Annotated in this window: 107 protein-coding genes and 6 pseudogenes; 62 read left to right on the top strand and 51 right to left on the bottom strand. The window is 68.7% G+C overall.

Annotated features, from left to right (window positions below):
• Positions 1–193, bottom strand: a pseudogene (locus ABGB08_RS34065) (pyruvate formate lyase family protein); the annotation flags it as partial.
• Positions 194–473: 280 nt separating this feature from the next.
• Here ABGB08_RS34065 and ABGB08_RS34060 point away from each other — a divergent pair.
• The 14 genes from ABGB08_RS34060 (at position 474) to ABGB08_RS33995 (ending at position 11357) form a co-directional block, all read left to right on the top strand.
• Positions 474–1253 carry a VTT domain-containing protein gene (locus tag ABGB08_RS34060; RefSeq protein ID WP_347598898.1) on the top strand — a complete coding sequence of 260 codons (780 nt, stop codon included), beginning with the start codon at positions 474–476 and terminating at the stop codon, positions 1251–1253.
• Positions 1254–1447: 194 nt separating this feature from the next.
• Positions 1448–1885, top strand: coding sequence for a hypothetical protein (locus ABGB08_RS34055; RefSeq protein WP_347598892.1), 438 nt, complete (start codon positions 1448–1450; stop codon positions 1883–1885).
• A gap of 548 nt (positions 1886–2433) precedes the next feature.
• Positions 2434–2820, top strand: a complete 387-nt coding sequence (locus ABGB08_RS34050) for a CBS domain-containing protein (protein WP_347598889.1) — start codon at positions 2434–2436, stop codon at positions 2818–2820.
• Between the two features lie 13 nt (positions 2821–2833).
• Positions 2834–3316, top strand: a complete 483-nt coding sequence (locus ABGB08_RS34045; protein WP_347598886.1) for an OsmC family protein — start codon at positions 2834–2836, stop codon at positions 3314–3316.
• Positions 3304–3612, top strand: coding sequence for a universal stress protein (locus tag ABGB08_RS34040; RefSeq protein ID WP_347598883.1), 309 nt, complete (start codon positions 3304–3306; stop codon positions 3610–3612). The genes ABGB08_RS34045 and ABGB08_RS34040 overlap by 13 nt, the downstream gene beginning before the upstream one ends.
• Positions 3613–3746: 134 nt before the next feature.
• Positions 3747–3878: a hypothetical protein gene (locus ABGB08_RS34035; RefSeq protein ID WP_347598880.1), complete on the top strand. Its 132-nt coding sequence runs from the start codon at positions 3747–3749 to the stop codon at positions 3876–3878.
• A gap of 57 nt (positions 3879–3935) precedes the next feature.
• Complete coding sequence (locus tag ABGB08_RS34030) at positions 3936–4493, top strand: hypothetical protein (protein WP_347598877.1); 558 nt, start codon at positions 3936–3938, stop codon at positions 4491–4493.
• Positions 4494–4971: 478 nt separating this feature from the next.
• Positions 4972–5496 carry a flavodoxin domain-containing protein gene (locus ABGB08_RS34025; protein WP_347598874.1) on the top strand — a complete coding sequence of 175 codons (525 nt, stop codon included), beginning with the start codon at positions 4972–4974 and terminating at the stop codon, positions 5494–5496.
• Between the two features lie 40 nt (positions 5497–5536).
• Positions 5537–5947: a hypothetical protein gene (locus ABGB08_RS34020; protein ID WP_347598871.1), complete on the top strand. Its 411-nt coding sequence runs from the start codon at positions 5537–5539 to the stop codon at positions 5945–5947.
• Between the two features lie 402 nt (positions 5948–6349).
• A complete protein-coding gene (locus ABGB08_RS34015) occupies positions 6350–6826 on the top strand; it encodes a zinc-binding dehydrogenase (RefSeq protein ID WP_347598868.1) in 477 nt (158 codons plus the stop codon).
• Between the two features lie 660 nt (positions 6827–7486).
• Positions 7487–8335, top strand: a complete 849-nt coding sequence (locus ABGB08_RS34010; RefSeq protein WP_347598865.1) for a universal stress protein — start codon at positions 7487–7489, stop codon at positions 8333–8335.
• Positions 8336–8650: 315 nt separating this feature from the next.
• Positions 8651–10555, top strand: coding sequence for a multicopper oxidase (locus ABGB08_RS34005; protein WP_347598862.1), 1905 nt, complete (start codon positions 8651–8653; stop codon positions 10553–10555).
• Between the two features lie 15 nt (positions 10556–10570).
• Positions 10571–11107, top strand: a complete 537-nt coding sequence (locus tag ABGB08_RS34000; protein ID WP_347598859.1) for a sigma-70 family RNA polymerase sigma factor — start codon at positions 10571–10573, stop codon at positions 11105–11107.
• Between the two features lie 19 nt (positions 11108–11126).
• A complete protein-coding gene (locus ABGB08_RS33995) occupies positions 11127–11357 on the top strand; it encodes a hypothetical protein (protein WP_347598856.1) in 231 nt (76 codons plus the stop codon).
• 89 nt (positions 11358–11446) lie between these two features.
• Here ABGB08_RS33995 and ABGB08_RS33990 read toward each other — a convergent pair whose 3' ends face one another.
• Positions 11447–12952, bottom strand: a complete 1506-nt coding sequence (locus ABGB08_RS33990) for an AAA family ATPase (protein ID WP_347598853.1) — start codon at positions 12950–12952, stop codon at positions 11447–11449.
• A 545-nt stretch (positions 12953–13497) separates the two neighbouring features.
• On the opposite strand from ABGB08_RS33990, the gene ABGB08_RS33985 reads away from it, so the two are divergent.
• Complete coding sequence (locus ABGB08_RS33985) at positions 13498–15150, top strand: NADH-ubiquinone oxidoreductase-F iron-sulfur binding region domain-containing protein (RefSeq protein ID WP_347598850.1); 1653 nt, start codon at positions 13498–13500, stop codon at positions 15148–15150.
• Positions 15147–17828, top strand: a complete 2682-nt coding sequence (gene fdhF / locus ABGB08_RS33980; protein ID WP_347598847.1) for a formate dehydrogenase subunit alpha — start codon at positions 15147–15149, stop codon at positions 17826–17828. Before ABGB08_RS33985 ends, fdhF begins: the two co-directional genes overlap by 4 nt.
• A 35-nt stretch (positions 17829–17863) precedes the next feature.
• Here the strand turns inward: fdhF and ABGB08_RS33975 are convergent, their stop codons facing one another.
• The 8 genes from ABGB08_RS33975 to ABGB08_RS33940 all read right to left on the bottom strand — a co-directional run bounded on the left by ABGB08_RS33975 (position 17864) and on the right by ABGB08_RS33940 (position 25315).
• Positions 17864–18133: a dsRBD fold-containing protein gene (locus tag ABGB08_RS33975; RefSeq protein WP_347598844.1), complete on the bottom strand. Its 270-nt coding sequence runs from the start codon at positions 18131–18133 to the stop codon at positions 17864–17866.
• Positions 18134–18160: 27 nt separating this feature from the next.
• Positions 18161–18340 (bottom strand): DUF1918 domain-containing protein, encoded by a 180-nt coding sequence (locus ABGB08_RS33970; protein WP_347598842.1) that lies wholly within the window; start codon positions 18338–18340, stop codon positions 18161–18163.
• Between the two features lie 4 nt (positions 18341–18344).
• The gene (locus ABGB08_RS33965; protein ID WP_347598840.1) at positions 18345–18938 is read right to left on the bottom strand and encodes a CBS domain-containing protein; all 594 of its coding nucleotides are present in this window, start codon (positions 18936–18938) and stop codon (positions 18345–18347) included.
• Positions 18939–19055: 117 nt separating this feature from the next.
• Positions 19056–21425 carry a glycosyl hydrolase family 65 protein gene (locus tag ABGB08_RS33960; RefSeq protein WP_347598838.1) on the bottom strand — a complete coding sequence of 790 codons (2370 nt, stop codon included), beginning with the start codon at positions 21423–21425 and terminating at the stop codon, positions 19056–19058.
• On the bottom strand, positions 21422–22186 hold the full coding sequence (locus tag ABGB08_RS33955; RefSeq protein ID WP_347598836.1) for an HAD-IA family hydrolase: 765 nt from the start codon (positions 22184–22186) through the stop codon (positions 21422–21424). The genes ABGB08_RS33960 and ABGB08_RS33955 overlap by 4 nt, the downstream gene beginning before the upstream one ends.
• Positions 22187–22368: 182 nt before the next feature.
• Positions 22369–23049: a CBS domain-containing protein gene (locus ABGB08_RS33950; RefSeq protein WP_347598833.1), complete on the bottom strand. Its 681-nt coding sequence runs from the start codon at positions 23047–23049 to the stop codon at positions 22369–22371.
• A 217-nt stretch (positions 23050–23266) separates the two neighbouring features.
• Positions 23267–23665, bottom strand: a complete 399-nt coding sequence (locus tag ABGB08_RS33945; RefSeq protein WP_347598831.1) for a CBS domain-containing protein — start codon at positions 23663–23665, stop codon at positions 23267–23269.
• A 420-nt stretch (positions 23666–24085) separates the two neighbouring features.
• Entirely contained in the window at positions 24086–25315 is a 1230-nt protein-coding gene (locus tag ABGB08_RS33940; RefSeq protein ID WP_347598828.1) for a serine hydrolase domain-containing protein, read from the bottom strand.
• A gap of 540 nt (positions 25316–25855) precedes the next feature.
• Between ABGB08_RS33940 and ABGB08_RS33935 the strand changes: the two genes are divergently transcribed.
• Positions 25856–26503 carry a DUF998 domain-containing protein gene (locus tag ABGB08_RS33935; RefSeq protein ID WP_347598825.1) on the top strand — a complete coding sequence of 216 codons (648 nt, stop codon included), beginning with the start codon at positions 25856–25858 and terminating at the stop codon, positions 26501–26503.
• Between the two features lie 90 nt (positions 26504–26593).
• Entirely contained in the window at positions 26594–26938 is a 345-nt protein-coding gene (locus ABGB08_RS33930; RefSeq protein ID WP_347598822.1) for a hypothetical protein, read from the top strand.
• Between the two features lie 633 nt (positions 26939–27571).
• On the opposite strand, the gene ABGB08_RS33925 is transcribed toward ABGB08_RS33930, so the two are convergent.
• Complete coding sequence (locus tag ABGB08_RS33925; protein WP_347598819.1) at positions 27572–28480, bottom strand: helix-turn-helix transcriptional regulator; 909 nt, start codon at positions 28478–28480, stop codon at positions 27572–27574.
• Between the two features lie 226 nt (positions 28481–28706).
• Here ABGB08_RS33925 and ABGB08_RS33920 point away from each other — a divergent pair, with 226 nt between their 5' ends.
• From ABGB08_RS33920 to ABGB08_RS33900, 5 genes are all read left to right on the top strand, one after another.
• Complete coding sequence (locus ABGB08_RS33920) at positions 28707–29114, top strand: hypothetical protein (protein ID WP_347598816.1); 408 nt, start codon at positions 28707–28709, stop codon at positions 29112–29114.
• 855 nt (positions 29115–29969) lie between these two features.
• Positions 29970–30743: an SAM-dependent methyltransferase gene (locus ABGB08_RS33915; protein ID WP_347598813.1), complete on the top strand. Its 774-nt coding sequence runs from the start codon at positions 29970–29972 to the stop codon at positions 30741–30743.
• 183 nt (positions 30744–30926) lie between these two features.
• On the top strand, positions 30927–31433 hold the full coding sequence (locus tag ABGB08_RS33910; protein ID WP_347598810.1) for a hypothetical protein: 507 nt from the start codon (positions 30927–30929) through the stop codon (positions 31431–31433).
• 181 nt (positions 31434–31614) lie between these two features.
• A complete protein-coding gene (locus tag ABGB08_RS33905) occupies positions 31615–32598 on the top strand; it encodes a tetratricopeptide repeat protein (protein WP_347598807.1) in 984 nt (327 codons plus the stop codon).
• Between the two features lie 459 nt (positions 32599–33057).
• Positions 33058–33792 (top strand): hypothetical protein, encoded by a 735-nt coding sequence (locus tag ABGB08_RS33900; protein WP_347598804.1) that lies wholly within the window; start codon positions 33058–33060, stop codon positions 33790–33792.
• A gap of 545 nt (positions 33793–34337) precedes the next feature.
• On the opposite strand, the pseudogene ABGB08_RS33895 reads toward ABGB08_RS33900, so the two are convergent.
• Both ABGB08_RS33895 and ABGB08_RS33890 read right to left on the bottom strand, forming a co-directional pair.
• Positions 34338–34747: pseudogene (locus tag ABGB08_RS33895) on the bottom strand (VOC family protein).
• A gap of 908 nt (positions 34748–35655) precedes the next feature.
• A pseudogene (locus ABGB08_RS33890) lies at positions 35656–36411 on the bottom strand (serine/threonine-protein kinase); the annotation flags it as partial.
• A 490-nt stretch (positions 36412–36901) separates the two neighbouring features.
• Between ABGB08_RS33890 and ABGB08_RS33885 the strand changes: the two are divergent.
• Positions 36902–37129: a hypothetical protein gene (locus ABGB08_RS33885; RefSeq protein WP_347598801.1), complete on the top strand. Its 228-nt coding sequence runs from the start codon at positions 36902–36904 to the stop codon at positions 37127–37129.
• A 74-nt stretch (positions 37130–37203) separates the two neighbouring features.
• On the opposite strand, the gene ABGB08_RS33880 is transcribed toward ABGB08_RS33885, so the two are convergent.
• Together ABGB08_RS33880 and ABGB08_RS33875 are read right to left on the bottom strand one after the other, a co-directional pair.
• The gene (locus tag ABGB08_RS33880) at positions 37204–38781 is read right to left on the bottom strand and encodes an RICIN domain-containing protein (RefSeq protein WP_347598798.1); all 1578 of its coding nucleotides are present in this window, start codon (positions 38779–38781) and stop codon (positions 37204–37206) included.
• Between the two features lie 334 nt (positions 38782–39115).
• On the bottom strand, positions 39116–41575 hold the full coding sequence (locus ABGB08_RS33875) for a helix-turn-helix domain-containing protein (protein WP_347598795.1): 2460 nt from the start codon (positions 41573–41575) through the stop codon (positions 39116–39118).
• Positions 41576–41690: 115 nt separating this feature from the next.
• Here ABGB08_RS33875 and ABGB08_RS33870 point away from each other — a divergent pair, with 115 nt between their 5' ends.
• Positions 41691–42764 (top strand): helix-turn-helix transcriptional regulator, encoded by a 1074-nt coding sequence (locus tag ABGB08_RS33870; protein WP_347598792.1) that lies wholly within the window; start codon positions 41691–41693, stop codon positions 42762–42764.
• A 351-nt stretch (positions 42765–43115) separates the two neighbouring features.
• Here the strand turns inward: ABGB08_RS33870 and ABGB08_RS33865 are convergent, their stop codons facing one another.
• From ABGB08_RS33865 to ABGB08_RS33845, 5 genes are all read right to left on the bottom strand, one after another.
• On the bottom strand, positions 43116–43709 hold the full coding sequence (locus ABGB08_RS33865; protein WP_347598789.1) for a hypothetical protein: 594 nt from the start codon (positions 43707–43709) through the stop codon (positions 43116–43118).
• 347 nt (positions 43710–44056) lie between these two features.
• Positions 44057–44356, bottom strand: coding sequence for a YciI family protein (locus ABGB08_RS33860; protein ID WP_347598786.1), 300 nt, complete (start codon positions 44354–44356; stop codon positions 44057–44059).
• A 14-nt stretch (positions 44357–44370) separates the two neighbouring features.
• Positions 44371–44877, bottom strand: a complete 507-nt coding sequence (locus ABGB08_RS33855; RefSeq protein WP_347598783.1) for an SRPBCC domain-containing protein — start codon at positions 44875–44877, stop codon at positions 44371–44373.
• A 117-nt stretch (positions 44878–44994) separates the two neighbouring features.
• A complete protein-coding gene (locus ABGB08_RS33850; RefSeq protein ID WP_347598780.1) occupies positions 44995–45342 on the bottom strand; it encodes a metalloregulator ArsR/SmtB family transcription factor in 348 nt (115 codons plus the stop codon).
• A complete protein-coding gene (locus tag ABGB08_RS33845) occupies positions 45339–45695 on the bottom strand; it encodes a VOC family protein (RefSeq protein ID WP_347598777.1) in 357 nt (118 codons plus the stop codon). The genes ABGB08_RS33850 and ABGB08_RS33845 overlap by 4 nt, the downstream gene beginning before the upstream one ends.
• Positions 45696–45795: 100 nt before the next feature.
• Here ABGB08_RS33845 and ABGB08_RS33840 point away from each other — a divergent pair, with 100 nt between their 5' ends.
• The 3 genes from ABGB08_RS33840 (at position 45796) to ABGB08_RS33830 (ending at position 47196) form a co-directional block, all read left to right on the top strand.
• Positions 45796–46527 carry an SRPBCC domain-containing protein gene (locus ABGB08_RS33840; protein WP_347598774.1) on the top strand — a complete coding sequence of 244 codons (732 nt, stop codon included), beginning with the start codon at positions 45796–45798 and terminating at the stop codon, positions 46525–46527.
• Positions 46520–46819: a hypothetical protein gene (locus ABGB08_RS33835; RefSeq protein WP_347598771.1), complete on the top strand. Its 300-nt coding sequence runs from the start codon at positions 46520–46522 to the stop codon at positions 46817–46819. The genes ABGB08_RS33840 and ABGB08_RS33835 overlap by 8 nt, the downstream gene beginning before the upstream one ends.
• A 206-nt stretch (positions 46820–47025) precedes the next feature.
• Positions 47026–47196: a hypothetical protein gene (locus ABGB08_RS33830; RefSeq protein ID WP_347598768.1), complete on the top strand. Its 171-nt coding sequence runs from the start codon at positions 47026–47028 to the stop codon at positions 47194–47196.
• Positions 47197–47331: 135 nt separating this feature from the next.
• On the opposite strand, the gene ABGB08_RS33825 is transcribed toward ABGB08_RS33830, so the two are convergent.
• Positions 47332–47493, bottom strand: coding sequence for a hypothetical protein (locus ABGB08_RS33825; protein WP_347598765.1), 162 nt, complete (start codon positions 47491–47493; stop codon positions 47332–47334).
• On the opposite strand from ABGB08_RS33825, the gene ABGB08_RS33820 reads away from it, so the two are divergent.
• Complete coding sequence (locus ABGB08_RS33820) at positions 47486–47734, top strand: hypothetical protein (protein ID WP_347598762.1); 249 nt, start codon at positions 47486–47488, stop codon at positions 47732–47734. The genes ABGB08_RS33825 and ABGB08_RS33820 overlap by 8 nt on opposite strands.
• Positions 47735–47858: 124 nt before the next feature.
• Here ABGB08_RS33820 and ABGB08_RS33815 read toward each other — a convergent pair whose 3' ends face one another.
• The 4 genes from ABGB08_RS33815 to ABGB08_RS33800 form a co-directional block, all read right to left on the bottom strand.
• Complete coding sequence (locus ABGB08_RS33815; protein WP_347598759.1) at positions 47859–48572, bottom strand: hypothetical protein; 714 nt, start codon at positions 48570–48572, stop codon at positions 47859–47861.
• 142 nt (positions 48573–48714) lie between these two features.
• The gene (locus ABGB08_RS33810; protein ID WP_347598756.1) at positions 48715–49209 is read right to left on the bottom strand and encodes a hypothetical protein; all 495 of its coding nucleotides are present in this window, start codon (positions 49207–49209) and stop codon (positions 48715–48717) included.
• Positions 49206–49787 carry an ATP-binding cassette domain-containing protein gene (locus ABGB08_RS33805; protein ID WP_347598753.1) on the bottom strand — a complete coding sequence of 194 codons (582 nt, stop codon included), beginning with the start codon at positions 49785–49787 and terminating at the stop codon, positions 49206–49208. Before ABGB08_RS33805 ends, ABGB08_RS33810 begins: the two co-directional genes overlap by 4 nt.
• Before the next feature lie 38 nt (positions 49788–49825).
• Positions 49826–50503 (bottom strand): TetR family transcriptional regulator, encoded by a 678-nt coding sequence (locus ABGB08_RS33800; protein ID WP_347598750.1) that lies wholly within the window; start codon positions 50501–50503, stop codon positions 49826–49828.
• Positions 50504–51133: 630 nt separating this feature from the next.
• Here ABGB08_RS33800 and ABGB08_RS33795 point away from each other — a divergent pair.
• The gene (locus tag ABGB08_RS33795) at positions 51134–51307 is read left to right on the top strand and encodes a hypothetical protein (protein WP_347598904.1); all 174 of its coding nucleotides are present in this window, start codon (positions 51134–51136) and stop codon (positions 51305–51307) included.
• 205 nt (positions 51308–51512) lie between these two features.
• Here the strand turns inward: ABGB08_RS33795 and ABGB08_RS33790 are convergent, their stop codons facing one another.
• Both ABGB08_RS33790 and ABGB08_RS33785 read right to left on the bottom strand, forming a co-directional pair.
• Positions 51513–52727, bottom strand: coding sequence for a DUF6596 domain-containing protein (locus tag ABGB08_RS33790; protein WP_347598747.1), 1215 nt, complete (start codon positions 52725–52727; stop codon positions 51513–51515).
• 2 nt (positions 52728–52729) lie between these two features.
• The gene (locus ABGB08_RS33785) at positions 52730–53119 is read right to left on the bottom strand and encodes a YciI family protein (protein WP_347598744.1); all 390 of its coding nucleotides are present in this window, start codon (positions 53117–53119) and stop codon (positions 52730–52732) included.
• A 249-nt stretch (positions 53120–53368) separates the two neighbouring features.
• Between ABGB08_RS33785 and ABGB08_RS33780 the strand changes: the two genes are divergently transcribed.
• Positions 53369–53698: a hypothetical protein gene (locus ABGB08_RS33780; protein ID WP_347598741.1), complete on the top strand. Its 330-nt coding sequence runs from the start codon at positions 53369–53371 to the stop codon at positions 53696–53698.
• Between the two features lie 259 nt (positions 53699–53957).
• On the opposite strand, the gene ABGB08_RS33775 is transcribed toward ABGB08_RS33780, so the two are convergent.
• The 7 genes from ABGB08_RS33775 to ABGB08_RS33745 all read right to left on the bottom strand — a co-directional run bounded on the left by ABGB08_RS33775 (position 53958) and on the right by ABGB08_RS33745 (position 58525).
• Entirely contained in the window at positions 53958–54440 is a 483-nt protein-coding gene (locus ABGB08_RS33775) for a WYL domain-containing protein (RefSeq protein ID WP_347598738.1), read from the bottom strand.
• Positions 54425–54625: a hypothetical protein gene (locus tag ABGB08_RS33770; RefSeq protein WP_347598735.1), complete on the bottom strand. Its 201-nt coding sequence runs from the start codon at positions 54623–54625 to the stop codon at positions 54425–54427. Before ABGB08_RS33770 ends, ABGB08_RS33775 begins: the two co-directional genes overlap by 16 nt.
• Positions 54626–54819: 194 nt before the next feature.
• Entirely contained in the window at positions 54820–55794 is a 975-nt protein-coding gene (locus ABGB08_RS33765; protein ID WP_347598732.1) for a radical SAM protein, read from the bottom strand.
• On the bottom strand, positions 55788–56564 hold the full coding sequence (locus ABGB08_RS33760; protein ID WP_347598895.1) for a PhnD/SsuA/transferrin family substrate-binding protein: 777 nt from the start codon (positions 56562–56564) through the stop codon (positions 55788–55790). Before ABGB08_RS33760 ends, ABGB08_RS33765 begins: the two co-directional genes overlap by 7 nt.
• Positions 56564–57673: an acyl-CoA dehydrogenase family protein gene (locus ABGB08_RS33755; protein WP_347598729.1), complete on the bottom strand. Its 1110-nt coding sequence runs from the start codon at positions 57671–57673 to the stop codon at positions 56564–56566. Before ABGB08_RS33755 ends, ABGB08_RS33760 begins: the two co-directional genes overlap by 1 nt.
• Before the next feature lies 1 nt (position 57674).
• Entirely contained in the window at positions 57675–58025 is a 351-nt protein-coding gene (locus ABGB08_RS33750) for a hypothetical protein (RefSeq protein WP_347598726.1), read from the bottom strand.
• Positions 58022–58525 carry a DoxX family protein gene (locus ABGB08_RS33745; protein ID WP_347598723.1) on the bottom strand — a complete coding sequence of 168 codons (504 nt, stop codon included), beginning with the start codon at positions 58523–58525 and terminating at the stop codon, positions 58022–58024. The genes ABGB08_RS33750 and ABGB08_RS33745 overlap by 4 nt, the downstream gene beginning before the upstream one ends.
• Before the next feature lie 170 nt (positions 58526–58695).
• On the opposite strand from ABGB08_RS33745, the gene ABGB08_RS33740 reads away from it, so the two are divergent.
• The gene (locus ABGB08_RS33740) at positions 58696–59304 is read left to right on the top strand and encodes a hypothetical protein (protein WP_347598720.1); all 609 of its coding nucleotides are present in this window, start codon (positions 58696–58698) and stop codon (positions 59302–59304) included.
• 49 nt (positions 59305–59353) lie between these two features.
• Here the strand turns inward: ABGB08_RS33740 and ABGB08_RS33735 are convergent, their stop codons facing one another.
• On the bottom strand, positions 59354–62059 hold the full coding sequence (locus ABGB08_RS33735) for an AAA family ATPase (protein WP_347598717.1): 2706 nt from the start codon (positions 62057–62059) through the stop codon (positions 59354–59356).
• Positions 62060–62189: 130 nt separating this feature from the next.
• On the opposite strand from ABGB08_RS33735, the gene ABGB08_RS33730 reads away from it, so the two are divergent.
• From ABGB08_RS33730 to ABGB08_RS33700, 7 genes are all read left to right on the top strand, one after another.
• Positions 62190–62984, top strand: coding sequence for an alpha/beta hydrolase (locus tag ABGB08_RS33730; protein WP_347598714.1), 795 nt, complete (start codon positions 62190–62192; stop codon positions 62982–62984).
• A gap of 18 nt (positions 62985–63002) precedes the next feature.
• The gene (locus ABGB08_RS33725; RefSeq protein ID WP_347598711.1) at positions 63003–63608 is read left to right on the top strand and encodes an NAD(P)-binding domain-containing protein; all 606 of its coding nucleotides are present in this window, start codon (positions 63003–63005) and stop codon (positions 63606–63608) included.
• Between the two features lie 74 nt (positions 63609–63682).
• Positions 63683–64384, top strand: a complete 702-nt coding sequence (locus ABGB08_RS33720) for a ferritin-like domain-containing protein (protein ID WP_347598708.1) — start codon at positions 63683–63685, stop codon at positions 64382–64384.
• Between the two features lie 116 nt (positions 64385–64500).
• Entirely contained in the window at positions 64501–64827 is a 327-nt protein-coding gene (locus ABGB08_RS33715; protein WP_347598705.1) for a hypothetical protein, read from the top strand.
• Positions 64828–64956: 129 nt separating this feature from the next.
• The gene (locus ABGB08_RS33710) at positions 64957–66270 is read left to right on the top strand and encodes a DUF4158 domain-containing protein (protein WP_347598701.1); all 1314 of its coding nucleotides are present in this window, start codon (positions 64957–64959) and stop codon (positions 66268–66270) included.
• A 140-nt stretch (positions 66271–66410) separates the two neighbouring features.
• A complete protein-coding gene (locus tag ABGB08_RS33705; RefSeq protein WP_347598698.1) occupies positions 66411–68549 on the top strand; it encodes a Tn3 family transposase in 2139 nt (712 codons plus the stop codon).
• 385 nt (positions 68550–68934) lie between these two features.
• Positions 68935–69696, top strand: coding sequence for a pentapeptide repeat-containing protein (locus ABGB08_RS33700; RefSeq protein WP_347598695.1), 762 nt, complete (start codon positions 68935–68937; stop codon positions 69694–69696).
• Between the two features lie 26 nt (positions 69697–69722).
• Here ABGB08_RS33700 and ABGB08_RS33695 read toward each other — a convergent pair whose 3' ends face one another.
• The 5 genes and pseudogenes from ABGB08_RS33695 to ABGB08_RS33675 all read right to left on the bottom strand — a co-directional run bounded on the left by ABGB08_RS33695 (position 69723) and on the right by ABGB08_RS33675 (position 72031).
• The gene (locus ABGB08_RS33695) at positions 69723–70103 is read right to left on the bottom strand and encodes a hypothetical protein (protein ID WP_347598692.1); all 381 of its coding nucleotides are present in this window, start codon (positions 70101–70103) and stop codon (positions 69723–69725) included.
• Between the two features lie 122 nt (positions 70104–70225).
• Complete coding sequence (locus ABGB08_RS33690) at positions 70226–70906, bottom strand: NB-ARC domain-containing protein (protein WP_347598689.1); 681 nt, start codon at positions 70904–70906, stop codon at positions 70226–70228.
• 136 nt (positions 70907–71042) lie between these two features.
• Positions 71043–71312 (bottom strand): hypothetical protein, encoded by a 270-nt coding sequence (locus tag ABGB08_RS33685; protein ID WP_347598686.1) that lies wholly within the window; start codon positions 71310–71312, stop codon positions 71043–71045.
• A 30-nt stretch (positions 71313–71342) separates the two neighbouring features.
• Positions 71343–71495: pseudogene (locus tag ABGB08_RS33680) on the bottom strand (tyrosine-type recombinase/integrase); the annotation flags it as partial.
• A 107-nt stretch (positions 71496–71602) separates the two neighbouring features.
• Positions 71603–72031, bottom strand: coding sequence for a hypothetical protein (locus ABGB08_RS33675; protein ID WP_347598683.1), 429 nt, complete (start codon positions 72029–72031; stop codon positions 71603–71605).
• Positions 72032–72195: 164 nt separating this feature from the next.
• Here ABGB08_RS33675 and ABGB08_RS33670 point away from each other — a divergent pair, with 164 nt between their 5' ends.
• Together ABGB08_RS33670 and ABGB08_RS33665 are read left to right on the top strand one after the other, a co-directional pair.
• The gene (locus tag ABGB08_RS33670) at positions 72196–72729 is read left to right on the top strand and encodes an MFS transporter (RefSeq protein ID WP_347598680.1); all 534 of its coding nucleotides are present in this window, start codon (positions 72196–72198) and stop codon (positions 72727–72729) included.
• A gap of 39 nt (positions 72730–72768) precedes the next feature.
• Positions 72769–73029, top strand: coding sequence for a hypothetical protein (locus tag ABGB08_RS33665; protein ID WP_347598677.1), 261 nt, complete (start codon positions 72769–72771; stop codon positions 73027–73029).
• 71 nt (positions 73030–73100) lie between these two features.
• On the opposite strand, the gene ABGB08_RS33660 is transcribed toward ABGB08_RS33665, so the two are convergent.
• The 4 genes from ABGB08_RS33660 to ABGB08_RS33645 form a co-directional block, all read right to left on the bottom strand.
• Entirely contained in the window at positions 73101–73337 is a 237-nt protein-coding gene (locus tag ABGB08_RS33660) for a hypothetical protein (protein ID WP_347598674.1), read from the bottom strand.
• Positions 73338–73478: 141 nt separating this feature from the next.
• The gene (locus tag ABGB08_RS33655; RefSeq protein WP_347598671.1) at positions 73479–74759 is read right to left on the bottom strand and encodes a DUF6596 domain-containing protein; all 1281 of its coding nucleotides are present in this window, start codon (positions 74757–74759) and stop codon (positions 73479–73481) included.
• A gap of 5 nt (positions 74760–74764) precedes the next feature.
• Positions 74765–75115: a YciI family protein gene (locus tag ABGB08_RS33650; RefSeq protein WP_347598668.1), complete on the bottom strand. Its 351-nt coding sequence runs from the start codon at positions 75113–75115 to the stop codon at positions 74765–74767.
• Positions 75115–75576: an SRPBCC family protein gene (locus ABGB08_RS33645; RefSeq protein ID WP_347598665.1), complete on the bottom strand. Its 462-nt coding sequence runs from the start codon at positions 75574–75576 to the stop codon at positions 75115–75117. Before ABGB08_RS33645 ends, ABGB08_RS33650 begins: the two co-directional genes overlap by 1 nt.
• 87 nt (positions 75577–75663) lie before the next feature.
• Here ABGB08_RS33645 and ABGB08_RS33640 point away from each other — a divergent pair, with 87 nt between their 5' ends.
• Positions 75664–75930 carry a hypothetical protein gene (locus ABGB08_RS33640; RefSeq protein ID WP_347598662.1) on the top strand — a complete coding sequence of 89 codons (267 nt, stop codon included), beginning with the start codon at positions 75664–75666 and terminating at the stop codon, positions 75928–75930.
• A 106-nt stretch (positions 75931–76036) separates the two neighbouring features.
• Positions 76037–76714 (top strand): hypothetical protein, encoded by a 678-nt coding sequence (locus tag ABGB08_RS33635; RefSeq protein WP_347598659.1) that lies wholly within the window; start codon positions 76037–76039, stop codon positions 76712–76714.
• Between the two features lie 126 nt (positions 76715–76840).
• Here ABGB08_RS33635 and ABGB08_RS33630 read toward each other — a convergent pair whose 3' ends face one another.
• The 4 genes from ABGB08_RS33630 to ABGB08_RS33615 form a co-directional block, all read right to left on the bottom strand.
• Positions 76841–77143: a hypothetical protein gene (locus ABGB08_RS33630; RefSeq protein WP_347598656.1), complete on the bottom strand. Its 303-nt coding sequence runs from the start codon at positions 77141–77143 to the stop codon at positions 76841–76843.
• Positions 77119–77412 carry a sigma factor gene (locus ABGB08_RS33625; RefSeq protein WP_347598653.1) on the bottom strand — a complete coding sequence of 98 codons (294 nt, stop codon included), beginning with the start codon at positions 77410–77412 and terminating at the stop codon, positions 77119–77121. Before ABGB08_RS33625 ends, ABGB08_RS33630 begins: the two co-directional genes overlap by 25 nt.
• A gap of 99 nt (positions 77413–77511) precedes the next feature.
• Entirely contained in the window at positions 77512–78927 is a 1416-nt protein-coding gene (locus ABGB08_RS33620; protein WP_347598651.1) for a sensor histidine kinase, read from the bottom strand.
• Positions 78928–79113: 186 nt separating this feature from the next.
• Positions 79114–80586, bottom strand: a complete 1473-nt coding sequence (locus ABGB08_RS33615; protein WP_347598648.1) for an RICIN domain-containing protein — start codon at positions 80584–80586, stop codon at positions 79114–79116.
• 233 nt (positions 80587–80819) lie between these two features.
• Between ABGB08_RS33615 and ABGB08_RS33610 the strand changes: the two genes are divergently transcribed.
• The 7 genes and pseudogenes from ABGB08_RS33610 to ABGB08_RS33580 all read left to right on the top strand — a co-directional run.
• On the top strand, positions 80820–83618 hold the full coding sequence (locus tag ABGB08_RS33610; protein ID WP_347598645.1) for an AAA family ATPase: 2799 nt from the start codon (positions 80820–80822) through the stop codon (positions 83616–83618).
• A 128-nt stretch (positions 83619–83746) separates the two neighbouring features.
• Positions 83747–83971, top strand: coding sequence for a hypothetical protein (locus ABGB08_RS33605; RefSeq protein WP_347598642.1), 225 nt, complete (start codon positions 83747–83749; stop codon positions 83969–83971).
• Positions 83972–84143: 172 nt separating this feature from the next.
• Positions 84144–84275, top strand: coding sequence for a hypothetical protein (locus ABGB08_RS33600; RefSeq protein ID WP_347598639.1), 132 nt, complete (start codon positions 84144–84146; stop codon positions 84273–84275).
• A 188-nt stretch (positions 84276–84463) separates the two neighbouring features.
• The gene (locus ABGB08_RS33595) at positions 84464–85858 is read left to right on the top strand and encodes a hypothetical protein (RefSeq protein ID WP_347598636.1); all 1395 of its coding nucleotides are present in this window, start codon (positions 84464–84466) and stop codon (positions 85856–85858) included.
• 80 nt (positions 85859–85938) lie between these two features.
• Positions 85939–86475 carry a hypothetical protein gene (locus ABGB08_RS33590; protein WP_347598633.1) on the top strand — a complete coding sequence of 179 codons (537 nt, stop codon included), beginning with the start codon at positions 85939–85941 and terminating at the stop codon, positions 86473–86475.
• Positions 86476–86582: 107 nt separating this feature from the next.
• Positions 86583–86750 carry a hypothetical protein gene (locus tag ABGB08_RS33585; protein ID WP_347598901.1) on the top strand — a complete coding sequence of 56 codons (168 nt, stop codon included), beginning with the start codon at positions 86583–86585 and terminating at the stop codon, positions 86748–86750.
• A pseudogene (locus ABGB08_RS33580) lies at positions 86743–86835 on the top strand (IS5/IS1182 family transposase); the annotation flags it as partial. The gene ABGB08_RS33585 and the pseudogene ABGB08_RS33580, both read left to right, overlap by 8 nt.
• Positions 86836–86883: 48 nt before the next feature.
• On the opposite strand, the gene ABGB08_RS33575 reads toward ABGB08_RS33580, so the two are convergent.
• Together ABGB08_RS33575 and ABGB08_RS33570 are read right to left on the bottom strand one after the other, a co-directional pair.
• A complete protein-coding gene (locus ABGB08_RS33575; RefSeq protein ID WP_347598631.1) occupies positions 86884–87741 on the bottom strand; it encodes a cytochrome c biogenesis protein CcdA in 858 nt (285 codons plus the stop codon).
• Positions 87742–87824: 83 nt separating this feature from the next.
• On the bottom strand, positions 87825–88403 hold the full coding sequence (locus ABGB08_RS33570; protein WP_347598628.1) for a redoxin domain-containing protein: 579 nt from the start codon (positions 88401–88403) through the stop codon (positions 87825–87827).
• A gap of 140 nt (positions 88404–88543) precedes the next feature.
• On the opposite strand from ABGB08_RS33570, the pseudogene ABGB08_RS33565 reads away from it, so the two are divergent.
• Positions 88544–88666, top strand: a pseudogene (locus tag ABGB08_RS33565) (glucosamine-fructose-6-phosphate aminotransferase); the annotation flags it as partial.
• A gap of 102 nt (positions 88667–88768) precedes the next feature.
• On the opposite strand, the gene ABGB08_RS33560 reads toward ABGB08_RS33565, so the two are convergent.
• Entirely contained in the window at positions 88769–89236 is a 468-nt protein-coding gene (locus ABGB08_RS33560) for an SAM-dependent methyltransferase (RefSeq protein WP_347598625.1), read from the bottom strand.
• Between the two features lie 128 nt (positions 89237–89364).
• Between ABGB08_RS33560 and ABGB08_RS33555 the strand changes: the two genes are divergently transcribed.
• From ABGB08_RS33555 to ABGB08_RS33505, 11 genes are all read left to right on the top strand, one after another.
• Positions 89365–91923 (top strand): AAA family ATPase, encoded by a 2559-nt coding sequence (locus tag ABGB08_RS33555; RefSeq protein ID WP_347598622.1) that lies wholly within the window; start codon positions 89365–89367, stop codon positions 91921–91923.
• A gap of 69 nt (positions 91924–91992) precedes the next feature.
• Complete coding sequence (locus ABGB08_RS33550) at positions 91993–92244, top strand: DUF4242 domain-containing protein (RefSeq protein ID WP_347598619.1); 252 nt, start codon at positions 91993–91995, stop codon at positions 92242–92244.
• Positions 92245–92544: 300 nt separating this feature from the next.
• Positions 92545–92967 carry a hypothetical protein gene (locus ABGB08_RS33545; protein WP_347598616.1) on the top strand — a complete coding sequence of 141 codons (423 nt, stop codon included), beginning with the start codon at positions 92545–92547 and terminating at the stop codon, positions 92965–92967.
• Positions 92968–93131: 164 nt separating this feature from the next.
• A complete protein-coding gene (locus tag ABGB08_RS33540; RefSeq protein WP_347598613.1) occupies positions 93132–93365 on the top strand; it encodes a hypothetical protein in 234 nt (77 codons plus the stop codon).
• A gap of 670 nt (positions 93366–94035) precedes the next feature.
• Positions 94036–94647 carry an RICIN domain-containing protein gene (locus ABGB08_RS33535; protein ID WP_347598610.1) on the top strand — a complete coding sequence of 204 codons (612 nt, stop codon included), beginning with the start codon at positions 94036–94038 and terminating at the stop codon, positions 94645–94647.
• Between the two features lie 43 nt (positions 94648–94690).
• Complete coding sequence (locus ABGB08_RS33530; RefSeq protein WP_347598607.1) at positions 94691–96298, top strand: hypothetical protein; 1608 nt, start codon at positions 94691–94693, stop codon at positions 96296–96298.
• Positions 96298–96483 (top strand): hypothetical protein, encoded by a 186-nt coding sequence (locus ABGB08_RS33525; protein WP_347598604.1) that lies wholly within the window; start codon positions 96298–96300, stop codon positions 96481–96483. Before ABGB08_RS33530 ends, ABGB08_RS33525 begins: the two co-directional genes overlap by 1 nt.
• Before the next feature lie 189 nt (positions 96484–96672).
• Complete coding sequence (locus tag ABGB08_RS33520; protein WP_347598601.1) at positions 96673–97122, top strand: hypothetical protein; 450 nt, start codon at positions 96673–96675, stop codon at positions 97120–97122.
• A 502-nt stretch (positions 97123–97624) separates the two neighbouring features.
• A complete protein-coding gene (locus tag ABGB08_RS33515; RefSeq protein ID WP_347598598.1) occupies positions 97625–97807 on the top strand; it encodes a hypothetical protein in 183 nt (60 codons plus the stop codon).
• Positions 97808–97940: 133 nt separating this feature from the next.
• The gene (locus tag ABGB08_RS33510) at positions 97941–98159 is read left to right on the top strand and encodes a hypothetical protein (protein ID WP_347598595.1); all 219 of its coding nucleotides are present in this window, start codon (positions 97941–97943) and stop codon (positions 98157–98159) included.
• Between the two features lie 54 nt (positions 98160–98213).
• Complete coding sequence (locus ABGB08_RS33505; RefSeq protein WP_347598592.1) at positions 98214–98675, top strand: NUDIX domain-containing protein; 462 nt, start codon at positions 98214–98216, stop codon at positions 98673–98675.
• The last annotated feature ends 103 nt before the right edge of the window (positions 98676–98778 follow it).

The raw sequence follows: 98778 nt of genomic DNA, 5'->3' as shown, positions 1-98778 counted from the left end.
TCACGCCGTACAGGGGGACGCGGCGGTAGTCGCCGATGATGCGGCCCCGGCCGTAGGCGTCGGGCAGGCCGGTGATGACCCCCGAGCGGCGCGCGGCGCGGATCTCGGCGGTGTAGGCGTCGAAGACCCCGTCGTTGTGGGTTTTGCGGTATTTGGTGAAGATCTCCTTCACCAGGGGGTCGAGCTGGTAGCCGTAGGCGGCCAGGCCGTTCTCGACCATCCGCAGGCCGCCCTGCGGGATGCCCAGGGCCTGGACATCGTCGCGATCAACGACCTGGCCGACGCCGACGCGCTGGCCCACCTGTTCAAGCACGACCCTCATGCGCGTGGCCTTCACATGGCCTGGATGCGGCGGCCGGTGGAGAGGCCTGAACTCCGGCATCTTCGGGTCTTTCGCCTCTTAGCGGTACGCGCGAGAGCGCATACCTGTGAATCATGGCCGAAACGACGCACGCCCGTCTGCTGTGACCGCGATGGACAGGTTCCAGGAGTTCGTCGCGGCGCTGTTGCAGGCACTGGATCGGGAGAGTCCCGTCATGGTGGGGTTAGCGCTGCTGTTCCTGCTCGCCATGGAAGGCACGCTGATTGTCGGCCTGCTGGTGCCCGGCGACGCCGCGATCCTCATCGCCGGCATGGCCCTGGCCGGCCCGGCCGAGATTGCCGAGGTGGCCGTGGCCGGAGTCTTAGGGTGCTACCTGGGCGCTTCCATGGGCTATCTGATCGGCCTCCGCTTCGGCCCGTGGCTCCGTGCGGGCCGCGTCGGCGCCTGGGTCGGGCCGGAACGCTGGCGGCGTGCCGAGCTGGCGATGTCAGATCTCGCTGACGGCGGCCCTGCCTTCGCATTCGCCTACTTCGTGCCGGTAATGCATGCGCTTACTCCGATCCTGGCGGGCGCGCTAGGGGTTCCCTACCGGGGGTTCATGCGCCGGGCCATGCTCGGGGGGACCGCCTGGGTAGTCGGCTACCTGATTCTGGGCTCGGTCACCGGCGAGGTGCTTCGCCGGCAACTAGACCTCGTCGTGCCGCTGGTCGCGGTGCTCGCGCTGGCCGCATCGGTGATTCCGCTGGCGCGCCGGCTGCATCGACGGCGGCGCGGTCGCGTCGGGCGGGGACATCACCGACCGCCGGGAATCGGCGCACAGATCCCCGAGGCGATCGGCACTCCGACGCCAGCCGACGAGCAGGCACCAAGCGCATCGCCTCCTGCGGCAGCGGTGGGGAGAAAGGACCGCACCTCGGCGAGCTCACGGTGAACGGGCCCGCTCCGCACGCACCGGCTCGCCGCCGAGTTCGGGAGTAGTCCAGGGAGAAGCAGGATTCCCAGCGTTCGCCCCGGTGCGCGGCAGCCGGAAGTCCGCCAAGCCGGTGACCTCCGCCTCTGACGGCCGTGGCGTGACGCAGCGAAAGCTGAAGCCGTACCTCACCCAACTGGAAGGAGGTGCGGGCGATGAGGCTGACTTGGAAGGACGCGATCACCACCGTGGTCATGGCCGCCGTGGTGGCACTCTACGTCGCCTACACGCAGGGCAGTGACCTGCTGCTGGCATCAAGCGTCCGCTGGACCACGGTCTCGATCCTGGTGCTCGGCATGGTCGGAGGATGCGCGCTCGGGGCGGCCGACCAACTGTACACAGGATCGCGGTCGACGTTCACCCGGATCTACACCGTTGTCACGACCGTTCTCGGGGTGACCGCCCTGACCGCGGCCGTGATCGGTCTGATCGCGGCCAACGAGGTGGCTCTGACGGTGCTTTTCGCCGCTACGGCCACGCTGTGGCTGCTCGCGACGGTACGGCACATGCTGCCCGTCACGGCCGGCCCGAGCGAACCCCGCACGATCATCGACCATGAAGTCATCGACCCGGAGAAGCCAGTACGGCATTGATCGCCGCGCTGCGAAGGCCGGTGGGCGTGTCACCTACCGGCCTTTCGTCACGGGTGGTCGTGGAGGTGAGGCGTCGGCAAGACATCGCCTCTTCCGGCAGCGGCCAAGACGTACAACCTGGCGACTATGCGACCAACGTCCCTGCTGGTAGGGCCGAGATGCTCTGTCCTCAGTCCGCCGGTGAGCACAGCGTGGAGTTATGAGACCGAATGTGCGGCTAGGCACCATTGCCAAGGTTCCCGTCGGGGCTCACTGGTCGGTCTTGGTGGTGCTCGTCCTGTTGGTTGCCCTCTTGGGTGCCTCCGTCCTGCCGGCCGCCGGCGGCGAGGGCGGCCCGTTGATCTACTGGAGCGTGGCCGTCGTGACCGCGTTGCTGTTCCTGGGCTGCCTGTTGGCCCACGAGATCGCGCACCTGCTGGTGGCGCAGCGCACCGGGGTGGGCGCCATCTCGCTCACGCTCTGGCTGATGGGCGGAGTGACCGAGCTGAAAGGCGAGCGCGCCGGCCTGGCCGGTATGCGTGTCCGTGATGTCATGACAAACCGACCCTGTGGCGGCCCCGGCCTGGTTCGACATCGATCGCTTCGTCTCCAGCGTGGCCAGCCAGACTCACCAGACGGCCTTTCCCGTCGTCGACACCTCCGGCGCACCCACCGGCTACGTGCTGTTGCAGACGTTCCAAGGCGTCCCGCCCGGCCGGCGTGGCACCACCCGGGTGGACTCCCTGGCGCGCCAACTCCCGCCCGACCGGATCCTGTCGGCGGGGCAGGAGGCGAGCGTTCTCCTGGACCTGCCCCTGACCGGCGACCAGCTCGCGGTGGTCGTCGAGGACGGCCGGATCGTGGGCATCGTGACCGGCGCCGATCTGGTCCGGACGTTCCAACTCGCCCGCTTGCGACCGCCCGGCGTCCCAGGCCCGCCGGCGTCGTCATCGTGAAGGGAACAAGATCATGAGCATCGGCCAGGCCGGCATGGTCCGGGTCGAATCCGCCGGCGCGGATCGCTACGACATCCGGATCCGCGACCACGTCGTGCGCGCGGACCAGCCCCGCGACGATGGTGGCGATGACACCGGTCCTACCCCTGTCGAGTTGCTCGTCGCCGGCCTCGCCGCGTGCGTGGGGTATTACGCGGGTCGTTTCCTGCGCAGGCACGGGCTTGCCGCGGACCTCACGGTCACCGCCACCTATACCCTCGCAAGCCGGCCCGCCCGAGTCGATCACATCGGAATGACGGTCACCGCCCCCGGGTTGCCGGCCCAGCAGCGTGCCGCCTTCGCCGCCGTGATCAACCACTGCACCGTGCACAACACCCTCCTCCAGCCACCGCAGGTGGACATCCTCATCACTACCGCCGCCGACACGGGCTACGGCCCTGGAGATGGCCCCCTTCAAGCGAGAGATTGCAGGAAGGAGACGTCATGTCATATGTGATCGCCGTAGGGGCCGACGGTTCCACCGCGGCCGATGCCGCCCTGCGCTGGGCCGCCGACGACGCCGAGCGCCGTGGCGCGCTGCGGCGCGTGGTTCACGCCCTGGACTGCTGGCCCCATGACATTCCGAAGTACACCGCCGGGGAATGGGATGACACTCTCATCCGCACCGGTGAGAAGGTTCTTCAGGACGCCGCGGCCGTGGCACGCCAACGGCGGCCGGATATCGAGGTGACCACGGTGCTGATGGACGGAACGCCACATATTCCCACGGCAGAGGCGTCATCGGCGCGTTGACGCTCGGCTCGGTCAGCCGCGGCGTGCAGGCGCGGGCCTGCGTGATGTCGGAGAAGGGCCATAGCGGTTGGTAGCGCCCGGCCACCTGCGGCTGCTGAGGGCTGGGCCGGGACGTGACGGTCGCGGGCGGCGCGATGGCCGTTATCGTGACGGTGGTGGTGGGACCGGACACGGTGGCGGTGGCCTGCGGTTGTCCCGTGCTGCCGCACCCGGCGGCCAGCGCGGCCACCACCAGGACTATCCGGATGTTCATGATCTGCTCCTAAGTGCCGCCGGCAGAGCGCCGTCACGACTGGACGACGGCGACGGGACAGTGGGCGTGAATGGCGTCCTACCGCGCGGCCGGGCACCAGCCATGGCATCTGGACGCCGGCCGCACCGCCGTCGCCTTCGCCCAGGACTACCTCGGCTTCGAACAGATCGACCTGGCCGTCTCCAGCGTGTTCCAAGGCGAGCACGCTCGTGTCCGGGTCGGCTACCCGCCGCCGGGCCCGGCAGCGCAGCGCGTCGGCCTCCTGCCGGGCGTGGTCGATCGTCGCCTGGGTCTCCGCTATGACCTGGGATCGGCCGTGCGCGGCGGCGGTGGCCCGCGTGGCGTCGGCCTCGGAGCGGGCGTCCGCCACGAGAGCGGACGCCCGCTCGCGAGCATTCTCAATCAGGGCGTTGGCGGCATGTTCGCCCTGGACGCGGATCTCCGCGCAGCGAGCGGCGAGGTCCGCCAGGTCGGCGAAGACTGGATCGAGTTCGGCCTCGAGTTCGGCGCGGCGGTCCGCGGGCACGCTGACCGGACCGGCCGCCCCTGGCACACCGGCCGGGCGGAACCGCCCGGCGAAGTCGCGCAGCCATGTCATCCCGAGGGCCTCCCAACATCTACTTCTTGACCGGCCACAACCCGCGGTTCAGCGGGGTGTCGGGGGGCGCCTCCACGCGCACCGGATAGCTGTTGATCGTCATGGCGGATACCTCCGCTCACAGCGTTCGCGTCAGCGGCCGCCGAGCCTAGATGCGAAGGTCGCCTCGGGGGAGGGACCTTGGGCACTACGTCCGGACGCCGCAGGACAGGCAGCGGCGGGACTCGATACTGGGGGTTCAGCAGGGGCCGGATGGTTCATCACCCGTCGGCTGGCAGCCGCGCAACCTCGTCGGACAGGGACCAAAGACGGGGGCGCAGAGGTGTTTCGCCTCTGGCCGGGGCAACCCCGAAGTTCGACGTTGAGCGTATGACAGTGACGACCGATTGCGGTGATCGACACCGTCACGGTCGTGGCTGGAAGTCGTCTACGGCGGCGTCGGCATCGTGCTCGTCCTGCTGCCGCTCTCGCCGCCGGTCCGTCAACACCTCAGGATCGAGGGACAGCTATGAACGCACCGAGAGTTCTGGTTGCCTACGGCACCAAGAACGGATCGACCGCGAGCATCGCCGACATCATCGTCACCGCGCTCACGGCCGAGGGGGTGCACGCCGATGCACGCCCGGCTGGAAAGGTACGCGACGTCGACGAGTACGACGCCGTTGTGCTCGGCGGCGCACTCTACGCCGGTCGCTGGCATCGCCAGGCGCGCGGGTTCGCCCGCAGGCACGCGAAGGCGCTGCACGGCAAGCCGGTCTGGTTGTTCAGCAGCGGCCCTCTGGACGATTCCGCTGATGCCGGCCAGATCCCTCCTGTGCCTCAGGCCGCCGAGGCGGTCCGCAAGCTAGGTGCGCGTGAGCACACCACCTTTGGCGGCCGGCTGACCGAGCAGGCCAGCGGGTTCATCGCCAAGGCGATTGTGCGCAACGGCCGGGGAGGTGACTTCCGCAACCCGGAACGGATCGAACAATGGTCCAAGACGATCGTGGCCGAGCTCCGCGCGAACGCCGGGTCGCCTTCCGGAAAGCCTTGATCTCCGGTTCTTCAGCGCCTTCGCCCAGACCGAGTTCCAGGTGGAGCAGTACAGGCCAGCCGTTCATGTTGCCGCACTCGGCGCGGCCATATATGTTCGCCTCCGTACGACAGGCCTTCGATCTCGGCGCGGTGGCGGTCGGGCGACCGTCTACTTCGGCGCGCCGGACCGGGTCTACAACGAGCTGACGACCGACCACCCGATCGACCTGACCCGCTGGCAGGTGGCCAACTGCTACCTGGGCCGGGTCGGACTGATCAACTCGGGTGGCGCCTCTTCGGGACAGGGCGACCTGGCGCAGGCCGTCCGCACGGCCGTCATCAACAGGCGGGCCGGCGGCATGGGCCTCATCGTGGGCCGCAAATCCTTCCAGCGGCCGACGCCCGCCGGGATCCGGCTGCTCCACGCTGTCCAGGACGTCTACCTGGACGAGAGCGTCACCGTCGCCTGACGATCGCTGGAACGCGGCCCGGATGTCGCCGACGTTCGCCGCGGGCGACCGTGATCACGGGACTGGTCATGGCTTCGCTGGTGAGCATGGCTATCGCGCGCCCCGCCGAGGTTCGTCCTCTTCGTTCCATTCGAGCTGGTTGATGACATCGACGACACCGTTGACGCGGCCGGTCATGCGGGCCGCGATCTGGGTATCGCTGTGGGTCGCAGGGGGCGATCCGGATCCGGGCGTCCACGGCGCGTGGACGCGGTGACGATCTGCGGAACCGACCTGTCACATACTCAAGGGCGACGTGCCCACGTGCGAGCCGGGCCGGATCCTCGGCCACGAGGCGGTCGGCACCGTCGTCGAGACGGGTGCAGCGGTCGGCCTCAGGCCCGGCGACCGGGTCCTGGTTTCGTGCATCTCGGCTTGCGGGCGCTGCCGCTATTGCCGACCGGCATGTACGGGCAATGCCAGGAGGCACGGCTCCAGGCGGCCAAGAACTTCGGGGCCGACGTCGCCATCGGCGCTGGAACCGACGCGGTCGCGGCGGTGGCCGAGCTGACCGGCGGACTGGGCGCCGACGTCGCGATCGAGGCCGTCGGAGTGCCGGAGACCTTCGAGCTGTGCACGCGTCTGGTCCGCCCGGGCGGCCACGTCGCCAACATCGGCGTGCACGGTAAGCCGGCCACCCTCCACCTGGAGGACCTGTGGATCCGCAACGTGACGATCATCACGGGCCTGGTCGACACGTACCCGACACCCACGCTGCTCAGCATGATCGTGGCGGGACGGCTGGACACCGGCCAGTTTTCATCACCCACCGGTTCGCCTTCCCCGAGATGGAGGAGGCCTACGATGTCTTCGCCCGCCCGCAGGACACCGGAGCCCTGAACGTGGTGCTCACCCGCTGACGCGAGTCCACCGCCGACCGAAGGTTGGTCGTGGCAAGCAAGAGGCACCAGTTTGATCCGCAGTTCCGGGAGTCCCTTCGGTTGGTCCCGCCCACGCTGACGTGCGCCTGAGCGGAGCCGTTTGAGGGTGGATGTCAAAGCGGCTACCGCCGTGCCAGGTGATCTTCACGGTGCCGTTCCGGTTCTGATTCACGGGTGGCTCCATAGCTATTCGGATTCCAGGCGTCTGGGCGCTCCCCGCTTTCGTTCGTCACACGTGCTTCGCCCTGGTCGCGTTCGGCCGCGGCAAACGCGACAACGCGCGGACGCTGGAGCGGCAATAACCGTCATCCCTTTCAATCTGCGTTGGCGGAACGCCGGCCTACCAGGGGCTTAAGCCCTTTTCCGAGGTCTCAGGTCCGGGTTCAGGTCGGTGACCATGCCGCTGACCTGGGTTCGATGGGCCCATCCGCCGGCCGTGCCGCGTGGCAACGAGAGGGCCATCCCAGGCGGGCAGATAAGGACTAACGTCCCATGGCTCCAGGCCCGCAGGCCCTACAACGCGGCTGTGTGCTTTCGTGATGATCGAAATGACCGTATTTGCAATTGTGCAGGACGCCTTGAGCTGGCCCCATGGGCACTTCGATTCACTGCGGAGGTGATGGCATTGACATCGAACCGGGCAGTCGTCATGGGTTATGACGGCTCTGACTACTCGATGCAGGCGCTGTACTGGGCGATGGACGAGGCCGAGCTCAGACGCTCCCCGCTAATCGTCATGCACGCCTGGTCGTGGCCGTACGGGGAGGCGAGCGAGGAGGCGAAGTCACATCTGCGGAATGCGGCCGAGCACGTGCTATGGCACGGCGCCGACTGCGCGCGCTCGTGCAGTACGGTCGCCGAGGTTCGTGCCGACCTTCACGAGGGAAGCGCATCAGAGCGACTTGCGGAACTCTCGGGCGAAGCCGGACTCGTCGTCGTCGGCTCCCGAGGTCTCGGGGCGACGGAGCGGGCGGCGGTCGGCTCGGTCGCCGTTCACGTTGCTTCCCATGCCAGCTGCCCGGTCATCGTGGTCCGAGGGGCCGGGCCGATACCGGTGCCGGCGCATCCGGGACCTCTGGTCGTCGGTGTCGGGTCGGCGCCGGATGACGCCGTGATGGGTTTCGCGTTCAAGGAGGCGGAGCTGAGACGGGTGAGACTGGTCGCCCTCCAGGCGGAGCCGGCACCGGCGTCACGGGCCGTTGCGACGCCATTCGCCCGTGCGGGCGAATCCGTGGTCCCACCGTGCCAGGATGACGCTCTGCGCATGCGCCTGAAGCCGTGGCAGGAGGAACATCCGTTGGTAAGGGTCGACACCAGCGTGGTGACCATGCTGCCAGGGTCGGCTCTGCAAGAGGCGTCGCGAGATGCCTCACTCATTGTCGTGGGACGGCACGAAGGTCTCGGGCCGACGGCCGGAGCACTCCTCCAGGAGGCGACCTGTCCCGTGGCCGTAGTCCCGGCAACGTGACCACATCTCGTCAGGTTCTCGAAACCGACGGTGATCTCGACCGGGATCACAACCGAGTCCCGGCGGCATCGGGCCACCGGTAAAGGCGATTTCAACGTCGCCAGGCCGGTCCTCATGGACGAGGGCGCCCGACGGCGCCCTCGTCCTGGGGTGACCTCATGCGGCAGATCAATCTCGCCGCGAACAAGCGGATCATGCTTTAGCGGGTTGTCTCATACCTGGGCCTATATCCGGTGATTATTCGGCATCTCGTGTCTCCGTGAGTATGTCAGTGGTGACGTTCTGTCCAGAGCCCAACGGACGGGAGCCACACGTATGATCACGCGGCGTCAACTCTTCAAGGCCGGTACGGCCGCGAGCGCCCTGCTCGCCTCTCGCGGGGTTGGATCGAGGCGCACGGGCGGCAGGCTGAACCCGGCGACGCTGGCCAAGTACGTCACGCCGCTGCCGGTGCCGCCGGTGATGCCGCCCGTCTCCGTAGAGAAGGGCCTGGACTGTTACGTGATCGGGGTCCGGCAGTTCCGGCAGCAGATCCTGCCCCCAGGCAGTCCGGAGACCACTGTGTGGGGATACGGATCGCAGCGGCATCCACGGACCTTCAGCAGCCCGGGGTTCACCGTCGAGGCCGTTGTCGGCCGTCCGGTTCGGGTCACGTGGGTGAACGCGCTGATGGACGGGAACGGGGATTTCCTGCCGCATCCGTTGCCGGTTGACCCGACGCTTCATTGGGCCAACCCTCCCGGCGGGGTGTCCGGGCGTGATTCGCGCCCGGGGTTCGCTTCGACGCCCGGCCGCTATCGGGGGCCGGTGCCGATCGTCACCCACCTGCACGGCGGGCACAACACCGACGACAACGACGGGTATCCCGAGGCGTGGTATCTGCCGGCCGCACGGAACGTGCCCCGCGGTTTCGCCACCGAGGGTTCCCGGTACGCGGACTTCTCGGCCCGCTTCGCCGCCCGCGAAGGCATCCCCTGGGGGCGGGGTTCGGCCGTGTTCCAGTACGCCAACCAGCAGCGACCCGCCACGATGTGGTATCACGATCACACCCTGGGGATCACCAGGCTCAACGTCTACGCGGGCTTGGCTGGTTTCTATCTTCTCCGCGGCGGATCGGCCGACCTGCCACCGGGTGTTCTGCCGACACCGGCTCCCGCGGCCGGTGGCTCCGCGAACGCGCCATATCACGAGATCCCCGTGGTTATCCAGGACCGGTCTTTCGCCGCCGACGGCTCGCTGTTCTACCCGGGAAGCCGCAGGTATTTCGATCTGTTCGCGGGGCCGTACATCCCCGGCAGTGACGTGCCACCTGTCTGGAACCCGGAGTTCTACGGCGACACCATAATGGTTAATGGCCGGACCTGGCCGTTCCTGGTGGTCGAGCCGCGCCGGTTCCGTTTTCGGATCCTCAACGGGTGCAATTCCCGGTTTGTGGTGCTCAAGATAGTCACCAACCCGCTCTGCAAGCGTCCCGCGACGGCGGTGGTGCCCTTCTGGCAGATCGGGTCGGACGGAGGTTTCCTGCCGAGGCCGTTGGAACGCGCTGGCTTGCTGCTGGCCCCCGCCGAGCGAGCCGACGTGATCGTCGATTTCACCGGTATCCCGGTGGGCACGGATCTGTTCCTCATCAATGAAGGTCCCGACGGACCGTTTCAAGGGGACATGAGGTCGGCGCCCTCGAATCCCGCGACCACGGGACAGGTGCTGAAGTTCACCGTGCGGTCGCTCCTGGGACCCGACACCACGGTTCCCGCCGACCAGCTCGCCCTGCCCTCGTTCGTTCCATTGGGCGAGGCGTCGACGACACGCAAGGTCGCCCTGCTGGAGCGCGGTTCCGTGACCATTCCCGGGGTCAGCCCGACGGCGGCGCTGCTCGGCACCATGCCGGGGCCGACAGTCATGATGTGGTCCGATCCCATCACCGAGAACCCCTCCGTGGGGGCCACCGAGGTATGGGAGATCCACAACTTCACCAAGGACGCCCATCCCATCCATATCCATGAGGTTCAGTTCCAGCTCGTGGGACGGCAGCCGTTCGGGGGCGCCATCAGGTCCCAGGAGCGCTGGGAGACCGGTTACAAGGACACGGTGATCGCCTATCCGAACGAGGTCACAATGATCAAGGCGAGGTTCGACCAGGCCGGCCTGTACGTGTGGCACTGCCATGTCCTCGAACACGAGGACAACGAGATGATGCGCCCCTACCGTGTCGGATCCTGACGGCTTGATGGAACGGTGAGTCCCAGAACACCTGCTGGACACGCTGGTGCGGGAGGCGGAACGGCGTTCCCTGCTCACTTCTGCGGACACGTCCGCTTTGGACGCCTTCGCGCGGCGGACGACGCCATCCAGGAAGGCGACGTCGGCTTGATCGACGCCGTCGACCGCTTCGACTACAGGCGGGGCGCCAAGTTCTCGACGTACGCGATGTGGTGGGTCCGCAAGGCGATCCGCCGGCTTCTGGCGGAGCAGCCCCTGCTTGCCGCCGTGCCGGTCGTCGAGGCGCCCGACCAGGAGGGCCGCCGGCCCGACGCGGTCGTGGAGAGCGCCGAACTGTCGGCCGGAGTGCGGGCCATGCTGAGCGATCTCGACGCCCGCGAGGCTCAGGTCCTGAGCTTGAAGTACGGGCTGGACGACGGCCGGACGTACACACTCGGGCAGGTAGGACGCCGGCTCGGCATGCCCCGCATCTGGGTGCGGCTGCTGGAGGACCGATCCCTGGCACGGTTGCGCGCCCGGTCCGGCTCGCGCGACCTGCTCGCGATGCTGTGAGGAGGACGCAGATGACCCAGTGGAGCCGACTGCCGATCGGCGGCCGCCGTCAGGATCGGACAGCGAGGCGGATCTGCTGGTTCTGGGTTCGACCGCCCATCGGGCGGGCGACGGGCGCCTGGGCGCCATCCTGCTGACCTGCCTGCGCTGGCCGTCCTGCCCCGTGGTGGCCGTGCAGCCCGCGCTCATCCCGTCCTTCAATGACGGTGTCGCGCCCTCCTGCGGATCTCGCCTGTCCCCCACACGATGACAGGACGGCGGCGATCAGCGCCAGGACGTCCGGCCGAGATCGGCAAGGCGTTCTGCCGGAACCGTCTCGGTCCTGCGACCTCGCCGGTATCAGTCGGGTTCCATGAGAGGTCGCCGGAACCGCCAGGCGGGTGTCTCCGAGGCGGGGCGGAGGGCCGACAGCGCCCGATCCAGCGCCTGCCCCGGCACCGCGCCGGTGTCGATCTCGATCGCTTCCGGCCAGGCCGCCATCCGCTCCGTCATCGCGGCGGCGATCCGCTGATCAGCGTCTGAGCTGCCTGCGGTACGGTGCGCCAGGCGCTCGGCGGCGATCTGTGGCAGGACGGTGCAGCGCAGCGCCACGAGGTCGGCGGCGCAGCGCTGAGCCACCCGCTCGGCGGCCTGCCGGTGCGCGACGTCGATCCAGGAGGCGTCCAGGATCACCGACTCGCCGCGCTGAAGGAGCATCTCGGCCCGGGCCAGCAGTTCGTCGTAGGTTCGCTCGGTCCACTCCCGGCGGTAGATGCCCTCACCGAAAGGCGCCGCCGCCGACCGCCCTGCCGCGATGCCCGCGAGTTCTTTGCGGGTCTGGTCGCTTCCCAGCACCGTATAGCCGAGACGATCGGCGATGGCGCCGGCCAGAGTGGACTTACCGGCCCCCGGCGACCCGCCCACCAGCACCAGGACGACGGTGCCGGCTCGCAGGTGGCGGAGTGCCAGGCCGGCCAGGTCGCGGGCCTCCCGCGCGGACTCGGCGTCCCCCTGCCAGTGGCGCAGGCAGGCGACTTTGGTCCGGACGAAGGCGCGATAGGCGACGTAGTGGTGCCACAACGACGGGGGAGCGGAGTCTCCGGTGAACTCGGCGTACCAGTGCAGGAACAACTCCGCCAGGCGGGGCGCGCCGAGCCGCTCCAGGTCCATGGCGAGGAAGGCGGCGTCGTCGAGGCCGTCGACAAATCGCAGCCGTTCGTCGAACTCGATGCAGTCCAGGATCTGCGGGCCTTCGTCCAGGCAGAAGATGTCCTCGGCGAGGAGGTCGCCGTGACCCTCCACGATGCGGCCTTCCCCGATCCGGGCGGCGAACAGGGGGCCGCGGCCGTCGAGAAAGCGCAGCGCCAGCCGCTCGACCTCCTCTGCCGTCTCGGCGTCCAGGACGGCGGGGAGCTCTCTGACCTGGTGGAAACTGGCCGACCAGCGGGCTCGCAGCGCCGCACGGTCGCCCTGCTGGTCGATCAAGGGCCCGTGGCGGGCCTGTCCGTGCATGGTCGCGACCATGCGGGCGATTTGCCGCAGATCTCCCTCTACCTGTCTGCCGGCTCGGACGAGCGCCGCCAGACGCCGCTCGTCCGGCATCCGCCGCATGACGACGAGATGCTCGCAGATCTTCCCATCAGGGCCCAGCACATCGGCCACCCCTTCGTAGACACGCGGTGCCAGGCGCTGGTTGAGTCGCACCTCCTCCTGGCAGACGGCTTGCCGGGCCGTAAGCGTGGTGAAGTCCAGGAACTCCAGGTTCACGGGTTTCTTCAGCTTGTAGGCACGGTCACCGAGAAGGAGGACGACGGCGGTGTGCGTCTCCTTGATCTGCGCCCACGGCCGCGACGACGAGCTCTCCATCACTCCGCCCCCCAGCTCATACGGCCATGACCGCCTGACTCGTGGCAGTCTTCCTCACCTGAGCCTTCCCCGGCCAGCGGCGCTGACTCCTGTGGCCGGGGACGTGCCACTAGGACGGGGGCGTGGGCGTGGTGGAGGACGGCGTGGGCGGCGGCGCCGAGGCCGAGAAGGGTACGCATGCCTTCACGAGCCCCGATGACCACCAAATCGGCCGCCCTCGATGCCTCGATCAGCGCCTTTGCCGGATGCTGGTGAACGACATGTTCAATGAGCGGGACATCGGGGAACCTCTGCCGCCAGCCGATGAGCGTCTCGGCGAACAATCGCGCCGACGGCTTCGACGTCGTAAATCAGCGACTGTAGGTCCATAGACGCGTGCGGCGTGGGGTGCCGCCATGCATGTGCCGCGGCGAGCCACAGACTGTCGTCGAGCATTGAGCGCCTCGGGCAGCAAAGGTCTGGATCTGGCATACAGCGCTTCAAGGTTCTCTGAGCAGCGGCGACGACCTCGCCACCGCGAAGAAGGACAGACAATGATGGGGCTTATGACGGAAGGTCGCTTCGACGCCTTCCGGGCGCTGGCCGAGCGACGTGGGCGTCCCGGTGTCCGGTTGCTGGAATCCCTGGCCGCGGCTTCGGCGGCCGCGTCTGGCGACCCGCAGTCCTGGGCTCCTGCGGTGGCCGCCCAGTTCGGCTTGCCGTCGGCTGCCGGCCTGGGGCCCGCGAGCTACTACGCTGACCTGGCGGCCCACCACGGTCGTCGTCACGTCCGGGTCTGCACCGCGGCGGCGTGCTTCGCCGCCGGGGCCGGTGCGCCGCTGGCCGGGCTGCGCGACGCTCTCGCCGGCATCGACCCGCAAGCGTCGGTCCAGGCGGTCCGCTGTCTCGGCTTCTGCTACGCAAGCCCGGCGTGCCTCGACGGCGACATCCCCTGCACCGGTCCCGGCATCGCCGATCAGCTCCGCGGACGCGTCTCGCCGTCGGCCCCGGCGATCCCGGCCGCCGACGCCACCGGTGATCCGGTGGTACTCGCCGGTGTCGTCGCCGGCGACACGTCGTGGCGGGTGTGGCCGGAGATCGTGCGTACGGTCACACCGGAATCGGTCCGCGCCGAAGTAGCCGTGTCGGGTCTGCGCGGGCGCGGCGGGGCCGGGTTTCCCGTCGCCGCCAAATGGGCCGCGGGCGGCGCGCCGGACACCGTGGTGGTCGCCAACGGCGACGAAGGGGACCCCGGCTCCTACGCCGACCGGCTGCTGATGGAGGCCGACCCGGCGCGCGTGCTGGAAGGGCTGGCGCTGGCCTGCCTGGCCACCGGAGCCCGGCTCGGCCTGGTCCTGATTCGTTCGGAGTACCCGCGGGCGCTGGTCCAGATGCGGGCCGCGGTCGACCGGGCGTACACCGCCGGGCATCTGGGCCGCATGATTCACGGCAGCGGCGTCGACCTTGATGTCCACGTGGTGGCGGGCGCGGGTTCCTACGTGGCCGGTGAGGAGACCGCGCTCATCGCCGGATTGGAGGGGGGCCGCGGGTGCGCCCGGCCGCGCCCGCCCTACCCGACACGGTACGGGCTGTGGGGTGCCCCAACGGTGGTGAACAACGTCGAGACGCTGGCCGCGGTGCCGTGGATCATGCGCCGGGGCGGGGCCGCCTACGCTCGCCGGGGAACCCCCGGCGAGCCGGGGACGAAACTGGTCTGCCTGTCCGAACGATTCAACCGGCCGGGCTGCTACGAGGTCGAGTTGGGCACCTCGGTGCGGTGGATCGTCACCGAGCTCGGCGGCGGCCTGCGGGACGGGGCCGAGCTGGCGGTATTGCAGGTGGGCGGGCCGCTGGGCGGCTTCCTCGCACCCGACCAGCTGGACGTGCCGCTGACCGAGGCCGCGCTGAGCGGCCGGGGCGCCTCCCTGGGCCACGCCGGTCTGGTCGCCTTCGATCAGCGGGTGGCGCCCGAGGAGGTGCTGCGGCACGTGTGGGAGTTCGCCGCCGAGGAGAGCTGCGGCGCCTGCTCCCCGTGCCGGGTGGGGTCCCGGCGGGGGCTGGAGATCAGCGCGAGCGGTACGGGCCCGGGACCCGAGTACGCGCGGTTGTTGCGGGTGATGGACCAGGCCAGCCTGTGCGCCTTCGGACGGCGGGTACCCGCCGCCGTACGCAGCCTGGCCCGCGCCTACGGCGACCGGCTCGCGGGGTGGGACCGGTGAGGGCCGAGGTCGACGGTGTCACCGTCACGCTCGCCGAGGGAGCCTCGCTGCTCATGGCCGTACGCGCGGCCGGAGTCGACTTGCCTACGCTCTGCCACGACGACCGCCTCACCCCGGCGGGCTCCTGCCGGATGTGCCTGGTGCGGGCGGGCGATAGCGTGGTCGCCGCCTGCGTCACCCCCGCCACCGAGGGGATCCGGGTCGAGACGGCCGACGCCGAGGTGCGGGCGTTGCGCCGCGACGCGGCGGAACTGATCGTTTCGGCCCTGCCGCCGCGGGCACTGGAAGGCGACGGCGAACTGGCCCAGGCCTGCCACGCTCTGGGGATCACGGCCGAGGCGGCATCCGGCGATGACCGCAGGGGCCGCGACGACACCCACCCCTACGTTCGGCTCGACCGCGACCTGTGCATCGCTTGCGGCCGGTGCGTGCGGATGTGCTCCGAGGTTCAGGGCACCTTCGCCCTCACGTTGGTCGGCCGGGGCGCCGACACGGTGGTCGCGCCCGGCACCGGAGGTCCGTGGGCGACCTCCGACTGCGTCGCCTGCGGCGGCTGCGTGGACACCTGTCCCACCGGAGCGCTGACCGAACCCGGACTGCCGATCGGCACCCGCCGGTCGCAGCTGACCCGGACCCGCACCACCTGCGGCTACTGCGGGGTGGGCTGCTCGCTCGACGTACTCGCGCGCGACGGCGAGGTGGCGGCGATCGTCCCGGACCGGCAGGGCCCGGTCAATCGCGGGCACGCCTGTGTAAAGGGCCGCTTCGCCCACGGCTTCCTGCGCGCGAAGGACCGGCTCACCCAGCCGCTGCTGCGCCGCGACGGCCACCTGGAACCGGTGAGCTGGGCCGAGGCGCTCGACCACATCGCTCGTGGCCTTCGCCGCGCGGTGGCCGAGGGCGGCCCAGAGGCGGTGGCCGCGATCTCTTCGGCCAGGTCCACCAACGAGGAGAACTACCTGCTCCAGAAGTTCATGCGGGTCGTGATCGGCAGCAACAACATCGACAACTGCTCACGGCTGTGCCACTCCCCCTCGGCCGCCGGGCTGACCGCCGCCTTCGGCCTGCCCGGCGGCACCGACACCTTCGACGACGTGGACGCGGCCGACTGCCTGCTCGTGGTAGGCGCCAACCCGATCGACGCGCATCCGGTCGCCGGAGCGCGGCTGCTCCAGCGGGTGCTTCACGGAGCGCGGCTTGTCGTGGCCGACCCGCGGGAGGTCGGTCTGGCCCGGCATGCCGACGTGCACCTGCGGCCCCGGCCGGGCACCAACGTGGCACTCTTCCACGGCCTGGCCCATGTGCTGCTCGCCGAGGGCCTGGCCGACGAGGAGTTCCTGGCCCGCCGAGCCACCGGCCTGGCCGAGCTCACCGCGCTGCTCGCCGACTATCCGCCTGAGCGGGTCGAGGCCATCACCGGCGTACCGGCCGGCGACCTGGTCGCCGCCGCCCGCGTGTACGGGCGGGCCGAGCGGCCGGCGATCTTTCATGGGCTGGGCGTCACCGAGCACCTGCACGGCACCGACGGGGTGCGCACCCTGGCCAACCTGGCGATCCTGCGTGGCGCGGTCGGGACCGGCCGCGGGCTGGGGGTGAGTCCGCTCCGCGGCCAGAACAATGTTCAGGGCGCCTCCGACATGGGAGCGCTGCCCGATGTCCTGCCCGGGTACCAGCGCGTGACCGACCCGGACGTGCGGGCCAGGGCCGCCGCCGTGTGGGGGATTCCGGTGCCCGAGCGGACCGGCCTGCGCATACCCGAGATGTTCGCCGCCGCGCGCGAGGGGAGACTGCGCGCGCTGTGGGTCGTCGGGGAGGACGTGTGCGCCACCGATCCGGACGCCACCCAGGTTGCCGCGGCGGTGGACGCCTGCCCGCTGGTGGTGTGCAGCGAACTGTTCCTGTCCGAGACCGCCCGCCGCGCGGACGTGGTCCTGCCGGCCGCGTCCTGGCTGGAGAAGGACGGGACCTTCGTCAACTTCGACCGCCGCTTCCAGCGGGTCCGGCCCGCCGTCGACCCGCCCGGGCAGGCCAGGAGCGACTTCGCGGCCGTGCATGCCGTGGCCGCGGCGCTCGGCGCCGATCTGGGCTGCCGCACTCCGGCCGAGGCGCTGGCCGAGAGCGGACGGGTCGCGCCGATGTTCGCGGGGCTGTCCCATGGGCGACTGGATCGGGAGGGAGCGATCCCGTGGCCCTGCCCGGACCCAGACGCTCCTGGGCAGGCACGCCTCTACCGCGAGGGGTTCGCCACCCCGGACGGCCGTGCGCGCCTTTCCGCCACCCCCTACCTGCCGCCGGGAGAGAGCCCCGATGAGGACTATCCGCTGATCCTGATCACCGGGCGCCGCTGGGCGCACTACAACTCGGGCAGCATGACCCGCCGCACGGCCAACCTGCGGATCGACGCCGACGAGTCGATCGACGTGCATCCCGCCGACGCCGCCCGATCCGGCCTGCGCGGCGGGGACGCCGCAGTGGTGGAGAGCCGACACGGTCGCGCCCGGCTGGCCGTCAGGATCAGTGAGGAGGTAACGCCCGGCCAGGTGTTCTGCGCTTTCCACTTCCCGTCCGGGGTGAACACGCTCACCTCCGACCACTGCGACATCGTGACCTCGTGCCCCGAGTACAAGGTCACCGCAGTACGGCTGCGCGCTGCCGGTGGCCCCGAACCAGCCGGCTGAGGCCGGGCCTCGGGGCCTGCGGTTCCCGGGCGGTTCTATCGCGGGGTCGCCGGTCCCGCCGACCCGGCCAGCTGGGTGATGTCCTGAGAGCTGGCGGAGAACAGACTGTCCGCCAGCTTGGCCAGCGCCCGCGCCGCCGCGAGCTCGTCCCCGATCTCGGGTACCGGGCGATCGATCGGATTGCGGCGTGCGTGCCCGACCCCCTCCAGCTGGGTCTTGTCCCGCGTGGACAGGACCGCTCGCGCGCGGGTCTGGTCGCCCTCTTCGGTGATGTAGATCTGTACGGTCCACTGCTTGGCTTCCATGGCCGAATCCTCGATGGTCGTGGCCGTTCAGGGCCGTTCGATATGGGCGTCCTGGCCGGGGAAGACGAGAACCTGGTGCTTCTGGTCCGGCCAGCGGACGACATAGGGCGGCGAGCCTTCAATCTGGTGCGACCGCCTCCACCTGGACAGGGGAGGAAGTCCCGTAGACCGAGGGCTTCCGCGTTCTCGTGCCGGGGTGCCAGGCATGGCTTCACACGTGGCGGACCCGGCTCACTCCCGGGACCGTCCGGGTCAGCAAATCGGCGATCCGGTCGATACGCTCGCCCGCGTGGCCGTGCAGCACGACTTCTCCCTCGTGCACGGTCACCCCCCACGACGGGCCGGACGGGTACTGCTCGCGCAGCGCGGACATGACCGCCGCCCGCAGGGCGGTGTCGGATCGGGCCAGCATCCCTATGAGGTCGCGTCGGCTCACCATCCCGACCAGTTCGCCGTCCCGGAGGACCGGTACGCTCTTGATCCTTTTTGCGACCAAGAGATCGATGAGGAGCGCGATGTCCGTGGTCTCCGAGACGGTGACGACTTCACGTGACATCACGTCGGCCACGTGCCGCGGCGCGGGTTCCTCGCTGTCCACGAGGGGGCGCGCGCTTGCCCGCGGGTCGGGGAGGAACGCTCCGCACAGCAAATCCATCTCGCTGGCGATGCCGACCAGTTCGCCATGATCGCCCAGAACGGGCGCGGCGGTGATGTTGTTGGCGTACAGCACCCGGATCGCCTCGCGTACGGCTTCGCCGGAACGAAGCGTGATCACAGGACTGCTCATGACCTCACGGACCAGCATGATCGTCTCCCACGGATCACCAGATGATTCTCGCTTTCTTATCCCATCTCCCGCCGGCGTCCGGCGCACTGGGCGGAGGTCCCTCGATGCCGGGACTTTCGGTCCGCTCGGGGCTGTTCACGACTGATGTTCGCGGCTGACTGAGAAGGTGTGGCCCGCACCGCGCTCGAGCATGGCCGACTTGCCCCGCACGGTGACTCTCAGGTGCGCGGGGCCGTCGTCGGCGCGGGTGATCCGCGCCTGGTCGTGATCGACCTCGATGGACAGGGAGGCGCCCTGGACACGGATCGGCAGCGAGAGGGTGACCAGCCGGTCGGGCAGGAGCGGGTTCAGATACAGGCTGCCGTGATGGACCTCAAGGCCGAGGTAGCAGCGCTGCATCAGGTCCAGGGTGCCGGCCATCGCACCCAGGTGGATGCCCTCGGCGGTGGTGCCGCCCTGGACATCGTTGAGGTCGCTGCCCAGCGCCTCGGTGAGAAAGCGCCATGATCTGGAGCGGTCGGACCTGGAGAGCACCCAGGCGTGCACGACGGCGCTCAGCGTGGAGCCGTGGCAGGTCCGCTCAAGGTAGTAGCGGATGGTGCGCTGGATCATGTCCGGTTTGACGGGGTAACCGAGGCGGTCCAGGATCTCCCGCAATTCTTCCGCGTTGAGTAGATAGAACAGCATGAGCACGTCGGCTTGTTTGGAGGCCTGGTAGCGATTGGGGCTGTCCCCGTCGGATTCCAGTGCCCGGTCCAGCCGGCGTACGCCCTGATAGCGGTCCCAGGCCAGTTCGGGCAGGTCGGCATAACCGGTGAACTGGCTGATCACCCCGTCGTGGAAGTCCACCCGCATGCGGTGGGTGATCTCCTCCCAGCGGTCGAGCTCTTCCTCGGTGAGGGAGAGGCGCACACTCAGTTCGCCCCGCTCACGCTGGGGGAGGAGCCGAAGTGTCTCGCGCGCGCGAAGCAGCAGCCACACGGTCATGATGTTGGTGTAGGCGTTGTTGTCCAGGCCGGGGGAGGCCGCGCCGGGGTAGGCCTCGTGGTACTCGTCCGGGCCCATGACGCCGCGGATCTCGTACCGGCCCGACGCGGGTTCGAATCTCGCCAGTGCGGCGAAGAATCTGGCGATCTCGATCAGCAGCTCCGCGCCGGAGCCGGTGAGGAATTCCACGTCGCCGGTGGCCGCGTAGTGCTGCCACACGTTGTAGGCGATCGCGAGCCCGACATGTCGCTGCAGCCGGGAATTGTCCGGCAGCCAGTGACCGGAGCGCGGATTGAGGTGGAGGAACGGGGTCTCCTCCTGCCCGTCGCTGCCGCTCTGCCAGGGGAACATCGCGCCGGGCAGGCCGAGGGCGCTCGCGGCGTTCCGCGCCTCGGGCAGCCGGCGATGGCGGTAGCGCAGCAGCGCGCGGGAGATTTCGGGGAACCGCACGTTCAGCCAGGGAAGGACGAACAACTCATCCCAGAAGACGTGTCCCCGGTAGGCCTCCCCGTGGAGGCCACGGGCCGGCATGCCGACGTCGAGGTCAGCGGTGTGGGGCGAGAGGGTCTGCAGCACGTGAAAGGTATGCAGGTGGAGGTTCTGGGCATCTTCGGGATCGTCCAGGTCGAGCCGGGCGCGCGCCCACAGCCGATCCCAGGCGTGCCGGTGCCGCGACACCAGGGTGCCGAAGCGGGGCGCGAACCGTATCCACCTCAGCGCGGCCGAGCACGCGTCGGTAATGGCGTGGTCACGGGAGGTCGCGAGCGCGACGGTCTTGGTGACGGTCGCGGGAGATCCCTGCCTGAGGTCCAGGACGTGCTCCTCGGAGATCCACCCCGCCTCCTGGACGAGCTCGCTCCGGCCTTCGTCTGATTCCACCCGGGCGGCGAGCGCGATCGTGATCTCGGAGGAGCGGGTCCGGACCCGAAGCCAGGTGACATCGCCATCCTGCCCGGTGGAGTGATCGGTCAGGTGGTCGCCGCGCAGGTCGCGATAGCGCTCGACACCTCGATTCGTCACCCGCCCGTCGAGGGCGGACTGCACGCGAAGAGGCCCTGACCAGTTCTCGGCCGTGAACGTGGCCTCCTGAGCGGCGAGATGGGGGTCGGCCATGGAGACCAGGCGACGCTCTCGGACCGAGGTGACGCGGCCGTGATCGTCGCGGAACCGGAGTGCTCGGTGCAGCACGCCGTGGCGAATGTCGAGTTCCTGCCGATAGTCGAGCAGGTCGCTCTCCCGCGCGGAGAACCATGCCGATCCCGGCGTGGCGAAGACCAGCAGCCGCCAGTCCGGCACATTGACGAGCTCCTCATGGGTGACGTCCAGGCCGGCGACCGTCGAGGTCAGCCGGTTGTAGCAGCCGGCGATGTAAGTGCCGGGATAGTGCACGTCGTCAGCGGCGGCTTCCGACGCTGTGCCGCGGGTGGCGAAATACCCGTTGCCCAGCGCGCACAGGGCCTCGCGAAGCCCTTCCCCGGCTGGGTCGAAACCGTCGAAGACGAGCGTCCAGGGGTTCATCTGGCGCCAGCCGGAACGTGACCGCTGATCGCGAGCTCAGCAAGGTCGGTGACCACGATGTCCGCTCCGCGCTCGGCGAGCGCGCCGCCCTGCCCGGTGCGGTCGACTGCGATGACCAATCCGAATCCGCCCCGTCGTCCCGCCTCGACGCCGGGCAGCGCGTCCTCGATGATCGCGGTCTTGCCCGGAGGGACACCCAGACGTGCTGCCGCCTCCAGGAAGAGCGCCGGATCGGGCTTGCCGGGCAGCTTGCGCCGGGCCATGTCGTTACCGTCGACCAGCACGTCGAACAGGTGCATCACACCCGCCGCCAGCACCATCTGCCGGCAATGACAGCTGGCCGATACCACCCCGGTACGGCACCCGCGATGCCGCAGGTCGTGCAGGAGCAGCACGGTCGACGGGAACGCGGACACGCCGTCCCGCTCCACCTGCCTGAGGAAGAAGTGATCCTTGGCCATCCCCAGGCCGTGAACCGTGGGCGCGCCCGGCGGGTCCGACGGTTCTCCCTCCGGCAGCGTGATTCCCCGGGAGGCGAGAAAGGTCCGTACTCCATCCAGCCGCGGCCGGCCGTCGACGAAAGACAGGTAGTCCTCGCGGATGTCGAACGGCGCCCAGCGATCATCCGACTCCGAGCGGCCTCTCATGAAAGTGTCGAACATGTGTTTCCACGCGGCGGCGTGCACTCTCGCGGTGTCGGTGACGACCCCATCGGTGTCGAAGATGACCGTGTTGATCCTGATCAAGTCAATGGTGGACACGGACGGAACCCCCTCTTTCGTGAGGTTGCGCCGAGGTGAGAGACCGCCGAACCGACCTCCGGCTCAAGATCAGATGGCGAAAGACCCATGGTCCGGGGCGGTAAGTCACGCTGGTTCCTCCTCCAACGGCTGCCGCGTCGGCGTGGCAGGCGACCGGTACGGCGTCACAACATCCGAATGATTCAGCACGCCTCCCCAGTCGGGGTGTTGCCACGGTCCCAGACGAGTTCATCGACCACGTCGACGACGCCGTTGACCTGCCTGGTCATCCACAGTGCGATCTGGGCGTCGCTACGCAGGATCATCCGCCCGCTCAGCGTCACCAGCCCATCCTTGACGGTGACCCGAACGCACGAGGTGTCCATCCACAACGATTCCATGAGAACGTTCTCTCGAATCTCCCGTTCGATGTCGCGATCAGAGCGGATGAACACCTTCATCAAGTCACAGCGGCTGACGATGCCCGCCAGGCGGCCGTGATCGTCGATGACCGGGAGTCGCTTGACGCCACGGCTCTGCATCAGGCGGCAGGCGGACGTCACCGATACGTCCTTTCCGACGGTGACCGCCGGGGTACTCATCAGCTGCCGAGCCACCATGCCCCGGGCCTTGCCCGTGCCGGGCTCCTGGCCGGACGGGATCTGGGGCTGATACCGCTCGCCGAGGAACTCCTCCCGGAATTCCTCTTTGCGCAACAGATCGGCCTCGGAGACGACACCCACGACATGGCCGTCGTCATCCAGAACCGGTAGGGCGCTCACCGCGTGAGTGACAAGTATTCCGGCGATGTCCTTGAAACAGGTGTTCTCCCCAACGGAGATCACCGGCCAGGTCATCACCTCTTTGACGGTGACATGACGCATCTCTGCCTCCAGACGCGCCCGCAGACGGCACGGGCCGGCTCGGCATCGAAACCGCGCGCGGAAGTTAGAACAGGCCGTGTCATTCCGGCACCTTCCGTCATTCCTATTTCCAATCTGAGTCCTGGTTCTTGCACCGAGATAGGGAAGGAGGTCCTGAAGGCAGGGGACCTTCGTACGATCGTGCGCGCTCATGCGGAGCGACGGGCGCCTAATGTGGTCAGCGGCCCTTCCAGACAGGGACGTCGTTCACTCTCCAGGTGACGTGGTCGATCACGTCGACCACGCCGTTGACCCGTTCGGTCATGCGGACCGCGAGCTGGGCGTCGCTGCGTCGTTCCATCGTTCCGGTCAGTGTCACCACGCCCTGCTCCGCGGCGGCCTGGACGTCGGAGGTCGCCGCCCACAGGGAATGATCAAGGATGTCCTCGCGCACTTCCCCGGCGATGTCGGCGTCGGAGCGCAGAAACACTTTCAGCAGGTCACCGCGGCTGACGATGCCGATCAGGCGGCCTTTCTCGTCGACCACGAACAGTCGCTTGACGCCGTGCCCGGCCATGAGCCGCATCGCCGCCGCCACCGAGGCGTGCGGCCGGACCGTGACCGCTGGGGCGGTCATCAGTCCGGCCGCGATGTCGCCGTGGACCTTCTCGCCGACCCTGGCGCCCCCCTTGCTCAGGCGCCGCCGCAGCCGGGCGCGCAGCGGCGGCTGGTAGCCCTCGCCGTAGTACTGCTCCTTGAACTCCTCCCTGACCAGCCCTCAGCCGCGGGCGGCAGCGCGATGACTGTCCTCACTTCACGACGCCACACCCACGACCAGCGGGAACTCCTGCGCAACCCCCTGTGGACGCAGCCCAATGGACCGGTGGCGAAGGTGGGCTGCCCTGTGTGCGGCGGGTCAGCGGCGTACCATCCATTCGAACAGGTCAGGCGACAGACCTGACGGCTGTCGATGTGACACCTCTCTGCTTTAGGCTGTTCCTACCCATTTATCCCGCCCTGTCTCGCGATCTTTCGGCCTGCCGTCTGCCGTCGGCTCCTAGTCGGGGAGCTGCGACCGTTCGCCCAGCACCTTGTGGAAGAGCGCGTCGCGCAGGGCAAGCTCGCGCTTGTCGGTGAGACCGAACCCGAGACGGTTGGGTGCGTAGCAGTATCCGATGCCGGTGTCGGGATCGGCGAGACCAAACGAGCCGCCGTTGCCGGGCGTGCCGAACGCTGCGTTGGCCGCGCTGCCGAAGGGCCAGGCTGGAGTCGGTTTCAAGTAACCCAACGAGTACATCGCCGGTGCCCGCAAGACCAGGTCGTACAGGCCGCCGCTGGGCGGCTGGGCCGGCTGGACAAGGGCGTCCAGGGTTTGCGCGGTGAGGCCGAGCTCGCCAGCTACGGCGGCGCCGTAAGCCGCCGCCACAGCGCGCGCCTCACCGATGCCGTTCCCGGCGGGCAACTCGACCCTCAGCACGTCAAGGTTGTTGTAGTTCACGTCCACCAGCAGCTCCCGCGGGTTGCTGAACGCTCGGAGGGTGAGGCTGTTGGGCGTCAACATGCCAAGCAGCATGCCGCGCGGAATCTCGCCGATGTGCAGCAGCGACTCGTACTTGCTGCGGCCGTGGATCGTCGCACGGCGTTCGGGGTCGATTCCGGCCGGCAGGCCGATGTAGAAGTCGATGCCCAGCGGCGCGGCGATCTCCTCGGCGAAGAACCGGCCCAGCGACCGTCGCGCCGGGTCCACCCGGCGCAGCAACTCGCCCTCGTACCACCCCAGCGTGATGCCGTGATAGCCCTGCCGGGTGCCTGCGGGCCACAGCGGCCGTTGCAGGGCGATCACTGCGGCCACCAGGTCGAGGTCGCCGAGGTCGGCGACGCTCAGCGGGATTTCGATCACTGGCAGGCCCGCCTGGTGGGACAGCAGCTGGCGGACGGTGATGTCCCCCTTTCCCCGCCAGGCGAACTCGGGCCAGTACGCCGCGACCCGCATGTCGTAGTCCAGCAGGCCCCGCGAATGCGCCAGCGCGAGCGCCAGCGAGGAGACTCCCTTGGTGGTGGAGAACATCGTCACGATCGTGTCCTCGCGCCACGGCACGCGGGCCTTGCCGTCGCTGTATCCTCCCCACAGATCGACGACCTTCTGGCCATCGCGGTAGACCGCGCACGCCGCCCCAACCTCGCCATGCTCTGCGAAGTTGCGGCGGAATGCGTCGGCGACCGGCCCGTATCCCTCATCCACCTCGCCGCACACGAGTGCGGATGGGACATCCACCTTCAGCACCATGACGCTCCTCTCTCACGATTCCCATGAGCGCCAGCTACCATTAGGCGATCTCCGTGGTTCCCCTCAAAGGGCCAAAGGGCCCGCCACCCCAAGCCCAACGCCCTGGGCGTGCACGGGGGCTGGCTTCGATGGCTACCCCGCCTCATCGCGCGTCTCTCCTGTTTTCGTGCGCTCGCATGAGTCGAGGCGGCGGCCTGGTCGGTGGCCCCGGCAGCCCGGTCAACTGGTGGCCGCAACACACTCGGCTCGTCTGGACAACCGTCGTCCAGCCACATGCAGCGGCGGAGGTCCGCGCACACGTACGCGCGAGGAGCACAGGAGATCCAACAGGCGCTGAGAGCTGCGGACTTCTAGGCCGTCACTGCCGAAAGTCCCAGGATCGCGGTCCGCACGACCCTGGTCGGCCAGTCTCACTCAGACCACGCTGAACGCTGAGCGATCCTTCAAGCCCGTGCCCCCGGGAGGTCAGCGATGCCACATACGATCGATCGGGCTCCGGAGCCGATGCGCCGTGACGTCCCACAGAAAAGCCCGCGAAGGATGGCACGAAAGGTCTTGCTCGTCTGCGGCATCCTGTCTTCATTGCTCTACGTCATCACGACCTTACTCGCAGCCATGCGATGGGAGGGATACAGCTCTTCCGCTCAAACCATCAGTGAGCTGTTCGCCATTGACGCTCCATCGAGACCGCTCGTCGTTCCGCTCTTTCTCACGCACAACCTGCTCCTGATCGCCTTCGCGATTGGTGCCTGGGGATCAGCTGGTCGGAATCGCGCTCTGCGCGTCACAGGCGGTCTGCTGATCGCGATCGGGGTCGTCGGCTCGGTGGCGACGCCGTTCTTCCCGATCCACCTCCGAGGGGTCGAGGGCACGCTGACCGACACGATGCACGCCATTCTTACCGCTGTGATCGTGCTCTTCATTTTGCTGGCTATAGGGTTCGGGGCCGGAGCGTTCGGAAAGAGGTTCCGGCTCTACTCGCTCGTGACGCTGGTGACGCTCTTCGTATTTGGCGCTCTGGCGGGCATGGAGGGTCCTCGGCTTGCCGTGAACGAACCAACGCCCTGGCTCGGGGTATTTGAGCGCATCAATATCGGCGGATACCTGCTGTGGCTGCTGATGCTGGCCGTTGTCCTCTTGCGCACCCAAGCCAGCCGCCAGACGACGACGGAGCGAACTCGCCTGTAGACGGACCCAGCATGAGCACGCGCGGGAGACCCGCGAGCTGTTGGAGTTGCGGGAGTTCGCGGACGCGGAACTGCGGGTGTTCGTGGCGTCGTGGGCGGCGTAGACGCGGGATTCGCGGCGGGAGCTGTTCGACCGGGCGGTGGTGTGGCTGATCGAGAACCGGGTGTTGCTGCCGGGCGTCCCGACGCTGGCGCCGCTGTCACGAACGTGCGGGCAGAGCGGCTGGCTGCGGTCAACGACCATCTGGTGGAGCAGACGCCGGTGCAGATGCGGCGGGGACTGCTGGAGACCTTGGTCGTGCCGACGGGGAAGAAGGTGTCGCCGTTGGAGTGGATGCGGACGGCGGTGGCGCTGGTGTCAGGGGCGGGGAAGAGGGAGGCGTTGAACGTGTGTCACGAACGCGGAGAGGAGTTCGATGTAGGTAGAGCTTCTTGAGGCGGTGCTGTGCGGGAGATGCTGCGACACGAGGTCGCATGTTGCGAGTGAGCTCGCGGATTGGAGGGCCGACGGGTGTCGGTTGCGTAGCTTCCAGCTTGTGTCCGTGGCTGGTTCCCGCCCTGACGTGCGTCGCGGGTAACTGCGGGGTGCGGAGCTCAGGGAAGAAGCCGAAGCGTCCTTGTTCCATCCAGGGGCGTAGGCGAGGGGAAGACCGGAAGGGTGAACGATCTTGAATTCCTGTTGATGCCCCGTGAGCGCAAGCCCTGGTGGATGGGATGAATACCGGGGTGTAGGGCCTTGCCGTGGTGGAGCGGCGAGCGGCGGCCGGAGACATCTTGTCGGCCGTGTGGACACCGCTGGCCCCGGGGTGCGGGGGACATCTGAGCGACTAGGTCCCAGACCCTGCGCTTGCTGGTCTGCCGTTCGTAATTTCGGCCGATTCGCCCAGCGATCCCTGGTCGAACCGCAGGGCGAGCGACGCCATCCCCTGCACGTGGTGGAAGGTGTTTGAGGCGCCCCTGATCTTCCGGACAGGCTCCCAGCTAAGGTTGAGGTGCCTTGAGAGTTCCGACAGTCGGCAACATAAGCTGACGAGTAGCTCGGAAGCGTAAGGGTTCGCGGCAAGACCCGTCATGGTGCGCATATCGGCAGCGCCGGAGTGTCGCGGGTGCGGATGCCGGACAGCCAAGCGTGGCCGCCGGGTACGTCGCCGAGGCGGACTCGGTACCAGCGGGTGCCTTTGGTGCCGATTTCATCGAAGACCTCGTCGCCATCGTGAAGGACGCAGTCGGCGTCCAATACGTCGTTGTGCCAGACGCGGTGGTTCACCACGTTGTGGGCGTCGTAGTTGAGCCGTGGGTTGATCGCCAGTCCGATGCTGCAGCCCGGGGCCCTGTCGCTGCGTTTTCGGCAGCGTTCCTCGACGTTGAAGACTCGCACGGGGATGGCGGCCCTGGCGTTCGTCGGCGGGTCGTTCCCGGCCTTCGAGTTGTCAGGCGGGTGGGCTCTCAGTACGGCGATTACGCTTGCGGTGATCGCCGTCAGGCAGACGATCGACAGGATCGTGATGCTGCGACGGTGCGACCACCGCGCTGGTTCGGGTGCACCCCAGGAAGCCGTGGGTGACGTCGCGCTCTGGTCATCGCCGGGAACGGCCGCTGGCAGTTCGTCGGATGTCACTGATGATCGTGTGGCATCGGCGAGCGCCCACTGTCGATGTAGCTCCCGGAGTTCCTCGCTTCGCGCGCCACAGGCCTTGGCGATTGTGTGAACTACGCCGTAGCCAGCGGGAACCTTGGTTCCGGAGCAGTAGCGGTGAAGGCTTGAACTGCTGATGCCGGTCCGCCTGGCCAGCTCTTCGAAGCTGATTCCAGCGCGATCTTTAAGCGCCCGGATCTGGGCGGCGAACCGGTCGGTTTCCTGAGATTGCACAACTTGACCCCAAACGACCCCACGACCTGAGCATTGCCCCCGTCTCCCAGCATCCCACCCGCGTCCCAACAGGTCAGCAAAAACCGCAGGTTGCAGCTGGGAACCCATCCCACCATCCCATCTCGCCCCGATTTCTTGCAAGGCTCCTTCGCACCTTGCGAACGTTCCTATTGCGGAGGAAACGGCGATGATCTGATGAACCGGGAGATCCGTAAACGGAAGCCGACAAGCGAAACAGCTTCTCTGCTGCTCGGTTCGACATTCTGAAACTCCGTAGAAAGCAAACGGCGACATCTTCGGGGAAGGAAAAGAAATGCGACCACTTCACACCTTCGTGGGCCTGGCCGCCGCAGCGATCAGCGTCGTGGCGCTCGTGGGCCCGGCGACCGCCCAGGCCGCAGCAGGGACCGGCAACACCGCCGCCAACCTCTGTGGCGGGGGCGTGTTCCTCGACGGCATCAGGGCCCTCGAAGTCAGCGAAAACGGCCGTGACGAAGTGAAGATCGTGAATGGCACAGGCAAGAAGATCTGGCCGGTGACCGCGCCCTATGTGTCGATCGCCCGGGACCAGCGGGTCGAGGTGGACAAGTGTGTCAAGGTCGGCAGCCTGCAAAGGCTCATCGAGGTCGATGACCTCGATGCAAACGACAACCTCGGCAGCATCCGCATCCGCGGGCACGTGACCCGCAACTACGAATTCCACAGCGGCGAGTCCAGGTACCGGATCGGCGTCATCCGCTGAGCCCACCACCTGCACCAGAGCCACGAAACACCCTGGCCAGGCCTCCGGAGGTCCCCATCTGGGGACCTCCGGAGAGCGGTGACGGTGGGGAAGTCGGACAGCAGGGCATGCGCTCGCATGATGGAAGCCCTTCAGGGGCGACGGCAGGACCGGACGCCACCCACCCGGCGGCCACCACGTAGTCGAAGTCACGACGGCGGACCTTCAGGTGCTGCGCCGCCTGCTCGGGGTCGAACAGCTTGGCGCGCCGCACCCGTTCGGCCAGGTCCTCGTCGTCGGCCAGGCGGGCGATGTCGAGGCGGTCCCACCGACCGAAGCGACCGGGCTGAATGTGCTGCTCGGCGGCGACGCGCTCCAGGTCGCGAGCATCCCAGCCCAGCTACCTGGCGGCGTCGGCCATGGGATCGAGCTCTCCAGCCACGCCAGCCGGTCGGCCATGGTGGGTGGTCCGGCGCACGAGCGGAACGGGTTCGGCCATCGGGGGATTCCTTCCCGGTCGCGATCGATGGGGCGAGCGGTGGTGATCATGAGCATCTTATCGCGTATAACTAATTATTATCTGCAGTACTGGCAGAATCGATCAGGCCGAACGCCTCGCCAAACCAGGGCCGGGTCGGGGCTCCCCCGAACTGCGGTAGCGGGGATACCCACCCTGTTTCGGTGCGGAAGCGCCAGCATCGCCCAAAGTGGTAGGAAATGGCCAAAATGGCTAGAAGTCATGATATCGGTTGATACCAGGTGAGATTGATGAATGATTGATGACGATGCGCTTGGAAGTCCGCCGTTTGTGGTTATGATCCCCAAACGGTGCCCTGGTTGAGGCGTTTGTCCGGCATGTCGCGATGGAGGAACACGTTGAGAGAGGACAGCGCGCCTGTCGAGCTCAAGGTTCACATCGCGCACCCAGCCCGGATGTACGACTACTACCTGGGTGGAAAGGACAACTTCGCGGCCGATCGTAAGGCCGCGGAAGAATCGCTGCGGGTAGCTCCGGAGCTGCGGGACATCGCCCGCGAGAACCGGGCGTTCATGCAGCGTGCGGTGCGGTTCATGGTGGGTGCCGGTATCCGGCAGTTCCTCGACATCGGCACCGGTCTGCCCACCCAGCGCAACGTTCACGAGGTGGCGCAGGAGGTCGCCCCGGACGCGCACGTCGTTTACGTCGACAACGACCCGATCGTGCTCGCGCACGCCAGGGCATTGCTGGCCGGCCCCGGCCGGGGCGAGACGCGCGTCATCACCGCCGACCTGCGCGACCCGGACGAGATCTTGTCCCGGCCCGAGGTGCAGGGCTTTCTCGACTTCCGGGAGCCTGTCGCGATCATGCTGGTGTCGGTGCTGCAGTTCATCCCGGACCGCAACCCGGAGGATCTCGTGGCGCCGCTGCGCAAGGCGATGGCCCCGGGCAGCTTCCTGGTGATCTCCCACCCAACCCAGGATTTCCGGTCGGAGCAGGTGCTCCAGGTCGCCGCCACGTATGTGCGGGCGAAGGCGCCTGCCGTACCCCGGCGGAAAGCGGAGATCGAGGCGCTGTTCGGGGATTTCGAGTTGGTGGAGCCAGGTCTGGTGCAGACGCCGCTATGGCGGCCGGACGATCTGTTCATCGGCGAACTCAACCGTATCTGGTAGCCCAGAAGAAGTAAATACCCCGCCCGCTGCTATTTTCGGGCCACCCCAAAGGCGTGTCATGGATGTCATCGAGGCAATGACGACAACGAAGTCCAGACGCGCGACCTCGCCGCCGCGCATCGCCAGGGGTGTCAGCGACAGCAGGCGTATCATGACATCGGGACAGATGATCAGGGGCATGGCGTGGAGACTCCACCAGCGCATGTGGCCGAACTGGCCGATGCGCGCGGTTTCGGGCCGCACGTGCTGACCGAAGTGTTAGCGGATGCGGGTGTCGCCTGCGCCGGGCTCGCCGCCGTGCCGATCATGCTCGCTCCCGGAATCGGCTTGACGGTGGGCCCGTACAACCCCTGGGTAAAAGCCCTTGGCGTCATGTTCCTGGTTCTGGCCGTCGTGCTCCCGATGGCCGGCTACCACGCCTATCACCGTGAGTACGCCAACGCGCCACGGCTCCACTGCTTTCAGCAGGGGCTGATCCTCGCCTCCGGCGATGACCTCCAGCCACACCTGTGGAGCGAGATCGAGGTGACCCGCCGCATCGAAACCGTCCTGGTCGGGCAAGGTCCAGACCAGCATCAAGTCCACCATCTCGATGTGCGAACCCGTGACGGCCGGCTCCTGGTCACCATGAGCGGCCACATCAGGCCGATCACCAGAGTCGAAGCCCTCGCCCACCAGAGACGACCGTAGATCCCCCGAAGCCGCATCCCGGCCACCCAGGTGACAACCTGTTCACCCGCCCCTCGCACTGCCCGCATATGTCTCCACCAAGGCACCGGCACCCACCCTCACCGACACGCCACCATCACGCCTCAGGCGCGGGGGTTCATCGTTACCAGCCCGTCAGCAGTGACCATCTAGCGTGGCCGTCATGACGTCCTTCCGCGACACCTCCGAAGACGAGCTGCGTGCCAGGGCTCAGGAGCTGTCCACCCAGGCCGCTACCCTGTTGCTGAGCGGACGGCTGGCGCAGGCGATGCCCGTCTGCGTGGCCACCGCCGACGCCTTCCGCGAGTTACACAAGCGCAGGCCACAGATGTACGCGCTCGACCTGGCGATGGCGCTCAATAACCTTGTCGCCACCTTGCAGGCACTCGGGAGGCATGGCGAGACCATAGCCCTCCAGCGCGAGAACGTGGTGATCCGCCGCGCCCTAGCCGCGGGCGGCCACCCCGAGCACGTCCACCAACTCGCTCACGCCCTGGAAGGGCTCAGCGGCCTGCTGCTGGACGTCGAGGACTACCAGGACGCCGTCGCGCCCGGCGCGGAGTCGGTACGGTTACGCAGGGAACTGGCCGCAGCCGACCCCGGGGCGCACCAGGTCGAGCTGGCCAAGGCCCTGGACACCTACGCTTTGGCGCTCAGCCACGCCGACCAGGCCGGCATCGCCCGCAGGGGCGCCATCGCACCGGTACGCGAGAGCGTGGCGATCTGGCGCGAGCTGACGCCCGGCGATCCGGCAAGCGTCCTACCCTACCTCGCCAAGGCCCTGCACCAGGCGGCGATCGTCCACCTGCGCGCCAGCGAGGAGGACACAGGCTTGGCCCTGTTCGCCGAGGCCGCCGCCGCGTACGTCGAGCTGCCGGAGGAATACGGGCCGAGGGCGGCGAGCTGCCTGTGCGGGTACGGCAACATACTGCTCATGTGCGAGCGGCCGGCCGAGGCCCCGGCACCGCTGATCGCCGCCTTGGCGATGTCGCAGAGGTACGGCCTGGCCGAGCTGGCCAGGACGGTCGCCGATCTGCTCCGCCAGGCGCACCGCGCCGACCCCGGGCACGTGGAACGGGAGTGGGCCCGCATGACCGACAGCCCACTCCCGGACTGGCTCCGCCGCAAACGCAGATGGTTTCACTGACCGTCGAACGAAAGGTGCAGGCCAGGGGCGCGACCCTTGCCTGCTGAGTCGGCCGCATCAACCCTTCTGGATCTGAAGTCTCCCGGCAGCTGAACAAGGGCGAGAGCCCGCGCGAGTCACTGTCGGGCTTCTTCCGCACGCATGTGCTCGTCGCCGCAGGCAGTCCGTCCCTGGCATTAGCACAGGCCGACGCACCACTCGGGGTGCAAACTGGCACCCCTTCCCCCAGGTTTGCGAGACGTCCCTGCACCGTTACCGAGCACGAAATCTGACTGATCACACCCTGCTGCCGACGTGAGGTGTCGCGGGCCGCTGACCTTCCTTCCGCTCAACACCGGGGCCAACAGGCAGGCCTTGTGATCGCAGCACGGCGCCGTTCTGCCGCCCGGCACTTGGAGGCGATCCGGCTGAGCGGGATGATGAGTGTCGGCCCAGCCTCGGCCGCGGAGGGGGATCAGCTTGCTCGAAGCGCTGAAGCTCTTCATCGATCTCGCCGCGCGCGCGATCCCTTCCATGACCAGTTGGCGTGCCAAGAGAAAGATCAACAACATCGCCGTAGAGCTGTTCATGCTCTATACCCGCCTCAACGAGGCGCTGATGCGCGGAGAGGCGATAGTCAACCAGTTGACGGCTTTAGTCCGGCTGTACGAGCTGACCCAGCGCGGGCGCAGACCTCTTGACGACTCCCTCGCACCGCTGGGCGATCGCATCGAGGAACTGCTGGCTGCACAAGCGGATGATCTTTATGAGATTGAGGCGCTGTTCGAGCGGTGGAAGACCGAGTTCCAGGTTCTGGACGGCGACGCCTTCTACGACCTGCTCCTCAAGGTCCGCGATAAGCGATCCGCCATCGGGATGCTGGTAGCCGTGTGCCTGGACGGACATCTCACCACCGTTTCGATGGCGCCTCTGCTGGAAATCGAGGACTTGGGCTCGATCCGGCGTGAAATCCTGGGAAGCGCGATCGCTCTCGACAAGGTCTGGCTCCCGGAGACCGACGAAGCGGACCGGAATGCCACTTTCACTGCATTGAGCGCCTATCTGGACTCTCGGCAGCCACGCGCACAGCTCGACGAGATCCGGCGGGGTCTGCGAGGGTTCCGGGAAGTATTGGCGAACACCTTCGACCTGAGGGAAATCTTGCCGCTGGTGGGTACCACGCGCCTCGAAAAATCGGAGTCCCGGTCTCCCTAGGTTTGCCTGGTCAAGATCTTGGTGACACGTGGTCACAGTGAATCAGCGGCCAAGCGCCATGCTGGAGTCATGACTGGTATCAGGTGGCCGCGCTGCCCGTGTTTGATCAACCATACGCCCCCCGAAGGTCTGTTAGGGCAGACCGACGTTGCGGCGGGCGATAAGCCGGTCGATCGGGGTCTTGGAGCGGGCCAGCGTCTGGCTATCGGGCGCTGGCAGCCGCTTGGCCCAGCGCAGCTGGGGTCGAGGCGCCAGTCCTGGGTCCGCTGCTTGCTCGTGGCGCGACGTGGCTGTCCGCATGGCGTTCGTCGGTTGCGATGCGTCGATTCAGTCCGAAGTCCATGCCTTGTCGACGCCGCGGCTTTCCAGGCCTCCTGTCCGGTACCCGTACGACACCGGAGCTGCCACCCCACAACGCCTCCACGGCCGGCCTCAGCGGCGTGGCGGCGGCGAGGTCGGCGGCGATGAAGCCGTGGATGGGAGATCTCGTCCCGGTACCTCACGGTAGGCGTCTGTGCAGTTCATGGCTGCGATCGCCGGACGGCTCAGCGGAGCTCTTGGATGCGGATCAGGCTTCCGGCGGGACCACGGACGGCGCAGTCGCGTACCCCGTACGGCTGCTCGGTCGCTCCTGGACGACCTCGGCGTCACGGGCCTCCAGCCGGTCGAAGGTGCCATCGAGGTCGGCGGTGGCCAGGCTGATCCAGCCGTAGGTGCCCTTGGCCCTCATCTCGACGATGGTGCGGCGCTCGTCCTCGGTGATGCCGGGGTCGACGGTCGGCGGCCCGAGGAGGATGGACGTGCCGGGCTGGTCGGCGGGGCCGACCGTGATCCAGCGCATCTTGCCGCTTCCGACGTCGTTGCGGACCTCGAAGCCAAGGGTGTCGCGCCAGAAGGCAAGGGAGGCGTCCGGGTCGTCATGCGGAAGGAAGGTCGTGTGAATGGTGATGTCCATGGCGGCCACGCTAGTTGCGGCTCGGTGACCCGGGCTTCTCGATTCCTGATCGGTCTGGTCACCTGTTTCGCCACGTACGGCGGTATCCCCGCCGTCACGCGCGCTGACTGGCGCCGGTAGAGGCTGGGCGGCACACCAACCAGCTCGGTGAAGCGAGTGCTGAAGGTGCCCAGCGAGGAGCAGCCGACCGTGAAGCGGACCTCGGTGACGTTTTCCTCGTCGGTGTCGACCGTCGTGGCCTTGCGGGTGGTGACGTCGATGATCGTGAATCCCGAGGGCAGCGGCAGCCCGTACGCGTCGACAGCCGCGCGCTGGGGCGCGGTGAGCAGCAGCCGCCGACCGTCCCTGGTCCAGGTCGGACGCCTGGCCGAGCCGACCGCGACGGTGAACTTCTCGCCGCTTGTCCGGTTGATCACGGTGAGTGTGCCGGAGTCGAGCAGGGCCAGCCACGACCCGTCAGGTGAGGCCGCCATCTCCTCCGCCTTCTCGTCGATCGCCCGGAATTGGTCGCTGCCGGGAGTACGGAGGTAGGTGGTCGCGCGGATGCGGTAGGCGGCGACGCGCACCGGATCGGCGGGGTTCTCATACAGGGTCGCCGCCACACCGGGGACGACCACGCGTCCGGTCGGCGGCGGCGGTGGTGATGGCGTGGGCGAGGCCGCCAGCGTCACCACCGACGGCGTCGGTGTGGCGGCCGACGCGACGAGCGTGGAGGGCCGGGGCCGCAGCGCGTACACCGTGCCGGCCGCGGCAACGGCAATGGCCAGCCCGCCCGCGACGGCCAGCGCCGCCAACCGCCACGACCGACGGCCGACCGGCGCCGCGCCGGATGCGGGGACCGCTGCGGCGAGCTCACCGGGCGCCGCCGTGAGCAGGGAGTGCCCCACCAGCTTCAGCAGAACCTCGCCCGCCGACGGCCGCTGTCGGGGATCCTTGGCGAGGCAGTCCGCGACCACTGCGCGCAGGTGCTCATCCAGCATCCCCACATCGGGATCCTCCCGCAGGATACGGTTCGTCGTCGCCGACATCGAGCCGCCCTCAAAGGGCGCCCGCCCGGTCGCGGCGAACACCATCGTCGACGCCCAGGCGAACATGTCCGCCGCGGGTCCGGGCGGCTCCCCGGCGAGCCGCTCGGGCGCCTGGTAGGCCTGGTGGGCCACGCTGCGGGTTTCGCTCCGGGCCTCCTGGGACGCGGTGGTGGCCCGCGCCCGGGCGACACCGGTGTTGATCGCCCTGGGCCCGTCCGGTCCGAGCAGGATGTTGTCCGGCCCGAACGCGCCATGCGGCGCGCCGGCCTGATGGATGGCCACCAGCGCGGTCATCGTCGAGATGGCCAGCCGATGCAGCGCCGTGCCGCGTAGCGGCCCACCCAGGGCGATCGCGCGCTCCAGCGTGTCGCCGTCCACGTACTCCATGACGATGAACGGCAGGCCGTCCGCCACTCCGGCGTCGATGATCTGGGTGGTGTGGTAGGCGTCCGGGAGGCGTACCTTCTGGATCTCGCCCAGAATCTGGGCCGATTCCGACCGGAACACCTTGACCGCGACCCGGTCCCCCGAGGCCGTTCTGGCCGCGTAGACACCAGTGTCGGCCAGCAGTCCCTCGATCCGGTACTTCCCCAGCTGCCTCGGATCCTCCCGGCGCAGCGAACCCACTTCAGGCATGCACACCTCCGGTCGAGACAACCGTAGATCAGCCACCACCCCCGCGAAAGACGAAAGAGCGCGAGGCCTCACCGGGGGCACCGGAATGGTGTCGAGAGCGTGGGCGACGAATCGGGCGTAGTAACAACGTCACATGCCACCCGTAGGTGGCCAGCAGTCCGGGATCGATCGTTGTCGCTGATCCCGCCGTCCGGGTTCTTGTCCAGCTTCCGGGCGGCGGCGAGCGTGCCGACTCGCTGATTGCTGATTCCGAGCATGCTTCCCGCCACGCTGTAGGAGACGACTTCGGCGGTCGGATGTCCGACGCTGCGGGCGATGGCCTGGCCCAGAGAGGTGGACCACCAGCCCGGGTCACCGACGTCCCAGGCGAGTACGGCGGCCAGGTCCTCGGCGGTTCTGATGGCGGACCTGGCTGTCCCACCGACGATGAGCTAGATCAGCCGCCACGATCCGCAACCGGATCCGACAAATCCTCACAAACGGAGCAGTAGTGGCGCGCAAGGTGGTGTTCGAAGCACTCATCCACGGGGTCACCGTCACTGTCGATGACATGGTCAAACCCATCTTCAAGCCCCCGCTCGTCGGGAACGTCGAAGGACTGGTACGCAATGCCCGGGCGGACGACGCGCACGAGGGCTCGACGGACGCGCAGGCGTCCGTCGAGCCCTGTGCCGGGTCAGACGACGGTGCGGGGTGTAGGCCGGCGTCGAGGATGTAGTTCGTCGGGGAGCCGGCCGTCCCCCGTGCGGGACGGCGACCCTGCCGGGGCTGGGTCGCCGCCGCGCCTCATCGTCAGCCCATCTGGTGCACGGTCCACCGCTGGCTCGGCTCGCTGCTGGAGCAGGTGCCCTGCACCAGGGCCGCTTCCATGTCCGGGCTGAGGTTCTCGGACTGGATGCACATGTTCGAGTTGGCGTTCCTGAGCTGGTAGGTGAGACCGATGACCGGCATGAACGTCCACCGCTGGTTCGCCGCGGCGGTGCAGGTGCTCTGCACGATGTAGGCGCCCGCCGAGGTGGAGCTTTCGTACACCGAGAGGCACTTGCCGCCGTGCATGCTGCGCAGCGTGTAGGAGCCCCCGGTTGCGGACGTCAGCTCCCACTGCTGGGAGGCGGTCTCGGCGCGGGGATACTGCTTGGTCCAGGCGTCCTCTTCCGTGGGCCCCGCGGTGTTGTTGTCCATCGTCTGGTACGCGCCCGGGTAGTCTCCGTCGGGTTGGACGTTCTCGTTGGAGAGCAGCATGACGGCACCCGGCGCGACGTCACCCGCCTCGGTGGAACCGGTGATCGTGGTGACGGTGAGCCCTTGCGACCCGGTCGAGTAGCGGCTCGTCCCGCCGACGGTGACCCGGGACCGAACGGTGTAGAACGCCGTGGTGCTGGGCGGCAGCCCGTCCACCCGTGCCGTGGAGCGCCACTCGCTCGCCGGGACGGTGGCCACCAGCACGCCGTTACGCAGGATCTCGTACGCGGTGATGCCAGCGGTGTCGCCCGGCCGGCGGAAGTTGAAGGCGATCGACGTGCCCTGGATGTCCACCGCCCTGAGGTACTGGGGAGGCAGCGGGAAGGGGTCGGTGAGGGGCGGCGTGACCGGCGAGCCGGCCGTCAGGTAGAGGCTGTGCAACGCCGCGTTGAAGTGTGTCGGCAGCCAGCTGCCGGTCGGATTCAACGAGAAGTAGTCGTCGCCGTTGCAGTCGAGGTAACGGATGGAGATCGGGTCCGGGCACACCGCCCCGGTCACGGGCTGGCAGAGCGTCTCGTAACCGTCGGTGCAGTGGTAGTCGCCGTCGTAGTTCGGCGCGTCGGGCGACACGCCGCTCAGCGCGTGCGCCAGCTCGTGGGTCACGTCGTGGCCGTTCACCGAGCCCATGCCGATGAAGATCCAGCTGGCCCTGCTGTTGTGCAGGTTGCCCGTGCCGGGCGTGCCGTCGTGCCCGACGTTGTCGTTCCAGGAGCGGCCGAATTCCTCGGTCTCCTCAGCGAACACCAGGTAGATGCGGTTACTGGCGTTGAGGCCCAGGTCGTTGAGCCAGACGAGCTTCCCCGTGTCCGTCTCGCCGACCGGCACCTGGACCGTGTCGATGATGGCGTGGCAGCTGCCGTCATGCACGACATTGAGAAACCGGCGCCCGCCGTCGCGCCGGGCACTGTCGTTGATGTTCTGCTGAGCCTCCCAGATCGTCTGCCGGATGGCCGCCTCGCGGAGGCTGAGGTTGTTGGTGTCCTCGTAGGCGTAGACGATCTGGACGCGGTTGCCGCTGGCGCCGTCGCCGGTGCAGATCAGCGGTGGAACCGCGGCGGTGCCGCCCGCGACCGCGAGGGCGGGAGCGGACACGGTGGCGGCGCCGACGAGCGCGCCCCCGGCGACCATGATCACTGCCATTATGGCGCGCGCGACAATACGGCGCGGTTGCCGGACGGCGGACCGGAGTCTCGATGTCAAGGTGTCACCTTCGGGCCCGCGACCACCGTCGAGGGCCGTCTGGCACGTCCCATTTGGACGCACGTCACTCTCCTCACTGCGATACGGAAAAGGACCAGGAGAAGCAGCGACGGCGCGATGAACCGCGCCAAGCGTCGAGCGTTCTTCCCCCAGCGAACAGCCAATGCGACCCGGCACCCGCGCACCAGGAAATGGCACCGGCAGAAACGGCGACCACGCCGAGCACCGGCGGTGCGCGGCGCTCACCGTCCGGCAGACCGCGTCACCCCTGCGCGAGCTTCTCGGCCAGCCGGCGGCCCTCCACATCGGTCGCTTCGCACAGCGCCCGGGCCCGCTCCCAGCACCGCGAATGATCATCCATCCGGCCCTCGGCCCGTGCCGCCAGACCCAGCGCGTACCACGCCTGCGCCTGGCGGGGCAGGTCGCCGAACTCGTCGCAGACCCGGACGGCCTCGGTTCCCACAGCGACAGCCCTGGGACTGCCGAGGCGGGCCAGCACCTCGCTCAGCGCCCCCAGGCACTCGGCGATGCCAGTGGGATGGTGCTCCGCGCGAAACGCCGCCAGCGCGCGGTCGAGCACCTCGACCGCGCCGGCCAGGTCGCCGGCGGCCGCCAGGTCCAAACCGAGGCGGTACCCGATCATGCCGGCCCGCACTCGATGACGGCCCGCCGGATCCGCGAGCTCGGCCAGCCCACGCCGATGCACCTGGGCCGCCTCGGCCGGGCGGCCCATATCACGCAGGATGTCACCGATCGCGTAGGCGGCGATCGCCGCGCCAGCCTCGTCGACGATCTCGGCGAACATCGTCGCCGCGAGCCGCGCCCGGTCCAGGGCCTCCGGCAGCCGGCCGGAACGGTGCAGCGCCCCGACGGTGTACAGCGTGCTCCAGGCGTGCCCGGGCCGGTCGCCGATCTCGGCGTACAGCCGCCTGGCCTGTTCGTGCTCGGGCAACGCCTCCTCCGGGCGCCGGGCCTGGTACTTGAGCGCGAAGCCGAGCGCGTTGCGGAGGTTGGCCTCCAGCGCCGGACTGTCCAGCTCCCGCGCCGCGTAGACCGCGAGCCGGAACAGCTCGTGCCACGCCGCGAGGTGGTGGTGCCGGTCGGCCAGCCCCCGCACGGCCTCGACCGCGGCGACGATCTCCTCGGCGCGGTGCTGCTCCGCCGTCCGCCGGACCGCCCAGGCGATCGCGTCCCGCTCCGCCTCGAACCAGTCGAGCGCCGCGCGGGCCGAGTCGAACACCTGCCGCGGCTGGGGAAACGGGTACGGCATGAGCGGCTTGCGGCTGCTGGGGAACCAGGATGCGGCGACCACCGCCGTCGCCAGCAGTCGGCTGCGCACCCGCTCCAGCGCGGCCTCCCGTTCAGCCGGGCCGTCCTCGTCGCGTACCCGCTCCTGGCCGAACAGGACGAGCAGGTCATGCAGCCGGAACTGACCGTCGACCGCTGTCGGCGTGAGCAGCCCGGCCTCGGCGATCCCGGCGTGTACGGCGGTGGCCGTCTCCGGATCGGCGTCCAGCACGTCGGCCACGGCGGAGACGTTGTACGCGCGCCAGGGCAGCAACGCGAGCCGGCGAAGCGCGGCCTGCGGCGCCGGCGCGAGCTGCCGGTACGACACGGTGAACGCGGCCCGCACCTCGACGTCGCCGGCGTACAGGCCATCGAGGCGCCGGTGGGTGTCCCGCAACCGGTCCATCAGCCCGCCGACGGTCCACCCCGGCCGGCTGGCCAGCCGGCTGCCCGCGATCCGTAAGGCCAGCGGCAGGCCGCCGCAGATCTGGATGAGCTCGTCGGTGGCGTCGGGGTCGGCCGCCAGCCGCGCCGGATGGACCATCTCGACGAGCAGGTGCCGGGCGTCCTCGTCGGACAGCCCGCCGAGCCGCAGGCGCTGTACCCCGGTCAGGTCGGCGAGCTGTCGGCGGCTGGAGATCAGCACGCGCCAGTCGCCGCCGACCGGCAGCAACGGGCGCACCTGCTCGGCGTCCAGTGCGTTGTCCAGGACCAGGACCGCGCCGCGGTCGGCGACCCGCTCCAGGTAGCGCGCCCGGCGCTCGGCGAGGCCGCCGGGCATCCGGCGGCGGTCCATGCCGAGATCGGTGAGCAGTTGCGCGAGCGCACCGCGCACGCTCGTGGCACGGTCGGCGGTCCCGCGCAGATCGACGAAGAACACGCCGTCCGGGAGCGTGGCGGCCGGCAGCCGGGCCGCACGCACGATCACGCTCGTCTTGCCGATACCGGGCGGCCCGTACACAACGGTCGTCGCTCCGGTGTTCCCCAGGTGGCGGGCCAGCTCGTGCAGCTCAGCGTCGCGCCCGCTGAAATCCGGCGGATCCGCCGGCAGCGGCACGCGCGCCGGCCAGTGGGCGATCCCAGCGAGAACGTCGGGAATCCTGGCCGCGCTCGCGACCGGACCACTGGCCGGGTTCGGGGCGGGGGCAGGATCCGAGTCGCGGGACAGCGGGCCGTTGCCCGCCGCCGCGCCGCCGCGCCGGTTCGCCATGCTCCGGCGTAGCAGCGCTCGGTCGGCTGGCCCCAGCCCCAGCGCATCGGCCACGCAGTCGATGGTGGCCTGCTGCGGCCGCGCGACCCGACCCCGTTCCAGGTCACGCACGGTCCGCTCACCGAGGCCCGCCGATTCGGCGAGCTGACGCTGGCTCAGGCCGGTGACCTGCCGGTAACGCCGCAGCAACGTCGCCAACGCGTCCGGTTCATCGAGATCAGACATGCTCACTCCAGCCTCTGTCGACATAACTGCCTGACGCCGTGCCGTGGGTGTGCACCGTTGACGGATGTGTCGATCATCATTGTCGTCAGCCGACGCGCGCGCGAAAGGACCAGCGATGACGGTACGCGCGGACGAAGCCGAGCCGGGCCTCCCGGCGACGCTCGTGGCACTACGACGGTCTGCGGGGATGACGCAGGAACAGCTCGCCGAGGCCGCCGGGTTGTCGCCACGGACAGTCGGCAACCTGGAACGCGGCCAGGTGACGCCGCATCAGCTGACCATCAGGCGCCTGGTGGCAGCCCTCGGCCCGGAGGCGACCCGCCAGCTGACCCCGCTCGCCGAGGCAACGGGCGGCGCGGCAACGGGCGGCGCGGTGGCCCTTGGGTTGACCGTCGACACTGAACCTTTCACCGGTCGTAACGGTGAGCTGGCGATGCTCGACGAGGTGGCCGCGGCCGCGATGACGGCGGACGGGTGGTGCGTCAGCCCGGCAGTGGTGGTGATCTGCGGGCCGGCCGGGGCCGGCAAGACCCGGTTGGCGATCCGGGCCGCCGACCGGGTGGTCGCCGCGCACGGGGCCCAGGGTCTCCTACTCGACCTACGGGGCAGGTCCCGGCTGGCGGTCGCGCCTGGCACGGCTCTCGGCCACCTGCTGCACGCGCTCGGCGTACCCGAATCCCGCATGCCGTGGCCCGTTCTGGAGCGCACGAACCTGCTGCGGGCCGTGATGGCCAGGCGCCGCGGCGTGCTGGTCCTCGACGACGCCGTCGCTGAGGACCAGGTCCGCCCGCTCCTGCCGGCCTCCGCCGGCTGGCTGGTGATCGTTACCACCCGGAGCGGTCTGGCCGGCCTGTTCGGCGCCCGGTGGTGCCCGCTCGACCCGCTACCGGGCGATGCGTCCCCGGCGTCCGGTGCCATCCTGGACGAGACCCACCGTCGGCTCCGCCCGCAGGCGCGCCGCCTGTTCCGCCGGCTCGCGCTGCTGCCACCCGGGGACCACCCGGTCACGGTCGCGGCGGACATCGCCGGACTCGGATCGGCCGACGCCGAGGCCGCCGTCGACGCGCTGATCGAAGCCGGGCTGCTGGCCGACGCACCGCATCCGGGCCGGTTCCGGCTGAACCCCACGTCACACCGGCACTCCAGCCGTCGCGCCGGTTCGGCGCTCTCGGCAAGCCGCAGCCGCTGATCACCCCTCCTGCCTCGCCCAGGCGGACCTAGCACCTCGGGTCCTCCGGATCAAGCCCGTCTGTGACCGTGGGCGTCCAATGATCGAGGAAAGACGGCCCGCTGAAGGCGCACTTGTCGGGCTGGACGACCACCGTTCCGTCCTGCCTGAATCCATTCCAGCGTGCGGACGGTGACTGAGCACTGCCTTGGCGGGCTTGGTCGCGGTCATGGCGACCTTCCACCCGCCGGCGCGGCGAGGCGGGTGCCCGCAGCGCGTGTGGCGGGGCCCCCTGGCCGGGGATCCAGTGAGGTGCCGGGTTTCCACATGGTCGCCCAGCACCCCTGGTCCGGGGCCGTGGCCCCGCTCTGGTCAGCTCTCGGGCGTGCCGCCGTTCTCGGCGATCAGCGCGTCGAGGTCACGTAGGAGCAGGGTCCTGACCTGAGCGTCTGAGACGATCTTCGGGTCGTTGACGGTCTCGACGAAGCGCTCGAGCTTCTTCTTGTCCCGCTCTCTTCCCTTGTCCTCGGACACCATCACCTTGGCGATCCTTTCCTGCAGCTTCGCGGCGCCGGTGCCGTTGAGCTTCCCAGCGGCCTCGAAGCGGTCGATCAGCGCGGAGATGTCGTCGGTCGAGGTCTCGATGGAGAACTTCACCGTCTGCACGGTCTGGTTGCCGGTGTTGTCGACGGCGGTGACGGTGAGCGTGTGCTCGCCCAGGGCCAGCTTGTACAGCGACTGGACCGTGCCGGACATGACCGGCTCGCCATCCAGCGTGCCGGTCACGGACTTCACCCTGGACCCGGAGTCGATGGCCTCCCAGGCGATCTCCAGGTCCAGGCTGTCGCCGTAGGTGGTGCCGCCGGCGACACCGGTGATCAGCACGGTGGGTGCGACGCTGTCTTCGATCTTGACCGTGACGGCCTTGATCTCCTCGACGTATACGAGTTCGTCGATCGGATACACGGGCCGCTTGGCGGCCTTGGTGGCCGGTACCGGGTCCGCTGATCCTCAGACAAGTACTGAAACGACATGAATCGTGACGGTATGAGATCAACGATCACCTACCCGCCGGTACACCCAAACCGAGATCGACTAGCGCAGCAACGCCATCCCATCAGCGTCTGACCTGCAGTGGGAGCCTAAGCGTTCAATTCCGGCCGGATGGTCCCAACACCCCGAGAAATCCCACACCATTCGTGATCGGGGGACGGTGGGAAACGAGCCGGAGCGATCAGTTTCGAGCCGCCGGACGGTGGTCTGGTCATCGTGGACCTCGCGGGTCACGCCGCGATCATGCGGGTTGGATGGGGCTATGACCGCCGGGTGATCGCGTTGGGCATCGGGTAGATGCAGACAGGGCCGAGATCTGAGGTGACGACGGGGTCGGCCGCGCGGATCGCGTGTACCTCGTCCTCGGTTGCCGCCTCGACGATGGCGACGCCCCAGGAGCCGCCCGGATCGGCGACCGGACCGAACGCGACGGTGATGTCCTTGTCGGCGAGCGCCTGCCAGTAGGCGACGTGCGCGCCCATGACCGCCGCTTCGGTGTCGGTCATGGTGGCGGGGAAGTCCGGCCGGTGGGGGACGAATTTATACAGAAACAAGCTCATCGGGGTCTCCCGGGCTAGGAAGGTGGCGCCTCGGCCGCGGCGGCGAGGCGGGCGAGAATGGTGGCCCAGCCGTCGCGGTAGGCGCCGCCGGTGTAGCCGCCGGGCAGGGCGCAGTCCTGCGCGAGCTGGGCCTCGCTGAGGGCTTCCCAGCCGCGGTGTTCCACGGCGACTCTGGTCAGTGCCGGGCCGAGCGCGGTGAAGGTCAGCTCGACCTCGGTCGGTGCGGGGGTGCCGGTCCAGGTCATCGCGAACCGGTGCGGTGGCTCCCAGATGAGCAGTTCCCCCCACACCGCCACGGTGCCGTCCTGCCAGGTCTCGTAGACCCGGCCGCCCACCCGCTGTTCGAAGGTGACGTCGCGGACCTGGTCGCGCCCGGCGGAGAACGGCTGCACCGGCCACCACGCGCCGATCGCGGCGACGAACACCTCGAAGGTGTGGTCGATGTCGCTGCGTACCAGGGTGGCCTGGCGTACCGGTGGCCGCCGCAGCGGGGTGACCGGTGGTTCAGTGGGAGCGGTCATCGTGCGTCCTGCCGGTGCGGTTGTCGCGGTCGGTGCCGCACCGGTGGTCGCCGAAGCGCCGCGGCGCGAGCGGCCAGCGGGGCGGCGGGTCGGACGGGCCTGCGTGGCGGTCGCTTGTCAGCCGGCACGGTTCACCTCCTCGTCGGAGAGGCCACGATCAGCCTCGACCAGCCGGCGGGCGGTGTCCAGCGCGTCGGACCACATCTCGTCGAGGAACGCGCGCAGCCCGGCCAGGCCTTCCGGACGGGCCCGGTACAGCCGCCGCGTGCCCACCCGGCGTTCGGTGAGCAGGCCCGCGTGCTTCAACACGGTCAGATGCTGGCTGACCGCGGTACGGCTCACCTCGAACGCCGCGGCGATCTCGCCGGCGGCCAACTCCTCCCGGGCGACCAGCCGCAGGATGGCGCGACGGCGCGGCTCCACGAGCGCGTGCAACGCCTGCCCGGCCGGATCGTGTTCGGTCACGCCCACAAACCGACCTGGTTCCCGTCCGGGTCGGTGAAGATCGCGAACCGGCCGAAGTCGCCGGGCAGATCCGTCGGAGGCACCAGCCGCTTACCGCCGAGCGCCTCCGCGCGGTCCAAGTACGCGTCCAGGTCGTCGACCCGGACGTAGATCTTCACGCCCGAGTCGCCGGGCTGCGTCGACGGCCCGATGCCGCCACCGATGGCGTGCTCGCCGGCCGCGGTGTCCACCAGGCCGTAGCCGCCCATCGCCGGGTCGGCGGCGACCTGCCAATCGAACAGAGCCTGGTAGAACGTCTGCGCCCGCTCGTGGTCAGAGCTGAGCACCTCGAAGAACGCGACCGGCAATCCCATGACCGCCCCTTTCCGCATCTGTCAGGAGACGCTAACGTTAGCCGAGACTTACGTTAGCGTCAATCAGGTACTGCTCACGACCAAGGCAGGAGAACCAGGCATGAGCACGACGCAGGTGTATCCGGTGTTCATCAAGGCCAGCCCGGAGCAGGTCTGGAAGGCGATCACCATTCCGGAGCTGACCGCCCGGTACTTCCATGGCGCCCGGATCGAGAACACCGCGGCCCGGCACCGCTCGCACGGCCCGGACGGTGCGGTGTGGGGCGACGGGCCGGTGTTCGAGTACGACCCGCCGCACCGCCTGGTGCACGAGTGGCGCTCATTGTTCGACGAGGAGCTGGCGGCGGAGCAGCCGAGCCGGGTGACCTGGGAGGTCGAAGCGCGGGAGGGTGGATACTGCCAGCTGACCCTGACCCACGACCGCCTCGAGGGTGCGCCGAAGACCGCGGCCAACGTGGCCGGCTCGGGCTGGATGTTCGTCCTCAGCGGACTCAAGACGGTGCTGGAGACCGGACAGTCGCTGGCCGTGGACGAGCCCACCTCGCCTCAGCCCGGTCCCGAGGTCGGTTTCGCGCTGGACACCTACCAGCTGGTACTGCTCAGCCGCGGCGCCAGGGCCGGCGAGCTGGATCAGGCGAGGATCGACGAGCTTGGCGACGAGCACATCCAGCACAACCTGCTGCTGCAGGCCGAAGGCCGGCTCCTGGCCGCCGGCGCGGTCGTCGGCGCCACCGCGACCCGCAATACCGGCAGCGACCGGCCGCTGATCGGGCTCTCCCCCCAGGTCCAGAGCTCTCGGTTCAACGAGTACGTGCACCAGACCTATGCGTGAACACGGGGCCCGCACGGCGGAGACGTACGCCCAGGAGATGCCGTGGAAGCCGAAGCGCCACATGACGAGCCGCTCGCGCCAGTCGCGCGGCACGCGTACGTGTACGCCTCTCGGGCGGCAGCGCGAGCTGGACCGGGGCGGCTTCGCCTACGCCTTGGGCGGACCCGCCGGGACGAGGCCGTTCATCACGGCCGCTGAATGGCGGGGCATCACCGAGTCCCAGACGGTGACGCCCGGCACCGGTCAAGTGCTCATCACCGAGGTCGGCGTACCGGGGGTCGGCTGGCCGTGACCTCGCGACCCATGGGCCGTATCGACCAACTTAGGGACGGATGGTGAAGGTCTGGGATGCCTGAGCCTGGGCGGAGCCGTTGCAGTGCACCGTGGTTCCGGCGAACACCAGGGTGGCCGGCGGGCCGGACCTGGACGGTGAGGGCGGCGACCGGACCCTGGTTGGGAACGACGGCGAGTGACTGGAACCGGGGAGCAGTGCCGCCGGTGAGGACCGGCGGGTTCGATGATCGGATCGAGGCCTACCTCATCCGCGAGCCCGCCGCCATCACCCACTACCAGCAGCGGCTGCGGCCATGGATCGCCCGGGACATGGACTACGTGATCGCGATCGGCGCCGACCTGGTCACCGGAATCGAGCTGACCGCCATCCGCTAACTCAGCAGAGTCTCCGGCCACACAGCGCTGACACAGCGCCGCTCCTTCTCCCCGACATTCTCCGCCGGCTGTAGATCGCCATCGCCCCGGCCGTCTCCGAGGGCCGCTGCCCACCCGCAGACAACTCGTTGAAGTTCACCACTCGTTCCTGGTGGTCGGGGTCGTTGTGGCCGAAGATGAGCTTGCCACCGACATCAACCAGTCGGCGAAGCCGTGGAACGCCTCGGCCTTGTCGGTTATCGCGGTGATCTGCACCCATAACCCCGGTTTGACCTCAGCGCGGATGCCGGTGACCATCGCATCCAACCAGATTGCGTGGTTTGTCCACATCGCGGCCAGAGGCGACGGCGGCGTGGTAGGCGAAGAGCTGCAGCGGAAGCGAAGCGGTGATGCCGATGACCAGCCAGGTCCCGACCCGCTTTACACCTTCACCACCGCCCTCGCCGGCGGGGGCAGGTGGATGAGCCCGGGCGTGGCCGGGTCGGACTCGGCCAGCCTCCCGGCCGACGTCGGCCACGACATCCCATCGCCCTGCTGACCTCCACCCGCCCCGGTAAATGGGTAACGAGTGGCAGGTTCTGGCAGCCGACTTCCGCGAAGTCTCGTCCTCGAGTGTCGTGGTGTATTCCTTGAGGCCGAGGACCGCTTTGTTTGGTTGAGGTCTACTTGGTTTCGAGGTCGCGCCGGTGGAAGCCGTGCAGCCCGACGGCGATGAGTCCGGTCGCGATCGTGGTCAGGACCAGCAGCGGAGTCCAGCTGAAGTCCTCGACCGGGATCCGCGGGATGTGGCCGAACGGCGACAGGTTGTGCATCCAGCCGGGGAACTGCAGGATCGCCCCGAAGTACCCGACCACGCCGGCGTACGCCACGACCAGCCAGGCCAGCGCGCTCGCCCGCGGCAACCACCCCACCAGAGCGACCGCGAGGCCGGCCGTCACCCATAGCGCCGGGATGTAGGCCGCCGAAGCCGCCATGATCTCCCCGAACAGACCGCTCTCGTCCACGGTGGGCGCCCCGGTCGCGGCGAGCGTCAGGCCGGCGAGCAGGATCATCACCGGTCCGCCCACCAATGCCACCGTCAGGTGACTTGCGAGCCAGCCGGTCCGGGAAAGCCCGGTCGCCACCACTGGTTCGGCCCGGCCGGAGTTCTCCTCCGACCGTGGCCGCAGCGTCGTGATCACCACGTAGATCGCCGCGACGATCGCGAGCACCGTCATGATCATGATGATGAAGCCGTCCACGAACGTGGCCCCGCCCATCTGAGCCATCGCTTCCTTGAACATCTCGACGTCCTTCAACATCTCCTCGACGTCACCCAGGAACGGCCCGTAGGACATCCCGAGCACCAGCATGCCGACAGCGAATCCGATCAGCATCCCCCGGTGCAGCCGGAGGGCGAACCCGAACGGCGTGGTGAGCGCGCGGGAGGCGTCCCGCCTTTGCCGGCCGCCGCGTGCGCCGCTCCGTAGAGCAGCGACCCGTCCCAGGTCACTCCGTCGAGCCCGAGCGAACCCAGGCTCAGCGTGAAAGGAGCGCGAGGGCGATGTTCACCGCGACGGTCAGGATCAGCGCCGCGGCGAGTTGAGCGTGCCGCCCCACGACGGCGGCCCGGACGAGTTCGGCCCGTCCGGTCTGCTCTTCGGTCCGGGTGTGCCGGGCCACCATCAGGACGCTCATGATCCCGACCATGATCACCATGAAGCCGAGCATCTGGTGACCCAGCATCGAGCCGTAGGTGTAGTCACTCAGGTAGTGCGCGGGCCCGGTGAACGCGAGCCCGGCTGGACTGTTTATCGTCTCGCCCGCGGTCTGCCGCTCGGCGGCGGTCTTGTACAGCTGCGGGAAGGCGGTGGCCGGCCACATCGTTCCGAGCGTCAGGGCCGCGAGCCATACCGGGATACGAACGCGGTCGCGCCGAAGGTTGAACCGCAGGAGGACGCCCGTTCCGGTCAGGGCGCTTCCGCCTGCCAGTCCAGTCCTGTGACCAACGGCCGGCGTGACGGTCGCGGTCATTTCTTGACCCCTTTGTGGTTCCCGTTGCTTACGGCGGCGAGCTCGTCGCCGTAGTGCCGGAGCATGAGTTCTTCGAGCGTCGGCGGATGGCTGGTGAGCGTGCGGATACCGAACCCGCTGAGGTGCTTGACCGCGCCATCGAGGTGCTCGCCGTCCACCGCGAACCGCACGCGGCCGTCGCTGATCTCGGCGTCGTGCACGCCGGGCAGCTGCTCGAGGCCGGTCACCGGACTGGCGGTGTCGGCTTCGGTGGTCGTACGGGTGAGGTGTCGCATCTCCACCAGCGTGCCGGACTGCACGATCCGGCCCAGCCGGATGATGTTGATCGTGTCCGCGAGTTTCTCGACCTGGGCGAGGATGTGGTTGGACAGCAGGACCGTACGGCCCGCCGCCTTCACCTCGCCGATGACGTCCTGGAACAGGACCTCCATCAAAGGATCGAGGCCGGCCGTCGGCTCGTCCAGCAGCAGCAGTTCGGCGTCGGAGGCGAGCGCGGCCACGATGGCGACCTTCTGCCGGTTGCCCTTGGAGTAGGTACGGCCCTTCTTCGACGGGTCGAGGTCGAACCGCTCGGTCATGTCGTTTCCTGGTCTGTGCCTTAGCTTGTGTTCGGTTGTTATTCGGTTTGCTCTCCGGTGGCCTTCATGACGTCCCGCCACTTGCCGTAGAACTCCTCGTTGATGACTCCGTTGGCGAGGATCTCGGCGTTGATCCGCGCCCACTTGAGCGCGGAACCGGCGCTGTCGTCGGTCAGGTCGATGCCTAGCAGGCGCTTGACGTGCTCGTGCAGGACGAGCGCGCCCATCTGCCACAGGAACAGGACGATGGCCCGCTCCCGGGGGTTCTCGGCAGGCGTGAGAATGCCGCTCTCGACTCCTTCGGCCATATAGCCCAGCGAGTCCTCGATCATCTCGTCGACCAGCTGGTCTACGGCGGGTGAACCGTCCGCGATCGTCTTCGCGAGGTACCTGATGACCGGTGTGCCGTCATAGGCCTCCCGGATCGCCTGGAACGGGTCGAAACCCTTGCCGGCGGCCATCGCGGTGGACTTCTGCGCCTTGATCACCGAGGCGACGTGTTCATCGCAGGCGACCCGGAGCCCTTCCTTCGAGCCGAAGTGGTGAAGGACGAGCGGTGTCGACACGCCCGTGTCGGCGGCGATGTCTTTCAGGTTGGTCGCCGCCACGCCGTCCGCGGCGAAGCGTTCGATCGCGGCGTCTCGGATCCGCGCTCGCGCGGTGCGGTCGGGATCCTCGAACGTGCGTCTTCGTCTGGGCTGGGGTGCTGCGCTCATCGTCGCACCTTCTGAATTTCAGTCAGTATACTGAACTGGATTCAGGCTAAATCGCGTTCAGTATCCTGTCAATGATTCAGGATTCCTGAGCGTGCTGTCGCTCTCGGCAGACGGACGGTCGCCTTGGTCGATGCGTCCATCACCGCGACCCACCAGGTCCCGACGGCATGCACTGCAGGCGGTGAAGTCGTGCGCTTGGGCGGCGGCCTCGGGATTGACCTGGGTCTCCTCGATCGGCCGCGCCCGCAGCATGATCGCCTCAGCCGCCCGGCCCTCACCGGCCCAGCAGGTTGACCAATTCCGTGCGATGCCCGCGTCGCCTCGATCGGCCCGAGTTCGCCGATCACTGCTGCCGGGCCGTCCCGGATAGCGTGGACTGTTCGTCGATCCGCCATCCCAGGGGAGGGGGATCGGCCGTTTGCTGGTCGAACATGCCGCACTGATTCACGGCGAGCTCACCGTTGAGGTCTACGAACTCAACGAACGTGCCCGTGGTTTCTACCGGCACATGGTCTTCGTCCAATTCGGTACACGGGTGGAACCCGGAACAGCGCTTACGCTGCTTCAGCTCCGCCGTGACGACCACGGGGGCGGAACGGGACGCAGGCCCTCACCCCGAGCGGGACCATCGTGGCGGTCGAATTCTTTGATGCGCGTGAAGCGTTCGCGATGGCGGTGGGCTGGAACGGGCACGTTGTCGCGGTCGACGTCACGGACGTCGAACGGCTGCTGCTGCGTGACGGCGTCGTCGGCGGGGTTCTGGCGGCGGGTCTGATCGCCCATATCCCCTCCTCGGCCGCGTGAGCAGGGGGAGAACATGGCTGGCAGCCGTTAACGATTGATAGCCGATGACGGCTCGGACGCGCTCGTGGTGCGGGTACTCCGCCCCCACCAGCCGCAGGCGGCGATCACCGCCGTCCACGACGAGGATTAGACCGACGAGCAGATGGGCCGGCCGCAGATCCGTGTTCGGTGCCGCCTGGCTCAAGCTCGGCGGCTGGGTCTTCGCTCATTGTGAGGCTCGGCCGCCGCGCCTGAGGAAGTCCCGTTCTGCGCCGGTGGGCGCCATGGTGGCGGCACGTTCGTAGGCGGAGGCGGCCTCGCTCTCGCGGCCCAGCCGCCGGAGCAGATCGGCCCGCGTGGCGTGGAACGGGTAGTAGCCGTCCAGGTCCAGCTCCTCCACCAGGGCCAGCGCGGCGGCGGCACCCCGCACCTCGCCGACGGCGATAGCACGGTTAAGCGCCACGACCGGTGTGGGCGCCATCGCGAGCAACTGGTCGTACAAAATCAGGACCTGTGGCCAATCGGTCTGCTCGGCCGTGGCGGCGTCGGCGTGTACGGCGCTGATGGCGGCCTGGAGCTGATACATGCCGGGTCGGTCGCGGCGCAGGCACCCGCGGACGATCGCCTGCCCCTCCTCGATCAAGGCCCGATCCCATCGCCGGCGGTCCTGCTCGGCCAGCAGCACCAGCGAACCGCCCGGCCGTATCCGCGACGCGCGACGGGATTCGATCAGCAACAGCAGCGCCAGCAGGCCGGCCGCCTCCGGCTCATCGGGCATCAGCCCGGCCAGCAGCCGGGCCAGCCGGATCGCCTCGGCGCACAGACCCCGCTCGGCCGGACCGCCCAGCCCGGCGTTGTAGATCAGATAGACCACGGCCAGCACCGGGCGCAGGCGAGCGGGCAACTCGTTCCCCTCCGGCACCCGGTACGGGATCCGGGCGGCCTTGATCTTGCGTTTGGCGCGCACGAGGCGTTGCGCCATCGCCGGTTCCGCCACCAGGAAGGATCTGGCCACCTCCTCGGTCGACAGCCCGCCAAGCAGGCGCAGCGTGAGCGCCACCTGCGCCTCGGTCGACAGCGCCGGGTGGCAGCAGGTGAACATGAGGCGAAGCCGGTCATCCTGCACAGGTCCTGCCTCCTCGGGCATTCCGCAATCGTCGGCGCCCGGTGCCAGCACCGCCACCTCACCGAGCAATTCTTGTTCCCGCGCCCGGCGGCGCAGCCGGTCCAGGGCACGATTGCGGGCGGTCGTGGTGATCCAGCCGCCCGGGTTGGGCGGCAGGCCCTGGGCCGGCCACTTGCGCAGGGCTATGGCGAATGCCTCCTGCACCGCGTCCTCGGCCACGTCGATGTCACCGAACAGGCGGATCAGGCTGGCCACCGATCGGCCGGATTCCTCGCGGAAGATCCGGCCGACCGCAGCCTCATCGACGACCGGCACGCTCAGCCCTGAGGTTGGTCGAAGACCTGGGGTTCGTCGGCGAACGCGGCGAACGGGCGGACCTCGATTGGCGTCTTGATGGCCGCGGTGACCTTCGACGCCCAGGACAGCGCCGCGTCCAGGTCGTCGGCCTGGATGATGTAGAAGCCGCCGAGGTGTTCCTTCGATTCGGCGAACGGGCCGTCGGTGGTCAGCACCTCATCCCCGGAGAGGCGCACGACGGTGGCGGTGTCGGGTTCGTGCAGGCGCCCGGAAAAGACCCAGACCCCCGCCGAGTGCATCTGCTGCTCCAGGATGCCGAGCCGCTCGTGGGACTGCCGCATCTCCTGTTCGGTCATCGGGTCGCGGACCTCGCCCTCGACGCTGTGGACCGACAACATGTACCGGATCATGGTGCTCCTTGTGATGGACGGGCGCTTCCCGCCGCTCACCCCACTACGAACAGGCACGGCGCGAATCGACACCTGCCCTCTGAGGAAACTACCGGCAGCTGCGCCGATCAGCTCTTGCCCGCCCGGCGGTACCGGTTTCCGTATGCTGCTCACGACAGCGAGCCTAATGACCGGGTCCGACACCATGCGATGAGTTCGCCCTCCGCCGCGGATCTGACCGGACATCACCACTCATCAAAGGAGGATCCGGTGTCGCCTGAAGAGCTGTTCTGGGACCTGGCGGAGCCGATGCTCACCGATCCCGCGATCACCCGCTCGACCATGATGGGACTGCCGTGCCTGCGGCACGACGGGCGCTTCTTCGCCTCCCTTGACCGGCACGGCCAAGCGCTGATCGTCAAGCTGCCACGGCAGCGCGTCACCCAGCTCATCCAGGACGGCATCGGCCGCCCGTTCGCCCCGGCCGGCAAGGTCTTCCGCGAGTGGGTCGCCCTGCCCGATCCGGACGAGCAACGCTGGCACGACCTTATCGCCGAAGCCCGCACCAACGCCTCGGCCACCACGGGCCGAGAAGACTAGTTTTAGGGCAGGTGTCGATTCAGGTCCGTTCGTAGTCAGGTGAACGAACAGCACTGGTCGCCTGCCCTGCCCCGTCCACTCCACCTATGCCCTGTTCCAAGCCCGCCTCGACGAGATCACCAAGGCCCCCTACATCGAGCCCGACGAGAAGGTGAATCCGGTGACGGCTGAGATCTTGGAGAGCCTTGCGCCGCGGTTGGAGCCGACGACTGCCTGACGCCCGCTGGAAGCGAGCTGTTGGACTGGCTTCGCGCAGTCGTCACACGATCCGGGCGTCGTCCTCGCCGGCAGTGAGGAAGGCGTCGGCGGGACGGAGTCGGAACTCGGCGGGAAGGCTCTGGAGGTTCCTGATGCGGTCGATGCGAAAGAATCGGACGTCGTCGCGGAGGTGGTCCCATGCCAGCGCGTACCAGACGGGGACGTTGTAGTAGAGGTACTGCGCTTCGACGTCGCGGTCGGTGATGGCGCCGTGCCGGTCCTCGTAGGTGATTCGGATGAGCCGCTGGTGCATGAAGGCGTCCAGTAGCGGCCGGGTCATGTGGGGCGATGGCGGATCGTAGGAGGCGAGCACCTGCTCGGACGCCGGCTCACCGACGAGGATGCGGCGGCGCAGCGCCATGATCCGGCGGGTCTGGGCCGGGGCGAACGCTGAACTGACCTTGCGGGTGATCGATCGCAGGTCCTCCAGCAGGAGCGGCGAGCCGATCTTTTCCGCGATCGTGAGACTCAGCAGGAGGCCCATGGCCTCCGACTCGTTGAGGTGGACAGCATCGGACCGCGTCGGGAGGCACCCTGGTCAGCGATGAGCATGGTGAGGTAGGCGGGCAGCAGGGCGAACCCGCACGGGTTGAATGCGGCCACCAAGCCGGCGGTGAGAGCCAGCGTGAGCGGAAGGTCGGCGTTCAACGTCGTCCTCGGATGCGGCATGCCGGACGCTATCCGGCGATCAGTTTCTAAACCAGCCCGTTCAGCGTGTCGGGGCCGAGCGGGCCGGAGGCTTTCGCGGTGGAACCGTCCGGTTTCATGAACACGAACGTGGACTGCTGGCTGACGCGGAGTAGGGAGGCGCTGGCCCGCGTGGTACGCCGGCACGTGGGCCGCCTAGCTGGTCCGGCGGGGCCTCATGCGCAGGGGAAGGTCTGGGCCGCCGCATCGGCATGGCGACGGTGTTCGGTGAAGCGGCGCCGTACCTCCGCGAGGGCGGCCGTGAAGGGGAAGATGTCACGGGTGACGAGTTGGTCGTCGTGGTCGGCGCCGACGGGGTGCCAGTAGACGCCGTCGGCGGTGATCGTCACTTCGGGGAGGAGGCTCTCCACGGTGAGCACGACGCCTTCGTCGGCGAAGCCGCGCAGCGCCGCGGGCCGGACGATACGGTCTTCCACTGAAATGCCGAGGTGGTCGAGGTAGGTGTGGAAGGTCATGGCGTCGTCTTCCTCGCCGGCCGCGATCGTGGCGGCGACCCGTACCCGGAAGCCCTCGCCGAGCGCCGTCTGGATGCCTGCCGCCGCTCGCCGCCAGCTGCCCGGGCCTCGGTGCCGGTCGTGCCGTTCGTGGGTGGGCGAGTCGAGGCTGATCTGCAGGGTGAGCCGGTCGCGTGGCATGGCGCGCAGCAGGCCCAGGCGGCGGCCGTGCATCAGCATGCCGTTGGTGAGCAGGGTGGTGGGGAAGCGGTCGGTGCACGCTTGGACGATCTGGTCGAGGTCGGGCAGGAGGAACGGCTCGCCGCCGGTGAGGAACACCTCGCGTACCCCGTCGGCCTCGGCGATGATCCGGCGGATCCGATCCAGGCCGAGGGCGCGGCGCGGGGTGCGTGGGGAGGAGCGCGAGCAGCAGTAGTCACAGGCCAGGTTGCAGTCGAAGTTGGTGTAGAGCCACAGCCGCGCTCCCGGCCGCCGGTCGGCGGGGAGCTCCGCGATCGGGTCAGGGGTACGCCCGCGCCGTACGGTCGCGGTCTCCTCCTCGACCGCGACCAGGGTGTTGCCGGTGTGGTCGCACCAGCGGGCGACCAGCTCGGCCTCGCCGGGCTGGAGCGGCACGGTGACCATCGCGCCCGCGGGGAGGGCGCCGACCTTCTCGATCAGGTCGAGGATCACCATCGCGCGGAGATATCTTGCTGCTTGACCGCCTCCAGCAGCGAAGCGTAGCCGTCCAGCTCGGGCCGGACCCAGCGGCGCAACCCTTCCAGCTCCAGGATCCGGCGGTGGTCGGGGTTGTCCCAGTCCATTTTCAGCAGGTGGTCGGCCCAGGGGTCGGTGCGCTCGGGCGGCAGCAGGGTGGTGAAGTTGCAGTGGCAGTACGGCTCGGAGCGCCAGATCTCCGCCAGCACCCCGGGCATGAGTTCGCCGCGGCCGACGGCCTCCCAGGTGGTGATGCCGATCGCGGCGGCGTCGGCCCGGTCGTCCAGGACGGCGCGGATGGCGTCCAGCTCGCTGCGGCCGGTGTCACCGTGCTTGCCGAGGTCGCTGTCGATGCGCAGGTAGTCGATGCCGGTGATCCCGGCTTGGGCCAGGAAGTGGACGGGCAGGATCGCGGCCTGCGCCGAATCGCGGGAGCCCAGGGCGACCCTTCGCAGGTCGTGCGGGCCGGTGAAGCCGCTGCCCGCGCGGGCGACCAGGACGGTGGCGAAGGTCAGGTCGGTGTCGCGCATGGCGATCGCCCGGCAGGCGCCGTCGGTCTGCAGGACAGTGCGGACCCAGGCCAGGTTGGTGTTCCAGGCGATGTCGATGGTGCCGTTGACGAGGGAGTCGACCTGGCGGCCGTAGTTGGAGAACAGCACGAAGTCCATCTGTCCGTCGAAGTAATCGCGGATGCCCTCCCAGATGGGCACGACGTTGGCGGTGTAGGCCACCGCGCCGACCATCAGCATCACAACAGCTCCCGTCCGGTGATCGCCTTGCCGTAGAAGTCGTAGAGCACGTCGGCGGTCGGGGCCATGACGTGGCCCGCGCGGGCGTCGCGGAAGAACCTCTCCACCTGCAGGTGCTCGGAGAACGCGGCGCCACCGCACACCCGCATCCCGACATCGGTGACCCGCAATGCCATGTCGTTGGCCACCGCCTTGACCCCCAGCACGTGGAGCATCGTCGACTCGTCCGGCTGGGCGAGGCTGCGGGCCGCCTTCTCCACGTAGGCGCGGGTGGTTTCCAGGTCCAGGGCGGCGCGGGCGAGCTGGGCCCGGATGGTCGGCAGGTCGGCCAGTGCCTCTCCGGTGTGCTGGAAACTGGATCCGCTGGTATGGGTGACGGACGCGTCCAGGGCGGCCTGCGCCAGGCCGAGCGAGACGGCGGCGTTGCCCAGGTTGAACCACGGCATGACCGCCTGGAGCTTGAGCGCGAACCCGCTGCCCGGCTCCCCGATCCGGTCACCGTCGGCGACGGGCAGCTGGAAGCGCATCGGAGCCGAGGCGTTGCCGCGCAGGCCCAGCCCGCGCCAAGGCCCGGACACCTCCACTCCGGAAGCGCCGGCGAACACGACGTACACATCGATGCCCTCGTCCGGGGCCAGGGTCGAGACCACGTACACCTCGGCGTGCCCGGCCGAGGTGACCCAGCTCTTGGCGGAGTCCAGGGTAACTTTGCCGTTCTCCCGCCGGGATCGCGAGATCGGGGCCCAGAAATGCGACCGCGACCCTTTCTCGCTGAAGGCCAGCGTGGCCAGGGTGTCGGTGGCCAGTCGCTTGAGCAGTCCCGGATGGCTCGCCGGGGGCGCCGAGGCGATGGCCATGGTGGCGGTGAGGTGCATCAGGTAGACCATCGCGGCCGATCCGCAGAGGGCCGCCAGGCGGCCGAGCACCTGCACCAGGTCCTGCGGGCCGCCGCCGAGCCCGCCGGACTCGGGCGGCAGGGTCAGCCCGAACAGACCAGAGTGGCGTAGCGCGTCCACGGTCTGGGCGGGGAAGCTTCCTTCCGTGTCCACCTGCGTGGCGGTGGCGCGGGCCACGTCGAGGACGGGGTCGAGGCGGGCGGACAGGTCCATCTCACTCCTTTGTACGGTTTGCGGGGCTACGGCTGGCCCCTGCAAGGCCGAGGCCCAGGCCGAGCCACAGGCTGAAGGTGGAGGCGCTGCCGTCGGTCAGCGAGAAGCCGAAGGCTAGCTCGGCCAGCACCACCAGGGCCGCCAGCAGGTACGCCGCGCCGATGGCCGCCTGCCACGACGGGTCAGCCCGGCGCGCGGCCAGGCAGGCCACCAGGCCGAGGACCACCGCGACCGGTGCCGTCACCGCGGTCATCTTCACCAACTGCCACGGATCACCCCTGGTGATCACGAACACCGCACTCACCACCGAGGCGACGCCCAGCCAGAACGCGAACCGATCCGGGGGCCTCACGACATCCTCCGCAGCCACCGGTTCTGCCAGGAGTCACGCAGCAGGCCGTCGAGCCCGTAGTAGCGGCCCGCCGCGGTGGCGAACAACACGACATGTATCAGGATCATCAGGAAGTACGACCAGTGCCACTCGTGCGGCGCGTTCAGCACCGACAAAGTGATCGCCAAGGTCTGCCCGATCCCGACCAGCGCCCACAGCCGGGTGGCGAGACCGACCAGCAGGAACGCCCCTAGCAAGGCTTCCACCAGCAGCACGACCCAGCCGAAGACCAGGAAGTTGGGCAGCACCACATGCTCGACCAGCCACGCGAACGGTGGGAACACCGGATGGTCCACCGCGTAACCGGTGAACAGGAACAACCCGCGCGGTGATGAGGTCCGGCCGAAATCGTCCCCCGGCGTCTTCCAACCCGCGTTCTGGATCCACAGCAGAGCCGTCGCCACACGGACAGCCGCCAAGGTGGCGGGAGCGCCACGGGGCAAGATCACAGCCTCGGCCATCGACAGTCTCCTCGGGTGGCAGGTCGCTTCCGATCCAACACCCGGGCCCCACCCAGACCAAGCACCGCTGCTCTTACGAACTGCTAACGTCCGGCGCGAAGCCGCTTCTCGCGCGCCGACTTGACTATTTATCGGCGCACCGGACGCCGGGATCATCACCCCAGCAGGCGATGATTCTCGCGCACCGGTGGCTGCGGCCGATCACCAGGGGCACACGGAGATGGCGCAGGACATCGCGCCACCTGTTCCCGAGCGGATGCGGCCGGGCGGCCTGCGCGAGCGCCGCGCATCTGGCCGCCCACCTCGATGTCGAGTTCACCCGCACGAGCTCGGCCGGGTGTTGGGCCATTCCTCCGGGCCGTCTCGGTGCCCTGGACAAGCTGGTCGCGCTCGCCATCGCCGTCGCCGTACAGACCGCTGAGCGTCCCTGCCGCTTCTCCGCCCCCCGGCCGAGTCTTCGGCCTGACCAGCTCCTCGAGTGGACCCGCATGATAGCGCCCGCCTCTGCCCGGGCGGGTACCACCGGCCGGGCACATTCAGCCAATCGCAGACGGGAGAGCACGAACCAAACCTGGCGAGAGGACGGGAAGGGCCCCCAATCCGGCGCGGCGTACACGGCCGACCTGGAAGCGGGCAAGGCGTCCAACCAGGCGCTGATCGACGGTATCCTCGCCAACGAAACGCCCGATGACAAGTCCGACGACTTCGACGCCATTCTTCACCGGGGATCTCCGCAACCCCGGGTGACCCCCTCCTCGAATTCCGCCACGACCCACTGACCCGTCTGACCCAGGGGGCTGCGCCGGTTCGACCGGCGCGGGTCCTTCGTCACCCGCCGATGGTGTCGACCGTCCGGGCGAGCAGGTCGCGTAGCTGCGCGCGCGAAGTGACGCCGAGCTTGGGGAATGCCTGGTAGAGGTGGCTGCCCACGGTCCGGTGGGACAGGAAGAGCCGGTCGCCGATCTCCTTGTTGGTCAGCCCCTGGGCGGCGAGCTGGAGGATCTGCTGCGTACGCGGCGGCAGCCCGGCGAGCCGGTCGGGGGTGGCCGCCTTGGGCGCGACACCGGTGGCGCGAAGCTCCGCGCGAGCCCGTTCCGCCCACGGGGCGGCGCCGAGTTCCTCGAAGGTTTTCAACGCGCGGCTCAGTGGCACGCGGGCCTCGCTGGTGCGGCGTGCCCGGCGGAGCCATTCGCCGTAGTCGAGCCGGAGCTGGGCACGTTCGAACGGCCACCTTTCGCCGGCCGGGTCGGCGAGCGCGGCACGGAACCGTTCCTCGGTCTCGCCGGGCGCGGCGAGCAGGGCCTCGGCGCGATCCATGATCTGCCGGAGCCGGGCCGAGGCCCCCGTACCGGCCAGGCCACCCACCCGGGACAGCAGGTCGCCGGCGTGGGCGGCCCTGCCGGTACGGACCGCTGCGGCGGCAAGGTCGCCGATCTGGTAGCCGGAGGTCAGATAGTGCGAGGGTTCGCCGTCAGCGTCGAAGGAACGGCGGAAGTGCTCATAGGCGGCTTGGGGATCGCCGTCGGCGACCGCGGCCATCCCGTTCGCCGCATGCGTCCGTACGATCAGCGTGCCGATCTGGGCGGGACCGACGACTGACAGGGCAAGGCCGGCGCGGAGCCGGGCCCGCTCGGTGTCGCCCCGCAGTGCCGCCAGCGTGGCGTCCAGAACCAGCATGCCGATGCCGCTCAGGGTGGTGTGCTCGGTGGACGCCAGCCGCTCCGCGCACGCCAGAGCCTGGGACCACTGGCCGGCGTCCAGGTAGGCCCAGCCCAGATCGGCCGTGATCAGACCGCCCTGGACGAGCGTGGCGTCCGGCCGTTCCGGTCCGCCGATGGGTTCCAGCAGGCCGATCGCCATGGCGGTCTCATCGACGCGGCTCGCGAGCGTCCCGACCATGTGCTGCACCGCGAGATCGCCATCGAGGGCGGCGACGACCCCCGGCAGCGCCGCCCGGATGGCGGGCGCGCCGCGGAAGGGGTCGGTCATCGCCAGCACCGACAGGTGGAAGCCGGTCAGCGGCCCCATGAGGTCCACCCGGGCCGCCCGGATGACCTGCTCGCGATGCTCGGCCCTGCCCGAGCTGAAGGCGATATGGGCCGCCACCGTGAGCAGGCGCATCCCGCCATCCTCCGAAGGGTCCGGCGTGTCGGCCATGACCTGCAGGAAGGCGCGGTCCAACCGCAGCGTGAAGGCGCCGGCGACACCGGCGAGCTGCGCGGTCCAGTTCCGGGCGGCGGGATCGTCGGTGAGCTCGGAGGCCCGCTGGGCGAGTTCCTCCGCGCGGGTGATGGCGCCGGCGACGAACGCCAGGACGGCGGCGGTGCCCAGCCGCCGTCCATGCTCGCGGGGATCGGGGCTGAGCTGTCCGGCCCGCTCGAAGGCCGTGATGGCCTCGGTGTTCGCGCCGCGTCGCAGCGCCCGGTCGGCCGCGGCCTCCACCACCGCCGCGACGCTCTCGTCGGGGGCCGCGGTCGCGGCGGACAGGTGCCAGGCCCGCCGGTCCAGGTCCCAGGCGAGCGCGTCGGCGAGCGCGAGGTGCGCGCGGCGGCGCCGGCTGTAGGGGGCCCGGCCATAGATCGCCGATCGGACCAGGGGATGCCGGAACTCGATCAGGCCGGGGCCGATCCGGATCAGCCCCGCCTGCTCGGCGGGCAGCCACACCTCCGGGTCGCTGTCGCCGGGAAGCGCCGAGTGCACCGCGGCAAGGTCGGTGGTGTCGGCGGCGGCGGCCACGAGCAGGGCGTCCCGGGTCGCCGCGGGCAGGTGCGGCACCTGGGCGGCGAAGGTTCGTTCCAGCAGCTCGGTGACCGGAACGGTATTGGCGTAGGAAAGCGGTTCCCGGCCGTGCAGCGCCCTGGCCAGCTCGACCAACGCCAGCGGGTTGCCTTCGGCCTCGGTGAGGATCAGCTCGCGGACCGCCCCGGCCGGCGGGTGCGGCCTGCTGTCGAGCAGCAGTCGCGCCTCCCGTGCGGGCAGCGGTTCCAGCCGCACGACCGGCAGCACGCCGTCGAACTCCTCGGGCAGCCGGTCGCCGCGGGCCGCGACGAGCAGCCCGATGAGCTCGCCCTCCAGCCGCCGGGCGAGGAAGGCCAGCAGCGACCGGCTGGCCAGATCGATCCACTGCAGGTCGTCGACCGCCAGCAGGACCGGGCCCTGGTCGGCCAGCTGGGACAGCAGGGTGAGCACGGCCATGCCCAGCACGAGCCGGTCCGGCGGCGCGTCATCCTCGCCCAGGCCGAGCGCGCCGAGCAGCGCCGCCCGCCGCCGCTCAGGCAGCGAGTCCGCCCGGTCGAGCACCGGGATCAGCAGTTGGTGCAGCCCCGCGAACGGCAGGCCGGTCTCGGCGGTGCTGCCGCGCGCCCGCAGCACCCGGACGCCCTGCCCGGTCGCCCGATCCGTGACCGCCGCCAGCACGCTGCTCTTGCCGATGCCCGGATCGCCGAGCACGGCGCACAGCAACGTATCCGACACCTCCGAAGAGAGCGCGTCCACGACCTGGGCGAGCTCCTGGTCCCTGCCGACAAGGATCAAGCGGCCCTCCTCATGTTCAAGGCGAGATGTTCAAGGCGAGTTTTCCATGAAGGGCGACAGTCATATGACAGATGCGGGCGAAGGCACCAGAGCAGCACGCTCTTCTCAGACCCGATCTGAGGAGGAACCTATGAGCACCATCGTCTTGATCCACGGCCTCTGGATGACACCGCGCAGCTGGGAAGGCTGGGTCGACCGCTACGCCACGGCCGGCCATCAGGTCCTCGCGCCCGCCTGGCCCGGCATGGAAGGCGAGGTCGAACAGCTCAACGCCGACCCCTCGCCGATCGCCGCCCTCACCATCGACAAGGTCCTGGACCACTACGAGCAGATCGTCAAAAGCCTGGACGAGCCGCCCATCATCATGGGCCACTCCTTCGGCGGCACCTTCACCCAGGTCCTGCTGGACCGCGGCCTCGGCTCGGCCGGCGTGGCCATCGACTCCGCCCAGGTCAAGGGCGTCATGAAACTCCCGCTCGCGACGCTGCGCTCGACCTTCCCGGTTCTGGGCAACCCGGCCAACCGCCACCGGGCCGTCCCGCTCACCCCCGACCAGTTCCACTACGCCTTCACCAACTCCCTCACCGAGGAGGAATCGCTGAAGGTCTACCAGCGCTACCACGTACCGGCCGCCGGTCACATCCTGTTCGAGGGCGCACTGGCCAACTTCAACCCCCACGCCGCCACCAAGGTCCACTTCGACAACAGCGACCGCGCCCCGCTGCTGTTCATCTCCGGCGGCCAGGACCACGTCATCCCCGCCTCCGTCAACGCCGAGAACGTCCGCCGCTACCACAAGTCCGGCGCGCTCACCGAGCACGAAATCTACCCCGACCGCACCCATTACACCCTCGGCCAGGACGGCTGGGAAGAGGTTGCCGACAAGGCCCTCACTTGGGCCCTGGCCCACGCGCGTACGACCTGAACGGCCGGGAGCCAAGCCATGCCCATCGGAATCATCGGAGCCGGAGCCATCGGCCAGGCCCTCGCCCTCCGCCTCCTCGCCGCCGGCCGGCAGGTCCTCATCAGCAACAGCCGCGGCCCGGACACGCTGCACGAGTTGGCCCACGCGCTGGGAGCGGGCCTGAAACCGGCGTCGGTCCCCGAGTCCGCCGCCGAGGACATCGTGATCCTCGCCGTCCCGTGGCGGCGCCTGCCCGCCGCGGTGGCGGCGACCGGCGTCGCCGACTGGGGCGGCCGTATCGTCATCGACACCACCAACCCGCTCGGGCCGCCCGACTTCAAGGTCGCCGACCTGGGCGGCCGGACCTCCAGCGAGGTCGTCGCCGACCTGGTCCCCGGCGCCCGCCTGGTCAAAGCCTTCAACACCCTCACCCCCGCCGTCCTCGGCGCCGACCCCCGCACACCCGCAGGCCGCCGCGTGATCTTCCTGTCCGGCGACGACGCCGGGGCCAACACCCGCATTACCCGCCTCATCCAACACCTCGGCTGGGCCGCCATCGACCTCGGCCCTCTGGCCGCCGGCGGCCGCCTGCAACAATTCCCCGGCGGCCCGCTCCCGACCCTGAACCTCATCCTGCAAACCTGACCCACACCGGATTCGCGCGAAACCTCCACACGCCAGGAGGGGTTGCTGCACACGGCTTGCCTACCGTGACTGCCATGCGCGATTCCGATTTCGCGGCCTGGGTCGGCGTGTTCGAAGCCGCGGCCGATCAACGGCGAAGAGCCGCCGACCTCGACTGGGACCAGCCCGTACGCCTCGACCCGGCGATCCTCAAAAGCGTGCGACGTTTCCAGGTCGGCGAAGACGGCGACGGCGCGAACCTGATCAGCAAGGCCGCCCGCGCCGGGAACGACGCCTACACGGCCGCGGTACGCCTGTTCGTGGCCGAAGAGCGCAACCACGCCCGGATGCTCGCCCACCTCCTGAACGCCGCCGGCGTTGCGACCTTGTCCGGCCACTGGAGCGACACCGCGTTCGTATGGCTGCGGCGCATGCTCGGCCTCCAGGTGGAACTGATGGTCCTCATGATCGCGGAGGTGATCGCCCTCCGCTACTACCAGGCTCTCCACGAAGGTACCCACGACCAGCTGACCGTCGAGGTCGCCGCCCTGATCCTCGCCGACGAGCAACGCCACGTCCCGTTCCACCGCCACCGGCTACGCCAGTGCTTCGCCCGGCTGCCGGGCCCGATCCGAACCCTGACCGTAGCCGCCTGGTGGTGCCTGATGGCAGGGGCCCTGACCGTCGTCGCCCTCGACCACGGCACCGCCCTGCGCCGCCTCGGCCTGACCCGCACCCGCTTCATCCGAGACGTCGTACACCAGTTCACGAAAGTCGCCACGGAATCCGACAAATAGGCAATCACATATTCCCGCAGGTCTGAAATTTCATAAACCCGAACTACTCTCACCATGCCGCCTACGACGATCTCGAGGAGGCTGTCGGCTTTCTCCGGGTGTACGGCAGGCGCGCCGTGGCCGAGATTGACGTCGGCGTATCGCGGTGGTCGGAGAACCCGGCCCCGGTCTTCGCCAGGCTCGCCAACTACCTGCGCGTGAGCGACTCGGAGCAGGGACCGGATCGGCGCTTCGCGCGGGCCGCCGTTGAGGGAGAGGCCGAGGTGGAGGAACTCGCCGCCCGTCTGGGCCCGGTCTGCGGGCGGCTGGCCAGGTTCGCCCTGCGCCGGGCGCGCGCCAGCTCCGGCATCCGGGAACTGCCCAAATTCGCGACTCTGCACGGCTACGCCCAGATCCGTGAGCAGTTGGGGCTTGAGCAGCAACCGAACGGAAAACGGCGTTAGCGAGCCGGTTCAGGCGGAGTTACCGCCGTCTGCCGTTCGGATGCGGGTGGGGCGTGACAGCGGGCGGATCTTGTAACGGTTGGGTGACTCTGTGTCGTTCGTGTGCGGGTGTGCCCTACGTTGCCGCGTATGCCGGTTGAGTTCCTGACGGATGATGAGGCGGCGGCCTTTGGCCGGTACGCGGGGACTGTGTCGCAGGCGGATCTGGAGCGGGTGTTCTTCCTCGATGACGAGGACCGCGCGCTGGTGGATCGCCGTCGTGGCGAGCACATGAAGCTCGGGTTCAGCTTGCAACTGGTGACGGTGCGTTGGCTCGGGACGTTCCTGGAGGATCCGCTTGATGTGCCGGTGGCGGTGCTGGACTTCGTCGCTGAGCAGCTCGGGGTGGCTGACGCCTCGCAGGTGAAGAGGTATACCGAGCGGGCCAAGACGAAGCTGGATCACCAGTGGGAGATCCGGCAGGTGTACGGGCTGCAGGAGTTCCCTGCGGCCGAGGCGGAGCTGCGGGCGTGGGTGGCGGCCCGGTCGTGGACGACGGGTGATGGCCCGAAGGCGATCTTCACCGACGCGGCGGGGTCGCTGCGGGAGCGGCAGGTGCTGCTTCCGGGCGTGAGCACGCTGGCGCGGCTGGTGGCCCAGGTCCGCGACGACATCACCAAACGGTTGTGGGGTGTGTTGGAGGGGCTGCTGGGTGTGGGCCAGCGGTATGTGCTGGATCAGCTCCTGGAGGTGGCGCCCGGGTCGCGGGTGTCGGACCTGGAGCGGTGGCGCAAGGGCCCGGCTCCGCGCGGGTCGGGGCCGACGATGATCAAGGCTCTGGACCAGGTCGCGGAGGTGGTGAGGCTGGGCACGGCCGAGCTCGGCGCCGAAGCGCTGGTGCCTCCGCGCAGGTTGGCGGAGTTGGCCAAGTACGGGATGAGCGCGGACGCGTCTCAGCTCCGCCGCCACGGTGCCGGCCGCCGGCTGGCGACGTTGCTGGCCACGGTGCGGTTCCTGGAGGCCAAGTCGGTCGATGACACCTTGGAGCTGCTGGAGCTGCTGATGGCCACCGAGCTGTTGAACAAGGCGCAGACGGCGGCGAACAAGGAGACGGTCCGCAGGCATCCGAAGCTGGCCAAGGCTTCGGCCCGGTTGGCGGTCGCGGTGGAGGCGCTGTTCGACTCCGATGGGTGGGGCGGCGAGGACGAGGAGCCGCGGGTGGTGGAGGTGTGGGAGGCGATCGAGGCGATCGTGTCCCGGGCGGAGTTGCGGGCGGCGTTGGTGGTGGTCAACGACAGCGTCCCGCCCGCTGATGCGGATCCGGACGACTGGCGGTCTGAGCTGGTCGGCCGGTACACCACGGTGTCGGGGTTCTTGAAGCTGCTGCCCAAGGTGATCGAGTTCGGCGCGAACGCCGAGGGCGCCGCGATTCTCGCGGCGATGAAGAGGGGTCAGCCCACATAAGCCCAAACCCACATTGGGATGATCTTGGAGGGTTGAGCGGCGAGGTTGATGAAGCTGTGATCTTCCTCCTCTTTGTGTGCGTATTCGTCTCGCTACGGTGTGTCCCGTCTGTTGAGCGGGGCCGGCGGGAGGCGTGTGCGGTGACGTCGGTGGAGCGGACCGCCTATCGGGTGTTCCCGCGGTTGATGATGACGCGTGAGCTGTACCTGTTCTTCTCTCCCTCGCAGGAGGAGTCGGCGTGGGCGCGGGAGAAGACCGACACCGATGAGCACCTGCTGGCGCTGACGCTCGCGCTCAAGTGCTTTCAGCGGCTGGGCCGCTTCGCCAAGGCCCGCGAGGTGCCGCCCGTGGTGGTGGAGCACGTCCGGCGGTGCCTGGAGCTGAAGGAGGGCATCGCGCCCGCGTACGCCTCGCCGCGCACCGCCGAGTCGCATCGGGTGCTGGTGCTGGTGCGGCGCCGGGAAGGGGTGGCGTACGCGCCGGGCAAGGCCCGCAAGATCGCGGTCAAGGCGATGACCCGGGCGGCGTGGGTGAAGAACCACCCACCGGACCTGATCAACGTGGCGTTGGAGCGGCTGGCTCAGGCCCGGCTGGAGTTGCCGGCGTTCTCCACGCTGGACAGCATGGAGTCGACGATCCGCGGCCAGGAGGCGATGGTGTTCGCCTCCCTGGCCGAGGAGTTACGCACCGGAGACATCGCGGTGGACGGGGCGGCGGAGTACGGCGACTGGAGCTCGCACCTGCTGACCTTCGATGAATGCCGGCCCCTGCTGGCGGCCTACTGCGCCGAGGCGGGCCTGCCGGCGAGTGCGGCTGAGTTCGTGGCCGAGCTCAAGGAGAGCCACCGCCAGGCCGCCGAGCACCTGGACGCCGGCTACGCCGACAACGAGGACCTGAGTTTCGCCAAGGACGGCACCCCGACCCTCAAGCGGCTGGCCGGGCTCGGCACCACCGCCACCGCGACCAAGCTGGGCGCGGAGATCAAGGCGCGGATGCCCGAGCGCACGCTGATCGAGATCACCTCGCGCACCGCCTACTGGCTGGGCTGGCACCGGCACTTCGGACCCGCCTCCGGCCACGACCCGAAGCTGAAGAAGCCACAGGACCGCTACGTGCTGACTACCTTCGCGTGCGGATCGAACATGGGCCCGGCCGAGGCGGCCCGGCACATCGAGGGGATCACCGCACACGAGATCTCGCTGGCCAGGAACCGGCACATCACCCTCGCCAAGCTGAACAAGGCGATCACCGACGTGGTCAACGCCTTCGCCCAGCTGGACGTGGTCAAGGCCTGGGGCGATGGCAGCAGCGTGGGAACCGACGGCACCCAGGTCGACACCTACATCGACAATCTCCTGGCCGAGACCTCGATCCGATATGGGGGCTTTGGTGGGATTCCCTACCATTACGTATCGGATAACTATATTGCGCTGTTTTCCCGATTCGTTCCATGTGGGGCGTGGGAAGCGATCTACATCATCGACGGCCTGCTCGCCAACGCCTCCGAGGTCCAGCCCAAGACCGTGCACGCCGATACCCAGGGCCAGTCCTTCCCTGTCTTCACCCTCGCGCATTTGTTCGGTTTCGATCTGATGCCGCGCATCCGCAACTGGAAGGACCTGACCTTCTTCCAGCACACCGACCAGGTCGCCTACCACCACATCGACGCCCTGTTCCGCGGTGAGGGCGGCACCCGCAACGTGATCGACTGGGAGCTGGTGGAGAAGATGTGGCCCGACCTCATGCGGGTGGCGATCTCCATCCGCGAGGGCAGGCTCAACTCCGTCACCCTGCTGCGCCGGCTCGGCTCCCACTCCCGCAAGAACGAGATCTACAAGGCGTTCCGGGAGGTCGGCCGCAGCGTCCGCACCGTGGCGCTGCTGCGCTTCCTCGCTGACCCCGCGCTGCGGCGGCGCATCACCGCGGTCACCAACAAGGTCGAGGGGTTCAACGGATTCTCCGGCTGGCTGCGCTTCGGCAACGACGGCGTCATCGCCGACAACGACCCCGCCGAGCAGGAGAAGATGATCAAATTCAACTCCTTGCTGGCCAATTGCGTGATCTTCCATACCGCGCTGGACATGATGGAGGTGATGCGCCAACTCCTTGCCGAGGGCTGGGAGATCAGCGCCGAGGACGTCGCGCAGCTCTCGCCCTACCTGACCGCGCACATCAGCCGGTTCAGCCTGTACGCCACCGACGTGCTGCGACTGCGCCCCGACGACTTCGACCCCGACCTGCCCGAGATCGACTTCAGCGCCCTGGCCGAGGCGGCGTAGACGGCCATGCGGGGCATGCTCGCCCCAGCAGCCCGGCGATCGAAGTGAGCGCGGCATCGGCCAGCCCTGGAAACGTTCCTGACACGAAGGGCCCCGATCCCCGAGCGCCTCCATCACGGGCGGGGCTACGCTGAGCCGATCCCAAGAAGAACAGATCACCGCGAAGGGCGCTTTCGATGGCCGAGGAGCATCAGGGCGGGCTAAGCAAGGCTCTCCTCTAGCCAAGCACACGGCATGATCACACAATACGGCTATGGCGTGGTTTCGCAGAGAGCGGGTAACCCGTGCACTCACCCGTGAGGAATTCGAGGCCCTCCCGGTTGACAAACGTGCTGAGCTTCATAATGCCCGACGACACGAACGTCACCAGGTCATCCTTACGCTAGTGCAGGTGGTCACGTCTCTTGGCATCGTCGCGGGCCTAGTCTTCACGGCACTGGGCCTTTCGCAGACTGCTCAGTCGCTGGAGGCCGCCCGCGAAGAACAGCGGATCGCCCGGGAGGGACTCGACGTGGCCCGAAGGGGTCAAATTACCGACCGGTTCAGCAAGGCGGTCGAGCAACTCGGCAACAAGAGCCTGGATGTGCGGATCGGTGGGGTCTACGCGCTAGAAAAGATCATCAAGGACTCTCCCGAATACCATGAGACAAACATTGATGTCTTGATCACATTTCTTCGAAATCATGCCCCCGGCACGTATACGAAGCCATTACCGCGACGGCCAACCCCGGATCTGCAAGCGGCGCTCACAGTAATCAGTCGAAATAGGCCAACGAATGCGACCGGAAGACTGGCAAGTTCGCCTGGCAGGTGGGCTAATCTCCAACTGCTTGGCCTCCCAGGCGCAAACCTGAACGGCGCAGACTTGAGCGGCGCTGACTTGTACCAGACCAACCTGGACTTCTCTTACCTATTTGACGCTAATCTGTCTGGCGCCGAACTGACCGAAGCCAGCCTGCGCGGCGCCTTCCTGTCAGGCGCCAATTTGACCGGCGCCAATCTGAGCAACGCCGACCTGGGTGGCGCCTCCCTCGATGGCGCCAACTTGTCTGGCGCGGACCTATCGCACGCAAAAGGGCTCCATTCCCTAGAGCTACTCAAGAAGAGTGTCAAGTGGGACGCAGACACGAAGTGGCCGCGAACTTAACGATTATCACGGTGAGCGCCCGCAGCTCAGCCTGGATCCACCGCGTAATTCTTGGTGATCATTTCCGGGTCCAATTTCTCCGCGAGGGCCGTTGCCACAGTTGAAGACCTATTTTCGGGTGTGGGAGGGCTGTCTGCGCGGGTCGCGGCGAGCAGGTCAACGTGATGCTGGTCGAGCCAGGCCAGCGCGGCCACATCAGATTCGTGCCGTGGCGGTGGTACACCGGGACGATCAGCCCTTCTCTCAGTCATGCCCGTCACCGAGCCACCGCGGTAGAGCATCCAGACGGCCTCGACGATGACGGCATCGATGTAGCGGAACAGGCGGTCATTGCAGGCAGCCAGCCGCCTGGCGGAGTCGCGGGCGGAGGACTCACGCACCGCTGCGGCGCGGATGAGGTCATGCATGCGATACCCACCTCCGCGCTGACGTTCGACAATGAGCAGGCCGCGCCGGTACAGCTCAGACAGCAGTAGGCATGTGCGGTCGAGCGGTCGATCCGCCATGGTCGCCGCGATCGCCGGAGTGATCAGCGACGCGGGTAGTGGGCGATACGGCGCAGTAGCAGGCGGGCGTCTGGGGTTAGCGCGCCGACAGACAACGCCAGAGCTGCCGCGGCCTCGTCCTTGCCTCCGCCGTTCACGGTGGTGCTGAGTTCGGCGATGTCCAGGCTGGGGTTGGCGGCCTTGAGATCGGTGATTTGGCGGACGGCCAGCGGCAGACGATAGACCGCAGCGATCGCAGCAGCCGTAAAGGGATCCCGATGGCCCGCTCGCTGCAAGATCGCGTCTGCTAGGAACCTGGCCTCGTCTTCGCTGAGCGGGTCCAGCGCAACGGCCCGGTCGGGGTCCAGGCCGATCAGCGCATGGCGGCTGGTGACCAGGACAGCGCAGCCTTCCGCGGCCGGCAGGAGCGGGCGTACCTGATCAGCATGGTCCACGTCGTCGAGAATGAGCAGGAGCCTGCGATCAGCGGTAACTGAGCGCCATTTCTGACTGAGCCCGGCGACATCGGTGGCCTGCGGGTCAGGCGCCACGCCCAAAGTGTTGAGCAATGTCCGCAGCGCCTCTGCCGTACCCATCCGGGACTCGGCGGCCGCGTACGTGCGCAGTCCCAGCCAAAACAGCCCATCAGGGTAGCGGGATGCCAGCTGGCGGGCGATCCGGATGGCGAGTTCGGTCTTACCTGCCCCTGCCATTCCCGTGATCACCAAGACAGTTGAGTGAGGACATCCCTGAGGAAGAGCGTCCAGGGGCGCTGCTCTGTCAGCAGACCGGCCAAAACCCCGGCCCCCGGGGCCAGCGAGATCACTGCGATGCGGATGGTCCTGCGACGCCGGTAACCACTCATTGCCCGCCACCGGCCCATGCGAGCTGGGTGTGGCTCCGGTCGATGCCGAGTTCGGACCCTGGTGCGCAGCCGAGGCGCCGGAACTGCCAGAAGAACCGGCGCAGGTCGGTGGGCGAGCGGGCCGAGTACTCACTGCCGACCGGCAGCGCACGCGCGGCCTGCCCGCCGATCCGGCTATAGCTGATTCTGATTGGGAGAGGAGCCGACCAGCCTGGGTAGGTCGACGCGATCGGTCGCCAAGACCACCATCGGTCGTCGGTGCGCATCGCGGGTCTCCCCTCGGCGGGCTGGGGTGCTCAATAGTCGACGGTGACGGCGTCCAAGGCGGCCTGGACATCGGCGTCGGTGGGCAAGCTGTAGACGCGGACCGTCTCGACTCGAGCGTGGCCGAGCAGATCGGCGACCATGACCAGGTCGTAGCCCGCACGCACCAGGTTGGTGGCGCAAGGCCTACGCGCATGATCTGAAGGATTGGTTCACCTACCTGGCGGGCCGCGGTCTCGACTGGCAGACCGTCACGATCGAGGACGTGGCCGGGTTCGTCGCGTGGCTGCGGCTACCGCCGAAGGCTCGGGACGGGAAGGTCTCGGTTCTGCCCACCGTCGAGCACCACTGCTCGGAAGCGAGCGTGAACCGCAAGCTCGCGGCCCTGACGTCGTTCTGTGAGTTCCACGCCCGGCACGGGGTGAAGCTGGCGGGCCTGCTGATCACGATGCAGCCAGCGGGACGGCGAGGTGGTGGGTCGGCGACGTCCTATAAGCCGTTCCTGCACCACGTCACCAAGAGCGGTCCGCAGCGACGTCGCGTGATCAAGCTGAAGACGTCCAAGCCCCGGCCGAAGGTCCTCACCGCGGCCGAGGTCCAGACGATCCTGGACGCCTGCGACCACCTGCGCGATCGGCTGCTCTTCGCGTTCCTGCTGGATTGCGGCGTCAGGGATCGGCGAGGCGCTCGGGCTCGTCACCGCGGTCTCTGCAACGGCCACTATCTGCGCTGGAAGAAGGCGGGCAGACCCGACCTCGCGGAGTTCAAGGCCGAGGCCGAGACCGGACCTCCGCAGATGGGACGGCGAGAGCTCGATTCCTGCACGGTTGCGGGCTGCCGCTACGGCACCGCAGGCCACGGCTTGTGCTGCCGGCATCGGGACAAATGGAGCCGCGCCAGTGGATCGTCAACGCCTACACCCTGGCGTTCGCGGCCCTGCTGCTGTCCGTCGGATCGTTGTCCGACCGCGTCGGACGCCGCCGGATCTTCGCGGCCGGGGTGGCCGTGTTCACCCTGGCGTCCCTGGCCTGCGCGCTGGCGCCGAGCGCCGGCTTCCTGATCGTGTCGCGGGCGGCGCAAGGGACGGGCGGCGCGCTGGTCATGGGCACGGCCCTCGCCCTGATCGCGGCGGCCTACGACGGCGCCCCGGCCCGGGCGCGCAACACCGCCATCGGCCTGTTCGCGGCCGCCGCCCTCGGTCCGCTGGTGGGCGGGGCCGTCGTCGACGGCTGGGGGTGGCGCTACATCTTCGTGCTCAACCTCCCCCTCGGCGTGACCATCCTTGCCGGGACGTGGCTCCGGCTGACCGAGTCGAAGGCGAAGGCGGGCGGCCGGCTGGACACCGCGGGCCTGATCCTCGGAGCCCTGCTGCTGTTCTCGCTGAACTACGCCCTGCTCAACGGGCCGATGGACGGCTAGACCGCCACGACCGTCCTGGCCGCGCTGGTCGCCGGAGCGGTGCTCCTGGTCGCCTTCGTGATCACGCAGTGGCGGCGCGGCCCGGCGGCCATGCTCGATCTGGGCCTGTTCCGCATCAGGTCGTTCACCGGTGCGGCCAGCGTGGCGCTGATCCGCGGCGCCGACCAGCACACGCCGGACTCGGCCCGCCCCGCCGAAGGCGGCCACGGCCGACCTGGCCTGAGGCGCTACACCTGGTACGTCGAGCCACCCACGTGCGGCTACCCGCTGGTGGTGAAGTGCAGGACCCAATGGGGGTAGTTGTCGGATTTGATCTCGGCCAGCGCTCGGACCGGGCGGCCAGTGCTTTCCGGTTGCGTGGCCGGTGAAGGTCACCGCGTTGGCGTTGTCCGGAGCGTACTCCGGATAGGCGTAGACGGCGGCGAGCAGGGTGCCGTTGTGAGCGCGGCGGCGATGGCCGCCGCGCCTGCCGTGGCGCGCCGCCGCCGCACGGTGCCTCCCGCGCCGCGGCTGCGGGCGGTGTCCAGGCGGGCGAAGCGCTCGAAGATGTGCTCGCGTTCGCCTTCGGGGACGCCCAGCCCGCGCTTCGTCCTCCGCCTGCCGCTCACGGATCCGGGGAGAGAGGACCCGCAACGGACACCACATCCGAATCAGGTGGATTCAGAGGACGGTTCGCGGGGTGGCGACCGCCTATCTCAGGAAGTCGCTCATCGGGTGTCCACTCCGGTCGCTGATACCGGGCGGATTGCTTACGGCAACGTTCCCGGCCCCGGTGGCTGACAGATCGAGGACAGACGCTCCTGTAGGTGCTGACGTTCGGTTTCGTTAGCGGAGGCGTTGATCGCCTGGTGCAGCAGTGATCGTGCCGTTGCGGTGTCGCCCAGCTCCGCATGGAGCTCGGCTCCAAGGATGAACAACCGGTGGTTGCCAATGCCCGGCGCGATGAGATCGGCGGCGGCGAGGCCGGCGTCTGGGCCGTCGGCGAGCGCGAGCGCGGCGGCGCGGCTGGTCATCACGGCGGCCGAGGGCGCCAGTGCGGCGAGCCGGTCGAACAGGGCGACGATGGCATGCCGGTCCGGATCAGGGTGAACGTGCATCGCGGCGATCGCTGCCTGCAGGATCCACGGGCCGGGCCGGTCACCGCCACGGCGCAGTGCCTGCGCCGTAAGATCCAAGCCCAGGTTGATATCGTCCCACCGCCAGCTCTGGCGATCCTGCTCGGAGAACAGGACGAGACGGCCATCCTCGACACGAGCATCGCGCCTGGCGTCTGTGATCAGCAGCAGGCCTGACAGGCCAAGCACTTCGGGCTCATCCGGTAGGAGGCGGCGCAGCAGCGCGGTCAAGCCGAGGGCGGCATCGCAGAGCCCACGATGGATGAGACTCGGTCCTTCCGTGGCCGAATAGCCTTCGGTGAAGAGCAAGCCCACGACGCAAAGAACGGCGCGAAGGCGCTCGGGCCAGGCGGCACGATCCGGGATGGAGAAGGATATCCCCGCGTCACGAATCTTCCGCTTGGCGCGCACGAGGCGTTGCGCGATGGCGGGTTCGGTGCTTTCCAGCAGCCGGGCCGTCTGAGCCGCGGTCAGTCCACAGAGGAGCCTGAGCGCGAGTGTCACCTGAGCCGATACCGCCAAGGCAGGATGGCAGCAGGTGAAGACGAGGCGCAGCAGGTCTTCAGCGGTGGAATCCGGCCACTTCACCGCCCGGAACGGATCGTCCATCTCCTCGGCCAGGTCGCCGGATTCGCTGTGCTGCGGTTCGAGTGCCAGGGCTGCGAGCCGTGCGGTTGCCGTGTGGTCACGGCGGATGCGGTCAAGCACCTTGCGTCTGGCGGTGGTGAACAGCCAAGCGCCAGGGCGTTCAGGAATGCCAGACTCGGGCCAGGCTTCCAGCGCCGCCGCGACCGCTTCCGCCGCACCGTCCTCGGCCCGGTCGAGATCACCCGTCCACGCGGCGAGCATGGCGACCAAGACAGGCCACTCTCGCCGGTAGACCTCCTCTACCGTGATCCCGGCCGGGTCAGGCATGGTCCTTAACCCAGTTCAACGAGCGACCGGACTTCCACCGAACCCAAGGTCGCGGCGGGACAGTCCTGGCTGTGCTTGAGCGCGGTGTCGAGATCGGGAGCCTCGATGATCCAGAAGCCACCGAAGTATTCGCTCACCTCCGCGTATGGCCCGTCGGTCAGCAGCAGATCCCCGTCCCGAAGGCGCACCGTCGTCGCCGTGTCGGCAGGCTGCAACTGTTCGGCGGCGCGCAGCACGCCGGACTCCGCGAGCGCCCGGGTGAACGCCACGAAGCGATCCATGGTGGCCTGGAACTCCTCAGGAGACAGTGCTCCCATGAGGCGCGGGTCGATATTGGACATCAGCATGTAACGCATTAGCGTTGCCTTCCATCTGGTATGGGCTGAGGGTAGCGGGCATGCAGGGCGGAGAGGCTCTTGTCCAAGATCGCCGCCGCCCGCCGCGGAATCCCGATAAGCTCGACGAGCGACCGTGCCCGCTTGGCACGGTAGTCGAAGGTTTCCGTCACTTCTGTCCCACCGGCAACAGGCCGCAGGCGCCAGCGCCAGACATGCCTGCCCCGGTGCCGCCAAGCGATAAGCACCCCGGGCTCAAACTCCACCACGGTGTTCACGGTGGTGTATCCCTTCATGCGCATGCGGAACACCGATCCCAGCATGAGCACGGGCGGCCCCTCGAGGACGCCTCTCATGAGCCCGCTTCCGTCGAGCCCAGCGTGTTCGTGCGGGTTCGCGAGGACCGCGAACACCGCCTGCGGCGCAGCCGCGACCACGACAGTGTGCGTGACGCATGCCTGATGTTTGTCGATCACAGCCATCGGGTGACCTCCTTTCACCCAACCGACGCGGCGGCCGCCCCGTTTTCGACACCCAGCCCAAAGAATTTTCTGGCTACCTTGCCTCCCATGACGGCACCCGATGAGCAGATGCTCCGGCAGGCGGCCGACCGCGGCGACATTTCCGCCATAACGGAGTTGGCTCACCTCCTCCTCCTCCTCGAACAAGCGGGGGACCAAGAGACAGACGAAGAGCAAGCTGCGGTGGCCGAATCGTACGAATGGGCACTCCAGGCCGCTGAAGCCGGCAACCTCGACGCGATGTACCTGACCGGCATGCTCCTCATCGGCGAAGGCGACATGGAACAGGCCCAAACGTGGATCCGTCAAGACTGACGGCTTAGTAACGATGAGACCCGCGCCTGAGGAGTTCATCATTCTGACGGCATCGCGTATCTGCGTGTTGTGCGGTGGCGGCGCCGGCCTGATTATGATCAGCGGCATGACCAGAGGGCGATTAGGGCTGGTTGCGGGCGCGGTCGCCGTGATCACCGCGTGCGGCCCGACGGAGGGCGGAGGACCTCTTGCGGCGAGCACACTCTCGCGGGCCGTTCCCTCGATCTCGGCGCCGAAGCTGGCCGACGCCCTGCCCGAGCCCGCGGACTTCGGCGACGGCTGGTCGATCGACACCGACACCTTGGGCAGTGACGATTACATCTACCAGCTCGACCTGCCCCAGGCGGGGGACTGCAAGGACGCCGGCACCTGGCTGTCGACCACCAAGCCACCCTCCCCGCACACGATATCGGTCAACATGAACGGGCCCGGCGGCGACTACCTCTGGATACGGCTCGCCGTGGACAGCCCCGCAGCCCAGGCCGACCGGCTCGCGCTGATCCGTGCCGTCCACACGCGATGCAGCGGCTGGGAGTCCAAGGCTGGCGTCAGCAACGCCATCGTGACCTACGAGAAGCTGGACATCCCGCAGATACAGGCCGAGGAGGCCTGGGCGGTCCGCGTGACCAGCAAGGAGAAGGATCAGGACATCACCAGCTCCGAGGTGTGGGCGCTGGCACGATCCGGCGGCCTGGTGGTGTCGCTGGCCAGCCAGCATGGGCACGATATCCGGACCCTGCTGCCCAAGGCGATGGCCGAAGCCCGCCAGGAACTCGGGTTGTAGCGCGGCGCGCGGATGACGCACGTCAAACGTACGCGTGTCGCGACGCGGCCACGATCGACTCGCGGTGCCGTTGGCGGTCGATGCCTTTCGGTGAGTCGCGGTAGACGCCCCCGTTTGCGAGCTGGATCACGCAGCGCCCCGCTGGTGGTATTCATCCTCGGCGGAGGCGATCTCCCGCTCGTCGGCGAGAGCTTCGGCGAACGCTTCCACTGGACCCAGCAAGGCGAATCGGTTCACGTGATGGCGACACCGGACAGCGTGATAATCGATTCCAGCGCGGAGGAAAGAATCGTCCCCAGGACGATCAGCAGGAGGCTGATACTCGCGGCCGTGCTGCGGCACGGCCGAGGCGGGTGAGCAGGTCCGCGCGAGCGGCGACAGCGCCGGATGGCAGCAGGTGAAGATCATGCGGAGCTGGTCGTCGCGCACCGGTCCCACCTCCTTGGATTCGTCGGGTTGGTGCAGCAGCAGTGGCGGGCCTCGCGGGTGGATTCCCGGCGCAGGCGGTCGATCGCCCGGTTGCGGGCGGTGGTCACGATCCACGCGCCGGGATTGCGCGGCGTCTGATCCCATTTCTGGACGGCCACCGCGAATGCGTCCTGGACGGCCTCCTCGGCGAGTCCGATGTCACCGAGCAGGCGCGTCAGCGTGGCCACGCACCGGCCGTACTCCGTCCGGTAGATCCTGTCCAGATCCATCGGTGCTCACACCACCACCACAGAAAATCAGAGGACGTGCTCGCCCCGACCGCGTGCGAGGCGGCAAGGCCTACTCGTCACGAGCGGCGGTCCTTCTCGTCAAAGGGGCAGCCGGGCGGTCACCGTGGTGCCCGAGCGGTCGGAGGCGATCGTGCAGGTGCCCCCGAGTTCCGCCGCGCGTTCGCGCATGGAGCGCAGGCCGACGCCCGGTTTGAGGGTCTCCGGCAGGCCGACGCCGTCGTCGCTGATCTCCACGATCAGCGCGTCCTCCCGGCGCAGCGCGACCTCCGCCGAGGTGGCGTTGGCGTGTTTGCGGATGTTGGTGAGGCCTTCCTGGACGATTCGGTAGGCGGCCACCTCCACGGCGGCGGGCAGTCCGTCCAGGTCGCCGGCGATCTCCACGATCGGGCCGTCGACCGCCAGTTGCCGCACGGCTCCGGCCAGGCCGAGATCGTCCAGGGCGGGCGGGCGCAGGCCGTACACGAGTTCGCGGATGTCGCCGGAGACGGCGTCCATGCCGGAGCGGAGCTCCTTCAGCAGGATGTCGGCGACGTCGGGGGAGCGGGTCAGGCTGACCCTGGCCATGTTGAGGGTCATCGCCATCATCGTCAGCGTCTGGCCGAGGCCGTCGTGCAGGTCGCGGCGCAGGCGGCGGCGCTCCTCCTCGCGCGCGGTCAGGATGCGCTCCCGGGAACGTTGCAGGGCGGTGGTGAGGCGCATGGCGTGGGCCGCGTCCGCCACGTACGGGGTGAGGGCGGCGATCACGCGCTCGTCGTGGGCGGCCGGGAACCTGCGGCGGCCGGTCGGGCCGATCAGCAGGGTGCCCACCGGCTGGCCGTGCCAGACCAACGGGACCGTGTGGGCGATGGTGGAGAGCTTGCCGGCGATGGTGGTCGCGCCGTCGACCTCGGCCGCGGCGCCGGTCACCGCCAGGCCGTCCTTCAGGGTTTCCAGGGCGGCCAGCAGGCCGTGCACCGGGTCGGTCTGCTGGAGGCGGGCCTTGAGGCCGTCGGCCAGGGCGATGGGGTCGCCGCGGGTGCCGTACAGGACGTGGTCGGCCAGGCGTTGCAGGGCGCGCCGCGTCGGCTGGAAGAACGCGCCCGCCACCAGCGCGGCGGCCAGGCCGAACAGCTGGTCCACCCCGGCCAGGAAGAAGCTGGAGACGGCGGTGGCCAGCACGTACACTCCGGCGATCACGCCGACCAGGCCGACCTGCACCAGCGCTGTGCCGCTGCCCGGGTCCACCGTCACGTCGCTCATTGCGGAGGTGACGATGAGCAAGCCGCCGTCGGCGGCCTCGATCGCGCCGTGCCCGGTTTCCTGCACGCGTGCCAGCAGGCGGCGCGGCGCGGCCAGCGCGACCGCGTGCCGCGCCTCCTCGGCCGTCGCGGCCGAGATCGCGATCTCCGGGCGGTGGGTGATCTTGCTGTTCCAGCTCGCGCACAGCTCGTCGTCGCCGTCGTCGCCCGAGCGAAGCGGGTCGTACGGGGTGTCGGTGAGATTGGTGGTGGTCATGAAGAGGTCTCCTGGCTTATGGAATGTGCGCCGATCCGGTGCGGTGCGAAGGAGCGGGAGCAGCAAGCGAGTTGATCTACGCCGCCAGGACATCAACGTCACCGCCACCGCCGACGAGATCGTAGGCGCATCGCCCGCGCCCCTGGCGGGGACACGGGCGGTGATCTATGTGATCAGAGACGGGTGTCAGATCCACCATCTCTGGTTGTTGGCGAAATGGCAGGGGTACTGGACGAGTGGCGCGCCCCAGGCCGTGGTCGCCTCCCAGCTGTCCCAGCACATCCGGAATCCGCGGGTGAAGACCCAGGCGCCGTACGGAGCCGGCCGGGCATCCCACTGGGAAGACGGGCTGGCGCAGTCCCCGAGCACGATCCGTGCGCCTGGCTCGAACGGCGGCTTGTCCGGGTCGTTCACCAGGCACTTGCCGCTTCTTTCCGAGCGGATCCGCACGGTCGTGCCGCTCGCGTGGAACGTGAATTGCTCGTAGTCCCACGGTCCGCCCTGGATGACGGGCATGCCCTGGTCCGGTGCCAGGATCCGCAGCGGCAGGTTGCTGTGCGCGGCGGAGATGGTGGTCCAGGTATTCGCGTCCCGGACCCCGTTGTTCAGGTAGTACAGCGCGCCCTGGATCTCCGAGCCCAGCGCCGAGTATCCCGCAAGGTTCGGATGCGCGGTGCCCCATTCGTCGCCCTGGATGCTTTGGCTGCGCAGGTAGGTGTTGGTCCACGGCTGGGCCGCACACCACCCGTGGTTGCTCCAGTCCGGCGGCTCGATGACGTGCCACGCCGGGTAGACGTCTCTGGCCTGGTGGTTGGCGTCGTACACCACGTCGCGGATCACCTGGTTCATGCCGGCGACGGCCACCGTCGACAGCCACTGCGATTCCCGGCGGGTCACCGAACCCATCACGGGGTCAGTGAGGGGCTGCCGGTCGCAGTACACCCGCTGGCCGTTGACCAGCTTGGAGGTCGGGTCCGGATAGATCATGACGTAGATGTCGCGAACCGGAGCGTGCAGTCTCCGGGAACCACCCTGCCCGTCGCCCTGGATGGCCTTGATCAGCTCGACCCAGTGGCCGCGCATGGCCGCCAGACCGGCGTCGAGGTCGTCCTGCATGAAGCCGTCGCAGCTGTCGAGATTCCACGGGGCGCCACACGCCCGCACCAGGCTCTCGAATCCCGCGTCGTTGCCCCCTGCGCCGATGGTCAGGACGTCGATCCCCAGCTGGTTGTCGTTCCACCACTGCTCGACCTGGTCGATCTGCGCGGGTCGTTCCGCGGCCGGGTCCGTAGCGAAATTGCGCTGCGGCGACAGGATTCCCCCGCTGGGATCGTCCGTGACGTCGATTTTCGCGCCGCTGCAGGTGACATTGAGTTGAACGTACGGATCCCCGAATGGGCTGCCGGCCCGCAACGCGTTGATCCCCAGATTGAGCGCCGAGTTGAACGATCGGTGGCAGAGCGGGTCCTGCCAGGTCCGTCCCGAGTCTGGCGAGCCCTGGCCGGCGGCGTACGAATCGCCCATCGAGACGATGGTCGTGGTCCGCCGTACGGGATCTGCCGACGCGGACGGACTTAGGACGAGCTGTGTCCAGCCCGTCAGAAGTAATGCCGGCAGCGACAACGTGAACAGCCGTCGTGCCCGGATTCCTGCCTTCATCTTCTTTTCCCCGTCGTGGAATGGTCGTGGTTTCGTGGCGCGACTCATCCTGAGCGGGGCGGCGACGGCGCCGGTAGGGCAGAACTACGTATTCGCCGGGTGCGTGATCATGGTAAGTAACATGTGGCGGCGTCCACCCGGCGGAGTTACCCTCCATCTGGTGGTGTGGCACGCCGCCGAAGGGGCCGAATGTGCGGTACGGCAGGTGGTCGAGGACTCCCCGATGTCCTATCATGATCGGTCGCGACGATGAGGTGCGCTCGATTCTCGGCGTGGCCGCTCGGGCGGCACGGGGCGAGGGCCGGGTCCTTGTGATCGAGGGCGAGGCCGGCATCGGCAAGACCCGGCTCGTCAAAGAGGCCCTCACCGCTGCGCAGCCCTTGATCGGCAGGGCCGTCCCGGCTGCCCACCCCGTGCCCTACCGGCCCTTCGCCGAGGCGTTGATGGCAGTGGAGCGCGCGGGCGCCGCGTCGGCCGAGCGCACACTCGACCCGCTGCTCAGCCCGATCGTCGCTGGGGAGACGATGCTTCGCGCGTTACGCGACCGGGCCGGCCGCGGCGGGCCGGGGATCCTGGCGCTCGAAGATCTTCACTGGGCGGACGAGCAGACCCTCGCCTGCGTCGAATACCTCGCCGACAGCCTCGCGCGTGAGCCTGTGCTTGTCGTCGCTTCCCTGCGCGCCGAGGAGGCGAGCCCTGCCCAGGACATGGTCCTACGGCTGGCGGCCCGGCACGCAGTCGACGTATTGGACCTCGGCCGCCTGTCCGGACCCGACGTTGCGCGGATTTGCGATGAGTGTCTCGGCGGCGCGCCTGCCGCGGTGGGCGACTACGTCCGCCACTACGCGGACGGGATTCCCCACCTGGTCGAGGAACTGCTTGGCACACTCCTGTCGTCGGGCGGACTGCGCCGGGTGGACGGCGTGTGGGTGGCCGGCGAACTGCCGGCGCCCGTGATTCCGGATGCGTTCGGCACGGCGGTCACACGTCGCCTGGCGGCACTCGGCCCCGACGAACGGCATGTGGTGACCGTGGCAGCCGCGCTCGGCCGACGGAGCGCCCCGAGCCTGCTGTCCATGGTTTCCGGCTTCCCGGAAAACCGGTTGGCCGATCTGATCGCCCGGCTGTCCAGCGCGTACCTGCTGGTGGAGCGGCACGGGACGGTCGAGTTCCGCCATGCGCTGACCCGGGAGGCGGTGCTCGCTTCCCTGCCCGCAGGCGAACGCGAACGTCTGGCGTCAGCCGCGCTGACCGTCCTGGAAAGCGCCGAGACGCAGTCTGACGACATCGCGGAGAGCATGGCCGGGCTGGCCATGCTGGCGCGCCAGCCGGACCGGGGCGCGTACATGCTGCTGACTTTCGCGCGGCGGGCCCGCGCGTGCGGAGCGCCGGCCCCGGCGGAGATCGCGCTGACCCGGGCACGCGAGCTGGCCGTGGATCCGGAGACGGTCGACAAGATCGACGAGGAAACGCTCGCCGTCCTCGCCTCCTGGCGGGCCCGGGGCAGCCTGGTCCGGGTGCACGCCAGCCGCTTGGACCAGGCCGTCGAACTGGGCCGGCACCTCGTGCTCCGGCTTGAGGCCGGCAACGCGCCACCTGAGCGGCGCGCCCGGATCCACCTGGCCGTCGCGCGGGCCAACCTCGGCGCCAAACGATGGGAGCAGGCCACCGCGGACGCCGCACAGGCCAAGCGTCTCGACCCGCGGGGCCGCCTCCGCCAGGAGATCGACCTGATCCGCGCCGACATCGCCATCGGCCGCGACCGGCACCGGGAAGCGGAGCGGCTGGCGCAGGCGGCCTTCGACGCCGACCCGGAACATCCGCTGGCCGGCGAGGCGCTGCTCATCCTCGGACGGGCGCGCCGACCGAACGACGCCGACCGTGCCCGCGACGCGTTCGCGCGGGCGCTCGCCTTCGCCAAGCGACGTTCCATGCCGGACCTGATCGCCGGATCGCTGAACGAAATCGGCACCCTCGACCTGCTGCGCAATGGAACGCCGGACGCGCTGGAACAAGCCCGCGGCCAGGCTTTCGCCATCGGGGCCATGGTCGCGGGCACCGTCGCCCAGTTCAACCTCGTGGTGCTGCATCTGTTCCGGCACGAGCTCGACCGCGCCGAGAGCCGCGCCGCCGAGCTGCTCGACCTCGCGCACCGCCACCGGATGGGGCCGCTGGAGTACGCGGCGTCCATCGCCCGCGCCGCGGTCGCCGCGTCCCGGGGCGACGACATTGCCGCAGTCGAGGAGCTGCTGCGGCACGTCCCCGAGGCGCTGAAGGCGGATCCCGAGTGGTCCAGCCTCATCTGGGGGCATTGCTACGCCGTCGCCGCCATCAACCGGGACGATTGCGACGCGGCCCGGCTGGCGCTGCGGCACGCCCACGGCCTCATGCAGATCCCCGACCCGCACCACAGCCCGGTGCCGGGGCTGCTGACCCTTCTGTCGGTCGTGGCCGGTGAGGAGTACCACGAGACGGTGCGGACCCTGCTCCAGGACCCCGATCGGCTTTCCCACGCTGCGGCACGTGGCCCTGCCCTGGCCGCGTGCGCCATCCGGGAAGCCCGGCAGGGAAACCAGACCCGGGCGAACGTGCTGCTGCGGGAGGCGTTCGGCACGCTGGCCGCGACCCCTTGGTTTCAGGCGGTGACCGTACGCCATGTGGCGGCGTCCGACGTCGGCCCGGCCTGGCCCGAGCTGGCTCCTTACCTCCAGCACGCCCGGGGGTTCTTCGAAGCCGCCGCGCTGGGCACACTCGCCCAGGCCTGCGCGGACACGTCGGCCGCGGGCGCCACCACGAGGACGGCGGCTCCCCGTGTGGGCGTACCCTTCGATCTCAAGGCGGCGGGAGTGACCGCCAGAGAGCTCGAGGTCGCCGAGCTTGTCATCCGCGGCCTGTCCAATCGCGAGATCGCGCAGCACCTGTTCCTGTCCCCGCGCACCATCGACAAGCACGTCGAGCGGCTGCTCCAGAAGATGGGGTGCCCCAACCGCACTACGCTGGCGCTGCGCCTGACCCCCTTCCTCCCGTCCTGACCCCTTCACCCCGGCCGTGGCTCGGCGGACCGGTCAAACCCCTCAAGTTCGGATTGTGTCTCCTGGTCTATTGACGTGTGCGGACGGACAATCCGAGCATGGCAGGTCGACCCAGCAGGCTCGGATTCGTGGTCTTCACCGTCTGCTGGCTCGCGTTTCAAGCGTTCATCATGCACACGGTCGGTACGGCCGTCCAGGAACAGTCAGGTCCTGTGGCGGGTTTTCTGGCCTGGGTCGTGGCAGGGATCGTTCTCGTATTCGCATACACAGCCATTGTCTGGGCCTCGGCAGCGGGCATGGAAAAATACCGTACGCGGGCAACGCGGGATCGACACATCGAGGATGACACCTGACCGGACATGGCGGGCTGCCAAGATCAAGGCGCTATACATACATACGTGCTGGGCGTGAGTGCAGCCCCCGCTGCGTGAGCCAAAAAACACCGCCGCTTCCATGTCCGGGCTGAGGTTCTCGGACTGGATGCACATGTTCGAGTTGGCGTTCCTGAGCTGGTAGGTGGGACCGATGACCGGCACGAACGTCCACCGCCGGTTCGCCACGGCGGTGCAGGTGCTCTGCACGATGTATTCGCCCGCCGACATGGAGCTGTCGTACACCGAGAGGCACTTGCCGCCGTACTTGCTGCGCAGCGTGTAGATGCCCGCCGGTGGCGGAGCACCGGGACCGTGCGATGGAACGGAATGTCACGCCTTACTCGCGTACGTCCACAAAATCTGCATAGGGAATTTGGGATGGGATTAATCAGACGTTTCGGTATCGCCGCAGTGGCGGTTACGGCGTTTCTGTCAGGAGCGGTACCGGCTGAGGCGAGCGTCCAGGCGCCGGTGTCCTCGAATGCGGTGGGCTGGGGCTGGAACAAGCACGGCCAGCTCGGCAACGGCACGACCGCGATCGCGCAGACCACCTTCGTGGGGGTGGGCGCGCCTCCCCAGTGGTTCCTCAGAGCCGTCGCCGGAGGGAACCACAGCGTGGCCATCGCGGCCGACCGTACGGTGTGGAGCTGGGGACGCAACTCCCTCGGCCAGCTCGGCGACGGCACGACCACCCCGCGGCTGACCCCGGGACCGGTGCCGGGGCTGTCCGACGTCGTCGACGTCGAAGCGGGCTCCGGCTACAGTCTGGGGCTGCGCGCCGACGGCTCGGTGTGGGCTTGGGGCGTCAACGACCGGGGGCAGCTGGGTCAGGGCAGCTCCGGGAATCCCCAGCCGACCCCGGTCGCGGTGCTCGGGTTGTCGAACATCGTGGACATCGACGCCGGCACGGCGCACGCCCTGGCGTTGAAGTCGGACGGCACGATCTGGTCCTGGGGTGATAACTACTTCGGCCAGCTCGGCATCGGCTCGTACGGCGATTTCCATCCGACTCCCCGGAGAGTACCCGGAATGAGCGCGGTGACGGCCGCCGCCGCCGGCGAGGGGCACAGCCTGGTGCTGCGCTCCGACGGCAGGATCTGGGCCTGGGGGGATAACGGCGCCGGGCAGCTGGGCGATCACACCAACACCAGGCGCCCACTGCCGGTGCTCGTGCCGGGACCCGGCGGATTCACCCACGTGGCCGCGGGCGCGTCGCACAGCCTGGCGTTGCAGTGGGATGGCACGGTTTGGTCCTGGGGGGCCAACTGGGCCGGGCAGCTGGGCACCGGCGACCAAACCAGCCGTCCCTATATGGACCGGGTGCGTGTAGGCGGCATCACCTGGATCGACGCGGGCGAAGAATTCAGCCTCGCCCGGCAGAACCCCGGCAGGGTGTTAGCCTGGGGCGCCAACGGCATCGGCCAGTTGGGTGACGGCACCCAGACCGACCGTCTCGGCCCGGTCCGGGTGTTGGGGCTGGAGAACGTCCAGGGCATCGCCGCCAGTGCCGCGTCCAGCCACGCGCTGGCCATCCGGTCCGTAGTGCCGCCGGCCCCGCCCCAGGTCCAGATCGAACTGGAGACGGAAGGCGGCGTCCTGCCCGCCGGTGGCTCCCTGACCGTCAACGTGGGAACCCTGGCGATCAACGGCCCAACCAAGATCCAGATGTCCGTCACGGGCCTGCCGCACGGGGTGACCGCGACGTTCAACCCGGCCGTGATGATGAGCGGGAGCACATCCGTCCTCACCCTGACGGCCGGCCCGCAGGCGACCACCGGCTGGTTCACGATCACCATAACCGCCACCGCCGCTACGCACACGGCTTCGGCCACGTACGAATTGAACGTCACCGACCCGATCGAGTGACCGTTCCACGTCGTGTCACGTCATGTCACGCCCTTGTGGTCGAGGGCACCATCCAGTGCCCCGACCACAAGGAGATCATCGTGACCACTATTCCGCGCAGGACCACCAATCTGCGCTCAGCCCGCAACATCGTGGCGCTGGCCACCGCAATCACCCCGCTCGCGGCCCTGCTCGCTGTGAACTTCGCGGGTACGGCCACTGCCGCGACCCCGAATCCCGACCCGACTGTCACCGCCACCGAGACCAACACCCCCTCCGAATATCCGTGGGGCCCGTTCTACGCCAAGAACAACAAGGCCAGTGCCCAGGGCGGATACACCGTCGACTTGATCCCTGTGGGCAAGGGGAAGTACAGGACCAAGGTCTGGGTGCACGGCAAGCTGACGAACCTGGACCACGGCTCCGGTAAGTGCGCCTACGCCGAGCTCAAGCTGCACCTCTTCAAGGCCAAGCGTTGGGTGTGGCAGGACATCAAGTGGTGCGGCGCCGGCGACAAGGAATTCGCCGTGCGGAAGCGGGATGTCGACGCCGTGAAGATCCGCGTGAGCCAGAGCGACAAATGGGGCCGCCACCTGTTCAACAAGGGCGACTGGAACTACGTCGTCAGCCCCGAGTAGGCCGACATGTGACCAAGGGGATGGCCGCAACCGTTCGGCAACAGGCGCCAGCCAGATATGGCACCGATTCGACCACCATCGGCTTTGTCCGATAACAGGAGGCACACGTGTACATCCGGTCGGTCGGAATCTCCCGCCTGTTCGCCATACTGGCGGCGGCCACCGTCGCTATGGCGACGGCGATCGCGGCGGCGCCGCCCGCCGCCGCGGCCCGCACCCTCACGACAATCTCGTTCCAGCATTCCGACCCGGAACTCAGGATCAGGTCATCTTGACCGGCGGCTGGTCCGCGCCCTGGGCATCCGCCCGCTGATCGCCCGCCGAGGCGCCGAACATGGCTCTGGCCTGGGCAAGCAGCGATAGGTCTCGTGTCGGCGAGGCTTGGACAGGCGGTTGGATGCCGACAGTTCAATCGCCGCCGGTGGACCTCGCGTTTCGCCGCGCTCGGTGCAGGACGAGCGTGATGGAGACGAGTACGGCGAGGGCGAGGGCGATCCAGCCGGCGCCGACGGCCTCCAGCCAGCTGGTCGTGGCGGCCTGCGCGGCGGTCGCCGCGCCCACAATCGGGTCGTCGGTGGAGGCGCCGGAGAAGACGCGCAGTTCGTACCAGCCGTAGTAGGCGACGTACAGCCCGGCCAGGACGAGCAGCGCGCCGCTGATCCGCGACACGTGCGGCAGGATCCGCCGCAGCCGGGCCACCACCACGGCCCGGGCCAGGGCCACGGTCAGCGACAGCAGCGCGACGACCAGCCCCATGCCGAGCGCGTAGGAGACGAAGACTGCCAGCCCGCCCAGCACGCCGTCGCTGGTCAGAGACGCCGAGGTGATGGCCAGGAACGGCCCGGCGGTGCACGACAGGGAGGCCACCGCGTACGACAGGCCGTAGCCGTACAGCGAGGCGGGCGAGGTGGTGGGCCGCCCGCCCGCGATCTTGGGGGTGCGGATCAGCAGTTCGCGACCGGTCAGCAGCCAGAGACCCAGGCCGAGCAGGGCCACTCCGATGGCGATCGTCACCCAGGGCAGGTAGCGGCCGATCGAGACCGCCAGCGGGGTGACGACGAGCCCGAACAGGCCGAAGACCGTGACGAACCCGGCGGTCATCGCGGCCGACAGCGCCAGCGCCCGGAGCACCGGTCCACGACCTGCGACGCCGTCGTCGGTGATCAGCAGGGTGAGGTAGGCCGGGAGCATGGCGAACCCACAGGGGTTGAACGCGGCCACCAGCCCGGCCGCCAGGGCCAGCGCGAGCGGCAGGTCGGCGCTCACCTGCGGGCGAAAGGGTTGACGGGCGGGACGGGGCGCCGATGCCGGCGGCCCTCCCCCGGCGATCGTGTCATCATGGCCGGCGCCTATCCGGCAAGTTTCTCGACCAGCATGTCAAGCGTGCCGGAGTCGAGCGGGCCGGAGACCCTGGCGCTGGTCCCGTCCGGCTTCATGAACACGAACGTGGACTGCGCGCTGACACCCAGCTTGGTCCAGACCGTGCCCTTCTCGTCCGACAGGTGCACCAGGGAGCCGGTCCCGGTGCGCTGGACGAACTCCTTCATCGCGGCCTCGGTGTCCAAGCTCGCGATCCCGACGAAGGCGACGTCGTCGTACTTGTCGGCAGCGGCTTTGACCGCCGGGGCCTCGGAAAGGCACTTGGGACACCAGGGCGCCCAGAACCAGAACACCACCGGCTTGCCCGCCAGGCTGGTCCCGTCGAAGCTGTCACCGCTCAGGGTCTTGGCGGTGAACCGCAACGACGCCGGGACGGCAGCGGGTTTGGCGGGCGCGGGCGAGGCCGTGGGTGCGGCAGGCGTGATGGTGGCCGAGAGCGGGGCCCCGGCGCCGACCGGGTTGGCCGAGTCGTCCCCTGCGCCGCTGCCGCACGCGATGACCGACAGGGCCATCGACAGTGTCACAGCCGCCATCCGTGCTCTGATCATGTGGCCAGCGTAGAACGGGTTTTCCCGCAGGATGTTACGAGACGGTGACGTGGCTCGTGGGCGTCTCGTCCGCCCAGGGGCCGCAGCAGCCTGGCCGGACATGGTCGCCAGCTGAAGCCAGAGCCTGGAAGACGCGCGAAACCGAACTCGACCCGATTCTCCTGACCATCCCGCTGCAGCTCTTCGCCCACCACGCCGCCGTCGCCCTCGGCCGCGACGTCGACAAATCCCGCACCCTCGCCAAGAGCGTCACCGTCGAATAACGGCTTTCGTCCGGTACGGCACGTGCCGTACCGGAGGATCCTAGTTGCGATCGCTTCCGGAGCCGGCAGATATCAGCGCGCCGTTCACCGAGGAGTATGTGGTCATCCCGCCCACGCGGCCGGTGACCCCGAGAAGGTAGAACGCCCGCTGGAGACGAGAGGAGAGCCCGCATACCGCGACCCGGTCGCCCATTCCGAGCCATCGGACACGAACTGTACGCCGATCAACATCAGCGCGATCGCGATCGGCCAAGCGAAGTCGAGCGTGTCGGTGGCGGCCTGCAGGATGGGCTCCGGGTTGCCTAGATCGGCGTCGATGTAGTCGATGGAGCCTGCCGGGGAACCGATCAGGAGCGCCCATGCGTGCACCAGCGCGAGCGGGTCGTGGTGGACGTAGACGGTCCTGGCGGCCGGGTTGACCCGCTGCGCGACCTGGTGGGTGTTGTCGGCGGTGGGGATGCCGGTGCCGATGTCCAGGAACTGGTCGATGCCGGCCGGGCCGGCGAGGTGACCGGCCCCACGGCCGATGAACTGCCGCTCGGCCCTGGCGGTGATCGCCAGGTTGGGCATGACCCGCAGGATGTGGCCATCGCAGCACGGATAGCCGGGTGCGGGGATGGAGAAGATGACGAAGGTGGCGGCCAGGCCTGGATGTTCCGGCCTGGACGATGACCGAGGCCGACGCTGACAATGATGGGATGCTGCTGGATCGGGAGGCTTCGCTGGCCGCGCTCGCCGAGTACGCGGCCGATGCCGAGCGTGGCGAAGGCCGGCTGGTGCTGATCTCGGGCGAGGCAGGGGTGGGCAAGACGGCGTTGGTCGAGCAGTTCGAGCGGGATCTCCCCGGCGCCCGGTGGTACTGGGGCGCCTGCGACGGGCTCTTCACGCCCCGCCCGCTCGGCCCCCTTTTCGACCTCGCCGACCAGTTCGGCGGCCGGCTGCTGGAGCTGGCCCGGGCGGGCGCGGCGCGCGATGACCTGTTCAGCGCGCTGCGCGAAGGGCTCGAGGAGTTCGGGGTGCTGGTCATCGAGGACGTGCACTGGGCCGACGAGGCGACCGTCGACCTGCTGCGCTTCCTGGGCCGCAGGGTCCGCCACACGCGCGGGCTGCTGCTGGTGACCTATCGCGACGACTCCTTGCCCGTACGCCATCCGTTGCGGGTGGCGCTCGGCGAGCTGGTGGGGTTGCGGACCACGCGGCGCATCGGGCTGGCGCCGCTGTCGGTGAACGCTGTGGCGGCGCTGGCCGAGGGCAGCGGGATCGACACGGCCGAGCTGTACCGGCTCACCGGCGGCAACCCGTTCTTCGTCACCGACGTCGTCCGCTCCGGCCTGCGTGCCGTGCCCGCGTCGGCGCGCGACGCGGTGCTGGCACGGGTCGCCCCGCTGGGCGACGCGGCGCGCGAGACGCTTGAGGTGGCGGCGCTGATGGGCACCCGGATCGAGGTCGGTGAGCTGGCCGCGCTCGCCGGCGAACACAGCATCGACGAGCTGGTGGCGGCCGGCCTGCTCGGCGGCGCCCCGCTGGGCTTCCGGCACGAGATCGCGCGGCTGGCGGTCGCGGAGTCGGTCGCGCCGCATCGCCGCCCCGGTGTCCATGCCCGCATCCTGGCCGCGCTGCGGAGGCTGGGCTGCGACGACGACGCCCGGCTCGCGCATCACGCCGAGGCGGCGGGAGATCCGGACACGCTGGAGTACGCCCAGCGTGCCGCGCGTACCGCCGTCGGCCTGGCGTCGCATCGCGAGGCGGCGGCGCAGTTCGAGCGTGCCCTGCGCTTCGCGTCCGGGCTGGAGGTCGAGGCGCTGGCCCGGCTGCACGAGGACTATTGCGTGCAGGCCTCCCATTGCGACCGCGGGGAGGAGGCGACGCGGGCCGGTGAGCGGGCGCTGGCGCTGTGGCGCTCGGCCGGCAACCGGATCCGCGAAGGCGATACGCTGCGCCGCCTCTCGCGCGCGTACTGGGGGTTGTCCCGCGATGAGGACGGCCGCGCCGCCGCCGAGGACGCGGTCGCCGTCCTCGGACCGCTCGGCGAGAGCGCGGAACTGGCCTGGGCGTATGCGAACCTGGCTTGCCAGCGGATGCTCGACCGGGACAACGCGGAGGCCGTCGGTCTCGGCGAGCGGGCCCGGGAGATCGCCGGGCGGCTGGACGTGCCGGACGCGCTCGCCGACGCGCTGAACACGATCGGCTGCGCGAAGGCGGCGCTCGGCGAGGAGTGGACGGCCGACCTGCGCCGCGCCCTGGCCACGGCGCTGGCCTGCCGGCTGCCCGCCCAGGCCGGGCGAGCGTATGCGAACCTGCAGAGCAACTACGTCGTCGAACGCCGGTTCGCCGAGGCCGACCAATGCTTCGGCGAAGGGCTCGCGTACTGCCTGGAAAACGACATCGCGACGTATGTGACCTGCCTGCGCGGTGGGCGGACCGTCGTGTTCGAGCAGACCGGCCAGTGGGCGCAGGCGGCGGCGCTCAGCGCCGAACTGCTTGCCGAAGCCGCCTCCCCGACCAACCGGATCAGCCCGTTGACCAGCCTGGGCATCGTCCGGGCCCGGCTCGGCCAGGACGGCGTGTGGGAGTGCCTCGATGAGGCCGCCGCGGCGGCGGACGGGTGCGGCTCGCCCGGGTGGATCGTCACCGTACGCCTCGCGCGGGTCGAGGCGTACTGGCTGGAAGGCAAGGACGAGGCCGCCCGCAGCCAGGTGGAGTCCCTGGTGGCCGTCGCGGATCGCCTCGATCCGTGGGCGCGCGGAGCCGTCGCGGTGTGGCTGCGGCGGACCGGCTCGGATCGCGCGGTCACGGGTGTGGTGGCCGAGACGTACCGGCTGATGATGACCGGCGACCGGCAGCGGGCCGCCCGCGCGTGGCGGGAGCTGAACTGCCCGTTCGATGCCGCGCTCGCGCTTTTCGACGGAACCGGGGAGGGCGAGCTGCGCGCGGCGCTCGAGATTTTCACCGACCTGGGCTCGGTGCCCGCGGCGCGGCTGACCCGCAGGCGGATGCGGCGGCTGGGCATCAGGTCGGTGCCGGTGGGCGCGCGGGTGGCCACGCGTGAGCATCCGCTGGGCCTGACGCGGCGTGAGCGGGAGGTCCTTGAGCTGATCCATGCCGGGCGCACGGACGCCGAGATCGCCGCCGCGTTGGTCATCTCGGTCAAGACGGTCGGCCATCACGTCTCGGCCGTGCTGGCCAAGCTCGGCGCGCCGACGCGGGCCAAGGCCGCGTCGGAGGCCAGCCGGCTGGGGTTGTTCGCAGAAAGGTAGGGAGCGGCACGGGAAACATGGGGAACGCCTCCCCATCTCCTGCGCCTGGGCCCGTCCTAGGGTCGGTGCATGCCTCTTTACATGGATGTTCACACGATCACGGGCGGCGTCACTGTCACCGACGTGGCGCAGGCGCACAAGGCCGACCTGCAGAAGCAGGGCGAGCACGATGTCAACTACCTCAGGTACTGGGTCGACGAGCAGCACGGCAAGGTGTTCTGCCTCGTCGAGGCACCGTCGGCGGAGGCGGCCGCGACCGTGCACCGCGAGGCCCACGGTCTGGTCGCCGACGAGATCTTCCAGGTACAGGAGGGCTGCTGACCGCAAGGGTTCCTTGATGATCCACGGCAACTGGCCGGCCCTGTACAGCAGCGGCGCGAAGCTCGGGATCTCATTACTCTTCGGCCCGATCTGCCGCTGAGCCAGCACGCGGTGGCGGTGTGGGTGACAGCCGCCAGCAGGAAGGCAGGCCGCCCGTCGGCGTCCAACGCGCCCGCCATCTGCGGCACACCCTGGGACCTCACATGGAACGGCACGGAACGCCGACCAATATTAAAAGACCTCAGCGGCCACGCATCCGGATTGGACGCGGTCGCTCACTAAAGGAAAGGAGCAAGGCAGATGGCAATCCGAGGACGGGGAACCGTATCGGTGCTGGCGGTGCTGACGACCGCGGCCGCACTACTGACGTCCGCCGGACCCGCCCAGGCCGACGACGCTCGCTGTAGTTTGAGAGCCAACCCGGTTCCCGGTGATTTCAACCCCGTGCAGGTCCGGAATTTCTGCTACCCCCGCTACCCCACGGACACACTCATCGAAACCGCCTACAGGGGCGCCGACACCTGGCCGGACGACAACGACGCGCTCTTCACCCTGAGGAATCCGCCCATGCACGACATCCGCAACGTGAGTTGGTCGGACCTGAACGAGGACCCCTACGGCGACGAGATCTACACGCGGAACCTGTTCCGCATGGCGAACGGCAACCGCTACATCCTCTATTCGAACGAGGTTCACAAGGAGTTCCGCCCGCACAACAGCTAGTCTAACGGGGCTCCGCCCCAGCCCGGCGAGCCGTGTCGGGATGGTTGATGTAGTCGTGAAGAGGGCTCCGGCCGGGGCCAGACGGTGACACGCCGTGTCCGGTTATCGACCGCCTACCGGCGGTGGTTGGCCTCTGCGGGCCGATGCCCGACCGGAGCTTCCCCATGACGCTACCCCGCACCGTGGCCGATGTCCTGACCGAGCACGTGGTCTTGGAGATCGAGTCGATCGACAGGATGTTCCTGAACGTCTACCAGCCGCTGCTGCAACATCCACGGGCGCTGGTCGGCTGGGTGAACACCCGGGATGAGGTCTACTTCGATGCGGCTCTCATTCGAAAGGGTGTGCCCAACATCGGGGATAGGTCCAACATCGTGACTGGGTATTTCCGCGACTGAGCGAAGGCTGGCCGCCTGAACCTCCCGGTACCGCTGCTCTCTGGCCGGCGACCCCCCTCCCCAAGGCCAGGCGGAGCTGTTGTGACAACAGCAAGCAGCGGAAATCCGCGCCGCCTGCCGTGGCATCCCCGCCGCTGCAGGCGGCGCGTCGACTTTTCGCGCCTACACGGCGAGCCCTCGCCACATTCGCCCTCATCGCACCTGCCCGGCAACGCGCTGGCAACAATGGCGAGCCGAGCCGGTGCGGATTTAGCTGGGCTGCGAGCGCTGCGCAAGCACCTGTTCGTAAGAAAGCCGCACCTAAGAACACGGAAGGAAATGACCATGCGGGGGAACCTCAGAATGCGCTGGACCGTGCAGCGGGGAAATCTCACAATGCGGTGGACTAGGCACCCAGAGGAGAAGCGCGGACGATGCGCGCCGCCTACAAGAACTTCGCCGTAGTACACGTCGGGGTTCTGGCTGGACGAGAGGGGTCGGAGCCGGCTGCCGGTCTTTTCCACGGCACGGCTGATGAAATCAGATTTCGCCAGAACGCCACCGGGCTACACGGCCCGAGTCCGACGGTGGCCGCGCGAGGTAGCAGTCCTGGCGCCCGGCCGCGTTCTCAATGAGGACGACGGCTCGCTGAACAAACGGGATGAGATCTTGTATAAGAAGGGAATCAGCAGTGAAGCCCAGTAAATCAGGCAGGCTCACCGCGATCTGCGCCGCACTCATGGTGGGTTGCCTCAGCCTGCTCTCCCCCAGTCCGGCCGGTGCCGACCACAGGAACACCTCCGCAGCGGCCCCTGCCACAATGACCGTTCCGGCATCGGCCGGTACCCGATTGGCGGCGTACCCGGAACAGCTCACGAATGTCTACAGCGGCAGATGTATCGACGTCGCCAATAGCAGCCACAGTAACGGAGCCGCAGTCCTGCAGTACACCTGCCACGGCGGGTCCAATCAGCTGTTCAGATTCGAACCCGTGCTGGACGGCACCGGTGTGCACTACCAGATTGTGGCGGAGCACAGCGGCAAGTGTCTGCAGGTCGCAGGCTCTTCCCCGCAGCAGGGGGCGAAAGTGCAGCAGCGCACCTGTGTCTCGTCCCAGACCAGCCAGCATTTCGAAGTAACCGGCTATGGTGAACCGCAATTCGACTACTGGTACATCATTGCCAGGCACAGCGGCAAGTGCGTGGCCGTCGCGGGCTTCTCCAAGTACAAAAACGCGCTGATCGAGCAGCAAAAGTGCTTGCCCAACAGCAATCAACTCTGGGTGATGACCATCCACACCTGAGCCTGGATCCAGAAATCTGATGCATAAAATTAGGAGTGAACAGATGAAGAAGCGCACACGTATCGTCGGCCTGCTGCTGGCGAGCGTGACCGCGGTCATGATCGGCGCAGGGCCTGCGAATGCGGCAACGCCTCGCCAGGGCTGGCTCGCGCGCTTAGCCGTCGGCACTGGGGTGGCGGCCTCCGTGGTGGGGCCCGCCGTCAGCGCCCAGGCCGTCACCGGAACAGGGTGGAGCCACGCCGCCGGATGGGGCCAGAACCAGAACGGTGAGGTCGGCGACGGCGGCGCCACCGCGCCCCAGGCGTCCACCCCCGTGGCCGTGGACGGCGCCGGGCACGGCTTCACGAAGGTGTCCGCCGGGAACGGGCACAGCGTCGCCATCGACGCCCTCGGCGCCGTGTGGACCTGGGGCAACAACAACGTGGGCCAGCTGGGCGACGGCACCACCCAGCGGCGGCTGTCCCCGGTCAAGGTGCCGGGGCTGAGCGGCGTCGTGGACGTCGCCGCCGGGCAGGACTTCACGCTCGCCGTGACCGCTGACGGGGCGGTCTGGGCCTGGGGCAACAACTACGTGGGCCAGCTGGGCGACGGCACCACCCAGCGGCGGTTCAGCCCCGTCCAGGCGATCCTGCCGTACAACGTCAAGCAGGTCTCGGCCGGCATGGACTTCGGCTTGGCGCTGCGCGCCGACGGCACCGTCTGGGGCTGGGGCGAGAACAGCATCGGCCAGCTCGGCCTCGGCACCTGGACCGACCAGCCGTTCCCCGCCCAGCTGCCCACCCTGACCGGGGTCAACAAGGTCGACGCCGGTTACTACCACGCCCTGGCGCGGCGCACGGACGGGACCGTATGGGGGTGGGGCTACAACTGGGACGGCCAGGTCGGCGACGGCACCCAGCTTTCGCGTCCGCTGCCGGTCCCGGTGTTCCCCGGCAACGCCCTCGACTTTTCCGCCGGCGGGCTGCACAGCCTGGCCATCCGCCGCGACGGCTTGATGTTCGCGTGGGGCGACAACACCCACGGCCAGCTGGGCATCGGCACGACCGAGGGCAGGCTGGTCCCGAACAAGGTGTACAACCTGGGCCTCAACGTGCGGGTGGTCTCCGCCGGGTACCTGCACAGTCTGGCCCTGCTCGCCGACGGCACGGCGTGGTCCTCGGGCGACAACGAGTTCGGGCAGCTGGGCACCGGCACCCCGGCGGGCACGCTGATCCCCGTGCAGGTGCCCGGGCTGGCGGCGGTCTCCGGGATCAGCGCGGGCTTCGGTCACTCGCTGGCGGTGCGCGAGGTGCCCAAGCCCGCGTACACGATCACCGTCTCCAACATCCCCTCGCTGGAGCCGGGCGGCTCGGTCACCGCTCAGATGATCACCACCGCGCTCAACGGATCGGTGCAGCAGATCGATCTGACCGCCGTGGTCAGCGAGCCCCCGCCCAGCATCGCCGCCGTGCCCCCGACCGGCGTCGGCGCCGGCGTCAGTCCGAGGATCGTAACGGCGGGGGACACCGCCACGCTGACACTCGCCGCGGGACCGTATACCCCCTTCGGCACCTACGAGGTCGTCGTGACCGCTCGCACCCCCGTCGGCGTCGTCCCCGCCGCCAACGTCACGAGGGTCTTCACCTTCGAGGTCGGCTGGCCGTCGTCGTAGTGCGAATCATCCCGACCAGGGGCGCGGGCGGCAACGTGATCGAGCGGCATGACACCTATCTGAAGTGGGTCGATACGGCCTTGTTCACGCTGCGGGCGCAGATCAGTCCGGCTGACCTCGACCGGCTGGTCCTGACCCGCCGCTACTGGATGATGAATTCGCGCCCTCTCCTGATGAAGGCTTGAGAGGAATTGGCGACCGGTGCAGTTCGGGGCACCGTCGCGATGTGGCAGTACGTCGTGCTCATGACAACGCGACTGCCCTCAGTTATTTGCCATTACCAGATATCCAGAAAGGAAAGTACGTTGACCATTAGCACCCATGGATCTCGCAGCCGCCTTCAGGGCCGCCTGCTGAAAGCGCTTAGCATAGCCGTGGCGTCCGTCCTCGGTATCGTCTTGATGGCGGGGCCGGCCTCCGCCGCCGAGCGGAAATGCGCCGGCAACGCCAGCTACAACGTGTGCCTGACCATCATCCCGCTCGGCAATAGGACCTTCCGCGTCGTACTCGGCATCGACTACCGCATCGGCCTACAGGCCGCTCAGACGATCATCAACGCCCCCGGCGACCCCTACTTCGCCAGAATTATGGGAGACGACGACGTTCCCGATCTCACTCTCTTCTGGGTCCCCCTCACCGGCTTGGGAGCCTCGGCCGAGGCCGGGCTCAGCGCCGACTTCGAGCGTGTCGTCCCCGGCTCCTGGCTCGATGAGGACGATCTACTGGGAAACAGGGACGAAGTGTACGGCCGGATCACATTTGTCGATCCTCGCAACAACAAGAGCCGCACCTTCGAGACACCCAACATTTACGACGAATTCTAACTAAATGCCGTCGTATCTCCACGATCCGGACCGCCAGGCCGTCCAAACTCCGCTTCGTGGTCAAACTGCCCAAGTCGATCACGCACGAGCACAGGCCTGACCGGCATCGACGAGAAACTCGGCACCTTCCTGGACGCGATCGAAGCGCTCGGATCGCGGCTCACGCGCTCTTGGTGCGACTGCCGGGGTCGTTTCACACCGACGACCTCGGCAGCGTGGCGGGCTAGTGGTGGCGGTGTTCGTCAGGTGGCGGGTTCGATGACGGGGACGACGGAGGCGGCTGAGGTGGTGCGAGCGCCAGTCCCGCGAGCGCCCAGGCGGTCAGGATGAGTGCGGGGATGCCCGCGCCGGGAAACTCGGCCTACACCGTCTCGCTAACGCCACTGGCCGTTCCGTTGTAGGAAGCGCACGCCCCGCAGCCTCCGAGTACGAACTGGAGCTGCGCGCCGAGCGCCAGGCCGAGGACATCGCAGCCGCCAAACGCCGCGAAGCCACCGGTGCCATGCTGCCCGGCAAGAAGAAGGCCGGCTGGCCGCGCACGATCGGCCCCGCCGGACTGGTCACACTGCGCCGCCTGGTCGACGACGGGGTCAGCGTCACCGAAGCCGCCCGCACCTTGAAGATCGGCCGCTCCACCGCCTACGAGGCCCTGGCAGATCCGCACACGCCGGAGTCCACACCGTAAGCGAACTGAGACCTTCAGATTCCTCTCAAGGGCTTCATCGGCTGCCGATCAGCGGAAACACCGTCCATGATCCACTCAATGTGGGTTTTGGGCTTATGTGGGCTGACCCCCTGGAGACGAGCTGACCGCGCGGATGCGCGCCAGGCCGGACCGGACCACAAGCGACGAGGACCTCCTTGCCGACCGCGACCTGCTGGAACGGCTCCAGGACCACTACGACCAGATCGCCGTGACCGACCCGACCGGCTACCACCTGCACACCGACCGCCGCACCCCGAAAGACCTCGCCGACCACATCACCACGCTGATCCCCACCACCCGCGACCTGCGAGCCCTCGCCGACCACACCTGACCTGCCCGGTCCAACGCCCCAAACGGCCGGAGATCGGGCCGCTCGCTCGATAGCGTGGCTGCTCAGCTGCTGAGCCGTCACCGCAGGGAGCACGTGGTCATGACACCCGACCAGAACTACCGGCCGAACGTCGGGGTCCACCTCATCCTCATCCAGGATGAGAAAATCCTGCTGCTCCAACGCGCCAACACCGGGTTCGCGGACGGAGACTGGTCCGTCCCCGGCGGACGACTCGACCAAGGCGAGGCACTCCCGCACAGCGCCGCACGCGAAGCCCTGGAAGAACTCGGCATCCACATCAACCCCGACGACCTGACCTTCACGCACCTATGCCACCACGCCGATCCCGACGGCCAGGCCAGGATCGGCGTGTTCTTCACCGCGACCCGCTGGACAGGCACGCCCGTCAACGCCGAACCCGACAAATGCAGCACGATCGACTGGTTCGCCCCACACGCCCTGCCCAGCAACACCGTCGGCTATATCCGAACCGGTACTACATCCGTAGATGAGTAGGAAGCGGGTCGCCGCGTCGCCGGTAGTGGCTGATCAGCGCCCGGGTCTGGTGAACCATCCGGAACCGCGACCAGGCCAGCACGTGGTCGATGAGCTGGGTGGC

This window comes from Acrocarpospora sp. B8E8, assembly GCF_039871605.1.
GTDB lineage: Bacteria > Actinomycetota > Actinomycetes > Streptosporangiales > Streptosporangiaceae > Acrocarpospora > Acrocarpospora macrocephala.
This window is presented reverse-complemented; position numbering and strand designations above follow the sequence as displayed.

Bases quoted from the DNA above. Each gene is read 5' to 3' on its own strand.
- ABGB08_RS33710 (WP_347598701.1), top strand. From the start codon at position 64,957: ATGCCGGTTGAGTTCCTGACGGATGATGAGGCGGCGGCCTTTGGCCGG.
- ABGB08_RS33765 (WP_347598732.1), bottom strand. From the start codon at position 55,794: ATGGTGATCCTCGACCTGATCGAGAAGGTCGGCGCCCTCCCCGCGGGC.
- ABGB08_RS33940 (WP_347598828.1), bottom strand. From the start codon at position 25,315: ATGGTGCTGAAGGTGGATGTCCCATCCGCACTCGTGTGCGGCGAGGTG.
- ABGB08_RS33685 (WP_347598686.1), bottom strand. From the start codon at position 71,312: ATGCGCACCGACGACCGATGGTGGTCTTGGCGACCGATCGCGTCGACC.
- ABGB08_RS33925 (WP_347598819.1), bottom strand. From the start codon at position 28,480: ATGGGTTCCCAGCTGCAACCTGCGGTTTTTGCTGACCTGTTGGGACGC.
- ABGB08_RS34005 (WP_347598862.1), top strand. From the start codon at position 8,651: ATGATCACGCGGCGTCAACTCTTCAAGGCCGGTACGGCCGCGAGCGCC.
- ABGB08_RS34025 (WP_347598874.1), top strand. From the start codon at position 4,972: ATGAACGCACCGAGAGTTCTGGTTGCCTACGGCACCAAGAACGGATCG.
- ABGB08_RS33810 (WP_347598756.1), bottom strand. From the start codon at position 49,209: ATGACCGCGACCGTCACGCCGGCCGTTGGTCACAGGACTGGACTGGCA.
- ABGB08_RS34045 (WP_347598886.1), top strand. From the start codon at position 2,834: ATGAGCATCGGCCAGGCCGGCATGGTCCGGGTCGAATCCGCCGGCGCG.
- ABGB08_RS33965 (WP_347598840.1), bottom strand. From the start codon at position 18,938: ATGCTGGTCCGTGAGGTCATGAGCAGTCCTGTGATCACGCTTCGTTCC.
- ABGB08_RS33655 (WP_347598671.1), bottom strand. From the start codon at position 74,759: ATGCCTGACCCGGCCGGGATCACGGTAGAGGAGGTCTACCGGCGAGAG.
- ABGB08_RS33985 (WP_347598850.1), top strand. From the start codon at position 13,498: ATGACGGAAGGTCGCTTCGACGCCTTCCGGGCGCTGGCCGAGCGACGT.
- ABGB08_RS33835 (WP_347598771.1), top strand. From the start codon at position 46,520: ATGCGTGAACACGGGGCCCGCACGGCGGAGACGTACGCCCAGGAGATG.
- ABGB08_RS33730 (WP_347598714.1), top strand. From the start codon at position 62,190: ATGAGCACCATCGTCTTGATCCACGGCCTCTGGATGACACCGCGCAGC.
- ABGB08_RS33975 (WP_347598844.1), bottom strand. From the start codon at position 18,133: ATGGAAGCCAAGCAGTGGACCGTACAGATCTACATCACCGAAGAGGGC.
- ABGB08_RS33745 (WP_347598723.1), bottom strand. From the start codon at position 58,525: ATGGCCGAGGCTGTGATCTTGCCCCGTGGCGCTCCCGCCACCTTGGCG.
- ABGB08_RS34035 (WP_347598880.1), top strand. From the start codon at position 3,747: ATGGCCGTTATCGTGACGGTGGTGGTGGGACCGGACACGGTGGCGGTG.
- ABGB08_RS33860 (WP_347598786.1), bottom strand. From the start codon at position 44,356: ATGAGCTTGTTTCTGTATAAATTCGTCCCCCACCGGCCGGACTTCCCC.
- ABGB08_RS33570 (WP_347598628.1), bottom strand. From the start codon at position 88,403: ATGATCAGAGCACGGATGGCGGCTGTGACACTGTCGATGGCCCTGTCG.
- ABGB08_RS33770 (WP_347598735.1), bottom strand. From the start codon at position 54,625: ATGCCGCATCCGAGGACGACGTTGAACGCCGACCTTCCGCTCACGCTG.
- ABGB08_RS33880 (WP_347598798.1), bottom strand. From the start codon at position 38,781: ATGGTCGCCGGGGGCGCGCTCGTCGGCGCCGCCACCGTGTCCGCTCCC.
- ABGB08_RS33550 (WP_347598619.1), top strand. From the start codon at position 91,993: ATGCCTCTTTACATGGATGTTCACACGATCACGGGCGGCGTCACTGTC.
- ABGB08_RS33755 (WP_347598729.1), bottom strand. From the start codon at position 57,673: ATGGACCTGTCCGCCCGCCTCGACCCCGTCCTCGACGTGGCCCGCGCC.
- ABGB08_RS34040 (WP_347598883.1), top strand. From the start codon at position 3,304: ATGTCATATGTGATCGCCGTAGGGGCCGACGGTTCCACCGCGGCCGAT.
- ABGB08_RS33840 (WP_347598774.1), top strand. From the start codon at position 45,796: ATGAGCACGACGCAGGTGTATCCGGTGTTCATCAAGGCCAGCCCGGAG.
- ABGB08_RS33740 (WP_347598720.1), top strand. From the start codon at position 58,696: ATGATTCTCGCGCACCGGTGGCTGCGGCCGATCACCAGGGGCACACGG.
- ABGB08_RS33970 (WP_347598842.1), bottom strand. From the start codon at position 18,340: ATGCCTGGCACCCCGGCACGAGAACGCGGAAGCCCTCGGTCTACGGGA.
- ABGB08_RS33815 (WP_347598759.1), bottom strand. From the start codon at position 48,572: ATGCTGATCGGATTCGCTGTCGGCATGCTGGTGCTCGGGATGTCCTAC.
- ABGB08_RS34010 (WP_347598865.1), top strand. From the start codon at position 7,487: ATGGCATTGACATCGAACCGGGCAGTCGTCATGGGTTATGACGGCTCT.
- ABGB08_RS33945 (WP_347598831.1), bottom strand. From the start codon at position 23,665: ATGACCGCCCCAGCGGTCACGGTCCGGCCGCACGCCTCGGTGGCGGCG.
- ABGB08_RS33855 (WP_347598783.1), bottom strand. From the start codon at position 44,877: ATGACCGCTCCCACTGAACCACCGGTCACCCCGCTGCGGCGGCCACCG.
- ABGB08_RS33990 (WP_347598853.1), bottom strand. From the start codon at position 12,952: ATGGAGAGCTCGTCGTCGCGGCCGTGGGCGCAGATCAAGGAGACGCAC.
- ABGB08_RS33645 (WP_347598665.1), bottom strand. From the start codon at position 75,576: ATGGCTGTGATCGACAAACATCAGGCATGCGTCACGCACACTGTCGTG.
- ABGB08_RS33625 (WP_347598653.1), bottom strand. From the start codon at position 77,412: ATGGATCTGGACAGGATCTACCGGACGGAGTACGGCCGGTGCGTGGCC.
- ABGB08_RS34030 (WP_347598877.1), top strand. From the start codon at position 3,936: ATGGCGTCCTACCGCGCGGCCGGGCACCAGCCATGGCATCTGGACGCC.
- ABGB08_RS33905 (WP_347598807.1), top strand. From the start codon at position 31,615: ATGACGTCCTTCCGCGACACCTCCGAAGACGAGCTGCGTGCCAGGGCT.
- ABGB08_RS33620 (WP_347598651.1), bottom strand. From the start codon at position 78,927: ATGACCACCACCAATCTCACCGACACCCCGTACGACCCGCTTCGCTCG.
- ABGB08_RS33610 (WP_347598645.1), top strand. From the start codon at position 80,820: ATGATCGGTCGCGACGATGAGGTGCGCTCGATTCTCGGCGTGGCCGCT.
- ABGB08_RS33960 (WP_347598838.1), bottom strand. From the start codon at position 21,425: ATGAACCCCTGGACGCTCGTCTTCGACGGTTTCGACCCAGCCGGGGAA.
- ABGB08_RS33560 (WP_347598625.1), bottom strand. From the start codon at position 89,236: ATGCCCAACCTGGCGATCACCGCCAGGGCCGAGCGGCAGTTCATCGGC.
- ABGB08_RS33515 (WP_347598598.1), top strand. From the start codon at position 97,625: ATGCTGCCCGGCAAGAAGAAGGCCGGCTGGCCGCGCACGATCGGCCCC.
- ABGB08_RS33545 (WP_347598616.1), top strand. From the start codon at position 92,545: ATGGCAATCCGAGGACGGGGAACCGTATCGGTGCTGGCGGTGCTGACG.
- ABGB08_RS33725 (WP_347598711.1), top strand. From the start codon at position 63,003: ATGCCCATCGGAATCATCGGAGCCGGAGCCATCGGCCAGGCCCTCGCC.
- ABGB08_RS33615 (WP_347598648.1), bottom strand. From the start codon at position 80,586: ATGAAGGCAGGAATCCGGGCACGACGGCTGTTCACGTTGTCGCTGCCG.
- ABGB08_RS33720 (WP_347598708.1), top strand. From the start codon at position 63,683: ATGCGCGATTCCGATTTCGCGGCCTGGGTCGGCGTGTTCGAAGCCGCG.
- ABGB08_RS33530 (WP_347598607.1), top strand. From the start codon at position 94,691: ATGAAGAAGCGCACACGTATCGTCGGCCTGCTGCTGGCGAGCGTGACC.
- ABGB08_RS33695 (WP_347598692.1), bottom strand. From the start codon at position 70,103: ATGCATGACCTCATCCGCGCCGCAGCGGTGCGTGAGTCCTCCGCCCGC.
- ABGB08_RS33635 (WP_347598659.1), top strand. From the start codon at position 76,037: ATGACCAGAGGGCGATTAGGGCTGGTTGCGGGCGCGGTCGCCGTGATC.
- ABGB08_RS34055 (WP_347598892.1), top strand. From the start codon at position 1,448: ATGAGGCTGACTTGGAAGGACGCGATCACCACCGTGGTCATGGCCGCC.
- ABGB08_RS33760 (WP_347598895.1), bottom strand. From the start codon at position 56,564: ATGCTGATGGTCGGCGCGGTGGCCTACACCGCCAACGTCGTGCCCATC.
- ABGB08_RS33540 (WP_347598613.1), top strand. From the start codon at position 93,132: ATGACGCTACCCCGCACCGTGGCCGATGTCCTGACCGAGCACGTGGTC.
- ABGB08_RS33935 (WP_347598825.1), top strand. From the start codon at position 25,856: ATGGCACGAAAGGTCTTGCTCGTCTGCGGCATCCTGTCTTCATTGCTC.
- ABGB08_RS34060 (WP_347598898.1), top strand. From the start codon at position 474: ATGGACAGGTTCCAGGAGTTCGTCGCGGCGCTGTTGCAGGCACTGGAT.
- ABGB08_RS33600 (WP_347598639.1), top strand. From the start codon at position 84,144: ATGACCGGCACGAACGTCCACCGCCGGTTCGCCACGGCGGTGCAGGTG.
- ABGB08_RS33785 (WP_347598744.1), bottom strand. From the start codon at position 53,119: ATGATCCGGTACATGTTGTCGGTCCACAGCGTCGAGGGCGAGGTCCGC.
- ABGB08_RS33775 (WP_347598738.1), bottom strand. From the start codon at position 54,440: ATGGGCCTCCTGCTGAGTCTCACGATCGCGGAAAAGATCGGCTCGCCG.
- ABGB08_RS33650 (WP_347598668.1), bottom strand. From the start codon at position 75,115: ATGCGTTACATGCTGATGTCCAATATCGACCCGCGCCTCATGGGAGCA.
- ABGB08_RS33950 (WP_347598833.1), bottom strand. From the start codon at position 23,049: ATGCGTCATGTCACCGTCAAAGAGGTGATGACCTGGCCGGTGATCTCC.
- ABGB08_RS33670 (WP_347598680.1), top strand. From the start codon at position 72,196: ATGGAGCCGCGCCAGTGGATCGTCAACGCCTACACCCTGGCGTTCGCG.
- ABGB08_RS33825 (WP_347598765.1), bottom strand. From the start codon at position 47,493: ATGGTCACCGGCATCCGCGCTGAGGTCAAACCGGGGTTATGGGTGCAG.
- ABGB08_RS33870 (WP_347598792.1), top strand. From the start codon at position 41,691: ATGACGGTACGCGCGGACGAAGCCGAGCCGGGCCTCCCGGCGACGCTC.
- ABGB08_RS33805 (WP_347598753.1), bottom strand. From the start codon at position 49,787: ATGACCGAGCGGTTCGACCTCGACCCGTCGAAGAAGGGCCGTACCTAC.
- ABGB08_RS33800 (WP_347598750.1), bottom strand. From the start codon at position 50,503: ATGAGCGCAGCACCCCAGCCCAGACGAAGACGCACGTTCGAGGATCCC.
- ABGB08_RS33845 (WP_347598777.1), bottom strand. From the start codon at position 45,695: ATGGGATTGCCGGTCGCGTTCTTCGAGGTGCTCAGCTCTGACCACGAG.
- ABGB08_RS33875 (WP_347598795.1), bottom strand. From the start codon at position 41,575: ATGTCTGATCTCGATGAACCGGACGCGTTGGCGACGTTGCTGCGGCGT.
- ABGB08_RS33640 (WP_347598662.1), top strand. From the start codon at position 75,664: ATGACGGCACCCGATGAGCAGATGCTCCGGCAGGCGGCCGACCGCGGC.
- ABGB08_RS33555 (WP_347598622.1), top strand. From the start codon at position 89,365: ATGCTGCTGGATCGGGAGGCTTCGCTGGCCGCGCTCGCCGAGTACGCG.
- ABGB08_RS33510 (WP_347598595.1), top strand. From the start codon at position 97,941: ATGCGCGCCAGGCCGGACCGGACCACAAGCGACGAGGACCTCCTTGCC.